Source organism: Marinilabilia salmonicolor JCM 21150 (genome assembly GCF_000259075.1).
Classification (GTDB): domain Bacteria; phylum Bacteroidota; class Bacteroidia; order Bacteroidales; family Marinilabiliaceae; genus Marinilabilia; species Marinilabilia salmonicolor.
The window spans coordinates 57672-152520 of record NZ_AJKI01000030.1 but is presented as its reverse complement, the minus strand read 5'-3'; the positions used below and the strand labels follow the sequence as shown (position 1 = coordinate 152520).

Sequence of the window (94849 nt, the reverse complement as noted above, 5' to 3'; positions counted from 1 at the left end):
GCCGGTACCCCCGGGCTGGGAAAATTTCTTACTTTTACATTACGTGGGAGGCCGAGGGCTTACGGATATTTCCCTGACAATTCTGAAACTGAAGAATCGTTGGAATGTGCTGAAAATGCAATGAATTATGTAGCAGGACTATTAAAGCAAAAGAAAAATAAGTATCCAGAAGTTTATAAATATTTGAATAAGTAATGATTATAATGGCCGATGATGTATGGTAAAAAATGGTGGCAACAGAGGTTTAAGGAGCATCTTTGTGTTTAATCAATCCCTTGCTAAATTTTATGAGTAAGTATTTCAAAACCCTTGCCTTTCTTCCACATGCTTACCGTATAGTCGCTCTAATAAGGAACTTTACATTACAAAATACTGATTGAATATGAAAAATGAATTACCAAAATTTCATGAAACATTTAATCCGATACTTGACATTTTGAGTAACGGTGAAATAATTCATCATCGAGAATTGTTAAACAAAGTAGTCGAAAAATATTATAGCGACTTGCCAAAGGATTTACTAGATCAAAAAACCAAAAGTGGCGATGTTCTGATAATGAATAGAATTGCTTGGGGAAAGTCATACCTTAAAAAAGGAGGTTACATTTTCTATCCTAAAAGAGGGATGGTACAGATAACCGATAAAGGAAAGAAATCTTTAGATGACAAACTTCATTTAAAAGACATTGAGAACGCTAATGGATTTTTGAATTTCTATGATGATGAGAAAAAGAAAGGAATTACTGATGATACAGAGATAAAAAATTCGACTCCCCAGGATTTGATCGATAAAGGGTTTAATGAGATTGAGACTCAAGTCAAATCAGATTTATTAGACAAGTTAAGGCAAATTGATCCTTATTATTTTGAAAAGGTTATTCTGATTCTTCTCAAACGGATGGGATATGGGGATTTTGTTGAAACATCAAAATCAAATGATGGCGGAATTGATGGGATAATAAACGAGGATAAATTAGGATTGGATAAAATTTATATCCAGGCAAAAAGATATGGAGAAAATAAAGTTCGAGAAAAAGATATTCGAAACTTTATCGGAGCAATGAGCGGAGACACTACTAAAGGTGTTTTTGTAACGACCTCTGATTTTGATAAAGGAGCAATTCAGAAAGCACATGATGCACATCACGTAATAATCCTCATAAATGGCATTAAGCTGGTTGATCTAATGCATCAGTATAATATTGGAATACAGATAAAAGAGACATACGAAATAAAAGAAATTGATGGAGACTTCTTTGATGGAGAATAATAACTACTGCACATCAAAGATTATACGCCAGCAATGGTACTCACAGATATTAAACATTTTTCTTCACATGCTTTTCAAGCTGATATAGATGTTTCGCCAAAGCAAAAATATCCTGCACCTTGTATAGGCCATCGAAGATTATCTTACTGCATTATCAAAAATACTTGAAAAATGAAAATAATACCAACAATTGAAAAATACTTAATCGGAATATTGACAGACGAGTTTCACAGATTTACATCATGGGATAATTGTCATCTAGCGTTTTCCGCGTCTCAGCAATCCGAAATTCATTCATTAGAATTGGCTTTTTATTTAGCAAGTTGGGGAATGTATAGGGGCTCGAGTGGCTTATTACAGAAAAATCATTTAATCCATAGAGGTGCGGTTGATATTTTGTTTTCACATGAAAGCCAGAAATTAAAGTGCAACTCAAAAAATGATGTTGTTAGAGGCAATGTCCCTGATATACTGAATTTAAAAATAAAATTGGCTGACCATTACAGAAATATATATTTCACAAAAGGAGAAGAGAATCCAAAATCAATTTCACCGACAGATACATTGTTGAGTAAGATACTGCTAGGGACTTTAGGTTGCATTCCGGCTTTCGACAGGTATTTTATTGATGGCCTAAAAGAAATAAAGATACAAAACAAAGTGTTTGATGACGCTTCATTGAATGAGTTGTTTGATTTTGTTGAGGAAAATAAAACTGAAATAAAGGACGCTCAAAAACTGATACTTACAAAAACAAATCAGTACTATCCAATAATGAAAATCCTGGATATGTATTTTTGGCAAATAGGGTATGACAAAGAATTGATGTTAAAACAAGAAGTGAGAAAGGCATGAACTACAATTTAAGAAATTTCATCTCCACATCGTTTCTTCATAGGGAATAAAATTCTCATCTATTTTTTGCATTCGGAAGCCTTCACTTCTGCCACTTTTTAAAATTCTCAGCCTGCTCGAAAATCTCTTTATACACCTCGTCCCGGTCAACCGGAGGGTAATCATTTTCGGCCAGGAGCATGATTAAATCGGCTTTTAGCTCGGCTTTTATGTCGTCTCTTTTGCTCCAATCGGTATATTTGGCTTTGTCGTCAACCACTTCCTTTACCTCGGCAGCTAAAAGAATTAGTTTTTCCTCCGGATAGGCAAAATCGTATTTGACAGTCAGGGCTTTTAGGATGTCGTAAAAAGCTTTTTCTTCGAAGTCAATTCCCAGGTCACCAAAGGATTCTTTTTCCTTCTTGAGTGCATGATATAGGTCGATTATTTCATCGGTGAAATCCTCCAGAACTTCACCCCTTAACGTGTCGGCTTCCCGTCTCTCATTGTAACGCTCAATAAGAGTTTGCATCTTTTTTGAAAAGTCGATTCCCTTAATTTTATTGATTTTCTTGTACTCATCGATGGCTTTGGCCAACAATTTTTGGAGAAGCTTTATTTTAGTATGCGGGAGCTTTATTTTGTCTATTTTGTTCAGGTAATCTTCATCAAAAATATCTACTTCCTTTTCATGATCATCGCCCAGTTTAAATATCTCTTCCACACCCTGGCTTTCGATGGCATCCTGAATCATTTGACGGACTTTGGCATTCATTTGTGATATATCCGGAGCTTCGCCTTTGGTTAATTTGAAAACAACCGAACGCACGGCGAGGTAAAAGTGTATTTTATCCCTTTCCGGCTGAAAAAATGCTTCACTTCCGGAACAAATATCATAAGCTGCTTTCAGGCGTTTTACGAGATACATAAAACGCTTTTCCAGTTCCTGGGTCATTTGAACAAATTCAGCAGCCATGTTAAGCGTATTGAGTTGTTCCAAAGGAGTACCGCCGAAATATTTTGAAGCATCGAACTTATGGAATATCTTATCCAGTAAATCCAGGTGGTCTCTGGCGACAGTAACCGATTGCTGAATATCTTCAAAGTTCTGACTGTCTTTTTTATTGTAGTGTGCAAGTGCCAGGTTCATTTGGCGTTTTATACCAATGTAATCTACTACCAGTCCTTTTTCTTTTCCTTCGTATTTCCGGTTAACGCGTGAAATGGTCTGAATAAGATTATGCCGCTGAATGGGCTTGTCAATGTACATAGTGTCCAGAAACGGAACATCAAATCCGGTGAGCCACATATCCACAACAATGGCGATCTTAAAATTGGACTTGGGGTTTTTAAACTGACGGTCGAGCTCTTTCCTATGTTCTTTTGTTCCTAGCATCTCGTATAGTTCGGCCGGATCGTCTTTACCCCGGGTCATGATCATTTTAACGCGGGGCATGGACATGATTTCTTTTTGTTCCTGCTCACTAAGATCACTTCCCTCTTCACATGCCTTCACTTCACTCCATTCCGGCCTGAGATCAATGATATTCTGATACAGTTTCCAGGCAATTGGGCGACTGCTGCAAACAAACATGGCCTTCCCTTTCACCGTAGCACCTTCTTCAACTCTCTTTTCATAGTGAGTCACAAAATCCTCAGCTACTGCTTTCAGTCGATCCGGATCACCCAGAATAGCATTCATATTGGTGGTAGCCTTTTTACTCTCCTCAATTTGATGTTCATTGGCACCTTCCTCAGCACAACGGGAATAATAATTCTCAATTTCCTGCAGTTTCCGGTTGTCGAGTATCACTTTAGCAGCCCGGCCTTCGTACACAATGCGAACAGTAATTTCATCATTTACCGATTCGGTCATGGTATAGGCATCCACCACTTCTCCGAAAACATCAAGTGTGGCATCCACCGGAGTTCCGGTAAAGCCGACATAGGTAGCATTGGGGAGGGAGTCGTGCAGATATTTGGCGAAACCATATCTCTTGCTTACACCGTTTTCTGTAATACGTACCTTCTGATCCAGATTGGTCTGACTGCGATGCGCTTCATCGGAAATACAGATTACGTTATTCCGGTCGGTTAAAAGCTCTGTATCTTCGGTAAACTTGTGGATAGTAGTAAGGAACACACCTCCGCTATTTCGCCCTTGCAGTTTTTGTCTCAGATCCGCGCGGCTCTCAACACTTTCCACCACATTGTCACCTATAAAGGCTTTTGCATTGGTAAATTGTCCGCTTAGCTGATCATCCAAATCAGTACGATCAGTTATTAAAACAATGGTGGGAGAGGTAAAGAATTTGCTTTTCATCAGCAGACGGGTAAGGAAAAGCATGGTATAACTTTTTCCACACCCCGTTGCTCCGAAATAGGTTCCTCCTTTTCCGTCACCATCCGGGCGCTGGTGCTGTTTGATATTGGAAAACAGTTTTAAAGCTCCGTAATATTGCGGATACCGGCACAATATTTTTTCTTCCTTTTTAGAAACATCCGGGACATAAATAAAATGGCGAATGATGTTACGCAAATCATTCTTATTCAGCATTCCGCTGATGAGCGATTTCATGCCGTCAAAGCCATCTTTGTTGAGCATTTGCCTGTCGGGAGCCGACCGCCAGGCATAAAAATAGTCGTAAGGAGCAAAGAAGGATCCCGCTTTGGTGTTTACACCGTCACTGATAATGCAAAAAGCATTGTATTTGAATAACTCCGGAATATCTCTTTTGTACCTGGTGGTTAGTTGAATATAAGCATCATGAATATTGGTGTTTTCCCTGATGGCGCTTTTCAGTTCAAATACCACAAAAGGCAAACCGTTAATAAAAAGAATCCCATCCGGAATTCTCTTTTCATAACCTTGTATTTCAAATTGATTGACGAATTTGTAGATATTCTGATCGGCATGAATCTGGTATTTCTCTTTTCCATCGGCAGCTACTGATAACTCTGAAGTCTGGCTGACAGCATCTTCTTTTGTTAACCCTTCAAAGTCAATAAGGCGAATGTAAAGATCTTTCAGTTTGTGATCTTCCCGTTTTAGGAGGAACCCGTCAGACACTTTCCGCATAACCGTTTTATTGGTTTCATAAAGATCTGAAGCCGGCAGTTTTTCCAGTTCACGAATGATGCCATCAATTTCTGAATCAGTAATGCCATCTTTTGAGTACTGTTTTTTAAGAAAGGCGCGAATATCCTCTTTGATAAGAACATCTTCTTCAGAACGATCGATTTGATCTCCTGAAATATATTGAAAACCTTCTTCCTGAAGTAGATCTATAAAGACTTGTTCCAATTTGGCTTCGGTAAACTTCATGATAACTTTTTCAGTATGGTTTTAAATGAATCGTACACCTCTTGCTCTTCCGGGATGGCTCTAAATGCTAATTTGCCTAACTCTGAATTATACTGTTGCTTAACTTGCTTCCATACGCCATCAAAATCACTCATTAATATTGAATCCGTTAATGCTTTTTCTTTCCATCCGGTAGGATCATCAAATTGTAGTTTGTCATGCTCCAACAGCTTGTTAAATTCATCTTGAAAAGCTTCAGACATTATGAATCCGTTACATTCTTCATCCTGTAAAAGATGATGGAGATCGTAAAAGTGCCTGATTTTTGATCTAATGCCATCTATGGGGATGTCACTAAACGAAAAACGGATAAGCGATACCAGTTTTTCAATGACGGTTTGTTTTTTATCTAAAACATTTACTTCAAAGGAGTCCATTCCGTACTCCCCGATAAATCGTTCATTTCCGGATTCTCTGAAATAATCAGCAATAAATGCATGAATGGCATGCTGGGCATAAGGGAAAGGATTTGCGAATGAATTTATTTCAATTATTACCCGGTTTGAAGTATTCCCTTTCAGGTTTGTGTTGTATTTAAAAAGAGACTTTCTAAAACGGGAACCTTTACTTGTTTGGCCATCTATGTATTGTTCTTTGAGACCTTGAGTTAACTCTTTTTCAACCGTCCTGATTAATGTTTTGATTTTGTTGGCAGATTGGCCGTCCTCACTAATAACCGCTAAATCTACATCTTCAGAAAAACGACTAATTAAATGATGGCCCTTTGACAAAGAGGTTCCGCCTTTAAAAACCACCTGGTGAGCATACTTGCTTTCGGATAAGCGTTTCAATAATAAGGTTATCCAATAGTCTTTTTCAATAAAGACAGGATTGATATTTAACTTTTCTGAAGCTAAACGAATGACCTGGTCAAAAGCTTTGGGATCGTTGTGTAAGGTCATAAAATATTCCAGTTTTTAAGGGTTGATAAGGTCTTGGGCGAAATATTTAACTTATACTTTGTAATTGGGTTTAATGAATTCTTCAGGGTTTTTAATTCAATTTTGCTATTTATCTCTTCCAATATGGCACCTAATAAAGCCCTGGTGGATGGTGGATATAGTAAGGCCAAACGAATTAAATTTTGTTGCTTATCGAAAGGGAGCTTCTTAAAGTGCCCTTTTAATATAATGCAGGAATTGTCAATAGTGGTGTCCGGAATGGTTTTAATAAATCTAATAGCATCCAAAAGCTGTAACTGGGGGATATTTTCTTTGGTAATGGTATTCTTTTGTTTGATAAAGCTGATTTTATACATGCCTCTTGAAAAAGCAGGGCGTGTTTCGTTTCTTCCAATCTGAATAACATTGCTTATCTGCGTCGTCAGCCCCAGTTGGTTATAGATGCTATATCCCGTTAGATAACCTGTTATTTTTCCGTTTTTCTCCAACAGATCTTTTACTATCTGGAATTGATCCGGAGGTAATGTGCCAAAGGCTGATTCCTCGGGCTTGTAATACTTGCCTTTAGAAAGTTTTTTTAGCTTTCCTGTCTGCACCATACGGTTAAGCGCTTTTATAACCGCTTCCTTCTTACTCACCTCCGGGGTAAAATCAGCATAGGTGAACACATAACCCCTGGGGAGTCTTTTTATTGTAGATGATATGTTTTCAGTAACTTTCATGAGTTTACAGCTACACAAATATATAAAAAATGTCCAGTTTTTTAATTAATAAACTGGACATTTTGATGTGGGGGGAGTAATTTAAATGTAAAATATCAATAACTGGCCTTTCTATCCGGTTGGGTTCAGTCATAAAGATAGAGTACATTTTCAACTGCCTGTCTTTTGCATTTCTAAATCATCGATCTCTTGATCAATTTGCTCAATTTGAGTGTTTAAATCCGCAATATCTTTTTTTAACTTTCCATAAATTAAAGGGTTGAAATCTGCTTTTTTAAATTTTCGGTTTAAAATAATCTTATTTAAATCTTTAAAGTAGTTGACTGGATCCAAAGTTTTTCCCAAAAGAAATATTGTAAAATAATTAGCAACAAGAAACACAATACTAATTAATCCCCAGTATTTTTGAAAAAAAGCATAGGTGTTGATCAAGTATATAAGAAAACAGATATATATCAGTAATCCGGCTATAAAGCAACTTTGAATTATTTTAGAAAGTGAACTGGCTTTTTCAGAAAGTTTAAACTTTCTGATATATTCTGTTTGTTTTAATGCTTCTTTTCTCGAAGTCTTAATAGTTTCTCATTTTTTATTTGAGTAAAACTTTCAAGTTTATTATTTATTGCTTCCCTAGTTGCTTTATTTTCAACTTCTAACTCAATTTCTGATATTTTTCTTTTATAGTCAGTCTCTAATTGTTTATTAACCTCTTTCTGTCTTTTTAAATGAAGATCAATCTCCTTTTCAGCAAATGCCTCAACCTCTTCAATTTGTTTTTCATCCGGTAATCCATTTAATATTTTATCAAATTTTTGCTCGAATATACTTTCAGCAATAATTGATTGAGCCTCAAAGTCTTCTGTGACGTTGGATATTCCAGTCAAAATTTGGTCTAAATGCTCAAGTCCCTTATTATCATTAACTATCTTTAAATTAAGAAAGCTTGTAAACGCTTTATAATCACTGTCAGTTCTCGAAACATATCTTAATAATAAAGACATCCAATGAGAGGGTAGTAATACAATAGGCTGATTATCGCTTTTTGAATAATCCCAGCTTCTTAATTTTTGATCAGTGGAGATAAAATAGTATTTCGTTTCAGATAGAGAATAATCTACTCCAGCTCGTAATGAAGAAATGAAGAATACGTTTTTTGCATCTATTTCATGGGATTCAAATTGACCATTTTGTTTAAAGGTTTCAATATCGGAAATCATTTCGGTAATCGAGGAATTATAATCTTCAGTATTTATTCCATGGATATTCTCGGATTGAATAGTAATATTGAATTGCTTTCTAAATTTTTTCAATAAGCCATCAACGTGCATTTTGAAATAATCAGGGCCTCCATACTTCTTCCAGCTTTCCATGTATAAAAGGATTTAGCAATAGAGCTGTTCAAATTAAAATATTCAAATATTTCAGGATTTATTTTGGCATATGGCAGCTCGTTAATGCGCTTGAGGTGATAGTTTATTGTATCATTGAATTCGGTTAATGTGTATTTCGAAATAGCAAATTCTTGACCATTATCCCTACATTTCTCCAAAAAAGAAATTATTCTTTTTTCGCGGGTTTCGCCATTTATTCCTAAGGCCCGAAAAAGAATATTCGTATCTAAGAAAAAAACCTTATCCTTTATTGATTCTGCAAAGCTCTCACTATCTGCATTATTAACAATTAAACAATATTCAATGCTATATGAAATCAACATGTAAAGTGATTTATCCTTAGCCTTATTATCCCAATTAATGAATTGATTTATCAGGTCGCTTTCGCTTGATTTGAATTTTGCTTCTATTAGACTAATTTCACCATCAATCTTTTTACCTGAGATGATTTTTGATAAGGTTCTGTGATTAGTATTTATTAGGTAATAAATATACCTATAGACTACGTCTCTTATATCTCCCTTTTCAATGCTTCCCTCATAAATATCTTGACCAAATAGCTCAATAATATCATCGAATGATAATTCCTCAACCTTCTTTTGTAACTTTTTAAATCTATCACTGGTTAATTGGACAATTGATTTTGAGTGCTCGGTACTTGGTATAATGTCAAAAAATCCTTCTGAAGATTCATTTATAATCCCAACAATTTCCTCTTCAGTAAACGCCAAATCCAACATCGATTTGAGAAAATCTACAATCTCAAAAATTTTCAGTTTTCTATTATCAAGCTCCAAAAAGATTCCCTCAATCATTTTTCGCTTAATGATAACTGGATTAATGTTTTCAGAGTCTTCTGCAAATAAGATAGCTGAGGTTCTAAGTATTGTGCTGTTATTCATTCGATTAAGGGAGAGTTTATATTTATTCGATTATTTGCGTGTGAAAGTAATTGCTTCTTCAGCTGCCATGTTCAGATTCGCTTCTGTCCTCAAAATATAATGTGCTTCAGGAATACGGATTTCACCGGATATTAACTTTGGTAAGAGGGTATCCCTTAAATTAGTTATAGTATTTATTTCCTCTTTATTTTGAGTGATTGTTTTAAAGTTAGATGAAATCAGTCGATCGAAATTATTTAAAAGGACATCATCTGGAGTTGCTAAATAGTAGCTTGAAAAACAGGCATTCTGAACTCTCTGTCTTCCTGAGGAACCAACCATGCTTTGAGTTGCATGTTTCCGAAATTTAGAATCTCTTATCAGGCAAGCAATAAAGGGAGTTTTTACTGCTTCTTTCCCTCTCAATATAATAAATTCTGTTGAACCAAATCCAACCTCTCCCTCGTTTAGAAAGTCAACAACACCAGCCTTCCCATTTTCTAGACATGGTGTAATTCTCGCTAACAATACATCATCCTTTTCAAATTTAGCACCTCCTTTATATTCCTTTGATATCACATTAGAAACAGAATAACCTGATGTGGGAAGTGCCTTCATATCAACAAAGGGTGCAATAGTTTCTTTTCTTAGAGTTACTCTAGGGTTAATTTGAATCATTTTGTCAACAGGCTTAACTTCCCACCCCTTCGGCACCCACTTATCCAGCTCCTCACTAAACTCAAACGCATCCGGAAAAAGCTTTTGAATATCTTCGGGCAGCGGTTTGCGCTTATCCCCAAGTGCTTTCCGTTTTTCTGCGCGGTTTTGCAATGGCTCCGGGATGGAGTTGCCTGCAGCAAGGGCTTTGTCTATGACCGGGTCGAAATCTACAAACCAGCTTTTGAACATAGCCTGCGCCATCTGCTCAAGTGTTGCATTCATGCGCCGGTTGAGCTCTATCTTTTCGTCGAGAGTTCCAAGGATGTGGGCGATGACTTTTTGCTCTGGGAGTGGAGGGAGTTTAAATATTGACCTCTTCAAAACATCAAGTTGTACTCGCTGTCTCCCGGAACTGCCAGTCATAGAGTGAATTGCTATATTTCGAAACAATCTATAAGTAGACAAATAAAAAATAAAATCTTTGTTCGAAACACCTTCCTTTGCTCTCAGGACAATAAATTCAGTTGATCCAAATCCAGTTTCATCCTTTTCGAAAATATTAACTAAAGCGGTTTTCCCATTTTCCAAACTTGGAGTAATTCTGGCCATAATGACATCACCATTTCTAAACTTCGCCCCGCCATAATATCTTTCATTAGAATATGAAGGTATTTTCTTATTAAATGGGATTAATGCATCCATCGACACTTTCTTCTTAAGCATTCCTTTAGGTATCGATTCTTTTGGATTGAAATTAATAAAAGTCTGTAAGGATATCTCTTTCCATTCACTCCCCATAACCCAGCACCTCCATGTTTTTACGAATTTCAGCATCCAGGTTGGCCGACTCCTTCATTTGTTGATAAAGGGTGGTAGTCAATTCTGCCATCTTTTCTTCAAAGAGAATACCATCGTCTTCCACTTCAGCGGCTCCCACGTAACGGCCGGGAGTGAGCACAAAGTCATTTTTGGCAATCTCTTCAAGGGAAGCCGATTTACAAAAGCCGGGTTGGTCTTCATATTCCAATGGTTTGCCATCCAGGGCATCTTTCCCTTCGCGCCACGCATGGAATGTGCGGGTTATGGTGGCAATATCTTCAGAGGTTAATTCTTTGTGAACCCGGTCAATCATAGTACCCATGTTGCGGGCATCGATAAAAAGCGTCTTTCCCTGACGGTCGTTATATCCGTTGCTCTTTTTGTGCTTTGTTAGAAACCAAAGGCAAACAGGAATTTGTGTGGTGTAGAACAGCTGTCCGGGGAGTGCGATCATGCATTCCACCAAATCGTTTTCTACCAGCTTACGGCGTATTTCACCTTCACCGCTTGTGTTGGAACTCATGGAACCGTTGGCCAGCACAAAACCGGCGGTTCCGGTATCCGATAGCTTGGAAAGCATGTGCAAAATCCAGCCATAGTTGGCGTTTCCGGTGGGTGGCACATTGTAGCCGGCCCAGCGGGGATCATCGGTCAACTCATCAGAACCTCGCCACTCCTTTTGGTTAAATGGGGGATTAGCCAGGATGAAATCAGCTTTCAAATCGGGGTGCTGATCTTTAAAAAAGGTATCTGCAGGCACTTCTCCAAGATTGGCCGATATACCACGTATGGCCAGGTTCATCTTGGCCAGTTTGTAAGTGGTTCCGGTGTACTCCTGTCCGTATATGGAAATGTCTTTTTGACTGCCGTGGTGGCTTTGCACAAACTTAATGGATTGAACGAACATACCACCTGAGCCACAGCAGGGGTCATAGATTTTGCCTTTGTAGGGTTCCAGCATCTCTGCCAACAAGTTTACAATGCACTTCGGTGTGTAAAACTCGCCACCGCCTTTGCCTTCTGCAGCTGCAAACTTTCCGAGGAAATATTCATAAACACGCCCCACAACATCGTTTTCTTTGTCGGCAACGGTATCTATATTGTTGATGGTATCAAGCAATGACGAAAGCTTACTGCCATCTAATCCGAGACGCGAAAAGTAATTATCGGGAAGGGCTCCTTTAAGTGATGGATTGGTCTTTTCAATGGTGCTAAGAGCAGTGTCAATTTTAAGGGCAATGTCTTCCTGTTTGGAGTGATCCATAATAAAGCTCCAACGCGATGTTTCCGGCAAGAAAAAGATGTTCTTCATGTTGTAGAACTCTTTCATCTCAAGATACTTCTCCTTGCCTTCATCAAGGAGTTGCTGTCGCCGCTCCTGAAATTTGTCACTTACAAATTTCAGGAAAATCAAGCTTAGCACCACATGTTTGTACTCGCTTGACTCTACGGTTCCTCTTAATCGGTTGGCCGAATCCCATAATGTCTCTTCAAATCCTTTCTGGTTGCTATTCGCTTTCTTTTTCGCCATTATATTTGGTTACAATTGCATTAAAATAAACCATATAAGTCCTCTAAAACTTTTGACAAAAGCTTTAGAGGCTTCAAAAATCTTTTAAAATTAACAATTCCGATAAAGTAAAAGAAAGAAAAGGAAGGAAACATTTTCAGATAATCGTTTTTTGAGAACAAAAAAGTTACTTTTAGGGGAACAAAAGAATTAAAACAAATCGCCGAATATTTAACACGTTTTACTAACTCTTAAACTCCTTATTATGGCTGAATCACACAACTTTTTCAAAAAATCTTTCCATGAATTTTTCCTGGAGAACCATCCCAACTTTGTGTGTAGCTTCCTTACCCGCGAAGAATACTATGATTGGCTTGAAAGCTATTCCGGTCAAGCGATGCATTATTGGCAATCATTAATTGATTCTGAAATAGCAGATGGTTATGCAGAAATGATGACTAAAGAAGAGTTTTTAAAACAATACAAATTTTCTCCTTACCACCATTTTTTCTCAATTTTTGAAGAGAACTTTCCTGATATTTACGAATATTATCAGGACACTTCAATGAAAACCTTTTTGTTTTTGTCTTTTTTCTTTTTGTGCGAAGATGTGTTTAAAAAATATCCTTCCGGTGAGGAATTTGCCTATTCTGATGATATGGACGATGAAATAATTGAGATCCTGACTGCGAGATTTCAAGAGCTGAAGCTTTTGCAAAAGGAATATTAAACCTGCAGATGGTTTAAAAGGAATAATGCATTGATCCCACTTGGTTACTGGTGGTATCAATGCTATTCTGATTGTTTGGACTCTGTTAGTTCAATTTCAAAGGAATGGTTCGGGTCATTAAAAAGTGAGTTAAACAATTTCGGGAGTTCAGTCAATAGAGCCAATACAATTTCTTCTTTAAGAGGGATGCAAAAATAGACATCATCTTTTGGGTTAATTGGTTCTTTTTCCAGATCCGGGTATCGGAAGAAGTTGTCAAATTGCTCAAAAGGTCGAAAGATCCTTAAAAAATCTCTGTCAATTTGGGTTTCAGGTAACAGGGACAAATAATTACTGATATTTGCTCTTACAGCATCAAAAAACTCAGAAAAGATTAAAGAGTATTCTTCCTTTTTATCATAGACAAAGGTTAGCTCCAGATGATTGGATGTGAGATTAAAAGATGTTGTAATATTTGTGTAGTAGTTGAAACAGTAAAGAACAAAACGGACACAATTAATTGATTCGGCAAGATCGGTTGAATGTAGCAACAGCATCTTTCGAATCTCTTCTGCATTTACCATTTCGAAAAAGAATTCATAGAAATTTGATTGGGAGAATTCCGGTGAAAAAAGAAATGTGTTTTTATCGGAGATAGGTTTTTCAGATAAATATTGTAAGAAGGAAATGGGGGAAAAAGATAAAAGAAACAATTTTTGAGCTGTGTATGAACTTGGATACCAACAGCCACCCCCGGTGTTTGAAAAGCGGGCATAAGAGCCACTTATAGAAAAATCACATACTTGAAAAGAATTGCTAAGCGAGCCTCCGGGAGCATCTAATACAAATGAAAGTGAATTGCGATTGTTAATGAAAACAGGGATATCGAAGCCGGTAAGTTTTTCAGCTTTTCTAGTGATATCTAAAATATGCTGGTTTTCTTTGGACAGGTTTTTAATATTTTGTTCCGAAGCGCTGTTTAATCCTAATGAAAGGAGAAAAATTTCATTCTGTGATTTAACTTCGGTAATCGAAGTCAGTTCCTTAAGGGCTGGGATTTTTTTTAGTCCGTTATTCTTTAAGTATTTGTCAATTAAAAGGGTGTCTGACAGGAGATAAAAAACCTGCCATGGTGCATATTCTTTTCGTGTTGGGATGTGCATACATTTCAATGGCCCTGATGTTTTATCTATATAAAGGGAAAAGAATTGTTTTTTGTGAGAAAACAGGATAAAAGCATTTGTTTCGGAATGTATTGCAGGGTTGAATAATGCAAGGATTTGATTGAAGTTAATAGCAAAGGGTTTCATTTTTCCTGACGTGTTTTGGGTAAATAAAGGTTTAATAAAATGATTAGCCGGAATGCCAAATTGGTTGTTTAATTGCAATTTGGTTTAAACTATTTGTAAATGTACCGAAAAATGCTTTATGATGAAACGAGCATGGCAACGATTGCCACAAGGGAATATGTATAAATTCCTGCATGCTAGTTCCATTAGACCTTAATAATTAAATTTTTTACTAATGAATGGAAATAAATATTAATGACTTGCTTTTTTTGATTACAATGTGGCCGTTTTAAGGGAGGGGGAGATTCATAATTCAGGCATAAGGTTTTCAGCTTTTCTAAAGGAACAGCAAAAAAACTACTGATAAAGAAAAATCAATGTAAATCATTAAGTTGCAAGAAGTCAGTGGTTTGTAAAATGCCTGTAAACCACTGTAAACTAATTGTAAACCTTTAATGATTTGAAAAATAGTTATAAAGAATGTTGGTTTACAGGTTTACAGTAAGAAGTAGAGCCTTATTAATGTAAAGTAGTTAAAAAAAAGGTCAGTTAGGTATTGTAATTATGGTATGTATGGCACTTATGGTTTTTATGGCCGTTATGGTATATATGGCAATTATGGCAGATATGGTACTTATGGGAAGTATGGTATTTGAAATAAAAAGAGGATTAACTTTTTCCAGATTCTTTTCGGAAACTTTTTTCTGCTTTTTCCGGGTCAGGATAGTTTTTAATGTAGAGAGATAAAGCTTCATTAATTACCTGACCAATAGGCTTTCGGTCATGCCAGGCAATCGCTTTTATGGTATTCAGGTTCTTTGAGTTTAAATAATAAGTCGCTTTTTGGGCACCGGGTTCCTCTGTTTTTTCTTTATCAGTAACCTTTGGGTTTTCAATGTTTTCTTTTGTGTTCTGAATTAAGAAATCCAGTCCTTGTTTGAAGTCTTTTTTTGCCATCATAATGGTATTTAAAGATTAATGATTTCCTTGGTCAAACTGAGGTAGTCTTCAGCACCATTACTCTTTGGTGCGTACTGAAAAATGTCTATTCCGGAACTGGGAGCTTCCGCCAGGGAGATGTTTTCCCGAATAACCGTTTTAAAGAGCTTTTGTCCAAAGTGTTCTTGCACTACCTGTGCAATGTCCCGGTGAAGTACTTTGCGGTTATTGTACTGGGTTAAAACAATTCCGCCCATTTTTAGGCCTGGGTTAAGTCTCTTTTTTACTTTATCAGTTATTTCTAATAGTTTGGTTAATCCCTGAATACTTAGGTGGTGGGGAAGTAGCGGAATGATGTAGAGGTCTGCTGCCGTTAGAGCATTAATCGACACAAGTCCCAGGTTAGGGGAACAATCCAGCAGGATGTAGTCATATTGATCCAAAACGGGTTCAAGCAATTCCTTTAGCAGATATTCTTTCCCCGGCTCTGCAGACATTTCCAGTTCGAAAGCGCTCAAGTCAACCGATGAAGGGAGAATGGCAAGATGTTCATCTATTTTTGTAGGTTCCAGACCTAATTCACCCTTTAGTGTATTGTAGGTATTTGCCCTGAAATCAGTAACGCCAAATGAAGTTGTTAAATTACATTGAGCATCCAGGTCTATGGCCAATGTTCTCAACCCTAAATGGGCCATTCCTGCAACGACAGATGCAGTGGTGGTGGTTTTTCCAACACCACCTTTCTGATTAATGAAAGCTATTATTTTTCCCATAAGTTTAGATTTAGATTGATTTTGTGTGGAGAAGTAATACTTCTCTCCTGTTGATAATAACTTTTAAAAGCTTCATCGAAATACACTCAATAAAATAGTATTTTTTAAATTAGAATCCTTTCCTTCATTTTCAAATGTAACTTTTGTGACATTCTTTATTTTGTGTTGATTTACAGTGGTTAAGGTGGTTTTTGTTGCGTTACAAAAAGTCACAAAAGTTACATTCCATTCCAATTTTCTTTACTAAGGCTTCTTTTCTTTTTCAATCCCTTTTTGTGCATTGTAACTATATGTAACCACTTATAACCTAAAAGTAACCTGATAATATTCCTTTTTTAATTGAATATCTATAACTTATAATTAGAGTTACAATAGTTACTTTTCTTTTATATGTTTAGAGGAAGAACTTTTAAGTCAAAAGAGATCACTCGATAAGTTTTGCCGTTAATTTTTTTTGCAGCCCCATCTTCAATAAAATATGGATGCCGCATTAGCAGTTTCTTCATAGCTTGTTTATCGATAGCAAGCCCGCCGGTTTTTTGCATGTGTTCAGCATAAACCATATAAGCTGTAGCGAAATGTAGATGCAAGCAAGCAGGATCAAGCAAATGTTTAGAATGCAATTCTCCGGTGTGAAGGTTGGTTTCTATGGCTTCAAAAAACTGTTCTGTCTCCCCTGTTTGGGTAAGAATCGATTGCTGAACCTTAGCAGTTTTCATTAATATTTGTTTTGTTTTTTCATATTCCATGTTCAGTTTCAAAGGATTTTTTAAGAGTTTTAAGCTTGATAACAAAACACAATAGTTTACCAAAATTCTATTGTCAAATTGAACTTCAGCATATTCCTTCTTCACATCATTAACTACTTTGTAATAGACCTGCCGGAATTGTGCATCCATAATTTTTCTAAATTTTAATATCTCTGTTAACAGACCGCTAAAGGTTTCAGCGATAAGGATATCTTCTAGTCTTTTATAGGCTTTTTCCTGCTCTTCAGAATAAGACTTGTCCATAAAGTCAAGCTGAATTAATCTGGAGTATGTTCTAGGATGTTTAACTGGTAAAAAATTTCCGTCAATAATGACTCCAGAGCATATTTTTCTTTGGGTTGTTCTGTTGTCATCTGAAAACATTGCGGTTTCATAACTAACCCTATCATAAATATTAACAATCAGGTCATCATTCTTTCCTGCATTATCAGATTTGTATTCATTTAGAAAAATTAATGCATTACTATATTGGCTTAGTTTTCTTAATACAGCCTTTTCAGTTGAAGGTCCAGAAAGTGATAATGGAGTTTGTGGCTTGCCGAAAAGCCCTAATAAAAAATTCGTAAACGAGCTTTTTCCACTTCCGGATGTCCCGTATAAAAATAGTATAGGAAAAAAACCAATATCACGAAAAATAATATCACTAAAAACAGTAGATAGAAGAAACAAGAAGCCGATGATGCCTTTTTCTTGAAAAGCCGTTTCAATAAGTGTTTCGAACATATCTAAATCAATACTTGTTTCCTTGTATATGAAATCTCTTTGAGCTTCATAAGCGTCCTTTTCTTTATAGATTTCACTCCATGCCGGCAAAAAGAGTTTTTCTTGTTTTAGTGTTACAATTCCAAATTGATCGATGATATGGATTTTATCTTCCGCCACCACTGCGTTTGAGAAAATATAAATTCCATATTTTTGGGACCATCCGAGAGTTTCAATCCTGATAGCTTTTAGAGTCTTTTTTCCAAGCCCTTTTTTTATGATCTCAAAGTCTCTCGAAGTTCCAAAAAATTGAAGTTCTGAAATCGAAAAAATCGCAGTTTTGAATTTTTGTATTGAGGTAAGTGTTTCTGCATCAAGAAGCGTGAAATTGGTTTCTAACTGACCGGATTCATTTGACTGAAACTTTACGTAGCGCAGAGAGTTTTTTGAGCCATCGGGGAAATGATAAATTATGTCCATTAAGAAATTGGATAATTCTCTTTTATTCCCTTTCCTGTCTCGGCCATAGTATTTTCCACATTTTTTATAATATCCTTCAGTATTCCACATTTCTTCAATATCTTCTGAAGTTTCTTTAATGTGGTTCAGGATCCTGTTACTGTATAAAAGCTGATAGCTAGAATTCTGTTTTAGCCAATGTTCCAACTTGCCTTCAATCAATAGATCGTTTATGTCTTTTCGCTTTTCATTGCTCTCTGGTAGAATCAATTTTCGTATTTCCAGAGAAATATTAGCGTTCTTAATCAGATCTGAGTAATGTCTAAAGGCTTTCTCACCTGCGTCATCATCATCAAATGCAAGGACTACGTTCTTGTTCTGAACAAAAGGTGTCAGCAGATTTAATTCAATCTTATTTCCCGAATCAAAAATGCTGATAGAAGAATAAGGAAATAACGACAACGCATTTATTACACCTTCTGTAATGAAAACGGTTTTTTCGTTTTTATTGAAGCACGCGGAATACAGGCAATCTTTCTTACGAACCAGCGGTCCATTAGTCAGGTTTATGGCTTTACTTTTTCCTCTTTCAGGATTAAGGAACCGGAGATTCAAAAGCTGTTCATTATGACTGGGAAAGACAATCGCTTTCCGAATGGAATCATAATAGAAACATCCCTTAGGGAGTATGTTGGCATTAATGCTCCTTTCATGCTCCAAATAGCTAACAGCTTCAGTTTTGCTGTTATTCTTAATTGCATACAACCGTTTTTCCCATTCAGAATAATGAATCTCAGATGCTTTTTTAAGCCCGTCGCCATATTTATTTAATAAATATTTGATCGCAGCACCATCAGATACTTGGCGTTGTCCTGCAATGAAATTAACTACATCCCCTGCCTGATCACATGCAAAACATTTGTACATCCGATCGTTCTTGATGCTAAAAGCAGAACTTTTATTAGGCCCGTTGCCGGAACCACAAAAGGGGCAGGATGATAAAATTACTGTTGCTCCGTTTTTTCTTATTTTCAAACCAGTTTCCTCAGAAATAACTTTCGATATCGATAAGTTTTCCTTAAGATTTATCCAATTAGTCATGATTACAGGAATTTAGCCGTTGAGTGGAATGATGAATTAATTAAATGCATATTTGTCAATTCGATCTCAATCCTATACCCTGGCAAATCTTTTACTTGGGTAAATGAAGTTTGATTTACCTTGACATTGAGCAAGAATTGCTTTTTTCCGGTCGTAGTATGAGGAAAAAAATGCTTGTTAACCCGCAGCTGATAATCCTGATTCTGATTGATGAGATTTATTCCATCAACAGGTGGATAGTCAATGAAAAATGACTTATCTTTGTCTTTCATAAAGATTAATAATTAAGTTTTTACTTAATAAAGAGGGTGGAGTGGAGTCCACCCTTTTTTATTACATACCGATTCCGGGATTCTTTCCCTTCCGTTTTTTCTTTTTCTTCTTTCTTGGTAGTTCTTCATCCTCATCCTTCAGGGAATTAGACGATAAAAAAGGATTAAAAAGATTCCTATCCCCGAGACCAATCCGATTGCCAGGGCCAATGCCATTACCCTGATATTCAGTAGGAATCTCATTTTTCTCAAATCCGATGTTTTCCTGTCCAGGAAAGTTTTTTGCTGTTCCATCATTTGAATACCGGTGGTAACTTTTATCTGTTGTTCCTGAAGGTTCATTGACTCCTGCCTCAGGGCCATAATTAGTTTTTGAAAGTTTGCCGCTATTGGTCTCAAGGCCTCTTTCAATTCCTGAATATTGGCGACGTTGGTTTTCTGAAGGTTTTCTACTTGTTCGGTCAAGATTCGCCGTCTCTCCTCTATGGATTTCCTGGCTGCTTCCTCTATTTCTTTCATGATTAAGGTGGATTTGGTTATTGATATTCGTCCATGAATAGCCTTTTCCGAGAGCTGATCCTTTGAATGCCTGACCATTTAACTCAAAGCTGACCCCAAAGACTTTTCCCTGGTTGTTCTTGTGGTGCTTTACCAAAACCCCATATTCTGCAAGGTTCTTTTCAAACTCAGCTACAGATATTGCCTTGGTTAATGACTTTCTTAGAACGATCTGTATTTGTTTTTTGGCCGGAATTGTTCCGGTTCGTCTATATAGTTCTATTTGGCCCTTCGAAAGACTGGACTCTTTGCTGAATTTAGATTCCAGAACAGGGGATAGGCTATACTTCTTTTCCAGCTCACGAATAGTTTCTTCGCTTCGTCGGTAATCTCTTCCATCACTTACGACTTTCCCATCCATGTCAATGCGATTAGCAATTAAATGAATATGAGGATGGTCACGGTCAAAATGCCTGTACATTACATATTGAGAATTATCGAATCCCATTTCTTTTAAATAATCCTGACCTAATTTCTTGAATTGCTCGTCAGTGAGTTTTTCGTCTTTGCCAATTGCCAGGGAGCAATGATAGACGGCCTTTTTTATATTTGGCTTCAAGCTTCTGATAATTCCGAATTCATTTGCTAGATTCCGGGCATTATCATTCATCATATTAGAATCGATGAATTTGCCAACCCCGTCATTTACTTTTGCCTCCATATAGTTTAGCACTCCACGAAAGGACGCTCCTTTAATTTGTTTTCCTATCATCGGTTAGAAGTCTAGCGATTTGACGAAGAAGAACGTTGGCTTCTGTTATACCGGAAAATATCTTTGTATATTTTCCCTGATTGAGGTTTTTCGCTATTTGGTTGATATTCGTAGAAATTCCAACCAATTGCTTATAGTAAGCTCGATGCATTGGAGTAACTTTAGATAGAACCAACGGTCTTTTTGAAAACGCAGCTCGACGCAACCATTTAGCGACAGTTAGTCCTGAAAGCTCAGCTTGTTTTTCTGCATATTCTCTTTCAATATCGGTCAGGCGAATATTTACCTGATGGATTCTTAATTCCTCAATTTCTTTTTTTGGTCGAGCCATACCGAGACACTTTTTTCAATCGAAGTGTAGAAAAATGCAAGCGTTGAGATACGGGTTTTCCGTAGCTACAACATGGCTTGCTCCTTACGTGTCGCTACCTTTTTCTGCGATTCCTATTAACGTGAGAATAAACTTCCTCTTCCAGTTCCGAAATGGTTTTTACTGCTCCATTTTTCATAAAGGCGTCAAGCTTCTCCCGTTCGAAGTAGATCTTTTTACCGGTTGGCTTGGAGTGGGCAATCGCGTTTGTGTGGGTCAACTTATACAGGTACGATAATGACAGCCCGGTGTACTCTGAGGCTTCCTTAAGGGTCAGGATACTTTTCTTGAAAAGAAATGCTGTCCGTAGTTCGTCGATTTTTCTTTCGAGCCTTTCAATTGCTTCCATAGTATTGTTGTTTTTTTTAATTGTTTTGATGCAACAAATCAAAGCAAAAGAAAGGATTAAAAAACTAGTGGGTCGGAATTACCCTACTTTTCAAATCGTAGATGTTCGCAGGTAACTCTTTAGTGTGGAGTGTATTATGCGCGTCAGCTTCTTGTGAAAGATTGCACCATCTTCCCCTCTCGATAAAGAGGCTTTTTTGCTATTAATAATATTGGATAATTCTCCTTTAATGTTTTGCCCCTCTAAGGTGAAATATTCACGAATAAACGCTTCGAAATTTTTTGTATGAAAAATGGTGGTTTCTTTTTCAATAATAGCCATGAATTGGATTAATTTAGTTGGACTATTAAGCCAGTTGATTTTGCCTTTTTTTTGTTGAAACACTGCCATAAATTCTTTATATGAAATATCAATACAGTTATCCTTTTTTAATAATTCATGGATAGGTTTAAAGCATTTGTAACTAGTAACAAAATCGAAATTAATTTCACCTACATCTGAAAGTTTCTCTTTCAATATTTCAATTTCAATTTCTAATATTATTCTGTATTGAGGTGCCTGAATGAAGAGTTTTTCAGAGCCTTTTCTTGTTTCGTATTTATCCAGGCGACTTAACTCTTCTTGCCAAATCTTAAGTCTTTTGTTTAATGACGGAATTTTGCTTACGTTAAGACGATACTGTTTTATTCTTTCGATAAAGAGCCTGTCAAATTTTGTTTGATGGTCAAAATGAAATCCTGCATTGTAATAACTGCTATCCAGATGTTGCTGAATTAATCTGGAATTAAAATCATTATGGTAGATTTTATTTATCAACCTATCCTGAGTTAGTGAAAATAGGGAGTCTTCACATGATGAAATTATTAATGCAGTATGTAAGAGCACACTGTTTCTGAGCTTTTTAATGTATTCAGCTAAGGATCTGGGATGATTGCCTGTTTTTAATTCCTCCTGAATTGTAAGGGGAGTTAGTTTCTTTTGCAATTGACTGGCAATGAGATGATGCTGCATTAAGAATTCGTCTATATTGTTTGGCCGTCGCTTTAGGAATGGAAAGAGCTCTTTTAGGTTTGTATTTATTGATAATTCTTTAGTTAAAGAATTATCAATCGTCAAATGAATATTTCTAAAGAAATTAGAATTATCCTCAGCATAATATACACTCTCACGAAAGTTTAGAGCTGTGATTCTTTTGTTGGTTGCTTGGATGTTACTTGATCCTTTTGTTTCATCAGAGGATATCGTCTGTTTTGTCGAGTAGTTCGTTTGAGAATTTTTCGAGGTAGGCTTTAGTTGTAGAAAGTTCGCTATGGCCAAGGGATTCACTGATAATTTCAGTACTGATGCCATTTCTTTTAAGTGTTGTTGCAAAGGTGTGACGGGCGACATAAGAAGTAAGGTTTATGTTTATTTGTAATATTTTGGCAATCTCTTTTAAATCAGAATTGTATTTTTTTAGAATCTTTTTAATTCTATGTGTTTTCTGAGTTTCTGTCCGATGAAATTCATTAAGTATAGGGAAAATATAATCTCCGGGTGTGTCATTAAAATGTTTAAGAATTCTTTGAATGTTTTCGGTTTCCTTGATGTTTAAGCGTTTGTTAGTTTTCGATCGGTTGTAAATTAAGCGGTTATCATAAATGTCATTTTTCTTTAATTGGGCTATGTCAACAAAATTCATCCCTCTGGCATAGTAACTGAAAAGAAAATAATAATATGCTTTAGACAGATGAGGGTATTTTTCCACATCAAAGGATTTGAATTTTTGAAGGTCATTTTCAGATAAAGCTCTTGGGGTTGCCTTTGACTTTAGATGCGATAGCGAGTATCCATCTTTATTGAACTGTGTTGAGAAGGGATATGCACTTAGGCTCACATGTTTCCTTCGAATTGCTTCATTGAATATATACCGTAGATCTCTCATGTGATGATGAACCCCGCCACCTGTGTTTCCATTTTTGAACAGAAAAGCTTCAAATTGTTTAAGGAATTCATAATTGATTTCGTAAAAAGAAACATCTCTGTTTTTGCAAAACTTTTTTATGGCGCTGTATGAAGCTTGGTAAATATTTTTAGTGCTTTCTTTTTGGAGTGCTTCTAGTTCATCAATTATTATATCATAAAACTCAAAGAGTGATATTGCTTTTTCTTTATCCCAAAGTCTTGTCAGAAATAGTTCAAATGAAAAGAGTTTATTTTCTTTTTTAAGGGTATTAAGTATTTGTTCACTCCTGGTTTCAATATTGTCGATAAGCTGGTTTTTTGTTTTAAAATCCCTGACCTTGGAGGTGAATCTTGATAAATCTTCATTCCATTCTTCGGGCTTAGCTTTTAACCCGAGGGTAGCTATTTTTTGTTTTTGTTGATGAAGAATTCTTAAAACAATTGGATGTTTACCATCTTTGTATTTCTTCCCTTTTTTTAAAATAATTTTGATGCTTGCCATAATTTCGGTGCCATTATAGTGCCATGTTTTATGCAAATATAGGAAAAATAAAGAAATAAAAAATAAATTTTTTATTTGTAAAGGGCTGATAAACAATTAAAAAGAAAATATAGGAAAACAAGGGAAAATATAGTAATTGCGTCTGGGGGGCGAGGGGTCGGAAGTTCGAATCTTCTCATCCCGACTGTAGAAAATGAAAAGGCTGTCCAAAAGGGACAGCCTTTTTTGTTCTATATAAGGCTACAAAAGTTTCCAAAGGGCCACGGACCAAATCAAGGACCACATGCAAAACCTGGGTCTATGCATAAATTTCACACAATCTGTAAAGGATGAATTTCGCATCAACCACCCCTCTGAACTGTCTTCTGAAGTCTTTTATTTTCGCATTAATAGGTAGTGACCGTTGGGATGTCGCCCCGTATTTGGTTTGCAGTATCTTGTATTGCCTGTGTATTGGATCCAATACCGCTAATATCCTGATCGCCACTGTTTGTGCCTGAAAGATTACTTAAATTAATAATGTCGGAAGCGGTGAAATTAGCTGCTTCGCTACCAGAATATTCAGGATCGGTTTCAGAAACTATTTTGAAGGTTTTTGCATGCAAAGCATAAGGCACACTTAACAATTGGCTTGCTGCTGTAAGTGTATAATTTGAACCACCATTCAAGTCAGTTTCTGTTTTTACAAAATATGGGCCACTTTTTCAGTCAATTATTCTGGGTTTCGCAGGAAACAAAAACCCTTAAACTCCGCTAAAGTTTTAGAGATACGTTTATTGAACCAATCATTGTCATACTCGTTTTGTTCTGCAAACAATTTCTCAAGTATAGATGTTACATTCTAAATTTGCAAAATTGAACAAGTGAGAGAGCAATTAGAAATAAGAAATATTCGGTTTATCCTGTCCGTATTGGGGCTGGTAATATTGCTTTTACTCTCACCTTGCAAGGTTCGAAATTCTATAGAGGCTGAATTAGGGGTTCCTCAAACCAACGTCTTAAACAAGAGTCAGGCAGCCATTTCTCAGTCCATTTGTAAGACGGTTGAGATTTCTGAGACCATTCAAGCCATCTCTGAACCCACTGTCAGGCATCCTTTCTTTCCTATATTGAGAACGGATAGGGGTGAGTTTACTGTTTATTTTCTTAAAGATACTACTACACAGAAACCATCAGGAACCCGACAACCGGTTTCTGAAATTCCTTTATACATTCTACATCAGAATCTTCAGGTTTATTTCTAATTGATTTCTGCCCAGAAGATGGTCAGCCCGTTTTGTGGGTGTGTGTTCAATTACAGATAATTCCAGCCTTTTTTAAGGAATTACCTTGAGATAGTCTGCCGGTTTGTGGTTGGACTTCAAATTCTGTTCTGCAGTTTTTTGCAGCAGGTAAGAACTATTTTTTTTTAACGAGATTAACTATGGCAAATATTAACATAAAAAATGATGCCGGGCTGATGTCCCTGGCAGTAAGATTGGTAATTGGTTGGACCTATTTTTCAGCCTTTTGGAGAAGAACCATTTTGGTCGATAAACTGGATCCTGAAACTGCAGGTTATATAGGCGAAAAATTCAACCATTTTTTACCCAATGCGCTGGGAATAAAACCCATTATTCAATTCTTAGTGGAAAACCCTGATATACTCTGGATCAATATGGTGCTGTTTACCATTATCGAAGGTATTGTAGGATTGTTTATCATATTTGGTTTGTTTACCCGGATTATGAGTGTCGGAGTATTTAGTTTAGCAATGGGCATTTTGCTGGGTTCCGGATGGATAGGAACAACCTGTTTGGATGAATGGCAAATCGGCGTTCTCGGGATAGCGACAGGTTTTGTTTTGTTTCTGACAGGAAGTGGAAGCTACTCTTTGGATAATTACATGATGAAAAACAATTTTGCATTTACTGCAAAAAAGTGGTTTGCCTGGGTTGGATCAGGTACTTTGCCCATAAAAGAAAGCATTTTCCCAAAATTTGTTCTGGGTGGTTCCATATTTATCCTTGGGATGACTTTGATGACCAATCAGGTATTTCATGGTGGTTTATGGGGCCCTCTTCACAATAAGTCGGTAAAGCCTGAGCTTGATATTACTGAGGGAAGGATTGACAATTCAACCCTTTCTTTTGATGTTTTCAGAACAGAGGGTGTCGATGTTTATGGCTCCTGGGTAATAAATATTGAGTTGCTCGATGATCAGGGTGATGCGGTTGTGCAGTATGATCAGGATGATTTGGCTTCGTTGCCTGAGGAGAGTATTTCCAATTATTATGTTTCCGAAATAAAATCCGGTAAACATAGTTTAATTGTTCCTTTGGGGGCCATAGCAACACTGAATTTGTACGATGATGCTCTGACCGGTTTATCCATAGGTACATATATGCTAAAAATTACTGATATTAGTGGTGCATTCTGGGAACATGAAATCGAAATAAAATAGTGTTTGTCTATAAAGTCCAACTTCTGCGTTGTTGCTCAAAATCTAAATCCTCAAATACATTAGTATTCTGCGGTTTAGATTTTTCACATGCCTTGAATTTGAACTTTCTATTTCAAACACCCGAAAAACGCTTAGTTTATGAACAGCCACTAAATAAAAGCACACAATATAAAGACAATAGCGGTTTGGGTATGGCCCAGACTGCTGTTGTTTTAATTGCTCTGGTATATCTGCCTGAAAATCAAAATTCATGTGCTTCAGAACCAAAAACAGCAAGACTTTCAATCAACTCGAAGATCGCTTTAAAGCCAGATTTCTGACTCCTGAATGGTACACGCCTGATGTTTTCAATTCGTTTACATTTCCGGTTACTCCGGTTATAACCAATGACCGGAATGATGTTATTCAGGGTTTTTCATGGGGCCTCATTCCCTACTGGGCCAAAGATGCCAATATCCGCAAAAGCACGCTTAACGCAAGACTGGAGACGCTTGATCGAAAACCATCATTCAAACCTTCACTGTTGAAGCAGTGTCTGGTCCTGGCCGATGGTTTCTATGAATGGAAATGGCTAAATCAAAGCAAAAATACCTGCTTACCCTTCCGGAAGAAGAATCTTTTGCCTTTGCGGGACTTTGGAACAGCTGGACAGATACTATTTAACATCAATAATTTCGAACATATAATTTCTGAAGTTGCCTGACATCATACCGTACAGTATTGAATGATTGTGAAGTTCTACCTTTGTCCCAGGCATCATTAGAGGAGTTTTAGAGGATTCAGGACTTTTATATATTTCCGATGTTTTTCCGCTACCATCAATCTTTGTGATATAGGTCTCGCCTAATTCGGCATTCTTAAACAACCCATCTTTCTTTTCTATGGTATTGTAAATAAAATACAAGCTCCCATTTTTCTCAAAATCAATAAAGGAATTGTATTTGGAAGTCCTTAAAGAGTATTGGTTTTTGCTTATCTTTTCAATACCTTTTATTGAATTATCTGCATTTAAAAGTATAATGAACACGTTGTTGTGGTGATAGATAGGAGTATAAGTTATCTGATTGCCACTTTGTTCTTTTTTTGTGCCGGTGATAAATTGTTCGGCTGTATAATATTTAGTTCGGTCATCCAGCGTTTTAATTTCGCTTACGTGATAATCAAACGGGTCGTATTCCGATTTATCTTTTAAACTGCGTCTAAAGCGGTTTAACTGTTTTTCAGAAAACCCTTCTTCTATCAGGTCAACTGAGAAATTTTCAAAGGTCATTTCAGTTTTTTCTCCGCTTTCAACATCCAGCGTAAAGGCAAAAGCACCTCTTGCACTTATGGTTTCAGGGTCAGAAAAGACTCCGTTAACCTGCGTTCTCCCATTTATTACGTTGAAATTCATACTTCTTACAAATTTCGAATTGAGATGAATGTCCGAAGAGGTTTCGTTAGTTCCACCATCCGAGAATTTATATAACTGATATGTGAAGTTTGGAACATCGGTAAAATAGGTATCCTTCGAAAAGAAATTATAAGCATTAAACTTACCCGAATCAAAGTAGTTTTTCTTATCTGCATAATGGGCTCCCAATAAATACACATCGCTATTGTTGTCAACCCGGAATTGCTTATAGCTAAATACACCTTCTTTAAAATTTGGAACCACACTGTTCTGCCATAATGAATTAAGGTTGTGGTCATAAACATAAACAGCAAAACGCAGGGGCTCATTTTTTCTGTTTAGAACGGTATAAAAAAACATTATTTTACTCTCATCTTCTGAGATCTCATATTGAACCGAAGTTCTTTTGTATTTACTGATTCCTGAATAGTCCAGCTCCCCAATCATTTTTGCATCATCATTCAGCTCAAGTGTTTCAGGGTTAACTGAGCGGGAAAACAGGTAGTGACTTTTACTTTTTTCATTTTGAAAGGAAAAGAAAGCGAGAATTTTATTGTTGATGATTTGAGCACCCTCAAAATCAACCTTCTTACCATCCGGTCCAAGATCCAGTTTTGTTTTTTTAACCAGATTAACATTTTTATCAAACATTCCTATGTAATGGCCCGAATTTCCACCTCCTATGGTGGGTCCGTTGTGGATAGCAATAAAGGGTTGAAACAGAATGTAGGCACGATCATTGATGGATCCAATCGCCTTCAGCCCTGTGTTACCCCTCGGTAATTTATTCCATTCCACTTTGGTAGATTTTACGGTGTAATTAATTTCTTCTGCCGATAAGCAAAATGTTGCAGATATTATAAGTGAAAATATCAGTATTGTCTTCATAATCTTAGCTTTTTTGAGAATTAAAATGCGTATCCAAGCTTTATTGCTGCCGGAAAATAGAAGTGTGAATCCCCTTCTTCGATAGTGATAACAGATGTAACCTCTTCTTTGTATTTGTATGTTCTAACGCCCATACCTAGATTAATATCAAGCGTTAAATTTTTTTGAAGAGGAAGTTGATATCCACCGTTAAAAAAGACAATGTCGGTCATTAGCTTACCCCCCATAATATTTAATTTGGGCTGAACCCCGATGTACCATTGTTCGTAATATTCCCTTAAATATAGACGGATGTTGGCAGCGAAGAAGATTCCGGTACCCGATTGAGGGAGATCATAACGAGGGTCGTAATTGTGCAGGTTACTTTGGCGACTAATAGAAATCAATCCCATAGATGCTTCAACGGACAAATTTCTAATTATCTCCTTTTCATACAATACAGAATATTCTCCATTAAAAAGATCAATTCCAATTTTTACTAATTTGCTGTATTCGGATATGCCGTCGTCATCAAAATACTGTGATATATCTTCCTGGGCACGACAGTTGACAATAAAAATACTAAGTACGGTAAAGACAAGTAATGTTTTTTTCATTTCAAGGTTTTGTTTTGAATTCGGCCAAAGCAAATCGAAGCAATGGTCATGATTATTGAATTTTTTTTATGCTCGTTTTGACACCAATAAGAAGTCTGATGGGTGTATCATTGATTATTAAACATCACCTGAAAATCACCTGTAAACGAACCCGAAAAAATCACACCATCAACCATTACCAGGTTCATTTCAACGGTATAATTGTTGTCTCCATTATGATTGATGGTAACTTCTCCGGCTTCAAGGTTCGACGATTCCATTGTTGAGCCATCAAAAACGGAATAGTTTGTCAACCAATCGTCAAGTAGTTTTTTGCCTTCAGCTTCCGGATAAGCATAAGCTCCTTCAATCGTTTCACGAGTAAATGATTCCACGTCGATGGTTATTGAATTGGCTTGCGTCTCACTTGCGCTGATAAGTGCTATTCCCGTATGTCCGCTATCGCCAATAGACACACCCATCATTGTGGCGGAAGATATGGTAAAATCATTTCCATTCATTTGGATGGTATTGTCTTGCTTTGGAGAGGTTTCATCCTTCTCGCACTGTACAAACATAAGGACTGTCAATACGGCAATCAGGCCCTTTAAAACTTTAGTTGAATAAGTCATTTTTATTTTTTTAGATTGTTATATAATACTGCCATTCTCTCAGGAGGTGGCATTTAAGATTATCATTTTAGAGCAGGTGGCGGTAGATTCTTTGCCAATGCCGGGGTGTGTCAGAGTGCTTACCATTGCACGGCAGGTAGGTAATTCTTCGCACAAAAGGCTTTTTAAATCTACCTTTGACCAGTTTGTTGTATTCAGTAAAATTCCGGGATTTTGGGCCGGGGAAGAAAGTGAGAAAATAAATAATGAAAGGAGTAAAATATTCTTCATAGGTTGATGTTAAAGTTTGGTTATGACAAACATTCTTTCCTGGTAAATCAAACCTCAACGATCAACAACACGGGGTACTCCAAAACGGAGTAAAACCATCAAGAGAACATTCGGGTAAAAAATTCTTTTCTTCAAGACGAGTAAAATTTATTATGGTTGGAAAAGTTTTAAAAAAATGCCTGTCAGCTCTGCTTTATCAACAGGCGAATTTTGATTGGCAGGGGCTTATGCAACGGATTATTTATGAATACAAAATATTGTTGCTTAATTTTGGGATTGAATTATGCATCCTTTTTCTATATTTAGATACAATAATTTCTATAAATTAAGTTCTAATCTTCTTTTAACTAATCATTAAACATTATTTATGAAACGGATTGTTTTTTCTATTACTTTTACATTGATTATGTTTATTTCTGCATCTGCTCAGGAAGGAACTATGTGGCTTGGAGGTACAATTAATATTTCCAGCAACACATCCAATGATTTAACGACATCAAGAACAACCTTGATGCCTGAATTTGGCTATAATCTTAACAGTAGTTGGGCTATAGGTGGAAGGCTTGGATTTTCCACGCTTAAAGATGAGGATCCTGCAGGCACACAAAAAAACACAACAACATCAATTATTCCATTTGCAAGATACTCCTTTGCCAATTTAGGGAATTTTAAAATTTTCGGACAAGGGGAATTGCCTCTGAATTTTTATGGGGGGGAATTTGCCGATGGAACTTCAATGGATAGTTCTAATTCAATAGGACTGAGAGTGCGTCCGGGTATAACTTACGCATTCAATGAAAATTGGGGGTTTAATATGCTTATGCCTTCTGTTTTTGCCTTCACTAGCAGCAGTAATGATACCTCTTCGTTTAAATTTGGAATAAATGATGGTTATTCAGTACAGGAGTATCTGCTAAATACAGCCATTGGTTTTATTTATAAATTCTAACATCTGATTTATAAGCAAAACAACTTAATTGTAAACCGTTTTAAGGGCTGAGAAAAATAGCCTGGGGCCAACGCTTCAGGCTATTTTAATATAGGTTCTCTCCTGGCTGTACCTTTGATACCACTATAAAACTCCTCCATTTCCTGCTTTACTACCTATATGTAGTAATTCAGCTTATATTCAACCAACGGTTTAAGAATGTTGAACCTTTTCCGGTTTTTTTTAGCTGATTAAATGAAGTTAACAACAACAAAAGTTGACAAGCAGTTAAACATCAAATTTCGCATATTTTTTAGATAAAATCATCTTCAATTCGTTACTTTTGTACGATTGTTAATGGAAACCTGTAGTAGGGCATAATAGCTATCCGAAATTTTAAAGTTTATCACAATTGGGCCGGGGGAAAAAGCAGCATATTGATACATTGGCACATAGAGAGTTGTCTGAAAATCAACTTCTCATGGGGATTGCTGCCGGTGATGAATCAGCATTCCGCCATCTTTTTGATGCTTACTACCAGTTGTTGGTTACTTTTGCCTTTCGGTTTCTAAACGATCTCGACTCCTCAAGAAATGTGGTGCAGGATGTTTTTGTAAGTCTTTACGACAAACGGGAAAGCATCAGTATTCATACTTCACTAAAGGCACATCTCTATCAATCAGTTCGTAACAGGGCATTAAACGTGTTAAAGCGGGATAAAATGCAACGTGAGCATCATCACAGGATTTTTGAGGAACAATCTGAAGGGGATGCGTATGAAGAGATCTCAGGTGTGGATGAAATGCAAAACCGAATTGCAAAGGTCGTGGATGCCTTACCACCTCAGTGTCAGAAAATATTTATCATGAGCCGGCGTGATGGTGTCGCCAATGGTGAAATTGCTGACCAACTGTCCATATCAAAAAGAACTGTTGAAACTCAAATCAGTAAGGCACTTAAGAAAATACGTAAAGACCTGTTGATCCACGGGTTCTTGTCGTTAGTCGGGAGTGTGATTGCGCTGGATGCTTTAATTAGAATCATTTTAAAGTAAAAACCGGATACGTGTGAAAGGTTTCCGGATTGTCTTAATAGATGAATGGGGAAGCTTGGCTTTTTTTAATTAGTTACTTAAAAAAGAGGAATTATGGAATTCTTATTACAGCTATTTGCCGATATTATCGGCACACCGGCCGATGAAGAGTTGGCAAAGCAAGCTAATGAAGTAATGGAAAATAAAAAGATTGAGGCTGTTTCCCCGTCGGAAGAGATAAAAGAAGAGGACCCGGTATTATTCGGACTTATGCAATTTCATTAATAGGTTCATGAGTTCGGAAGCATTGAGTAGATCTTTATTATTTGTAAAGACATTGATGTGCCGAAAAATTTTTTTATGGAAACATTAAGACCCATAAATGCTGACTTACTTGTCAGATATTTCTCCGGAGATTGCACATCTGCTGAGATTCGTCAAATTGAAGATTGGCGGTCAGAGTCAGCAGAAAACAAGCAGTATTTGGAAGATTTCAAACAAGTTTGGGATGCAGATTATCAGAGCATGTTGTCAGGAGACCTGTTATCCAGGGACTGGAATGCTATTCGTGAGCGGATTAACTTCCCCGGAAAGAAACGGGAAATAGGAATTTTCACTGCGTTTTCACGTATTGCTGCAGCTGTTATTGTGATGCTTGCAGTGAGCAGTGCAGTGTATGTTTACTGGAATGTACCCGGATTTGGACGCTGGAGTGCTTTTCAGACAGGAGAACAGATTGATTCCTTAAGGTTGCCGGATAACAGTATCGTTTATCTGAACAACTATTCATCGCTAAAATATCTGAAGAACTTTGAAGATGGAAAACGGACTGTTTCGCTCGACGGAGAAGGTTTTTTTGAGGTTACTCATGATACCGGAAACCCGTTTTTGGTGAAATCACCCGAAGGCGTGGATGTTGAGGTACTTGGAACTGCTTTTCATTTGCAGACAGGTGAGGGGCTGGATAAAATGGAACTGAATGTTACCGAAGGTTCCGTGGCCATTCAATATCGCAGACACACTAAAAAAGTACTTGCAGGGAATTCCGCAGTGGTTCAGAATCGTGAATTGATGGTTGCTCCCATAAAGGATGATAACTTCCTTGCCTGGAAAACCGGAGAATTAAAGTTTTCACAGTGTCCCCTGGATAAAATTGCCAAAATTCTCAAAAATCATTACAAGGAAATTAATGATGTAAAAATCAATACGCAAAGCGATGTGTTGGTTACAACATCCTTTCGGAATCAGAATATTAAAGAGGTTTTAGACGAACTTGCAATTCATTTTGATAAAAAATTTATCTTAAATGGAGGAGTTTTGATAATCTCTGAGTAATTTCGGGAGTTTATTCAACGACTGAATACACTCTTGAGATTGATGCCTGGAATCAAAAATATAATTAAATATGTGATGGTCGTTGTCCTGTGGGCAATGACCATTGTTTTGTGCGTCGCTCAGACTGCTGAATCAGAGGTGTTTGTGGTGGATAAAACCAGAGGTTCCTCCGTTGAATTGATTGAACATCTTCAGGAGAAGAGTGGAACTATAATCAGTTACAGTTCCAGGCTTTGCTTAAAGGAGAATGTTTTTCTTTCTTCGTCCCGAAACACACTGGTTGGTTTTCTTCATGATATTTTTCGTGATTGTCCCTTTGACTTTGTTGAACGGAGGAATAAATTAATTGTGCGCCCACTAAAACTTTCGGAACAATCGTTTACCATACTGGGATATGTGAGTGATGCCCGATCGGGAGAGCGTTTGATTGGGGCTAATGTCTTTAGTGAGAACCGATATGAGGGAACTGCCACCAATTATTATGGTTTTTTCAGTCTGACTCTTCAGGGAGGGCCGGTAGATTTGTATTCTTCTTATGTGGGCTATAATGCTGAAAAAAAGCATTTTGAGCTCACTTCCGATACCGTGATTTATTTTTTATTGAAACCTAATATAGAATTGCCGGAGGTTTCTATACTAGGCTCGCGAATGCCGAATATGTTGAGAGGAGGGAGCTTCGGTGCAGCCCGGGTATCCATGGATCGGATTGTCGATGCACCGGCTCTGTTCGGAGAGTCTGATCTGATGCGTGGAATTCAGATGCTTCCGGGAATTCAAAGTGGCTCTGAAGGTTTTACCGGACTGTTTGTCAGGGGTGGGGGACCTGACCAAAACATGGTCCTGCTGGATGATGTGCCGGTTTATAATGTGGGTCATTTGTTGGGGTTCTTTTCCATTTTTAATACGGATGCCGTAAATCAGGTTTCGGTTACCAAAGACGGATTCCCTGCCCGATATGGAGGGCGTCTTTCATCGGTTGTTGATGTGCGTATGAAAGAGGGAAGGAAAGAAAAGGTTGGTGGAAGTGTTTCTTTAGGGTTACTTTCTTCAGGTGTCTCGCTTGATGGACCTGTTTTTAATGATAAAACAACTTTTGCACTTTCATTCCGCAGGACTTATGTAGACGCTTTAGCTGCTCTATATCAATTAGGTGCTGATGATAAAACAAATTATTACTTTTTTGATTTGAACGGGAAAATTAGTCATGAAGTTTCAGAACGGAGTAAAATATTCCTTAGCTCCTATTGGGGGCGGGATAAACTCTATACACTTTACAATTACAGGGATTTTGATGTCAGGGTTGGTGATAATCAGCTAACAGACAATATTACCATTAATGATGAGAGTAATGCCGGGTGGGGTAACTTTACCGGTGCTTTGCGTTGGAATTACGTAGTGACACCCAAATTGTTTTCAAATGTTACGGCTACTTATTCCAATTACCGTTTTTTCATAGGGCTCAAACAAAGTGATGAGGCGCAGGAAGTGCTGAATACATATGAGCAAAGATACCTTAGTGGAATACAGGATTTCACCCTTAAGGCTGATTTTGAAAACTTTTACCGTTCTAATTATATCCTGAGATTTGGTGCCAGCGGGGTTGTTCATCGTTTTAATCCGGGTGTTGATTTGGTTAAGGAATCCGGTGCTTCAGGGACAACAGAAGAGAAGTCCGTAAGTGATGTCCTTGTTTCAGGTCAGGAGTACCGGGGGTATCTGGAAAATGAATTTTCGCTAGACAACCGGTTTTTTGTCAATGCGGGTATTCATTCAGCTCTTTTTCTTGGTGAGGGAGAACCCTACTGGTCCGTGGAACCCAGATTGTCTTTGCGGTATGTGCTTACCAATTCCGCAGATATTAAAGGTACTGTCTCCCGAATGTCACAATTTGTGCATATGGTTGGTACTGCCGGTTATTCTTTGCCTACTGATTTGTGGTTGCCGGTAAGTGATCGGATTAAGCCTATGCATTCTGATCAGGCAACTTTGGGTGTAGATTTCCATCTTGGTCAAAAGAGGCGTTTTATTCTCTCACTGGAAGCTTACGCCAAGACGTACAAGAATATCCTTGCCTATAAAGAGAGTACCGGGTTTTTCGATTACAGTACCACCTGGGAAGATAAACTTACGACCGGAAGCGGTGAATCATATGGAGGTGAATTGCTGTTGCAAAAAAATAAAGGAGATCTTACCGGATGGCTTGGATATACCTATGCTCGTACAATGGTTCATTTTCCTGAGCTGAATAGCGGCAAGTCATTTCCTGCAAGATTTGACAGAAGACATGATGCCAGTTTGTTTATGAATTATCGTTTCAACAATCGTGTTACCGGTAGTTTGACCTGGATGTTTGGTTCCGGAAATCCTGTTACTTTGCCTGAAGAAAAATATTATGCTCCTGCTTTAAACTGGACGAAACCTTCTGAATTTGGTTATTCTGAGAGTGTTGGATCATTGAATAATTATCGTATGCCCTCTTTCCACAGGTTAGATCTGGGTGTTAATTTTACTAAAAAGAAAAAAAGAGGTGAACGGACCTGGAGTTTTGGTGTTATTAATGCATATGGGCGTCAAAATCCATTTTTGTTATATTTTAGCGAAAGTGAAAACAATCCGGAGGGAAGTGCAATGCGACAACTAAAACAGTTGAGCCTTTTCCCGTTCCCTATTCCATATGTAAGGTATTCATTTAAGTTTTGATAATTGTGTTTAAGAATTGGCTTATACTGTTATTGATGGCATTGCTCTCTTTTTCGTGTGAAAAGGAGATTGAACTAGAGATGGAAGAACGGGGAGGTCGCCTGGTTTTATACTCTTTTATCGCGCCCGATTCTGTTATGCAGGTGCATTTGAGTAAAAGTGTGAGCCATCTTTCTGTGGACGATTTTGAAAGGGTTTACAACGGAAGTGTGACCATTTATCAGAATAATAGGATTGTAGATGATTTTATTTTTCCTTTCGATAGGGCTTGGGCTAACAGACCGGAAGTGAATTTTGAACCCGGAGATTCTATTATGATTGAGGCTGCTGATGGAAGCGGAGAGAGAGTTTCAGGAAAAACGGTTATTCCGGATGCTGTTCCATTTTTGTTGTCTGATACAAGTACTGTGTTGAGAAATGATAGTAAGAATGGTGAGAAGTGGGTGCTTAATTGTACGCTTTCTATTTCAGATCCGCCTGCAGAAAAGAATTATTATCAGTTGATTGTTTTTGAGCAAACATGCAGGATAGAAGAAGGTGGCATGGACTGTGAACAGGAAAAGATTAATTATGACAAAAATGATCCTGTCTTTTTTGTGCAGGGGAAAGAAGGAAGTCTTATTGGTGAAATTGATTTTGATGGTTGTTTTTCCGATACCTTATTTAATGGTGAGCATTATAATCTTAAAATAGATCTTCCGGTGGAATATGCTTCAGAGCCTGAACAGAACGGGGCTTCCAGAAAAATATTCTTTTTGTTGTTGTCGCATACCCGGGGTTTCTACGATTATTACCGGAGCAGGGTAGTCGCCGAATATGGCTATGATTTGCCTATTATCGATCCTATCAGGATATATAATAATGTAAGCGGAGGTCTTGGTTTGGTGACAGGATATAATGTTTCACCCGATTCATTGGTTTTTGATAATGGGGGATGACACTTCGGTCTGCACAATTGTCACTCCGGTTTGACTTCTTGTCAGAATTTGTTGGTTTTCTTGACAAACTTCCGGAAATCGGTTTTTGGTATTCTTTTTGAAATATGTAGAAATATAGATGCGTTAGTGGAATTTTATAAATAAACATTCAATAATTATGGCATTATTTGGAAAAATGGACAACCTGGATGCCGACTCTTCAGAGGGGCAAAGTCAGGATAAAGAGATAACTGATGTGGAAAAAACAAGAGTCCTGATTATAGGATCAGGACCTGCAGGCTATACGGCTGCCATTTATGCAGCAAGGGCCAACTTAAAACCGATGATGTATGAAGGCCTTCAGCCCGGAGGACAGCTTACCACAACCACTGAGGTTGAAAATTTCCCCGGATACCCACAGGGAATTACCGGCCCGGAAATGATGGAAGATTTGAAAAATCAAGCTGAACGGTTTGGTACGGATATTCGTTTCGGAATGGCAACAAAGGCTGATCTTTCTGAGCGTCCCTTCAAGGTTACCATCGATGATAAAAAGATTATCGAAACTGATTCCCTGATTATTGCTACCGGTGCTACTGCCAAATATCTCGGTATTGAGGATGAAGAGAAATATTCAGGTTCAGGTGTTTCTGCTTGTGCCACCTGTGATGGGTTTTTCTATCGTGGAAAAGATGTTGCTGTTGTTGGAGGTGGCGATACTGCTGCAGAGGAGGCCATTTATCTGGCCGGGCTTGCCAGTAAAGTATATCTGATTGTTCGTCGGGATGAACTTCGTGCTTCTAAAGTGATGCAGAAGAGAGTTTTTGATACGCCAAATATCGAAATTCTTTGGGAACATCAGACTAAAGGACTCTTTGGTGATGGTGTCGTTGAGGGGGCTGTTTTGGTGAAGAAAAAAGGTAGCCCGGAGGAGGAGGAAGTTCTGATTAAGATTGACGGGTTCTTCCTTGCTATTGGCCATAAGCCCAATTCAGATATTTTCAGGGATTATCTGGAAACCGATCAGGTGGGGTATATCCAGACTGTACCGGGTACTACAAAAACCAATGTGCCTGGAGTATTTGCCTGTGGAGATGTGCAGGATACTGTTTACCGACAGGCGGTTACAGCAGCAGGAACAGGTTGCATGGCAGCAATGGATACTGAACGCTGGCTGGCTGAGAATCAGTAATACAGGTTTTGTGATATATAATACTGAAAGCCGCATTGATTGTCGATGCGGCTTTTTTGTGTGTTGACTGTTGATGTTATTGTTTAGGAAGGAAAATGGTTACTTTTGGTAAAGTTTATTTTTGTTTATGTAGTCATAGACATCGTGAGTCACCAGGTAAGGTAGTTTTTTATTTTCAAAGAAAGCTTTTCGTATCAGTGTTGATGAGATGTCCAGAAGAGGGGCATCTACCAGTGTTACTTTATTGAGAATGTCTTTTTCTGCATCTTCCGCGGGGAATCCAGGTCTTGGATAAACAAGAATATGGAATTCTTCTAATATTTTGTTTGCTTCATGCCAGCGTGGAAAAACCAAAAGATTATCGCTTCCGATAATCAGGGTGAATTGCTGGTCGGGGTTTGCCTTCTTCAGAAGTTCCAGGGTTTTTGATGTGTAGGATGGAAGAGGCATGTCAAACTCAATATCTGATGCAGTAAATCTTTTTTCCCGGGAAATAGCCATTCTTACCATTTGCAGCCGGTGTTGTCCATCCGCCAGATCCGATTGTTCCTTGAAGGGATTCTGTGGACTGACAATGAACTGAATCTCATCGAGCGACGTATATTCGAGCAGGTAATTGGCCAACGCCAGGTGACCGATATGTATTGGGTTAAACGAACCAAATAGTAACCCTGTTTCCTGCATAATGGAGTAATTTATTGAGTGATGAATTGCCTTACTATTTGCAGTGCTTCCTTCAGAGCAATGTCAAGGTTGTCGTTAATAATGATTTTATCGAAAAACCTTGCATATCCTAACTCTTTTTCTGCTTTATCCAGACGTTTGTTGATGGTCTCTTCAGAATCGGTATTTCTGTTTCGAAGTCGTTCTTCCAGGGCTTCCAGAGTTGGAGCCTTTATAAAGATGGCCATGGCTCCATCACCAAATTGTTTTTTGATGTTGGTTGCCCCAACCACATCCACATCAAATACTGCAACTTTTCCTTCGGAAGAAATCCGCTGTACCTCACTCTTTAGCGTTCCGTAGTAAGTTCCTTCGTAAACTTCTTCCCATTCCAGAAATTCACCTCTGTTGATTTTTCTTCTAAAGGTCTCACAGTTCAGAAAATAATAATCAACACCGTCCTTTTCTTTGCCGCGGGGCTGCCGGCTGGTAGCAGAAATAGAAAAAGCCAGTTCCGGAATTTGTTGCATCAGACTCCTGACAATGGTTGTTTTTCCAGAGCCTGAAGGAGCTGAAAATATGATGAGTCTATTATTGGTCATAACTAAAGGATGTTGAGAATTTGCTCTTTAATTTTTTCCAAATCATCTTTCATTTTCACAACGATATGCTGAATGTCTGAGTCGTTTGCTTTGGATCCCAGCGTGTTTATTTCACGTCCCATTTCCTGGGTGATAAAGCCCAGTTTTTTCCCTACCGGACCATTCTCTTCCATGGTTTCATTAAAGTAATTGATGTGGTTTTTTAGTCTGACTTTCTCTTCTGAGATGTCAAGTTTTTCCAGATAATAAATTAATTCTTGTTCAAAACGATTTTCATCAGTGCCGTTACTGGAAAAATCTGACAGATTTTCTTTGATTCTGTTTTTGATTTTTTCGGTCCTTTGTGTCTCAAAGGGCGCAACCTGTTCCAGTAAAGCGGCAATGTTGGTGCAGCGTTCGCGTACATCCATTTGCATGGAATCACCCTCCTGCGTGCGGAAATTATCCAATTGTTCAATGGCCTCAACCAATGCAGACGAGACTGCTTTCCACTCTTCTTCATCCAGTTCTGCAGGCATGGTTTTCATGGTATCGGGCAGTGGCATTATGATGCGCAGGTAGTCGGTAGAATCTCCAATATTTAATTTTTCTGCGACTCCTTTTAACTGGCTGTGGTATGCACTGATTACTTCTTCATTTACCTGAGGTATTTTGTCAGGAACCATTGATTCTACGTAAAAAGTGACATCCACCTTTCCTCGCTGCAAAGTTTGGCTGATGATGTTGCGCATTATCAGTTCCTTTTCCCTGTAGAGATTTGGAATCCGGGTGTTGATGTCCAGTTGTTTGCTGTTTAGGGATTTTATTTCAATGGTTATTCGTTTGGCTGGAAGTTCACATACTGACTTCCCGAAACCTGTCATCGATTTTATCATGGAATTTTGTCTTTTAATCAGCTTCAAAGTTAGATAATATTCCCGAAGCATTCTAATATAAGGTGTTCATAAATTATCACTGGAGTCCTGAGAACCTGTTTTTTTGAAATGGGATTGTCTCTCTTTGTTCGCAATGAATTTTAAAGCTCCATCATTGTGGGTGACTGCTCCAAAGAAAAGTTGAGGAATAATGCATTTATGACATGTTGAGAAGGTCAATACTTAGAATCCCTCAGGAAAGGTTCGTTTTGGATAGCTGTGGAGGGTTCTTTTAATGAACAGCGGCATAGCAAAAGCTGATCTGCCATTTTTGTCTCTAACGGCGGATCGGCGCTCAGCTACGCTGCTTTGCCTGTCAATTAATCTGCCGTATCTAATCTGTCATTGGTAGCAAGGCAGAGTAATATCTTATCAAAAGAACGTATTCTAAACTACAACCAAACCATACTATAGATGACATTGGAAAGTTGTCTCTCTCCAGAAATTTATTTCACTACAATATTGAGAAAATTCAAAATTATTTTCAATTCATAAAGAGCATAAAAACAGTTGGTTAGTAAGAGGTGGGAGTGAAAAACAACAAAATGTTTAAGAAACAACAAAAAACAATGAACAAAAAATAATCTTCTCCGTTTAACTACCAGATTAACTATTTTAAATAAATCTAAATTAAAATCAAAGGTCATGAAAAAGTTAAGTTTTAAAATGATGGCAATTTTGCTGCTGGGTGTTTTTGTATTTGCTTCATGCAGCGAGGATGATGACGAAAATGAAATGATTGTGGAACCTGTGGAAAGTAACACAATTGTTGATGTAGCTTCGGGCAATGATGATTTTTCGATTCTTGTGGATGCATTGGTTAAAACAGGGTTGGATGATGCATTGGCCGCTGAAGATGCTTCTTTTACTGTATTTGCTCCTACCAATGATGCCTTTGTTGCGTTGTTGAATGAGTTGGGTGTTTCCGGGTTGGACGATATTCCAAATGAAACCCTTTCTTCTGTATTGCTTTATCACGTTTTAAACGGTGAAGCTCCGGCTTCAGCTGTTACAACCGGCTATTACAGCACTTTGTCTGCTGGTCCTGCCGAAGGGTATAACTTGTCGCTTTACGTGAATAAAGAAGGCTTGATGCTCAATGGTCGCGCAGAGATTGTGCAGACAGATGTGATGGCTGACAATGGTGTTATTCATGTGATAGACAAGGTGGTTTTACCTCTTTCGATAACAGGGCACGCTGTTGCAAATGCTGATTTTGCCTCCCTGGCTGCCGCTGTAACCAAAGCTGGTTTGGCGGACGCTTTGGCGGACGAAAGCGCTCTCTACACAGTATTTGCGCCGGTTAATTCAGCTTTCGATCAGTTGCTCTCCGATCTTGGAGTTACCCTCGATGATCTGACTGCTGATGATCTGTCTCCAATACTGCTTTACCATGTGGTGGATGCTTTTGTACCTGCTGCGGATGTGGCATCAGGTTATGTACCAACACTGAGTCCTGCTCAGGATAGAAATGTAAGTTTGCAGATAGGTGTGGGTGAGGGTGTAACGCTTAACGGTTCGAGTAATGTTGTGGCTACTGATGTAGTGGCTACCAATGGAATTATTCATGCCATTGATGAAGTGGTTCTTCCGCCTACTGTGGTAGATGTGGTTCTCGATAATCCTGATTTTTCCATTCTGGTAGAGGCTGTTGTCAAAGCTGAATTGGTTGAAACGTTGAATGGGGCAGGTCCTTTTACCGTATTTGCTCCGGTGAATGCTGCTTTTGAAGATTTGTTTACTGCCCTGGGTGTTTCAGGCATTGAAGATATAGATGTAGCGACGCTTACAGATGTATTACTTGCTCATGTTGTTAGTGGAAATGTAGCTTCCACTGATTTGTCTAATGGTTCTGTGGCAACCCTCAACGATGCCAAAAATCTTGAGATTAATATAGACAACGGCGTGGTAATAGATGGTGATATTAACGTTGTGCTGGCAGATGTGCAGTCCACCAACGGTATTGTCCATGTAATTGACAAGGTAATTGTACCATAATATGAACAATTGGAGCTAAGCTTCCCTTTGACGGCGGGGCCTTTGGTGGACCTTTGATTTTCCACCTTAGGTCCCGTTTTTTATTTTTGAGTTTTGTTCTTTATTTTTGCTGTTCAAATGAACAAATGTCTTTTTTCAGTCGTTACACCTACAAAATTGTCGGTTATCAGTGCTGTGGCCTTATATGGCATGATATTGCACTTTTGTTTAAGAACGAAAGAGCAATCCGGTGGTAGAGCGACTGATGATAATGCGGGTCCTGTTTAAATTAGTTTATACCAATCCATTATGGCTGTTTATTCCATAAAAGATCTGGAGAAAATCTCCGGAATTAAAGCGCATACCATTCGTATTTGGGAGCGAAGATACGGCCTTGTTGAGCCTAAGAGGACAGCAACCAATATTCGTTACTATTCAGATGCGGATTTAAAAAAACTTCTGAATATCTCCATTCTGAATCAAAATGGGTTTAAAATTTCCAAAATTGCGGAGCTGGATGATTATCAACTCAGGGATCGGGTTCTGGATTTATGTGTGGATGCCCGGAATAGTGGGGTCCAGATTGAAAGCCTAATGGTTTCCATGCTTGAACTGGATGAGCGGAAATTTCTCAATGTCCTTTCCGGAACCATCATAAAATATGGATTTGAAGATACCCTGGAAAAGGTTCTGTTTCCTTTCCTGGACAGGATTGGTGTCCTTTGGCAGGCAGGTACCATTAATCCCTCTCAGGAACATTTTATTTCAAATCTGATACGTCAGAAACTCATTGTAGCTATTGATAATGAGATGCAGAATATTTCTGTGAATGGTCCGAGAATAACTTTCTTTCTGCCCGAGGGAGAACTCCATGAAATTGGTCTTCTTTTTTACAATCTGATGGCTCGCAAAGAGGGACTGGACGTGGTATATCTTGGTCAGTCAGTGCCCCTGGGAGATCTGAAAGTTGTTAACCAGGCCCGTCCTGCAGATGCCTTCTTTGTATCTTTTGTCTCTGCCCGTGAAAAGGAGGAAATGGAGAAGATGTTTCAAAACCTGAGAGATGTTTTTCCTGATATTCCGTTTATGGTAAATGGGTTGCAGATTAGAGAATTACAGCCAAAACTCCCCTCAGATTTCACAGTTGTTTCCTCCATCCGTACATTTAAAGAAAGCATCAGATTACTTAAATATTCAGAATGATTTTTTCTTTGTAACTCCCTTGTTTTTCCATTTTCCTGAAAGATACCAGAAGAATGTTCCCGCCAGACCAATCATCCATCCGAATGGAATAGCCCACCATATTCCTGATGGGCCAAATTTATCCGACAAAACTGCTGCCAGAGGTATTCGTACTATCCAGAGAGATATTAAGGTAATAAACATTGGTATTAGCGTATCACCTGCTCCTCTCAGCGTTCCATGCATAGTGAACATGGTGGAGAATACAGGGTAAAAGGAGCTGATGATGATCAAATAGTTGTGTCCGTGTTTAATGACCTCTGGATTGTTTGAAAATAAGGACATCAAGGCCTCTCCCTGAAATATAACCACTGCCATAACAAAAAAACTAATTGCCCAGGTCATAAACAGGGTTGCACGCAAACCTTTTTTTATTCGGTCGATGCGGCCTGCACCTAGGTTTTGACCCACAAATGCTGCCAGGGCAGAGGCCAGATTCATGGCAGGCATGGCTGCCAGCGCATCAATACGGCTGGCAGCAGTGTATGCTGCAAGAACAGGGGTGTCAAAATTGTTAATAATCCGGATCAGGGCCATCATGCCCAGTGCTACAAAGGCTTGTTGAAATCCTGTAGGGAGCCCGATGCGTGCACTCTGCCTGAATATGAACCTGTCAAATACCAGTGTTTTCCAACCGAAATGAATCAGGTGATCCCGGTTATTTAATACCAGAATGGCGGTGATAAACGCACCACCTTGTGCTACTACGGTTGCAATGGCGGCCCCTTCGATACCCCATTTGAAAACCAGAATAAACAACAAATCCAATCCGATGTTGGCCAATGTGGAAATAGAGAAAAAAAGCAGGGGCGTTTTGCTGTCTCCTAATCCTCTGAGGATGGAAGCCGTGCTGTTGAATCCGAAAAATACAACCAGACCTGAGATGTATATGGTGAAGTAACTGATGGCTTCCGGCATCACATCTTCTCCTACTTTCAGGAGAGTGAATATTTCTTTACTGTACAGAATGCCAAAGGTACTGAGTAAAAGGGATGCGATAAAAATAAAGATGTATATCGTCCCTATTGCCTTCCGGACTTCTTCAAACTTTTTTGCCCCAAAGTATTGACTGATTACCACGGTGGCTCCGCTGCCTATACCAATTACAAATGCTATAAGGGTGTAGAAAATTGGGAAAGATGCTCCAACAGCTGCCAGGGCTTGCTCTCCAAGCACTTTCCCTACGATGATGGAATCTATCACATTGTAGAGTTGCTGGAAGATATTGCCAATCACCATGGGGATAGCAAACCGCAATATGACACGCCCTTCAGGACCGTTGGTCAAGTCTTTCATTTAATTTAGAGTTATGCTCTTTGCAAAGCTACAATAGTTCTTAATTCTGGAAAATAAATATTCAGATAGCTTCGTTTTATTAGCAATAACATCTCCTGGCCCGCTTTATGCATAATGTTATTCATGGATGTCTAATCTTTATGTTCCGTTAAAAACCATTATTTTTACAGCCAGAATTTTGAACAATATGTTAGAACGGGTCTTTTTTCTTCTTTTTCTTTTTATCGGTTTTGCTTCCGATAGTTTCAGTCAGGTTCTTTCCGTGGATTCGGTGAAGGTGGACCTGGTAATTCCGGATCATCAGAAATCGCGGATAATGATTACTCCTGATTCTTTAGAGGATCAGGACAATACTGCAGTTTTACAACGCCTGATGAAATTGGACTCCTTGTATGCAGAAAAAAGATGGTTTTCGATAGGGAGAATTAAAATCAAAAGCCAAAATTATTTGAACCAGTTTATCCGAAATCAGGTGTTGCGCCAATGGGATCGCAATAGATTATTTTCTAGAGTCCTTTTTAGAGGGTTTCATAATCCATGGAGTTTATCTCCCCATTGGCAGAAATCTTCCGTGTACAATCCCTATGCAATGAGTTTAAAGTATAAGGGGAGAGAGGATAGACCATTTGAGTACGATACTTCGGTTCATTTAAAACTCTCTGTTTCTGAATATCAAAATTTTCTCAGGCATCCTGCCAGGGCCGATACTCTGAAAGATTCTTTTGATTGGTCACCTGCGGATGCACTGATGACGAGGGCGTTGTATGAAAAGCCTGAATATGCGGATGAATTATGGAGTGAGATACCCGATCCACCAAGGTTTTATTATGGAGAAGGATATATCAGTCACCGGTCTGCCAATGAGAGTATAAGCAGTTTGTTGCAATGGGAATCACCGGAAACCAATAAGAAATTAGAAAAGAAAAAGGCAATCCAACGTACATGGGTGTATGGCGGAACAGAAAATATTCAGGTTTCGCAGGCATTTCAGGAAAATTGGGTGAAAGGTGGTGAGAATTCAATTGCTTTATTGAGTGACCTCCGGTTACAGGCCAGATACAAGAAAAACAATGTGGAGTGGGAAAGTTACATCATTCACAAGTTGGGAATATTGAATACAGAGGATAAAAAATCACGGTTTAATGACGATTTGATAGAACTGAACTCTAAGTATGGTTTGAGTGCCGGTAAAAAATGGTTTTACAGTGGTCTTTTAAACTTTAAGACGCAGTTTTTTAATGGTTATGAGAGTAGTGATACGGAAAAGGAGAATCCTGTGTCTGGTTTTATGGCCCCCGGTTATCTAACAATGGCACTTGGTATGGATTACAAGGAGAAGAATTTTACCCTCATGATTCTGCCTTTTACTTCCAAAATGACCATTGTAACAGATACAGTAAAGTTTGATCAGACCAGATATAAAATTCCTGAGGATAAGAAAGTTGATAATATGGGAGGAGCTTCCATTGTTAATAGTTTCAGTCGGACCATTGCGAAAGATTTTAACCTTCGGTCCAAGATGGATTTTTTCTACGAATATATGAGAGATGACAACCAGATTCAGGCAGAATGGGAGCTTATCCTTGATATGCAGATCAATGTCTTTTTGAGTACCCGTATTGCTACATATCTCAGATATTACAGCAACGAATCGGATTATGTCCAGTTCAGGGAAAATCTCAGTATATCATTTAATTATAAGTTTTGATTTTGTGTCTCAGATCTCTTTAACTAAGTTTAACTTAGCAGGTTTGCCTGTGAATCTATTTTCAACTTATATTTGCAACCTGAAAAACAAAGGGGTTTTTCATAGGTTTAGGTAAGGTTAGGTTAATTAGGTTAAGTGAAAAAGAGCAGGAAATTTTTTCCTGCTCTTTTAATCTTTTTTCCTGTTTGTTTGTTTACTTATTATAGGAAAACAAATAAGCAAGGTTTTGTATTTAACATCTTTTCTATTGACATAGAAACGAGCTTTGTTTATATTTAATTAAGTTTTCTCATAGTTTAGGGTTAGGTTTGGTTAATTGAGGGGCGTTCACATAGCATTTGTGGACGCCCCTCTTTTTTTTGAAAAAAAAACCGTGATATCATAAAATACCACGGTTTTGTAAATGTTTGTTTTCTTGTTCCTAACGGAATGTCTGGACGGAAAGATTATTTCCTTTGTAACGAGCTTTCCGGAAAGCTTTGATTAATTCTTTCTCGTAATTACCGTCTGCTTCAAATACAGTGTGTTTGTTTTGAATATCAATTTTTCCAATGCGGATTTTGTACTCCGGGGTATGTCTGTTGATAATGTTGATCAGTAAATCGGGACGAAGGTTATTTTTTTCTCCCAGGTTGATGGAAAATCGGGAAAGGCGGTTGCTTTTTCGTCCTGCTCCTGCTTTTTTGGGACCGCGTCCTTTTCTTTGGGCCGAATTACCGGTTGAATTCAGGTCTGTTGAATTTTTGTATTCCTGATAAATCCGGCCAAATTCTTTCGACATAAATTTATTCAGTAATTCTTCCTTGCTCAGATGTCCCAGTTTTTCATTGATTACATCTTCAAATTCAGCCACCGGGAATTGCTGTTCATCAAACTCTGCCACATTGTCCAGATATGTGGATAAACGGCGCTTGAAAACTTCTTTCCCCTGCGGAATCATTTCCTTGGTGAAGGATGTTTTTACTTGTTTTTCCAGCATCTTAATTTTTCTTTGCTCTCCCGGTGTGATGATGGCCATTGAAATACCGGATTTGCCTGCCCGGCCGGTTCTTCCGCTTCGGTGTACGTAGTTTTCCGGGTCATCGGGAAGATGATAGTGAATTACGTGGGTCAACTCAGTTACATCAAGTCCTCTGGCAGCAACGTCTGTTGCGACCAGAATCTGAAGATGCTTTTTGCGAAAACGTCCCATTACAAGGTCTCTTTGGCCCTGAGAAAGGTCTCCATGCAGTGAGTCGGCATTGTATCCGTCTGCAATAAGTTTGTCTGCAATATCCTTTGTTTCCTGTCGTGTGCGACAAAATACAATGCTGTAGATGTCGGTATGCATATCTGCAAATCGTCGCAATGCCGGATAAAGGGTCGGAGGTGAGGTGACCATATATTTATGGTCGATATTTTCTGCTGTTTTATTTTGACTGGTAACACTAATTCTGTGCGGGGTGTTCATATATCTTCCGGTCAATGAGGCAATATCCGGAGGCATGGTTGCTGAGAATAACAGTGTTTGCTTCATGGCGGGTGTCTGAGCCAGTATGGCATCCATCTCATCCTTGAATCCCATCTTCAACATCTCATCCGCCTCGTCCAGGATCAGAAAACGAACAGAGGACAGATCCAGTTTTTCCCGGTTGATGAGGTCATTTACACGTCCGGGGGTACCTACGACCATGTGGCAGCCTTTTTTGAGCGCACCCAGCTGGCGATAGATAGGTTCTCCACCGTAAACAGGAACAACCGTAATAGGAGAATTGCTGCTGAATTTGTGGAGATCGCTGGTTATCTGGAGACACAATTCTCTGGTTGGACAAAGAACAATGCTTTGAATATCCTTTTTATCGGTCTCTATTTTATTAAGAACCGGCAGTCCAAAAGCAGCTGTTTTACCTGTGCCTGTTTGGGCCAGGGCTACCAGGTCATTGGTGGATTCCAGAATGTAAGGTATGGTCTCTGCCTGAATGGGGGTTGGTGTTTCAAATCCCATTTCGTCCAGAGATTTTAAAATTTCGGGTTTCAACCCGGTTTCTTTAAATGTAATCATAAATGATAAATTAGAAATCACCTTTTGGGTGATATGCATTTTGTAAGATGGACCCAATTTCTTGTCTTGCTGGAAAATGACATTATAAAACTCCAGGATGACTGAACGTTTACCGATCAGACATATCTTGGTATGTCAGTAAAATCCTGACGTTACCTTTAAAATCCCAAAATGTTTCTTTGATAGAATTTGCGGAATGCTTACAACCAAAAAAGAAACGTGTTCCCAGTAATGAGTTTCACGCTTTCACAACCGCCCATCTTTTTTGGTTGAATTAACGTGAAGTAAAAAGCCGGACGATTGGATCTTCTATCGTTTTGTCCGGTCAGGTTTGGCAACTGTATGATCAATATCTGATTTGCAGATTTTAGTTTGACTGACAATTGCAGCGACCTGTTTCAAAAGTTTCTGTTTTTAAACAAATTTCTTCCAAAACCGGTGCAAATGTAGTCTCTTTATTTGTTTTATTGGCCCGGGAGGGGGTTTATTAATGATATTTAACCAAACCTGTTCAAAATAAACATTCTTAACCTGCTTTAATTATTGAGCAGAGATGGGGGAGGCAACTAAAAACCTCCGGTTGTTGCTCTCTTGTTTTAGTCGGTTTACACCTTAATTTTTTATTTGTAAGGCAGGATAGAGAATAAAATTGATTGTTGAAAAAAAAAATGCGAATTAATTATTTTTAAACCAATGTTTTAGCGTTTGATGTTTGGGTGAGTGGAATTTTTTTATTGAACATTTTATGGTCGTAATTATAAATAAACTATATTTGCACTGTCCACATACCAGAACAGAATGGCTGAAAATAACAAAAAATACGAGTTTAAGTTCCTGATTGACAGTACTTCGGATGTTCCAAAGTTTCGTCAGTTGGTAGAGTCTGTAAACAATGCAATTTCAGAAAAAAAGCTTAGCATAGGTGACCATTTGCCATCCGTAAATCAGGTTTGCAAAGAATATTCCCTTTCAAGAGATACTGTTTTTAAAGCATACTCTTTGTTGAAAGAGCAGGGTGTGATTGAAAGTGTGCCGAATAAAGGGTATTTTATTGCCAAAGAAATTAGAAGAGTATTTTTGTTTCTTGATACCTTTAAGGCTTACAAAGAGGTGCTGTACGATTCTTTCTTTAAGAATTTGCCGAAAAATGTCATCGCAGATGTTCATTTTCACCACTATAAACCTGATGTATTTAAAAAACAGATAGAGGAAAGCATTGGAAAATATGCTAAATATGTGGTAATGCCGTTTGATGATCCTTCTATGCAGGACATTTTGGGCGTTATTCCCCAGGATAAGCTTTTGCTCATTGACTGGAATCTGTACTCAACACCTGAAAGTAATATTCTTTATCAGGACTTTGGTCGGCCACTGTTTGATGAATTGGAAAAGGCACTGCATCTGATTAAAAAATATAATCATTTTGAGTTTATTTATCCCGAATACACCAATCACCCATATGAATCGGCTAATTATTTTATTAAGTTTTGCAAGAAACATCATGTCAAATATGATGTCTTAAAAAACAGTGATTTATTTGATATTAAGAAAGGGGTTGCTTATATTAGTGTAAGTGACCGGATTCTTGGTCGGTTTCTTGAACAAACACGGGAGAAAAATCTGGAGCCCGGACAGGATGTTGGGTTTATTTCTTACAATGAAACACCAATGAAGAAGTTTATTTACAAAGGAATCACTGTCCTGTCAACTGATTTTGCAGAAATGGGCAGGAAAGCAGCTGAGTTTGTGGCCAATGATGAGCCCATGCGACTCTGTATTCCAACTACTTTACGAATCAGAGAATCCTTATAATAAAATAAAATTAATAACGGACTAATACAAAGAATTTTAAATATCTAACCAGAACAGAACAGAGTAAGATGAAGTACACACTTGGTTTTGACATAGGAAGCTCATCAGTAAAGGTAAGTCTTCTGGATATAGAGAAAGGTACCAGCGCCGCCTCGGCATTTTATCCAAAAACAGAGATGGCCATTTCGGTTCCAAAGGCTGAATGGGCTGAACAGGCACCTGAAGATTGGTGGGAAAATATTAAAAATGCACTTAAGGAAGTTTTGGATACTGCGAAGATTGATGTATCTGAAATTAAAGCCATTGGTATTACCTATCAGATGCATGGACTCGTGGCTCTTGATAAAGACGGAAATGTGGTTCGGCCATCTATAATCTGGTGTGATAGCCGGGCTGTTGATTATGGGCGTGAGGCATTTAAAACTCTTGGTGAGGAATGGTCATTGAATCATTTGCTCAATTCTCCCGGTAATTTTACTGCTGCGAAATTGAAGTGGGTTAAGGAAAATGAACCTGAAGTTTATAAACGCATTGATAAAATTATGCTTCCCGGTGATTATATTGCCTACCGGCTTACAGGGAAGAAAACGACCACATTGTCGGGGTTGTCTGAAGGAATCTTTGTGGATTTTCAATCAGACGCCGTTTCAAAAGAATTGCTTGAATATTTTGGATTCGCAGAGGATCTTTTACCTGAACAGGTTGGAACTTTTGCTCCTCAGGGAGAGTTGACTTCCAGGGTAGCTTCCGAACTGGGATTGCCTGTAGGTATTCCTGTAGCTTATAGAGCTGGTGATCAGCCTAACAATGCATTCTCATTGAATGTACTGGAACCAGGGGAGGTAGCTGCAACCGCAGGAACTTCCGGAGTGGTTTACGGAGTTAGCGACAGATTGGCTCCCGATCCGAAATCAAGAGTGAATACATTCGCTCATGTGAACCATACTGCCGATCAGCGTCGCCTGGGAATCCTACTCTGCATCAACGGAACCGGTATTCTTAATGCCTGGTTGCGTCAGAATACTGCTAAAGAACTGGATTATCCCGAAATTAATGAGGTGGCAATGCAAGCTCCTGTGGGGGCTGAAGGACTGCGGTTTTTCCCATTCGGAAATGGGGCTGAACGGGTTTTGGAAGATGTTAATCCCGGTGCTGTGCTTAAAGGATTGAACTTTAATATTCATAAACAAGCACACCTGCTGAGAGCAGGTCAGGAAGGTATTGCCTTTTCCTTTAGGTATGGGATGGATATTATGGCTGATATGGGAGTAAATACCAAAGTGATTCGTGCCGGAAAAGCCAATATGTTCCTGAGTCCGCTATTCCGCCAAACACTTGCCAACCTGGCCGATGCAACTATTGAACTGTATGATACCGATGGATCTCTGGGGGCTGCCCGTGGGGCGGCGGTAGGTGCCGGTATCTGGAATAGTCCGAAGGAAGCTTTCGATAATCTCACCCGGCTCGAGGTTATTAAGCCTGATGCTGATAAGGACAAAGTGAATGAACATTACGAAGACTGGAAGCAACAATTAAATAAACTTTTAAAATAAAGAACAATGGATGTATTAATTGGAAAACAAGAGTACTTTCCCGGGATAGGGAAAATTAAATTTGAGGGTAAAGATTCAAAGAATCCTTTGGCTTTCAAATGGTATAACGAAGATGAGGTTGTTGCCGGAAAAACCATGAAGGAGCATTTTCGCTTTGCGCTTTCATACTGGCATGCAATGACCGGTGATGGTGGCGATCCGTTTGGTGGTGGTACAACCAAATTTCCATGGGATGCTTCGTCTGATGTAGAGGAGCGTAACAAAAACCGTATGGATGCTGCTTTTGAGTTTATGACCAAGCTGGGTATGCCTTTCTGGTGCTTTCACGACATTGATGTTGTAGAAGATGGTGCTGTCGGAGATATTGAGAAGCGCCTTCAAACCATGATTGATTATGCTAAGGAAAAGCAAAAAGCTACTGGTATCAAGTTGCTTTGGGGTACTGCCAATGTGTTCAGCAACCCCCGTTATATGAACGGTGCCGGTACCAACCCCGATTTTAATGTGCTTGCCCACGCCGGAACTCAGATTAAAAATGCCATTGATGCTACTGTTGCTCTTGGTGGTGAAAATTATGTTTTCTGGGGAGGACGTGAAGGTTATATGTCTTTACTGAATACCGATACCAAGCGTGAAAAAGAACATTTGGCTCAGTTGCTCACTATGGCGCGTGATTATGGTCGTAAAAATGGGTTTAACGGGACTTTCCTGATTGAGCCTAAGCCAATGGAGCCCACTAAGCACCAGTACGATTTTGACTCTGAAACTGTAATTGGTTTCCTGCGTCAGTATGGTTTGGACAAGGACTTTAAACTCAATATCGAAGTTAACCATGCTACCTTGGCTCAGCATACCTTCCAGCATGAATTGCAGATGGCTGCTAATGCAGGATTACTTGGAAGTATCGATGCCAACCGTGGTGACTATCAGAACGGATGGGATACAGATCAGTTTCCCATCAATATCTACGAGACCATTGAAGCTATGCTTGTAATTCTTGAGACTGGTGGTTTCACCACCGGTGGTGTGAATTTCGATGCAAAATTGCGTCGTAACTCTACCGATCGTGATGACCTATTTATTGCTCATATTGCTGCAATGGACGTTTTTGCCCGTGCTCTGAAGTCAGCTGACAAAATCCTGACTGACTCTGATTACAAAAACATGCGTTCAGCTCGTTACTCTTCATTTGACAATGGTAAAGGAGCAGAATTTGAGAATGGTAAATTGACCCTTGGGGATCTGCGTAAGATTGCTCTTGAAACAGGTGAGCCTGCAATGACCAGTGGTAAGCAGGAACTCTATGAACAATTGATTAACCTGTATATCTAAACTATGCCGTAGGTTTTTCTAAATATGGAAGCGACGCTGTAACTCTCAGTTGTCGCTTCTTTTTTACCGGGAGATTAATTGTTAATATTGTTTAGTTAATTTAAATTATTGTAGTTTCGTAGTGTATTTTGTAAACTAAGTATAAAAGATATTTTCATGAAAGAACAAAATAAGTTTTATGTTATTGCTATTACTCTTGTAGCCACCCTGGGTGGACTTCTTTTTGGCTATGACACGGCTGTTATTTCAGGGGCAGAGAAGTCTGTGCAGGCATTTCTGATTGACAGTCAGGGCTTGAGTACGTTAGTGCATGGAATTACTACTTCCAGCGCTTTAATAGGTTGTATTATTGGTGGGTTGATTTCTGGTATTCTTGCTTCCAAATTCGGGCGGAAACGCTCGCTTCAGTTTGCTGCCATATTGTTCTTCATCTCTGCGTTGGGTTCTGCTTATCCCGAATTTTTGTTTTTTCAGGATGGAGAACCCAGTATTGGGTTATTGGTAATGTTTAATTTCTACCGGGTAATCGGGGGAATCGGAGTGGGACTTGCTTCTGCTGTGAGCCCGATGTACATTGGGGAAGTTGCCCCTGCCAAAATTCGCGGTACACTGGTGTCTCTAAATCAGTTTGCCATCATATTCGGAATGCTGGTGGTTTATTTTGTGAACTGGGGTATTGCACATGGTCAGACATTGGAGTGGATCAATGAGGTAGGATGGAGAAGAATGTTCTTATCAGAAACGGTTCCTGCCGGTTTGTTTGGTTTGTTACTTTTTCTGGTTCCTGAAACGCCCCGTTACCTCGCGTTGAATCATCAGGATGAAAAAGCCATTAGTATTCTGAACCGAATCAACGGTAAGGAAATGGCACGTTCCATTATGAAGGATATTAAAAACAGTGTGGAACATCATTCCGGTAAATTATTCTCCTTTGGGAAGACCGTTATTGTTGTTGGTATTTTACTCTCAATTTTCCAGCAGTTCGTGGGTATCAATGTTGCTTTGTATTATGCCCCCCGTATTTTTGAGAGCATGGGTGCTGCTAAAGATGCTTCTATGATGCAAACAGTAATCATGGGGCTTGTGAATGTGGTCTTTACGGTTGTGGCTATATTTACTGTTGACAAATGGGGTAGGAAACCTTTGTTGATTGTTGGGTCTTCGGGTATGGCCATTGGTATGTTTGCCATTGCCGGCCTAGCCTATTTCGATGTTATTGGCATCAGTACCCTTGTGTTTATGATTGTTTATACTGCTTCATTTATGATGTCGTGGGGCCCCATTACCTGGGTGCTGATATCTGAGATATTCCCGAATAGGATACGGGGTAAAGCTGTAGCTATTGCTGTTGCCGCTCAGTGGTCTGCAAATTACCTGATTTCATCTACCTACCCTGCTATGATGGAGTTCAGTGGAGCAATGACTTACAGTGTTTATGGCATCATGAGTGTTCTGTCATTGATATTTGTATGGAAATTTGTTCCTGAAACCAAAGGCCGGACATTAGAGGATATGGAAGAAATTTGGGAAAAAGAAAAATGACTCTTAAAAGTATAAAATAAAAAAAACCGGCTTTTTTATGGCCGGTTTTTTTTATTCTGGTTGATGAATGTTTTTCATCTTATCTGAATGACAATGAGGACAATTCTTCACCGGATCCGGTGCGGTTGTCAGTTTTGAGCATTTACTGCAACGAACCCAATAGTTTTCAGAAATGTAAGTTCCGCCTTCTATTAATAATGCCTTGCCTTCCACCAGTGCTTTGGCAACTGTTTGCCGGGCTTTTTTGTAAATGCGGGTAAATGTTGGCCTTGAAACATCCATTCTTGCGGCAGCTTCTTCCTGGTTCAGGTCTTCATGATCTATCAGCCGAATGGCTTCGTATTCTTCGAAAAGTAAAATGACTTTTTCCATGTTTTTCATCCGCACTCCATAAGGCTTAAAGCCATCCATGGGGGGAGGAGATTGAATCTTTCTTTGGCGTCGTTGATTTGGCATCTACTGAAAATTTTATTTTGCAAATATAGGTAATTTCATTGAATCCTATTGTTGCAGTAGTGAACGATTGTTCGGCAACTCAACTTTTATTTCTATTTTTGCAGGCAAAATTAAGCGTTATGTCACATCAGGAATTTTTTAGGGATGCAGAAACCCGACAGTGTAAAATGGTGTTTCCCGGTACGTTAAATGCCAATGAAACTCTTTTTGGCGGAGAATTGATGAAGTGGATGGATGAGGTGGCTTTTATTTGTGCAACTCGCGCCACCCGTCAAAAAATGTTCACTGCTAAAGTTGAGAATGTGGAGTTTATTTGTCCGGTTCAGGAAAATTCAATAGCCGAGGTTGTCGCAAATGTAAAAAATGCAGGAGGGGTTAAGCTTGAAGTGGAGGTTGAGATTTTTAGTGAACCTCTCTATTCCAATGAAAAAGCTCTTTCTGCAAGAGCATTATTTGTTATGACCGCCCTGAATGAAAAGAACAAAGTTACCCGCCTGACTATTCCCGAGTTGTTGCATTCAATAAAATAAAAGTTCAAAAAAATTTGCTTTTTAAATGAACATTTGTTCACTTTGTGGTTTAGGATTTTTTACTTAAAATAGGTTTATATGCCACGAGGAGACAAAACCGGACCAATGGGACAAGGTGCCCGTACCGGAAGAGGCAAAGGCCTCTGCAGCGGAAATGACAATGCTGGATATACCAATGATGAGGACAGACGCGGTGCAGGCCGCCGTATCGGCCAGGGGAATAGTGGTCGTGGGCGTGGCAGAGGGATGAAGGGCCGCGGTAACTTCTAAATGATTTCTTCAGTGCTTGCTTTATGATTGATATCAACCGGCCGGGTTTATGATTGTTTTATAGCGTTTTGTTTAATCCGGCCGGTTGTTTTTGTTAATTTTTTAAATGTAAAATATGGAGCAGAGAATTGCAGTTCCCGTTGTTAACGGAGTTTTGAGTGCTCATTTTGGGCATTGTGAGTTTTTTTTTATTGCTGATGTTGTTGATGGAGAGGTTAAACAAACCAAAGAGGTTGTTCCTCCTCCTCATGAACCAGGCATTATTCCGCGCTGGTTGAGCGACGAAGGAGTAAATGTGGTTCTTGTTGGAGGAATTGGACAAAAGGCTGTTGATTTGTTTAAGCAATTTGGTGTACAACCGGTTATCGGTGTTCCTGCGAAAAAACCTTTGGAACTGGTTGATGATTTTCTGGCAGATAAGTTGATTGCAGGTGTCAACCAATGTAGTCATTAAAATTTATTTATGATTGATGTGAATTGTGTGCCTTGCCTGCGTAAACAAGCTACCCGGTTATTTAACAAATATGAAATTTCTGAGGAAAGGCAGATTGTTTTAAAAGGTGTTTTTGAGGATTTTTTGCAAAACAATGGAGTGAATCAACCTTCCCCCCTTAGTGCACAGTTTCTAAACAGACTTGTTAGGGAGGAGACGGGGATAACAGATCTTTATTTTGAAGAAAAAAAATTTTATAATAATATTCTTCTGGGGCGATATGGACAGTTGAAAAAGGAAGTTTTGGGCAGCGATGATCCTCTTAAGACAGCCTTGAGGTATGCACTTGCCGGTAATATTATAGATTTTGGTCCACCACATGAGTTCGATCTGGACGCCACATTTTCTGAAGCATTGGATAAAAAAATGGGGATAGATCATTCCGATGAATTATTTCGGGATATTGAACAAGCCCGGATGGTACTTTATCTTGGCGATAATGCCGGAGAAATTGTTACCGACAAACTTTTTATTGAAACGCTTAATCATCCCAATCTTTTTTTTGCTGTAAGGGGAAAACCAGTTCTTAATGATGTGACAATCATCGAGGCAGAAGAAGTGAGAATGCATGAAGTTGCACAAGTAGTGGATAATGGTTTCGATGCCCCATCCACTTTGACAGAATATTGCTCAGATGAGTTTATGGAGATTTTCAATAATGCTGATGTGATCATATCCAAAGGGCAGGGGAATTTTGAAGGGCTCTACGGACAAGTGAACCATAAACGATTGTATTTTTTGTTTATGGTGAAATGTGATGAGATAGCAAAGGCAACCGGACGCTCGAAGAACGAAGCGGTTGTGTTAAAAAACGAATAGTATTTTGTTTGTTGACAATTGGTTGGAACGGGATTCTTCTTCTGGAGAATCCCGTTTTTCGTTTTTGCTGTTAATCGGAACAAAACCATTAAATTTGCAGACCAAAACAAAGATGAATGACAAATCAAAAGAAGCGTGTTGTTGTTGGCCTTTCGGGAGGTGTTGATTCCAGTGTGGCAGCCCGGGTTCTGCAGGAACAGGGGTATGAGGTAATTGGTCTTTTTATGAAAAACTGGCACGATACCACCGGAGTACTGGAATCCGATTGTCCCTGGCTTGATGATAAATTTGATGCCGAGGCAGTTGCCCGTAAATTAAATATTCCTTTTCATTTTGTGGATTTGAGTACTGAGTATCGCGCCAGAGTGGTGGATTATATGTTCTCGGAATATGAAAAAGGGCGCACTCCCAACCCGGATGTGTTGTGCAACAGAGAAATAAAGTTTGATGTTTTCATGGACAAGGCTTTTGAACTTGGAGCTGATTATGTGGCTACCGGGCATTATTGCCGAAAAGAAACCATCAAAACAGAGAGTGGAGAGGTACATCGCTTACTGGCTGGTTCCGATGGTAATAAAGATCAGAGCTATTTCCTTTGTCAGTTGAGCCAGAAACAATTATCTAAAGCTCTTTTTCCCATTGGAGAGATGGTGAAGCCAGAAGTTCGAAAAGTTGCGGGAGAGTTGAAGTTGGTGACGGCCCATAAAAAAGACTCGCAAGGGATTTGTTTTGTCGGAAAAGTGGATTTGCCTGTTTTTCTGCAACAAAAGCTGGAGGCAAAGAAAGGCCGGGTCTTCCTAATCCCTCCGGAGAGTGATTTGTTTCAAAGGGATTGGAGTAATGCCGGACCTGATGCTAACAGTGATTTGCTGGAAGAATTGTCGGCATCTTTTCCTTTTCATCCCAAACATGGAAAAAGGATTGGCGAACACAACGGGGCTCATTTTTATACCATTGGTCAGCGTAAAGGACTGGATATTGGTGGTTTCGCTGAACCATTGTTTGTCATCGGTATCGACGTTGAATTCAATCAGGTGTTTGTGGGAATGGGAAAAGAGCATCCCGGTCTTTACCGGAATGTTTTGAAGATAAATACTGAGGAAGTCCACTGGATTCGTCCTGATCTGGCATTGAAAGACGGTGAATCGCGGCGTCTGAAAGTGCGTATTCGCTATCGTCAGCCATTGCAGGAAGGTGTGTTGATAAAACGGGAGAATGGAATGTTTATCGTTTTTGATGAACCGCAGCGTGGAATTACAGCGGGTCAGTTTGCTGCATGGTACGAAAACGATGAATTGACAGGATCGGGGGTGATTTCATGAAAAATTACGATCCACAAATGCATACTGCCGAACACATTCTGAATAAGACAATGGTGAATTTATTTGGAATAGAAAGGGCGTTCAGCAGTCATCTGGAGAGAAAAAAATCAAAGTGTGATTATAAATTTGACCGCTCACTGACTTTGGATGAAGAAAAAATGGTAGAAAATCATGTAAATGAGCAGTTGAAACGACACTTGCCGGTAGAAGAACATTGGCTTTCAAAATCGGATGCAGGGAAAAAATTTAACATCAGGAGGTTGCCTGAAGATGCTGAGGAGGAAATACGCATCGTCACCATCGGAGAATTTGATGCTTGTCCGTGTATCGGCGCTCATGTTAAGAATACCTCCGAAGTGGGGCAGTTTATTTTTGGGTCGAGTTCTTTTGATAACAACGGGGTCTTGAGAATCCGGTTTAAATTAAAGCGGCCTGAGGATGATAACTAATCGTTACGATTCATAAGAGGGTAGGGGGGCCGGTATTCGCTGTGATCATAAATCTTTGCGTTAATGCCTCTCTGTGTTTAAGATTTTTTCAACTGACTATTGTATTTTTTGCTAATAAAAAATAGGCACACGGTAAATACAACTTACCGTGTGCTTGTTTTTTTATACAACTTCAACTTTAACCGGAGTGGTGTTGGCCAGATTGTCGTTTACCGGACAACGGGATTCTACTTCATCAATCCATTTTTTTAATTGTTCCGGAGTTGCCGAAGAGTCAGGTTTTACCCGAAGACGAATTTCCTGATATCCTGCTCTTGCATCCGTTGGTTTTCCAAATAGTTTGTCCGGATCCAGGTCGCCTTCAAGGCTGATTTCCATCCCATTTAGTTCAATGCCTTGTTCCTTGGCGATGATGTGGCCCATTACATTGATACATCCGGCATAACCGGCAAGAATATATTCAACTGGATTTGGACCGGCATTGGTTCCTCCGAGGTTTTCAGGTTCATCAATTACAATTTCAAAATTACGGGCTTTTGCGACGAATTTTGTGGGATTATCATTTTTTCCAGTGATAGAGAATTTTGCTTTTGCCATAATAAACTTTTTTGTTTGTTATTTATTTTCTAAAAACTTAATTTTTTAAATTCGGTAATGAGTTACCTGAAATCAAATTAAAGAATTTTTTCTTAATTTGCATAACGTATGGCTAAAAAAACTTCTGAAGTGATAAAAATAGGTTTAATATCAGATACACACGGATACCTCGATCCCCGTTTTTTTGAATTGTTTAGTGAAGTCGATGAGATATGGCATGCGGGAGATATTGGTGATGAAAATGTACTTACCGATCTGGAGACTTTTAAGACTTGCAGGGCGGTTTTTGGTAACATTGATGATTGGAACATTAGAAGCCGTATTACCGAACATCAGCGTTTTGAATGCGAAGGACTTAAGGTTTGGATGACTCATATTGGCGGATATCCCGGTAAATATTCGCCATCGGTTAAGGCAGAGATATTTAAAAATCCTCCCAATTTGTTTATCTCAGGGCATAGTCATATTCTGAAGGTCATGTTTGATAAGAACCTTAACTGCTTACATATTAATCCCGGAGCTGCCGGGAAATCCGGGTTTCATCAGATCCGGACTGCCATTCGGTTTGCCATAGATAAGGGAGAAATAAAAGACCTGGAGGTAATCGAATTGGGGAAGAGGTAAAGAAATTTTAAATATTCCATATATACGCTGAATGCCAAAAAGGAAATTAGCCCCTTTATCGTTCATAAATCCTTTTGGGGACCGGGAATGGAGCGGCAATCCTATTGGGAAATAGGATTCTTCAGCGGATGGTTGTTTGTTTAATTGAATTTTCACAATTTGTTGGTCAATTTTACGATTATTAAGTTATAATTTTTATCAATGAAGTATTGACAATAAAAAAGGTAAAAAGGTACTGAAATAGTTTGAGATAAAGTTCTCTTTTGTAATTTTGCTGATACAAACGATTCAGATTTACAATTAGAAACTTATAAAAACTTAAACTATGTCTGTATTAGTAGGAAAAAAAGCACCTGAATTCACAGCTCCGGCTGTAGTCAATGGTGGAGAGATTGTAGAAAACTTTTCTTTAAAGCAATACGAAGGGAAAAAATATGTTGTATTTTTCTTCTATCCGGCTGATTTTACTTTTGTATGTCCCACCGAGATTGTGGCCATGCAGGAGAAACTTGCAGAGTTTGAACAACGAAATGTAGCCGTTGTTGGCGCCTCTACCGATCAGCAGTTTAGCCACTGGAAATGGTTGCAAACTGAGAAAAATGATGGTGGAATTAAGGGGGTTAAATTCCCATTGGTTGCTGACAGTTCAATGACTATTTCGGAAAACTATGATGTTTTGGCCGGTGAGTGGGATTATGATGAGACAGGTAAAGCTGTTTTTAACGGAAATCCACAGGCATATCGTGGACTTTTCCTGATTGACAAAGAAGGGGTTGTTCGTCACCAGGTGGTGAATGACATGCCGCTTGGACGCAGTGTTGACGAGGTGTTGAGAATGGTTGATGCCCTTCAGTTTTTTGAAGAAAACGGTGAGGTATGTCCGGCAAACTGGCATAAGGGTGATGAAGCTCTTCAGGCTACCCAGGAAGGTATTGCCAGTTATTTGGGTAAAAACTAATTGCCATTTTATTTTTCGGATACCATAGCTTTTTGGGAGGCCGCCCGTTTGGGTGGTCTCTTTTTTTGTCTTTTGGAATAGAGAATTTTAGGGTTAAATTTGCAGTCATGCGCAAATGGATTTCCTTTTTTCCCGGAGAGTATTCCCGGAGATTTGAACAGCGACTCTACCGGATGGTTAATGAATACAAACATGCTGCTGTGTTGACGGATAAATATCCGTATTACAACGGGCAGGCACACCAATACCATGAGTTTGAATTTCTTGCAGGCTTTGATGCCTTAACCGTTTTTGATGAGGATTTGATCAATTTGTCCGGGGCTGCAGCTTCATTAAATGACTGGTTACTTGGTTATTTTTCTTATGATCTGAAAAATGAACTGGAGCCTGAACTCTCGTCTGTAAACATTGATCCCATAGGCTTTAGGCATTTTAGCTTCTTTCAACCCCGCTTTTTAGTCAGAAAAAGTAATGAAAATTGGCAATTGGGTTTTCAAACTGATCGGGATGACCTGCAAGCTGCTGAACGATTTCTCAATCTTTTGCGTCAGGTTGAAATTTCTGAGGCTGAACTTCCCGAAATCCACTTTCAATCAAATGTTTCCAAAGAGGAATATTTGCAGATTGTGGGGAAACTGAAGCAACACATTCATAAAGGAGATATCTATGAAATCAATTACTGTATAGATTTTTTTGCTGAAAAGAAAGGACTTGACCCGGGAATGGTTTTTTCTCAACTGATTCAGATTGCACCTATGCCTTTTGCTGTTTTAATGCGAAATGACAACTCTTTTCTGATGGGAGCCTCGCCAGAGCGATACCTCAGGAAAAGGGGAGCCCGGCTAATTTCGCAACCAATGAAGGGAACTGCCCGGAAAAGTTCGGAAAATCAGGATGATTACCGAGTGATGAAAAACCTGGCTGATTCGGATAAAGAAAGGGCGGAAAATATTATGATTGCAGATCTGGTCCGAAATGATCTTTCCAGGGTTGCTGCGCGTGGGACTGTTAAGGTTGAAGAACTATGTTCTGTGCTGCCTTTTCCCGGTGTGTATCAGATGATTTCCACCATTTCTGCTCAGATGCACGCGGATGTCAACTGGCTGGATCCCGTCAGATGTAGCTTTCCCATGGGATCGATGACAGGAGCACCCAAAATTAGTGCAATGCAGCTTATTGACAGATATGAAAAGACCAGCAGAAGCCTTTATTCGGGTGCTGTTGGTTATGTGACCCCCGAACTGGATTATGATTTTAATGTTGTTATTCGCAGTTTGTTGTATAATTGCAATTCTGGACATCTTTCTTATACGGTTGGAAGTGCCATAACGGGAATGTGTGATGCCCGGGAGGAATATGATGAATGTCTGCTCAAAGCGGAGAGACTGAGAGCTCTTTTTAATAAAAATAAAGTATATGATTCCTGCAGGGGTTAAGAGAATACTGGATAAACATCAGGTAACGCCTGATCAGCGTATTTTGGTGGCTCTTAGTGGTGGAGCCGACTCCATGGCTTTGCTCAATGCGTTTTTAACTTTGGGGTACACCTGTGAGGCTGCCCATTGTAATTTTCATCTCAGGGGAGACGAATCGGACGAAGATGAGCGGTTTGTGACTGAGTATTGCCGTGAAAAGCAGGTTCCGTTGTACATAAAGCATTTTGATACGCAGGAGGAAGCCCGGCAAAAAGGAATCTCCATCGAAATGGCCGCACGTGATCTTAGGTATCAATGGTTTTGGGAACTGGTAGAGGAGAATGGTTTTTCACAACTTGCCACCGGTCATCATGGTGATGATATGATAGAAACTTTCTTTTTGAACCTTGCCAGAGGAACTGGTGTTCGTGGTTTGAGAGGGATGCGTGAATATCGTGGCGTATTGCTGAGACCGTTGCTCGCTTTTCGCCGCGAAGAAATTGAAGTCTGGTGTTGTCGGAATGAGATACCTTTCAGAACAGACTCTTCTAACCTGGACACTGCCTATCAGAGAAACTATATCCGACATAATATTCTGCCGGAAATGGAGCAGTTGAATCCCTCTTTCTTTTCTACGATGCAGAGGAATTTTAAGAACATTGATGATGTCTGGCAGGTTTTCATGGATCGTGTGGAAGAGTTGAAACAACAGATTTTGGCGCATGAAGGGGAACATATGCTGATTCCTATCCGGTTGATCAGTGAGCATCCACAAAGGGAGGTTGTATTGTTTGAGATCCTCCGGCCTTATGGCTTTAAGGGGGCAACCATTTCTGAAATTATTGAAAGCTTCGACGGAATTCCTGGTAAACAATTCTTCTCACAAAATTACCGTCTGGTAAGGGATCGCTACAACTTAATCTTATTGCCTCGCGAAACAGGGGAAGAGGAGATGTTTTACATTGAAAATGGTCTGACTGAGGTAGCCGGTCCTCTGAAGATGAGCATTAAGCAATATGAAGCAAATAAAGATTTCAAATTCTCCCGCGACCCTCGGTGCATCCATCTTGATGCTGACTGTATTGATTTCCCGCTGAAAGTGCGGCACTGGCAACAAGGTGACCTCTTTCGGCCTTTGGGTATGGAAAAATTTAAAAAACTGAGTGATTTTTTTGTGGATGAAAAGCTCTCCAGGGTAGAGAAAGATAAGGTTTGGTTGTTGCTTTCGGGTGATGATATTGTTTGGGTGGCTGGGCATAGAATAGATGACCGCTTTAAGGTGACAAATACAACAAAGAATATTTTGGAAATCAGGGTTTGACCAATCCGCCTCCGATAACTGTGTCTTTCTGGTAAAAAACAATGCTTTGTCCGGGGGTTATACCCCATGCTTCTTCTTCAAAATCTACTTTTAGTTTATTTGAATGTAAGGTGATGAAACCCGGGAGCGAAGGGACTTTATCGATTCCCCGAATGCGGATGTTCACCTGGTATTTCTTGTTTTCCTGGAGATCGGGGGTGAGGTTAAACTCCTGGAGAGATAGTGTTGCAGTTGAGAGGGAGGCAGTCTTGGAAACAATTATCCTGTTGGTATCAGGTTCCATTTCTTTTACAAAGAATTTTTTGTCCGGTAATGCCAGCCCCTTTTTTTGACCGATGGTGAAAAATGCCAAACCCCGATGTGTCCCCAGTTTATTGCCCTCTTCATCGACAATTTCTCCGGGGTGAATGGTTAATTCATTGTTTTCTTGTTTTTGTGCAAGAAATTCCCGGTAATTGGTCCCACCTAAAAAGCAGACTCCCATACTTTCCTGTTTTCGTGCTGTTTCTTTCAATCCATGATCCAAAGCCATTTGACGTACTTCTTTCTTGGTCAGATTCCCCAGCGGGAAAAGTGCTTTTTCGAGGATTTTCTGGCTCAGATTCCACAGAAAATAGGATTGGTCCTTGGAAGGGTCAGCTCCTTTTTTTACATACCATCTTCCGTTTTCCTTTACTTTTTGAACATAGTGCCCGGTGGCTACATGGCTGCAGTTTAACTCTTCTGCTTTTTGTATCAGCCAGGGCCATTTGATGATCGGATTGCAACGATTACAAGGATTGGGGGTGCGTCCAATTTGGTATTCATTGCAAAAATAATCTACCACTTCTTCCCGAAAAGAGCGGCTAATGTCCAAAATACTATGCTCAATGTTTAGCTTTTGGGCCAGAGAAGAGGCCTTTTGAAGCTCTTCTTCGTATTTTTCGGGATGCAGGTGCCAGGTTTTTAAGGTAAGTCCAATGACCTGATACCCCTGCTTTTTAAGTAAAAGGGCCGACATGGTACTGTCGAGCCCTCCACTCATGCCTAATAATATCCGGTTATTGCCCTGCATTCAATTTTATTCTTCGATGTTGTGGCGTACTTTTTTCAAAAAGCCCTGTAACCCCTCTGTATCTTTATTTTCAATCAAAGCCAGAAGTCCTTTCAGTTCCTGTCTGATTTTTTCTACCTGACCGGTGGTGAAGGGGTTCATCAGTATTTCTGTCAAAAGATAATCATCCTCTGAGAGCAGGCCCTTGGCAATGTCATGATGCTTTCGAAAGGTGGTACCCGGAGCATCTTGTTTTTTCATGCATGCCGCAAAAACCAGTGTGGAAGCAAAGGGAACCGATAAAGAATATGCAATGGTCTGGTCATGTTCTTCGAAGCTGTATTCATGGATATTTAGCCCCAGCGAACCAAAGAAATCCTTGAAAAAAGTTTTTCCCATGTGGTCTGATTCGCTGATGATGATGGCATGATGTTGCCGTAATTCTTTCAGGTTGCCGAAGGTGGGACCAAACATTGGGTGGGTGGAAACAAACCGTCTGCCGGTTTTTTTGTAAAAATCTTCCAAACCGGTTTTTACCGATGCAATATCTGACAGAATGCAACTTGCCGGTATAAAATCCATCACCGACTCAAAAGCCGGGATGGTATATTTCAGGTTGGCTGCATTAATCAGCAGTTCGGGAGCAAATTCAGCGATTTCTTCCGGTTTGGTAAGTCGCTGCGTGTTGAAAACAAAGCGCAGGCGTTCCATATCGGGATCGTAAATAGCTACTTCGTGCTGAAGGCACAAAGCATCGGTAAGCCAGGTTCCCATCTTTCCTGCGCCCAGAATACATATCTTCATTCCAAAAAGGTTTTCTTTATTTCTTAGTATTGGCCTTATTCATGATTTCATTCTGACGGTGAATCGATTCTTCATGAATGGATTCAAAAATACGTGTAATAAACTCCTCGTCCAAACCTCGTTGTGTGCCCCGGTCTCTACGGTTGTTCATTATTTCGTCGTATCTGCGGGTCTGAAGAATGGTAATGTTGTTTTCGTATTTGTATTTTCCGATGGCTTCAGAAATCCCCATTCTTTCTTTCATCAGATCCAGTAACTGGTCATCCAGCAGATCTATTTTTTTACGCAACTCATCCAGTGTTACACGTGGAGTATCCCCAATTTTGGGGCGTCGGAGGACCAGATGGTCTATGATTTCTTTAAGACGTACCGGTGTGATTTGCTGTTTGGCATCGCTCCATGCTTTATCCGGGCAGGTATGTGACTCGATAATTAACCCGTCAAAGTTTAGGTCCATGGCTTCCTGGGATATCTCTTCGAGCAGCTCACGGTTTCCTGCAATGTGACTGGGATCGGTGATGATTGGCAGTTCGGGAATTCTGCGTCGCAGTTCGATTGGAATTTGCCACTGCGGGTGGTTGCGGAATTCTGACTGATCGTAGGAGCTGAAACCTCTGTGGATTGCCGCTATTTGGGTGATTCCCGCCCTGTTGATGCGCTCAATGGCACCAATCCATAATTCCAGGTCGGGATTAACCGGGTTTTTTATCAGTACCGGGATATCCATTCCCTTAATGGCATCTGCAACTTCCTGAACAGCGAATGGGTTGGCAGAAGTGCGGGCGCCAATCCATACCAGGTCAATGCCGAATTTTACAGCCTCATATACGTGGTGGGCGGTGGCTACTTCTACGCCGACAAACATTCCGGTCTCCTCTTTCACCCGTTTGAGCCATGGAAGGCCTACTGTTCCCACGCCCTCGAAAGCACCTGGGCGTGTTCGGGGTTTCCAGATGCCGGCACGGAATATTTTAACTCCCTGTGCTGCCAGTTCTTTAGCTGTTGCCAATACTTGCTCCTCTGTCTCTGCACTACAGGGGCCGGAAATAATGATTGGCCGTTTCAGTTCTAACCCCGGAAGGGTAATTGGTTGAATGTTCAAATTATGCATGGTTAATTGGTTATTATGTTTTCAATTCTGTTTATTGATTCTTGTAGTTTTTCTTCTGAAGTACAAAGGGAGATTCGGATGTATTGTTTTCCGTTATCCCCGAATATAAATCCCGGTGTAATGAATACGTTGGCTTCATAAAGAATTTTGTCCGATAACTCTTCGCTGGAGGAATATTTTTCCGGAATTTTGGCCCAGATAAACATTCCCACCTGATCATCCTGCCAGCTACACCCCAAAAGCGACATGATTTTCAGGACCAGTTCTTTTCTTTTTTTATATACTGAGTTAACCTCATTATACCATTTTTCTTCAAGCATAAGTGCTTTTGCTGCAGCTTCCTGCATGGGACGGAACATTCCTGAATCCATATTGCTTTTGATGCGCAGGATGTATTTTATGAAATCAGGATTCGAGGCAGCCATTCCAACACGCCATCCGGCCATGTTGTGCGATTTGCTCAGGGAGTTTAACTCAATGGCCACTTCTTTTGCGCCGGGAACGGATAGCAGGCTCTGAGGCTCTTTATTCAATATGAAGCTGTAGGGATTGTCGTTGCATATTAAAATGTCATTACGTTTGGCAAACGCTATCAGTTTCTCGAAGAATTTTTTGCTTGCCTTTGCACCTGTGGGCATATTTGGGTAATTGACCCACATAATTTTTACAGCTGATAAATCTTCTTGTTCCAGGTTCTCCAAATCGGGTTGCCAGTTGTTCTCTTCCAGCAAGTCGTATGAACGCTCTTTGGCTCCTGCAATTCTGGTAACAGCTGAGTATGTCGGGTATCCCGGATTGGGCACTAATACTTCGTCTCCCGGATTTAGGAAGGCCATGGAGATATGCATGATTCCTTCTTTGGACCCCATCAGCGGCAATACTTCAGAGTCGGGATTCAGCATAACCCCGTAAAACTTTTTATACCACTCCGAAAAAGCTTCCCTGAGTTCAGGTATTCCAATGTAACCCTGGTATCCGTGGGTGTCGGGGCGCAAGGCCGATTGGTTAAGTGTCTCTAATACTTCCGGAGCCGGTGGCTGATCCGGATTACCGATGCCCAGATTGATGACCGGTTTGCCATCTTTAATCATCCTGGCAATTTCTTTTAATTTCAGGGAGAAGTAATACTCTTTAACTTCACTGATTCTTTGGGCTGGTGTTATCATAGTATCTTTATTTAGTGCCCGTCTATAAAGTCGGGAAAGTTTTTAAAAAGTCATGTGTCTGGTCAGAAAGTGCCAGTTGTAAGGCTTGCGAAACCGCCAAAAACGGAGTTTACCTGGGTAAATGAGTATTTTGGCGGCAAGCGTAACGCAGCAAGTGGTACTTTATGGACAGACACTATTTAGATCGATAATAATGCTTGTTGAACTTTTTCTTTCTTCACGGTTTCTCCATTGGTGGAATGTGTCGTTTGACAGGCTTCGTATTCACCCAGAATTCTCAGTTTTTTACACAAAGGGCGAATGGCGTCCAGCGATTGTAAATATCGGTCGTAGTCGTTGTAATTCACATCAATGTAAAAAAGATATTCCCACTCTACTCCAACCACAGGTAGTGATTGAATTTTGGTCAGATTAATGTTATAAAATGCCAGTATGGTAAGAACTTTTGAAAGACTTCCTTCTTCGTGTGGGAGGGAGAATACCAGAGAGGATTTATTAATTCTTTTTTGTTTAATCAGTTCGCTTTTTTCAATACGATCCTCCTGACCAATAATCAGAAACCGGGTGAAATTGTGTTTGTTGGTTTCAATTCCGCTTTTGATGATGTTGAGATGGTATAGTTCGGCCGCCAATGATGATGCAATGGCACCTATCCCTTCCAGTTGCCCGTCCTCAATGACTTTTGCACTGTAGGCGGTGTCTTCACTTTCGATGAGCTTTATGTGGGGGTAGTCCTTAAAAAATGCCTCACATTGAGCCAGAGCCATTGGATGCGAGTGAACTTCCCTGAGGTCATCGATGGTTTGTCCGGGCAATGCCATCAGATGATGTTTGATCCTGAGTTTGTGTTCCCCATGAATAAAATAACCCGACTCCCGGAGCATGGTGTAATTTGGAAGAAGACTTCCAACCAGTGTGTTCTCGATGGCCATTATTCCAAATGTTTCAGGGTCCTTGTGCATGGCATCAAAGACTTCCTGGAATGTATGGCAGGCAACCGGTTCCACCTCTTTGTCGGTAAACCAGGCCCGGGCGGCGATTTCGTGGTTGGCTCCCGGAATTCCCTGTATGGCTACTTTAATGTTTTCTTTTGTACTCATAGTTTAGATAAAAAAAAATCCCGCCTTGTGGGGCGGGACGTATATTTTGAAAAATCCTTTTCTTTATTGTTTATACACGAGCCTGCCCCTTCTGGTTGAATAACCAAAAAAATAAAAGAAGAAAAAAAAGAAAGAGTAGGCATGTTTTAACATGATAAATCGTCTTTGTTTTGTTTACGATGCAAAAATAATTATTAATTCAGTCTAAAACAATAAAATTGATAAAAAATAACGGGTTTTACTTATAAAATTAAAGTAAGAGTGCTGATATCTGTCAGTAAAAGGCTGTTAAAAACGCTGAAACCAGGAATTAAGAAACTGTTTAAATTTTGTTTTTGATAGGTGTTTTTGAAGGATTGAGCTCTTAGGCAAGTCAAAATTGACGAGAATAGCAGCGCTATTTAAGGAAATTTTGACGAAGTATAAGAGTTTAAGACTCGAAAACATCTCAAAGGATAAAACTTAAACAGTTTCTAATAGTACTCTTCTTCTTCCGTTTCACTCAAAGCCTTGAATGAGGTGGTGGCATTGAGCAGCTGATGAGACATTCCCTGAAGCTTGTCTGAGGTAATGTTAATTTCATCTGCACTGGAGGCGTTTCTCTGAGTAATTTGATTTAGTTCCTGCAATGCCAGGTTTATTTGTTGTACTCCACTTACCTGTTCCACTGAGGCAGCCGAAATTTCACTTACCAGTTCAGCGGTTTTCTCAATTTTCGGGGTTAGTTCATCAAGCATTTCCGTGGAAAGCCTCGATGCTTCAATAGTTACCGAAGAAACTTTACTAATTTCCTGGGCTGCTGCCTGGCTACGTTCAGCCAGTTTGCGAACTTCAGCGGCCACCACAGAAAAACCTCTTCCTTCCTGTCCTGCGCGTGCAGCTTCAACAGCTGCATTAAGGGCAAGTATGTTGGTCTGAAAAGCAATATCCTTGATGACCATGATTTTGTTGGTAATTTCCTCCAGTTGCAAGGCAGCTTCTTTGCTTCGCTTGTTGCTTTCGCGCATTTGCGCGGCAGCTTTAGCCGATATGTTTTCTGTTTCTTTCGAATTCTGTGTGTTTTGTTCTATTACACTGTGCATTTCTTCCATGGACGAAGAAACTTCTTCTGCTGAAGATGCCTGCTGGTTTGCACCTTCTGCAAGATCAAGGGCTTTTTCATTCAGTTGTTCGCTGTAGTCGGCAACAGTTCGTGAAGTGTTTATAATGTCTGATATTAGTTTGTTAAGATTTACCGTCATATTGTTCAGGGCACTTCCCAATCGACCAATTTCATCTTTTCTGTTTTCCTTCATTTTAACGGTCAGATCCCCCCTGGCCACTCTTTCAGCCAGTTCGATGCCTCTGATGATTGGACGCCCAATGGAGTTTGAAAGTAAGAAAATAAGGGATACTCCAAGAACAATGGAGAGGATTAGGGTGATTACCTGAATGGTTCTTTGCTTGTTGGTAATATCATTGCTGGTATTTCCCACTACCTGAATCTGATCTAATCCGATATCCGATGAGGCCCTTACTTCCCACATCACGTTTTTCGATGCTTCATAATTTTTTAGTTCAGCGATACGCATCTGTTTGTAGAGTGCAAGCAGGTTTTCTGCGGTACTGAAAACTTCAGTAGTCAAATCTCTTATTGCTGTTCTTGCGGGAATGGAAGAAACTTCCGTCCTTAAAAGAGGTAATGCTTTGGTCAACTCAATTAATTCAACACCGTCTCTGTTTAATAAGTGATCATTGATTTTGACACCCAACTGGTTGGCTTTCGCCAGAATTTGAGCCTCAGTAAAAGATCTGATGTTGACAGTGTTATTCAGATCGTCCAGGTATTGCTTAAAACTGTTGCGTTGATTTTCAAATCTTGATGATAAGTCGAGGTAAAGTTCTCGTGACTCTTTGTATTGGGTCAGGTATTGTTTTAATAAATCCAGAAAAACCCCTTTCTTTTTTAACTCTTCTTTCCGGTCGGTTGTAAGTTCATTCAAATTCCGGAAAGCTGAAACCGTACGATCAAAGGTAATATCAGCCTGTTCGTTGAAGTATGGATTTTTGGAAAAATCGAATGCTTTGGCATTTTCGCTTGATTCCTGCCAGTAACGCATCAGATAGTTTACTTCATAAACTGTGGGGATATGTGTGTCTGAAAGATTTTTTGTTTGACTGGATATTTTATTCAGGTTGCTTAATAATACCAGACCTGTAATTACCGAAATTGCAATAATAACTGTAAATCCCAGTCCAATCTTATGGCGGATGCTGATGTCCTGCCAGCTCCAATTGATTTTCTCCATCATAAAAATTATTTTTGGTCAGGGTAAAAATATGTATATTTTACCGAAATTTAGTATTTGTTTATATTTTTTTTGATATTTGTAGGCAGTTGAAAAAATCCTGGATGTACTATGAGAACCTTAAAGATTATAGCTATTGTTTTTTTTCTTTCTTTATTGATGGCTTGTTCCGGTGAGTCGGAATATACTGTCGGATACCTGAATCCCGCCCAAAACAGGGAGCGATTCGTGAAAGAGGGAAATTTTATGGCAGAAAAGTTGAAAGAGTACGGCATTGCAACTCTTATTAAACATGCTGAAGATAATGATATCACTCAGTTGGAACAGGGGTATGAGTTGATTGCTGAAGGGATTGATTTATTGGTGATAGCGGCTGTGAACGGAAATACCATTGCTCCGCTTGTTCGTGATGCCAGAGAACAGGGGGTTAAAGTTATTGCCTACAATCGTCTGATCAATAATTCGGATTATGATATGTTTGTAACAGGCGATAATGAAGAAATAGCGCGTATTTTTTGCGAAGGGGCCCTTGAGGCAGTCCCTTCAGGAAATTATGTGGTCTTTGCGGGTGATCGTTTTGATAAAAACGGGTTCGAAGTGAAAGAACATATAGACATCATGCTAAAACCTCATGTGGAAGCCGGTGAGATAAATATCCTTTATGAAACCTATATTGAAGGATGGAACAGGGAGCGGGCAGCCTTTGAGTTCCAGAAAGTGTTGGACTCCTACGGAATGGAAGTCGATGCGGTAATTAGTTGCAATGATCCGATGGGACTTGGAACCGTGGATGTCTTGAACCGATATGGAATAGCTGGTGATGTTTTTGTTACGGGGCAGGATGCTATTCTAGAGGCCGTGCAGAGTATCGAGAACGGAGAGATGAATCTCACTGTTTATCATCCACACAGGGAATTAGGCTACAAAACAGGCGATTTGATTGCTAAAATTCTAAGAGAGAATGAGGATCCGAAGGATTTGGCAAATGCAGGGACCTTTAATGGTACAGAAACGATTCCTACGTTTCGGGTAAAGTCTATGGGCATTGACCGGGAAAATCTGGGGACTTTAGTTGATTTGGATGAATATTCATGGGAAGAGATAAGGAATTAACCTTCTTTTTCACTTAATTCAAGCCATCGCATTTCACAGGTATCCAGCTCTTCCATGAGTTGGCCGAGGTCTGCTGATGTTTGAAGTAATTCATCTCCTGTAAGCTTGCCTGAGTTGAGTTGCGTCTCTTTTTCATTCTTCTGGTTTTCCAACTCTTCAATTTGTTGTTCCAGACTTTCCAACTCTTTCTTTTCTTTAAAGGTGAGTTTGTTTTTATCCTGTTGTCTGGCTGGTTTTTTCTTCTTGGGTTCTTTAACGGAGGTCGAAATGCTTTTTTGATCCTTTGCTTCCTGTCTTTTTTGTGCGTGATAATCTGTATAGTTACCCGGGAAGTCTTTTATACGGCCATTCCCCTCCAGGACAAATAAGTGGTCGGTTACCTTGTCAAGGAAATAGCGGTCGTGTGAAACAACCATCACGCAGCCATCGAATTGCTGTAAATAATCCTCAAGGATGTTTAGAGTCAGGATGTCCAGATCATTGGTCGGCTCATCAAGAATCAGGAAGTTGGGGTTTTTCATCAAAACAGTCATGAGGTAGAGCCTTTTTTTCTCACCTCCACTGAGTTTTTCCACCAAGACGTTGTGCATCTCATTGGGGAATAAGAAATATCTTAAAAACTGGGAGGCCGACATCGACTGGTCTTTTCCCAGCTGAATATGATCTGCAATATCGGTAATTACATCCAGAACCCTTTTGCTGTTGTCAAGGTTTAATCCTTCTTGTTTGTAGTAGCCAAATGCCAGTGTCTCGCCGGGCTCTACTTCTCCGCTGTCGGGTTCAAGTTTTCCTGTCAGGATATTCAGAAAGGTGGATTTTCCGCTTCCGTTTTTCCCAATGATTCCAACTTTTTCACCCCGTGCAAACTTGTATGAAAAATCTTTAATCAGGGTGAGGTCTCCGAATCTTTTGCTAATGTGGTGCAGATTAATGACTTTCTTCCCCAGTCGCGCAGATTTGATGTTGATTTCCAGATTTTGTTCCTCGGTGTTCTGTTCGGCAGTTTTCTTGAGGTCGTAAAAAGCATCAATCCTATATTTTGCTTTGGTTCCGCGTGCCTGTGGCTGTCGGTTCATCCAATCCTGCTCTTTTCTCAGAAGATTTCTGGCCCGTTCCACTTCCTGATTTTTCTGACTGATGCGTTCCGCACGTTTTTCAAGATAGTAAGTGTAGTTTCCTTTATATTGAAATAGAGATTCGTCGTGAAGTTCATAAATTGTGTTGCAAACGCTGTCCAGGAAATACCTGTCGTGTGTGACCATCAGCAGGGTCATGCGGCTTCTTTTCAGGTAGTCCTCAAGCCATTCGATCATATCCAGATCCAGATGGTTTGTTGGCTCATCCAGTATAAGAAAATCCGGATTGGTAATTAGAACTCTTGCGAGTGCAACACGCTTAATCTGACCTCCTGACAATTGGCCCATTGGTTGATTGAACATATCAATCTTCAGTTGGGAAAGGATTTGTTTGGCTCTTTCCTCATAATCCCAGGCGTTTAATTGCTCCATTTTAGGCAGCAACTCCTGAATGGCCGTGTCGTCATTTTCAGCCACTGCTTTTTCGTAGCTGCGAACCACTACCGCTGTTTCATTTTCGGAATGAAAAAGGGACTCCAGCACTGTTTGTTCCGGTTCAAATTCCGGATTTTGAGCCAGATAACCTGTTATTATGTCTTTTCGCCAGGTAACGATACCCGAATCTGCAGAAAACTTACCACCCAGAATATTTAAAAGAGTGGTTTTACCTGTCCCGTTCCGGGCAATCAAAGCTGCTTTGTCGCCCTCTTCCAGTCCGAATGTAAGATTGTTGAATAAGCGTATGTCGCCCCAGTTGTGGGTTAGATTTTCTACTGATAGTATGTTGGCCATATATTATTTAATTCTTGTGGGAGCAAAGATAATAAGATTGGTGGTAATGCAGGAGGTAAAAGAGCAGGAGACTAATACAATCTTCCCGGCGGGGAATAGAATCTTTAAAAATTCAGGTAAAGCAGGAAGGAAATTAAGCTGAGGAATAACTGCTTGTTCAACCTCAGCTTGTTTTAACTATTTTAAAATGTTTTCAATTTTACTCAATTCGTCAGTGGAAAAATCTGTATTGTTAAGGGCATCCAGGTTGTTGCTGAGTTGCTCTACGCTGCTTGCACCTATCAGAACAGAAGTGACTCTTGTGTCTTTGAGTAACCATGCAATGGACATTTGTGCCAGTGATTGGCCTCTGGCTTCTGCGAGGTTGTTTAATTTATTTAGTTTGGACTGAACCTCCGGAGTAAGTGCATCCTTTTGCAGAAATCCGTGAGGATTGGCCATTCGAGAGTTGGATGGTATATCCCGGAGGTATTTATTGGTCAGCAACCCTTGTGCCAACGGAGAGAAAGCAATTGATCCGACTCCGCGCTTTCCGAGTACGTCAAGAAGACCATCATCTTCTACCCAACGATCGAGCATATTGTAGCGGGGTTGATGAATGAGTAACGGTACCCCCATATCACGAAGAATGGTTTCCGCTTTCTGTGTCATATCTGCGGGGTAATTGGAAATGCCTGCATAAAGTGCTTTCCCCTGCTTTACTGCATGCGCTAAAGCTCCCATAGTCTCTTCAAGCGGAGTGTCCGGATCGGGACGATGAGAGTAAAAAATATCCACATATTCTAAACCCATACGTTTCAGACTTTGATCCAGACTGGCCAGTAGATACTTTCTGGATCCCCATTCACCATATGGACCGGGCCACATCAGATATCCTGCTTTTGTGGAGATAATCATTTCATCTCGATACGGCTTGAAATCAGTGGCCAGAATACGTCCAAAGGTTTCTTCCGCACTTCCCGGAACAGGGCCGTAGTTGTTGGCCAGATCGAAATGGGTGATTCCATTGTCGAATGCATGGTGAAGAATACTACGGCCATTTTCAAATACATCTACTGATCCGAAATTATGCCACAAACCAAGGGAAAGTGCCGGTAGTTGAATTCCACTTTCGCCACAGCGGCGGTAAGTCATCTTTTCGTAGCGTTTGTCGTTTGCTAAGTAATTCATAAGTTGGTTTTATTATTGAGTGTTTTATTTTGAATAAAAGTTGACAACTTTTTCGATGGATAGTTTACAGACTTCACAAAAACCATCTGCTTCATTTGCTTTCATCCGGCAGTTTAAAGCGGGCCTGTAAATGCCCTTTGCTGAATAACCTGCACCTTCGAATAGGCCGGTAACATTTTTGTATTTATTTTTTTCAGGGGTGGGAACCGGAACAGATTCATCAATCAGGTCTTTCCATTTTCTTTCAAAATCAACCAATGTTGTAATATTGGGATGCCAGGGTTCTGTATTTAAATCAAAAAAACCTGAGTAGGTTACTTCAGAGGAGTAATATTCGTCTCCCAATCCGGCTAGACCATGGCCCATCTCGTGGATGAGGACTCTGGCTGATTGTGGATGTCCGGCTGAGGTAATGGAAAAATGGTTGTAAACGCCACCGCCGCCATATTTCTTAGTATTAACCAATACAACTATGTGATCGCGGGGGTGTGCTGCTGCATAGTCGTATATTTTCCAGGTGCTGAGGCTTTCCAGATAGCGGTCTGTCCCAAAGGTGTTGAAGGTGCTTCCCATGGCTGTGTTTTTCCACTCGTCTTTGCGCGGGTTGTTTGTTCCTGATTCTATAGATGTTACAGCCATAGCTCGTATGGTGATTTTATTCCTTAGTTTGTTGTATGGAGGGGTTTTGAAAAGTTCTGAAACCATCTTTTCAGCATCTTCAAAAAAGTTTTCTGTTTCAGTACTGGTGTATCCTTCAGCTAAAATCAGAAGATCCAGTTTCTTGGATGGAACATTGCTCCCATGAATAATCTTTGTTGGGAAATTGGCCGGGTTAATTTTCGTAATGAGCGTTGAAGGGGAAAACTTTTCAGTCATTATGGTTGTGAAGTCTCCGGTTTTCTCTCTGAATTCCAGACTTACCATCACTTCTTGTAAAGGGAAAGGTGTTTCGATTGTTTGTTTAAAGGCTCTTTTCTTATGTTTAGCTTCAGCGGTGGCGCGCCATTCCTCGAACAGGGTGCAAAAACCTTTTGTAAAAAGCGTGTCCTGTTTGTCAGGGGTTGTCAGTAAAATGCGGTAGGAACCATAGTCGAAATCAGGATGGGTTTGGTCGGGACTTCCATAGTAATTAGGTGAAGTCAGGTAGTTCGCAATGGTTGCGGTTTGTTCCTGTGTGTCACCAGAAAGTATAAAGTCTATTCGGAGTGCCTTTTCGAAATCAAAATTGCCCTGACTGTAAACCCATACCGGAATAAAAAAGATCGAGAAGGCTATTGCTTTAAATATATTTTTTGTCTTCATGGCTTCATCAAAATAGGTTACATCCGGTGGTTTCGTTATTTTTGTGCGGAACATCGGATTTTGAAGTGGTATTTATGATTTATTGATTCGTTGCTGGGTCATAAATGAGATTCAGGATTTTCGGTTTGAAATTCGGTGAAGTTAAAGTTGCGGTACAAACAAAAATATACAAAATCATTGTAATAACTAAAACATGGAGACGATAAATTCTAATGTTACCTGGTTGACAGAGTGGCTTCATTCGCGTTTGCAATTGCTTAATCTATCTGAGTTCTGGACTGAGGTATTGTTGTTTGGAGTTTCTGCAGTAATAATGCTGTTAGCTTCGTGGCTGGCTTTTATGATAGTGCGTCGTGTTCTTGTTTTTACAATTGTCAAGATGGTACGAAAAACGCGGTCGAAAATTGATGATTTTCTGGTGCATCGGAAAGTTTTTCACAGGCTGGCCCATCTGGCTCCGGTGGTTGTTATATATTTTCTTTCCGACCTTTTTTGGGGAGCTCAGACCACTCGTCTGGCTGTTTTCCACGATATTGTATCCCTTTATCTGCTTGTAGTTATTATAATGGTGTTTCAGGCTTTTCTCAAAGCATTTGAAGATATTTACAACACTTTTCCGTTTGCTTATGACCGTCCAATAAAGGGATATCTGCAGGTAATCCAGTTGTTGGCAATCATTATAGGTTTGTTGATTGCTGTTTCAATTATTTTTGATGTTAAGGTGACAGCAATTATTGCCGGTATGGGTGCTTTGGCAGCTGTGTTGATGTTGGTTTTCAGAGACTCAATATTGGGGCTTGTCGCCGGTGTGCAATTGTCAGCCAACCGTATGGTCAGGGTAGGAGACTGGATCTCCATGCCGGGACACAATGCAGATGGAACAGTACTGGAAATAACTTTGAATACCGTGAAAGTAAGAAACTGGGATAAGACCATCTCCACGATTCCTACTTATGCCATGGTTTCTAACTCTTTCATTAACTGGCGGGGAATGGAAGAGTCCGGCGGTCGCCGGATTGCCCGCTCTGTATTTATAGATACTCATAGTGTGAAATTCTGTACTGCCGAAATGCTGGAAAAATTTAAAAAGATTCATCATTTGAAAGCATATATCGAAGAACGTCAAAAGGAAATAGAGGAGTACAATAAACAACATGAGATTGATGAATCTTTACCTGTTAATGGCAGAAGGATGACAAATCTGGGGGTTTTCCGAAAATACCTGGAGAATTATCTAATTAATCATCCGAAGATTAATGATAAAATGACGCTGATTGTGCGTCATCTGGATCCAACAGAGAAAGGAATTCCTATGCAGATATATGCTTTTTCAAGGGAGCAGGAATGGGCTAAATATGAGGCCGTTCAAGCCGATATATTTGACCATGTGCTGGCGATAATTCCTTTGTTTGAACTTCAAATATTTCAGAATCCCAGTGGCGACGATTTGAAAATGCTAGGCAGTTTGGTTAAAAATTGAAAGTGAAATCGAAAGGAAGAAAATTATTAGTGCTATTTTTGCTCCATATTTATTGGATTATTGGGGGAAATCCCGTAAATTCGAAAAGAATCATTAAAAAAAGAGCAGAAATTCTTTTAATTTCTAACATTTGTCATTTTTAGTATGGAGAGCAATTTACAGATTGATAGTCTTGACAAAAAGATTTTGTCAATGATTACACATAATGCCCGTATTCCGTTTCTTGAAGTTGCCAGGGAATGTAAGGTGTCCGGAGCCGCTATTCATCAGCGTATTCAGCGTTTGATGAATATGGGAGTTATTAAGGGATCTGAGTTTATTATTAATCCCAGTAAAATTGGTTATCACACCTGTGCTTTTATGGGGATTTTCCTCAAAAAAGCCAGCCTTTTTGATAAGGTGGTAAAGATGCTGGAAGAGATTCCGGAAGTGGTGGAATGTCACTATACTACAGGTGAGTACGCCATGTTTATCAAGATTTTTGCAAAGAGTAATGAGCATTTAAAGCGTATCCTTCACGATCGCTTACAAAACATTCCGGGTATCTCCTCAACAGAGACCATCATCTCACTGGATGAGTCATTTAAGAGACAATTACCGATTGAGTAATTAGTTTCTGTCCATAAAGTACCACTTGCGTTGTTACGCTTGCCGCCAAAATACTCATTTACGATTAGTAAACTCCGTTTTTGGCGGCTTCGCAAGCCTAGCAATTGGCACTTTCTGACCAGAAACATGACTAAAAACAAATTTTGCTTAGTTTATAGACGGACACTAATTAAATTATAGATTAAAAAAACGCGCAAAAAGCTCATTGCTGAGGTTTTGCGCGTTTTTTTGTGAGATGAATCAAGCTGATTTTTTTATGTACTTAATTATTGTACACCTTTGTTGCCAATAATACAAGAGTGCAAGCCTCCTCCGTCGCTATTCCTCTCTGCTCCAATTGTCGTGCAAATTCTGAATTTTCTGTGCCGGGATTAAAAATTACCCTTCTGGGATTCAGGGATTTTATGTAATCGTAATATCCTTTCTGATTTTTGGCAGATACGTACATTGTAACAGTGTCAACATCAGGATACACTATTTGTTCTTTTGTTATTTCATTGTTAAACAGGACGCCGGGTCGGTTACCAATCATATAAATGTCAATTCCGTTTGCCAGCAATTGTTTTGCTGCTTTATATGAATAGCGTTCGGGTTTTAAACTGGCGCCAATTATCAAGGTCTTTTCCTTCATTGTAATTAAAATCTTAAAGTTTTGTTGATTTTGTTTTATGCAGTTCTCAATTTAAACAGCTATTTCCTCCAACTGTTTAATAATCTTTTCCGCTGCCGTTACAACTATGTTTCCGGCTGGGAAGAATGATTGATAGGGTTGTGATGAATAACTTAGATCCAGTAAATCGTATGCTGTAGCTTCTTTTTGAATGGCAAAGGAAATAAGGTCTATGAGGCCTGTTACCGGTTCGCCGCTAAATACTTGCCCTCCGATTATTTTGGTAGTCTTTTTATCCACAACAAGCTTTAAGCGTATATCTTTTTTGCCCGGCATAATCGGGAATCGGGTCGTCAGTTGGCTATACGCTTTTAAAATTTCAAAACCTTCTTTTTCAGCTGCTTGTGCTGTAAGGCCTGTTCCTCCCACATAATTGTCATATACTTTTGTTGCTGCACCGTTTACAAAGCCTTTATATGCTGCTTTTTTACCCATTAAATTTTCTGCAAGGATTCGTGCCATCGGGACAGCATTCGTTGCCAGTTTGCCGCCTAATGTATTGCCTGTGATATAACTTTTGTACTGAGCACAATCACCTACTGCATAAACATCAGGAATACTTGTTTCCATTCGTTCATTAACAATGATCCCCTGTCTGCCAATGGATAATGTATTTTCCGGAATGAAATTTAAGTCGGGGACAACTCCGGTTGCAAAAACAACAAGCCCTTTTATAGTTGTATTATCATTATCCGTACAAGGAGTATATTCATCGAGGTATAGTATTTCACCACTATCGAGATGTACTTCTTTAACATAGTCTTTTCCTACTAACCTTTCTACTCTCGAGTTTAGGATAAGGTGTATGTCATTTTTGATCAGTTCCTCAGAGGCTTTTTGAGCAAATTCTGTTCCAACCAAATTTGGGAGGACTTGTGGCGCTAAATCAACTAAAGAAACATCGATTCCTTTGTGTTTTAAGGCCTGTGCCAGTTCAATTCCTATAGCGCCGGCACCGATAACCACGGCTTTTTTTAGCCCGTTTTCTACAAAAGCACTGATTTTTTCAAGATCTTTTTGAGTTTTAAAACCCATTACACCTTCCAGATCCACGCCATCTATAGGGGGGATAAAAGGAGTTGCGCCTGAGGCAATAATAATTTTCTTAAACGATAATTCTCTATCATTTTTTAAAAACAAATTTTTATTATCAAAATCAATCGACACAACTTCATCTCGAATCAGCTCTGCTCCGGTGTCGGTCACCAATTCATCATTTTTTAAACATTTTTTCTTTTCAATCAGGTTCTCAACAACATATGGCATGGCACAATAAATCATACTGTAATCCTCAGGCCTGATAATGGCCATCTTATATTTTTTACCCAATCTTTTTGCAAGTGTAATGCCTGCAGGACCTCCGCCAACAACGATTAAATCGTAACTTTTTTCCATGTTTTATTTTTTTAAAATATTTGTCAGTAATTATTTGTCTAAGATATTGATGTGATGGAACTTGTCCCGAACAATCTGAGCTCGTTCTCTTCACATAAAATTGACTTACTATGTTCGGATGGAACTCAGAATCTTTTTTTTAATATATTTTTTGGATATCCTTGGGCAGGTCGTGTCAGGTTTGAAGAATTAAAGTTCCACGCTTGTTTCATAAATAAGTGCGCAAAGGTATTTTAAGTGAAGAGGTTTTTAAAGGAAAACCAACCTGGCAATAACTGTTGTTCCTTTGAGATTTGATAACTTTTTTATTATCACATTTCAATTTCATAATATCGAATCTTCCCAAAGAAGGATGCGCAATGAAATCGTATACCCTGAATAATTCATGTATGTTCGTCATGAGATGCTCAAGCACAAGTTGACTCAAGAACCAGAAAGATTTTCTCAATACTAAACGAGTCTTTGCGAAATGTTGTTTTGTAAGGGAATTTCTGTTAATTAGAGTCTGTCTACAAACTAAGCAAAATTTGTTTTTAGTCATGTTTCTGGTAAGAAAGTGCCAGTTGCTAGGCATGCGAAGCCGCCAAAAACGGAGTTTACTAATCGTAAATGAGTATTTTGGCGGCAAGTGTAACGACGCAAGTGGTACTTTATGGACAGAAACTAATTAAATTTGGTGTTCAATATTTTACTAAAAGAAGCTATAATCCCAGCTATGGAGGATTAAGTGTTGCATTGTGATGGGGTTTATGTTTTTTTGCCGGATGGGCATCATGGATTAAAAATGGTTCCGGAAAGGGTTTACGGATTATCGATTTCTTCAATTTAGCAGAAGCAGTAATTATGGATTTCAACAATTTGAATAGGGTAAGTTGCAAAGAGTGCAAGAAAGGGTCGAAATGTTTTCAATATTTGTATCCTGATGAGATTGATTTTATAAATCAAAAAAAGACTCAGGTTTACTATAAACAGGGTGAAACTATTTTTAAACAGGGAGCATTTGCACCTTATGTCTTGTATCTGGTAGAAGGGCTTGCTAAAATATTTATACAAACCGCTAACAAACAGATAAACCTGAGTATCGTAAAGTCAGGTGAGTTTATGGGTTTCTCCTCGATTTTTGGAGGTACCGTTTTCAAATATTCTATCTCGGCCCTTAGCGATTCTTTTATTTGTATGATTGATAAAGAGGCTATGCAAGATTTGTTACGGAAAAATGCGGATTTTTCCATGCGCATTACTTCCCGAAACTGTCAAAGCGAAAATCATTATCTCGACGTTATTCAAAATGTTTCTTTCAAACAAATGCGTGGAAAACTGGCCTCAGCACTTTTATATCTTTCTCAGGATGATTTTCTGAAAGAAGATGTTTTTTCTTATTTAAACCGTCAGGATATTGCTGATTTTGCTTCTATATCGCTCGAAAGTGCAGTCAAATTTATTAAAGAATTTGAAGCCGATGGTTTTTTAGCGATAAAGGGCAAAAAGATTGTTGTTAAAAACAGGGAAAAACTGAAAGAAATTAGTGTGAAAGGGTGATGTATCCAATAGCTACCATCATGATAAACACAAACCCGGATATCATAATGGATTTTAAAAATATTTTATAGATCTCTTCCATTTACTTTTTGCGCTTTTATTACAACAAAACTGCCATCCCCAAATCCATGGTTAACAGGTTGGATTTCTGTTATATTATTAACCTTCCCAAAAATTGTTTGACAAGTTTCTGTAACCTCAAATCCTGTTTGAAATAATATATCGTAGAGTTCTTTGGTACTAAAAAAGCTTGCTTCCTGATAAAACATACTTTCGTTTTTATGCTTTAAATAATCTTTGCCAACTGGGCTGTCTTTATCCACATACCCTAAAATTAAAAATCCGTCCTTTTTTAGAATTCGATGAGCCTCTCTGAACGATTGATAAATATCATCAACAAAACAGATGGAAGTAATCATAACAGCTCCGTTGACGGATGCATTGGCATAAGGTAATTTCTCCGCTGCGGCATCCAATGCTTTTAGTCCCTTTTGCTCTGCTTTTTTGCGCATAGCATCCGAAGGATCAATTCCTTCGATAATTCCCAGTGGTTTTGCAAAGATGCCACTTCCGATACCAATTTCAATAACCCCGTCAACCCGGGAAAGTAACTTCTTAATTGCCTTTAATTCCGATAGAAAAGCCCATTTGTTTTTAACAAACCAGTTTTCGTATTCATCGGTATATTTCTGGAAAGCTTCAATTTTTGGCATTGTGGCTATTTAGTCTCTGTCCATAAACTAAGCGTTTTTCCCGTGTTTGAACTAGAAAGTTCAAATTCAAGGCGTGTGAAAAATCTAAACCGCAGAATACTAGTGTATTTGAGGATTTAGATTTTGAGCAACAACGCAGAAGTTGGACTTTATAGACAAACACTATTTAGTCTTTTTCAAAAAATTATCAATGATTTGATCTAACTTTTCTTCATTCACTATTTCATACTTTATTGAACTCCTATCGACATCTTTTTTCATGTATTTTCCAATGGCAGCAACCAATAAAATGTCAACATCGTTTAGTATTTCAATTATTTGATGGTGAGAATGTTCTATTTCTTCATCGTGTTCATCCTGAGTGTTTTCTCTGTATTCAGAGTTGACGATCTTGTTGTCAATTACTTCATAGACCATGAAGCCTTTGCTTTGTCCGGTTCTTTTGGTGATTGTTGATTGGTTGTCAGATGGGATTGCTACTTTCATATTTGGATATTATAGATTAAAAAAAATAGAGTGGTTTTTAGTCTCCGGGATTCATAAATATTCGTAATGGATTAATTTGAAAAAATGCAGTTTCGAGACGATTTGTTTTCATTTTTGCGTCAACTCATAAAAAACGCCTCTGTCAAGATTTTGAGTTGTGATTTTACCTTCGGCTTCCATTGTGCCAAGATATTTATTGATTTCGTTTACATGAATACCTAAAAGGTGATGCAAATCATCGAGGGTGCAAGGGCGACGCGCTATGGTTTCTAAAATGGTTGCTTCAATGTCGCCACTGTAGGATTCAATGATTGTGCGATTTTGTGCGGACGCAATAATTTCAACATTTGGAAGGTTCCAGTAATTAATTACTTCCTGTAACTCATTTCTTGATAACGGAACGAGTCCTGCTTCTGTTCCCGGTCGGTCCAACGTGTTTAACTGAATAATATCGGGATTAATTTTCAGAACTGCATTTTTAAGTAAATCCAATTCTTCTTTTGAATCGTTATAGTTCTTCAATATGAATACTTCTAACCAGATTCGTCCTTTGTATTCTTTCCTCAAATCAATCAATCCCTGAATATAAGACTCAACTTTCAAAGAGGGTTCCGGTCGGTTAATTTTTTCAAAAGCTGACTGACTTGCAGCATCTAAAGATGGTAGGATCACATTGGCCTGAAACAGTTCCTTTCTTACGTGTTGATCAAAAAACAAAGTTCCGTTTGTTAAAACGGCTGTTTTTATGAGCGGATAGTTTTTCTTAATATATTTCAGGACCTCTCCGATGCGGCTATTGAGTGTTGGTTCCCCGGATCCTGAAAAAGTGATATAGTCGATTTTAGGATCATTGCTCATAAACTGCTTCAATTCTGCAATTACCTTATCGTATTTTATATACTCCATCCGATCGACAGTCAGTTTAGTGGTTTTGCCTACCTCGCAATACACACAGTTTAAAGAACAGACTTTCTTGGGAATCAAATCAATTCCGAGCGACATTCCTAACCTTCGCGAAGGTACCGGGCCAAAGAGATATTTATACATTTTAAGTGAAGTTTTAGTTGTATGCTAATCTTGTTACTTCGTCAGATAAGGTGGGGGCAATCCATTCCTTCCACTCATCAGATTTCCACGTGCCCAGTCTTTGATGGTTGAGCAGATACTTTTGGGGAATGGGGTGGGTTCCGACAACAACCGGTATTTTAAATCTTTCTTCGATGTATTTCTTGAAATAGGCAATGTGAGGGCATGGGGGATAGCCCACCACCAACCCGGTGGCCAGGTGTATCACATCAACACCGTTTTTAAGCATTTCCTCCGGTGCATGCTCTATATTTCCTCCCGGGCAACCTCCACAAGTCGTGTATCCCACAATTTCTAAATTTGTGTGTTTATCATAGATGCTAAAAGCTCCCTCCCGGGCTTTCTTTGACCGAAAACATTTTCCTCCGGCACAGTCTCTGTATCGGTTGCAAATGATAATTCCTATTTTTTTTGAGTCTTTCAATTTGCATATATTTAAAGGGTGGAACTATATTTTCTTTATTGCGGGAAGAACTCTTCCCCTGCTGTGTTTGGAAATTTCTTTGAAGTGGTTCAATGTATCTGCTGAGACAGGAATCTGAATTTCTTTGTGATCAAATTGTCCGGATTTTAATCGTTCGATTTTCATATATAACTGGAAAGGGTCTTTCTCGCTGCGTGAAACGATTAAGTTGTCAGCCATTTCTTCCAATTGTGCAATTTCTTCTTTTTTTGCTGAATTGCTAACAGAAATGATGTAGGTTAAGTGTGTATTTGATCTTATCGTTTCTTTAATTCTACTGAAAATGGCTTCACCATAGCTCGGTGAAAAAAGTAAAATATTTAGAGCTGATGCAAATACTAAAATACCCGGCCCTTTTATAGGTAACTGCTTTGTAGCAAGATTAATAGCTTGATTCCAAACTTCCGGTTTTACCAGGTTGGCATTGATAAGCTGTTTGTCTGTCTGCTCAAGATTCTGTATTTCTGTGTTAAGTTGAAGAAAAACTACATTTTCAGCATAATCATTGAAGTTAACCCCGGTAATGTTTTTTACACTCGTGGTTACAAATTCCGGTGATGGGTATTGCAAGGACATTACCACAACGCTGCCTCCGTTTTTTAACCAAGATGCCAGAAAATATTCACCAATAAGCGGTTTGCCTGACCCTCCGGGGCCGGTAATAATGGTTGTTGATTTTATGGGCAAACCGTCGGGGAGAATTTTATCAAACCAGTCAATGTTTGGTTTTATCGTTTCCATTTTTTATTAATTAAGGTCTGCTGTATTTGCTCTACTGATGTATTGTAAAATTTTTTGTTTCATGAGGTCTGTTTCAGGAATGCATCTTATTTTTTTTACCATCCGTAAAATGGGTTCATAACGGTTATGTCTAAGTTCCTGTTGGAGCTTGTGAGCCGAGATGTTTTCTTCTGTTGTACTTAAATAGGCAATTGCTGACAGCCAATACTGTAGTGGTAAATTGCTGTTTTCCATTATTGTGCCTTTCTTTAACGATGTTCTGTAATTACATTCTTTACACTCAAACTTTTTTTTGTCGTTCTTCCAGTAATGGGTTTTGCTTTCACATTTTTTGCAAATCACTCCCTGTTGTTGCCTGATTTCCTTTAAAATCCGGATACAAAACTCCTCTTCACAAAAGAATCTATAATAATCTCTGAATTTCTTCATATAACAAAGATACAAACTTAGGTCTAATAGCGGATAATCTTTTGAGGCTTTTTTGAAGTAAATGTTCTAAATGAAATGAGCATGGCAAGAGATGGCACAAGAGAAAATGTATAAAACCTTCACATGCGAGTTCTCCCGAAGTTTCGGGAACCAATACCCTAGATAGAGCCTGTCCATAAACTAAGTAAAATTTGTTTTTAGTCATGTGTCTGGTCAGAAAGTGCCAGTTGCAAGGCTTGCGACCGCGTGCCGCCTAAAGCTTTAGCGCCGTGCCGTCGGCAAGCCTTTGGCGACCGATGGGTGGCGCAAGCCGCCAAAAGCGGAGTTTACTTGGGTAAATGAGTATTTCGGCGGCAAGCATAACAAAGCAAATGGTACTTTATGGACAGACTCTAGATAAAACTCTATGCTGATTAAACAAACAAATATATCTACTTGGTTCGTCTCACTTTAAGGGGAGATTTTCATGTAATTATTACAGCTATAAATATTTGGCTTATTTTGTGGGCATGCTTTTATATCCAAGGGAATCAGAGCTTGAAAAGCTTTTAAGTTTATAGTATTTGAAAAAAATAAAATATCGAAGCTGAAGGAGTTTTATGCTTTGGTCATTTTACAAATCTCAAATATTCCCGAGGTACGTCTAAAAATTCCTGGTAGCACCAACTATTCGGACAGTCTTCGTTTAAATCTGAATGTTCAGCTATTCTAATGGTTATTGTCTTGCCTCCATCGTCTGTAGCTTTATAGACTTCACCAATTTCAAAAGTTCGTTCAATTATTCCGATGATACCACCAACTGTAACTGTAGCCGAATATTCAGCGATGAATTCAACCTCCCCATGGATAATTTCATCGTCAGTGTTACATGATGCAAAACATATTATTAAGAGGGCAAATCCAGTAAGTTTCAGATTTTTCATAGTTTAAGCTTTACACGCATTTCTATTAAGATTATAATCTGAAAATTTGGTTGCGTCAAATTCTGAATATTTTAAATTCTTTGAGGAAGATTATTGTAAATCCCTCATCATACAGCCTTTCGACTCTGCCTTTCGACTCTGCGTTTAGGCTTTATTTTAGCGGACTATTACGAATGATATAGTGCAAAAGGCAATATCCTAACATTATCTTACAATATGTTGCGTGGCTAGGAATGTCGACTTCCCTTTGTTCAGTGTGATGTCCAATTGTCCTAAAATTACACCACCCCAGCCAACCTGATTGATGATGACGTTTTTTCCGGCTTTGTTTTTTATTAGTTCCGGTTCATCCATAAAAGTGTGAGTATGCCCCCCAATAATGACATCAATGGACGAAGATTCTGCTGCTGTTTTTCTATCCGAGTCAGGTCTCTCTTCAGAGCTGTTGATTCCCAGGTGTGAAAGAGCAACAATCAGGTTGCAGTTTTTCTCGTTTCTAAGATATGTCGCGGTTTCTTCCGCAGTTTTTATGGGATCAAGCCAGTCCATCCCCTTATAGTTGGCCGGAGATACCAGCCCTGCAGGGTTGATGCCAAGTCCGATAATGCCAATCCGGAAGGGGCCCTTTTCAATGACTTTCCAGGATTGTGTTTTCCCTTTCAGAATTGTGTTGTCAAAGTTATAGTTGCTACAGATGAAAGGAAAGTCTGCATATTTCAACTGGTCGGACAGATGTTGCATTCCATTGTCGAATTCATGATTTCCAATGGTTGCTGCATCGTACCCCATTTTTGACATTAATTCCAATTCCGGCTTGCCGCCAAAGAAATTAAAGTAAGGAGTTCCCTGAAAAATATCTCCTGCATCGACCAATAAAACGTGCTTTTTTTGTTGTCTGATTTTGCTGATGAGACTTGCTCTTCGCGCAAAGCCTCCCATGTTGGGGAATCTGGGGTGATTGGCTTCAAAAGGATCCAGGTGACTATGGACATCGTTGGTATGCAGGATGGTTAGTGTATTATGGCTCCCGGATTCTCCTTTTACTGCGAATGGGAGTGTGGCTGCCAGACTTCCGGCAGCCAGTGTTTTTATGAATTGTCTTCTGTTTGTTTTCATCCCTGTAAAATTTGTTTATTAAGGTTGGTTGGAGCTCTCATGCAGGAACTTATACATGATCTTCTGGGGCAAATATTGCCATGCTCGTTTCATAGCCTCAGTTTTGAATATGGCAGGTTGATTAGCTATTGCATTTTGATTCTTTGATTCGATGGGGTTTGTATTTGTTTGCCCTGTGCATTCAATTCCCGTATGTGTTGAATAATCAAATCTCTGATTTTATTTGAAGATTCATGTTTTTCAACTGCGTTGGCAAAAATGTTATAATGGTCCCCGCCTGTTGCCAGATAATCAGAGGTTACAACGTAATAGAATGCATCCTCTTTTAAAGGCTTGTTGTTAATTTCAGGGTTCTTAACCGATTGGTTGTTGAATGTAAAGGATCCGCCGCTGAGTCCGTCCCCGCCTGATTCTCCCATATGCTGGTATAAACTTTTAATATCCTTACCTGACATTTTCAGGATAATCATCTGATTCTCGAAGGGCATTAGCGCATAAATATCTTTCACTTTAATAACTCCTTTGGGCAGTGGGGCTCTCAACCCGCGAATATTAATTACCGTTATAACCGGAAGGGCTTCCTTTCCTGATTCATTTAACTCTTCAACTGCAGTTTCTTTCAGAAGGTCTGCAACAAAACTGGATAGTGGTGATTCCGGTTTTTCGGAGAAGATCTCTTTTGGTGACGAACCGATTACTTCATTCATAATGGCTTCCACTGAATCGCGAAGAGGGGCGATGGTTGCCGAAATTGAGGAATCGGACGCAACGGTACTGTCGATGGGTATTTGACGGGCAAAGGAAAGTGTTGGTTTCCCGGGTGACTGACAGCTGATTACTGCAAATGCCAGGAGAAGTAAAATAAAATGATGGTGTCGCATTTTTTTGTTTTCAAAGCTAACAAATCAGAAGGAATTAGGGTTTATGGTTTATAAAAAAAAGTGTACCTGTCGGGTCCTTGTAGAAGGTTTTGATTGGAATCATTATATTTGAAATTCGAAAATCCACGTATCACTTTAATGAATCCTGATGATTTTACCCAAAGAAACAGATGCATCCTGGAAGTCCTTTTTGGATAGTGAAATCCGGAATATTATTCAGGAAGTTTCTGAAAAGATTGAGAATGCTGATGCTGAAGTAACTCCCGATAAAGATAAAATTCTTCGGTTTCTTACACTTGATTTAACCAGGGTAAAAGTTGTCATTATTGGGCAGGATCCTTATCCTCAAAAGGGAGTGGCCACAGGCCGGGCTTTTGAGGTTGGTCCATTGAAGAGCTGGACAGAGCCTTTTCGGAATACCAGTCTGCGCAATATTGTCAGAGCGCTTTATGCTGCTGATAAAAAGGAGTTCAGGACATTTAATGTCATCAAAGAAGAGATAGCAGGTGGAAATTTCTCCCTGCTTCCGCCCAATGAGCTTTTCAAATATTGGGAGCAACAGGGTGTTTTGTTGCTGAATACCTCTTTTTCCTGTAAAATTGGTAAGCCTGGCAGTCATTCAGGATATTGGAAACCATTTACTGACCGGTTGCTTGGTTATATTAATAAAAACTGTCCGGATGCTTTTTGGTTTTTATGGGGAAACCATGCCAGGAAGGCGGTAGAACATCTTGAATTAAACCACAGCATTTCTACCACGCATCCGATGATATGTCATCAGAGGGCCAATGATTTTTTATTCGGAGAAAAAAATGTATTTGAAGAAACCAGTCATCTGATTGATTGGACCGGAGGAATCAAAAAAGCCTCTTCGGTGCAAAAACAGAAGAGGCTTTGGTAATAATTCCTTTTATTTAATGCGTTCCAGAAACTTTTTCCTCACTTCACGCAAATAACCCAGGCTCATTTCCGGGTAATAGATTCGAATCATATCCTGAAGCCCGAATTTTACATGGAAGTGACCAATGGCCGCATCGAAAAACGGTTTTTCCCAATTGAATTTAACTCTCCGGGTAATGTCTTCGAAGTGTTTCCAGGTTAGTTGTGAGGGGATCAGGAAATAGCCGTGATCTTTTTCTATGGTGTCGAAAAACAATCCCTGCTCAGGTTCATCAAGAATAAAAAACTTTTTGATGCGGATAACCGCCGGACCTTCCACCTTTCTGTTGGGTTTGCTTTTGAACTCGATACCCTGATCCATGTAGCTTGCCTGCAGGTCGGTAATCTGAGAAAAGTTGTCCAGGTGGCGCACCCTGATTACATCAAATTGTTTGTTGTAAATGTTTACAACGCCCGGGGTAGCGTTGAAATCGGTATCAAAATACTTCTGGATATTCTGAGTTGCCCTGGTAATCTCTTCCAATGTGTATAATCTTTTTAATACCAGGTAGATGTAAAGGGGCTTGCTGTCCACCGGGTGGTCGGAATAGTAATTAAAAAACCCGGGAAATGGTTCCGGAGCTTCCAGAACAAAGGTGTTTGGCCATATTTTGTCTTCCAGTGTTCTCAGGTTTTCCTGCTTCAGAAGATTTCCATAACGTTCAATATGTTGTGTTTCACTCATAATAACTTAGTTTTTGTATGTACAAAAGTTAAGAAAAAATCATGGGTTTGTCACGAAATTGTGCGTTAAAAGTGGTTTGTGTTTTATGTTTTTCTGTTCTTACTAAACGGGCAATAGTCCGTTAAATTTTTCCAAAGCTCTGGAAATTAAATCTTTAGGTTTAAACGATTGTTTCTTATAAAGTGCAGAATGTCAATGTTTTACGATTCGCCCAACCTCTGGCTTCTAAAATCTAACGATCTATTGAACGGGAATAATGAAGTTATTAGTGTCTGGTAAAAACCATTTGGTTCGCTTTCGAGAGGTCGTTGTTGTAATGGTAACCATCCTCATTAAAAGCTTTCAGGTCTTCCGGTTCAGTAAGTTTGTTTTGAACGATAAACCGAACCATCATGCCGCGTGCTTTCTTTGCATAGATACTAATGACTTTATAGGTCCCGTTTTTGTTTTCCTTAAAAACGGGAGTAATTATCGGTTCTTCAATTTTATTTTCATCAATGGCTTTGAAATATTCCTGGCTGGCAAGATTGACGAGTGCTTTGTGCTTGCCTTCTTTCAGGTCTTTGTTTATTTGCTGTGTCAGCTTTTCTCCCCAGAACTGGTAGAGATCTTTTCCTTTTTCGTTGGAGAGTTTTGTGCCCATTTCAAGTCTGTAAGGCAGAATATTGTCTAAGGGTCTGAGTACTCCGTACAAGCCTGACAGAATACGCAACTGCTTTTGAGCGGTATCAATCTCTTTCGAATTGAGCGACCAGGCATCAAGACCGTTATAGGCCTCGCCATTAAATGCATAAATAGCCTGCCGGGCTTCTTTTGCGTTGAAAGGCCAGCTCCACTGTATAAAGCGTTCTGCATTGAGTTCTCCCAATTGACGGCTTATTTTCATGAGTTTCATGAGCTCATCAGGAGAGAGCTTTTTCAAATCATCAGCCAATGTAGAAGCTTCATCAGAAAAGAGTATTTCGGTATTTTTCTGAGTTGGAACTTTCTTTTCAAAGTCCAGTTTTTTTGCCGGTGATAATATTGCAATCATATTTTTTTACAGAAAAACGCAACACAGTATTAAAAAGTTCAGCCGATAGTTATTTCCTTTCCAGCAAGGCCACATTTTCCACATGGTGAGTGTGGGGAAACATGTCAACGGGCTGGATGGCAGTTACGCGGTATCTGGCATCCAGAATATTGATGTCTCTGGCCTGAGTGGCGGAGTTGCAACTGACATATACAATTTTTTCGGGAGCTGCATTGAGAATGGTTCGTACCACATCTTCGTGCATCCCGGCCCGCGGAGGGTCGGTAATAATTACATCCGGGAACCCTTCTTTTTCAAACAGGTCATGATTGAGAAGGTCCTTCATATCACCCGCAAAGAAACGGGTGTTTTGGATGTTGTTAATTTCTGAGTTGATGTGGGCGTCTTCAATAGCTTCCGGCACATACTCTATCCCCACCACTTTTTTAGCATTTCCGGCCACGAAGTTGGCAATGGTTCCGGTACCTGTGTAGAGGTCATAAACGGTTTCTTCCCCGGTGAGTCCGGCAAAATCTCGGGCAACTTTATAGAGATTGTAAGCCTGTTCTGAATTCGTTTGGTAAAAAGATTTTGGTCCGATTTTGAACTTCAACCCCTCCATTTCTTCAAAAATGTGGTCGCGGCCATCTTGAAGCACCACTTCCTGATCGGTGATGGTGTCGTTCTTTTTTTCGTTGATCACATACATCCATGAGGTTACTTCCGGAAAGTGTTCTTTGAGGTATTCAAACAGACTGTTTCGTTTCTCTTCATCTTCGTGAAAGAATACCACAATAACCATGGTTTCACCGGTCGAGGTTGTGCGGATGATTAATGTACGGAGAAAACCTTCCTGTGCTCTGAGATCAAAAAATGTCCAGTTGTTTTGAAGGGCATAATTTCGGATGGCCATCCGGATGTCGTTGGATGGTTGTCGTTGCAGGTGGCACTCCTTAATATCAATAACTTTGTCGAACATTCCCGGAATATGAAATCCAAGTCCGTTTTTGTTGTCAATGACCTCTTCAGACTCCATCTCCTCCAATGAAAGCCATCTTTTGTTGGAAAAGGTAAACTCCAGTTTGTTTCGGTAGAAACGTTCCTGTGGGGAAGCCAAAATGGGACTAATTTCTGGCAACTCAACTTTCCCAATGCGCTGCAGGTTGTTCAGGACTTCCCGTTGCTTGAATTTTACCTGTTCGGAATAGGGGAGATGCTGCCATTTGCAGCCGCCACAAACACCAAAATGTTCGCAAAAAGGTTCGGCACGCATTTCCGAAAGATGATGAAACTTCACCGGGCGTCCTTCAAAATACTTCTTTCTTTTCTTTGTTACCTGAACATCCACTACATCGCCTGGTGCTGCCAGAGGCACAAATACCACTGTGTCATTGACTCTGCCAAGGGCTTTTCCTTCTGCTGCTACATCGCTGATGACCAATCGTTCGAGCAATGGTTTATTTCTTCTTGATCGTCCCACTTGTTTTACTTTTCTGGTTTTGCGCGCAAAGATATGTGAATCCGTTAAGATTCACTAATCTTTTTGTTTCTCTTAAATTGTTAACTTTGCAACGATTTTATCATCTTATTGTGCTTTGCCATTGTGTTGACGGGTGTTGATAAAGAAACCGGATCATGGAAAGTCGTTTTTTTACTTCAGATATAAATTTTTTAGTTCATCAAACAGAATATTATCATGGCAGATAAAGTTTTAACCTACAAAGACATCGATAAAAGCATGTTGAAATCGTTGCCTAATCCAACCAGTCAGGCTTACGAAATAAAGGTGAAAATCCCTGAGTTTACTTTTCTCGGAGTAAAGGATCAACCCGATTTTGCTGATGTTTACATTACTTTTTACCCAACCGATCGTATCATTGAACTAAAATCGTTGAAAATGTATGTGCAGGCACTTCGGAATATCACCGTATCCTATGAACGATTGATTAATGTTTTTTACGATCATTTGATGGAGGTTTACAAGCCGGACAGAGTACGAATTGTAATGGTTTGTAATCCCCGTGGAGGTATCAGTTCCCGTTTGACCATTGACAGCGACTGGAAAGTGCGTGGTGGTCAGGAGAATTATAGCGACTGGAAAAATCATATGGACGACACCTGGAGTGTGACTTTGTAAGGTTTGAGGGGTGAGCATTGAGGAATGAGGACCGAGTGATCGTGCGTCTTTACAGCAACGATGAGGAAGATAATGGTGTTTTGAGTGTGATCTTTCCGAATTCGTTATTTCAGTCAAAAGTTACCCGGCCTTCAGTTTTAAAAAACTATGATGGTGAATAATAATGATTCTGAACATTTGAATTTTGAAAATAGTAATGAACCGGGCACCTCAGTGCTTGCTCCGGAGTTTTTTCTGAAAGAGGCTGAAAAGTATCCTGTTATTGATGTTCGCACGCCCGCCGAGTTTGCCCAGGGGCATATTCCGGGAGCCATTAATATGCCCATTTTTTCGAATGAGGAAAGGGCTGTTGTGGGAACTTTATATAAAAAAGAAGGACGTGACACAGCGGTTTTAAAGGGACTGGAGTATGTGGGACCTAAAATGGTGGAGTTTGCCCGTTCGGCACAACGTATTGCTTTGGATAACAGCGTGTTGGTGCATTGCTGGCGGGGTGGGATGCGCAGTGGAAGCATGGCATGGCTTTTCGGAACTGTTGGTCTGAAT

General features: G+C 39.4%; 90 protein-coding genes (1 of these 90 running past the window's edge). 39 read left to right on the top strand and 51 right to left on the bottom strand.

Annotation, left to right across the window (positions count from 1 at the left end):
* The 3 genes from W7W_RS23910 to W7W_RS0114395 all read left to right on the top strand — a co-directional run.
* A partial coding sequence (locus W7W_RS23910; RefSeq protein WP_010664418.1) for a hypothetical protein occupies positions 1 to 195 on the top strand: 195 nt, incomplete at its 5' end.
* A 187-nt stretch (positions 196 to 382) separates the two neighbouring features.
* On the top strand, positions 383 to 1270 hold the full coding sequence (locus tag W7W_RS0114400) for a restriction endonuclease (protein WP_010664417.1): 888 nt from the start codon (positions 383 to 385) through the stop codon (positions 1268 to 1270).
* 171 nt (positions 1271 to 1441) lie between these two features.
* Complete coding sequence (locus W7W_RS0114395) at positions 1442 to 2125, top strand: hypothetical protein (RefSeq protein ID WP_010664416.1); 684 nt, start codon at positions 1442 to 1444, stop codon at positions 2123 to 2125.
* Positions 2126 to 2207: 82 nt separating this feature from the next.
* Here the strand turns inward: W7W_RS0114395 and W7W_RS0114390 are convergent, their stop codons facing one another.
* The 8 genes from W7W_RS0114390 to W7W_RS0114350 form a co-directional block, all read right to left on the bottom strand.
* On the bottom strand, positions 2208 to 5429 hold the full coding sequence (locus W7W_RS0114390) for a type I restriction endonuclease subunit R (protein WP_010664415.1): 3222 nt from the start codon (positions 5427 to 5429) through the stop codon (positions 2208 to 2210).
* Complete coding sequence (locus W7W_RS0114385; RefSeq protein WP_010664414.1) at positions 5426 to 6370, bottom strand: nucleotidyl transferase AbiEii/AbiGii toxin family protein; 945 nt, start codon at positions 6368 to 6370, stop codon at positions 5426 to 5428. Before W7W_RS0114385 ends, W7W_RS0114390 begins: the two co-directional genes overlap by 4 nt.
* Entirely contained in the window at positions 6367 to 7092 is a 726-nt protein-coding gene (locus W7W_RS0114380) for a DUF6088 family protein (RefSeq protein WP_010664413.1), read from the bottom strand. Before W7W_RS0114380 ends, W7W_RS0114385 begins: the two co-directional genes overlap by 4 nt.
* Positions 7093 to 7242: 150 nt before the next feature.
* Positions 7243 to 7437, bottom strand: a complete 195-nt coding sequence (locus W7W_RS0114370; protein WP_157202493.1) for a hypothetical protein — start codon at positions 7435 to 7437, stop codon at positions 7243 to 7245.
* Positions 7438 to 7640: 203 nt separating this feature from the next.
* The gene (locus tag W7W_RS0114365) at positions 7641 to 8462 is read right to left on the bottom strand and encodes a hypothetical protein (RefSeq protein ID WP_148660960.1); all 822 of its coding nucleotides are present in this window, start codon (positions 8460 to 8462) and stop codon (positions 7641 to 7643) included.
* On the bottom strand, positions 8399 to 9385 hold the full coding sequence (locus W7W_RS0114360; RefSeq protein WP_010664410.1) for a hypothetical protein: 987 nt from the start codon (positions 9383 to 9385) through the stop codon (positions 8399 to 8401). The genes W7W_RS0114365 and W7W_RS0114360 overlap by 64 nt, the downstream gene beginning before the upstream one ends.
* 30 nt (positions 9386 to 9415) lie before the next feature.
* Complete coding sequence (locus W7W_RS22295) at positions 9416 to 10858, bottom strand: restriction endonuclease subunit S (RefSeq protein WP_202947202.1); 1443 nt, start codon at positions 10856 to 10858, stop codon at positions 9416 to 9418.
* Positions 10812 to 12374, bottom strand: a complete 1563-nt coding sequence (locus W7W_RS0114350; protein WP_010664408.1) for a class I SAM-dependent DNA methyltransferase — start codon at positions 12372 to 12374, stop codon at positions 10812 to 10814. Before W7W_RS0114350 ends, W7W_RS22295 begins: the two co-directional genes overlap by 47 nt.
* Positions 12375 to 12618: 244 nt before the next feature.
* Between W7W_RS0114350 and W7W_RS0114345 the strand changes: the two genes are divergently transcribed.
* Positions 12619 to 13083, top strand: a complete 465-nt coding sequence (locus W7W_RS0114345; RefSeq protein ID WP_010664407.1) for a DUF1896 family protein — start codon at positions 12619 to 12621, stop codon at positions 13081 to 13083.
* A gap of 62 nt (positions 13084 to 13145) precedes the next feature.
* Here W7W_RS0114345 and W7W_RS0114340 read toward each other — a convergent pair whose 3' ends face one another.
* From W7W_RS0114340 to W7W_RS0114285, 11 genes are all read right to left on the bottom strand, one after another.
* A complete protein-coding gene (locus W7W_RS0114340) occupies positions 13146 to 14372 on the bottom strand; it encodes a hypothetical protein (protein ID WP_010664406.1) in 1227 nt (408 codons plus the stop codon).
* Positions 14373 to 15020: 648 nt separating this feature from the next.
* Positions 15021 to 15311: a hypothetical protein gene (locus W7W_RS0114335; protein WP_010664405.1), complete on the bottom strand. Its 291-nt coding sequence runs from the start codon at positions 15309 to 15311 to the stop codon at positions 15021 to 15023.
* Between the two features lie 8 nt (positions 15312 to 15319).
* The gene (locus W7W_RS0114330; protein ID WP_010664404.1) at positions 15320 to 16063 is read right to left on the bottom strand and encodes a ParA family protein; all 744 of its coding nucleotides are present in this window, start codon (positions 16061 to 16063) and stop codon (positions 15320 to 15322) included.
* A 386-nt stretch (positions 16064 to 16449) separates the two neighbouring features.
* A complete protein-coding gene (locus tag W7W_RS0114325) occupies positions 16450 to 19095 on the bottom strand; it encodes a CHC2 zinc finger domain-containing protein (RefSeq protein WP_010664403.1) in 2646 nt (881 codons plus the stop codon).
* 2 nt (positions 19096 to 19097) lie between these two features.
* A complete protein-coding gene (locus W7W_RS0114315) occupies positions 19098 to 19367 on the bottom strand; it encodes a hypothetical protein (RefSeq protein ID WP_010664402.1) in 270 nt (89 codons plus the stop codon).
* Between the two features lie 61 nt (positions 19368 to 19428).
* Positions 19429 to 20637: a relaxase/mobilization nuclease domain-containing protein gene (locus W7W_RS22950; RefSeq protein WP_010664401.1), complete on the bottom strand. Its 1209-nt coding sequence runs from the start codon at positions 20635 to 20637 to the stop codon at positions 19429 to 19431.
* On the bottom strand, positions 20618 to 20968 hold the full coding sequence (locus W7W_RS0114305) for a plasmid mobilization protein (protein WP_010664400.1): 351 nt from the start codon (positions 20966 to 20968) through the stop codon (positions 20618 to 20620). Before W7W_RS0114305 ends, W7W_RS22950 begins: the two co-directional genes overlap by 20 nt.
* 94 nt (positions 20969 to 21062) lie before the next feature.
* Positions 21063 to 21356, bottom strand: a complete 294-nt coding sequence (locus tag W7W_RS0114300) for a helix-turn-helix domain-containing protein (protein WP_010664399.1) — start codon at positions 21354 to 21356, stop codon at positions 21063 to 21065.
* 90 nt (positions 21357 to 21446) lie between these two features.
* Positions 21447 to 22706: a hypothetical protein gene (locus W7W_RS0114295; protein ID WP_157202491.1), complete on the bottom strand. Its 1260-nt coding sequence runs from the start codon at positions 22704 to 22706 to the stop codon at positions 21447 to 21449.
* A complete protein-coding gene (locus tag W7W_RS0114290; RefSeq protein ID WP_010664397.1) occupies positions 22588 to 23802 on the bottom strand; it encodes a site-specific integrase in 1215 nt (404 codons plus the stop codon). The genes W7W_RS0114295 and W7W_RS0114290 overlap by 119 nt, the downstream gene beginning before the upstream one ends.
* A 386-nt stretch (positions 23803 to 24188) precedes the next feature.
* Complete coding sequence (locus W7W_RS0114285; protein WP_010664396.1) at positions 24189 to 24470, bottom strand: hypothetical protein; 282 nt, start codon at positions 24468 to 24470, stop codon at positions 24189 to 24191.
* 195 nt (positions 24471 to 24665) lie between these two features.
* Between W7W_RS0114285 and W7W_RS0114280 the strand changes: the two genes are divergently transcribed.
* The 3 genes from W7W_RS0114280 to W7W_RS22285 all read left to right on the top strand — a co-directional run bounded on the left by W7W_RS0114280 (position 24666) and on the right by W7W_RS22285 (position 26948).
* A complete protein-coding gene (locus W7W_RS0114280; RefSeq protein ID WP_010664395.1) occupies positions 24666 to 25046 on the top strand; it encodes a hypothetical protein in 381 nt (126 codons plus the stop codon).
* Between the two features lie 179 nt (positions 25047 to 25225).
* The gene (locus W7W_RS0114275; RefSeq protein ID WP_010664394.1) at positions 25226 to 26245 is read left to right on the top strand and encodes a TQO small subunit DoxD; all 1020 of its coding nucleotides are present in this window, start codon (positions 25226 to 25228) and stop codon (positions 26243 to 26245) included.
* Between the two features lie 250 nt (positions 26246 to 26495).
* Positions 26496 to 26948: an SOS response-associated peptidase family protein gene (locus W7W_RS22285; RefSeq protein WP_010664393.1), complete on the top strand. Its 453-nt coding sequence runs from the start codon at positions 26496 to 26498 to the stop codon at positions 26946 to 26948.
* On the opposite strand, the gene W7W_RS0114265 is transcribed toward W7W_RS22285, so the two are convergent.
* From W7W_RS0114265 to W7W_RS0114255, 3 genes are all read right to left on the bottom strand, one after another.
* Entirely contained in the window at positions 26901 to 28526 is a 1626-nt protein-coding gene (locus W7W_RS0114265) for a hypothetical protein (protein ID WP_010664392.1), read from the bottom strand. The genes W7W_RS22285 and W7W_RS0114265 overlap by 48 nt on opposite strands.
* 20 nt (positions 28527 to 28546) lie before the next feature.
* Positions 28547 to 29122, bottom strand: a complete 576-nt coding sequence (locus W7W_RS0114260; protein ID WP_010664391.1) for a DUF3575 domain-containing protein — start codon at positions 29120 to 29122, stop codon at positions 28547 to 28549.
* A 107-nt stretch (positions 29123 to 29229) separates the two neighbouring features.
* Positions 29230 to 29733, bottom strand: a complete 504-nt coding sequence (locus tag W7W_RS0114255) for a hypothetical protein (protein ID WP_010664390.1) — start codon at positions 29731 to 29733, stop codon at positions 29230 to 29232.
* Between the two features lie 46 nt (positions 29734 to 29779).
* Here W7W_RS0114255 and W7W_RS0114250 point away from each other — a divergent pair, with 46 nt between their 5' ends.
* The 8 genes from W7W_RS0114250 to trxB all read left to right on the top strand — a co-directional run bounded on the left by W7W_RS0114250 (position 29780) and on the right by trxB (position 38108).
* Positions 29780 to 30010, top strand: a complete 231-nt coding sequence (locus W7W_RS0114250; RefSeq protein WP_010664389.1) for a hypothetical protein — start codon at positions 29780 to 29782, stop codon at positions 30008 to 30010.
* Between the two features lie 360 nt (positions 30011 to 30370).
* On the top strand, positions 30371 to 30952 hold the full coding sequence (locus tag W7W_RS0114240; protein ID WP_010664388.1) for an outer membrane beta-barrel protein: 582 nt from the start codon (positions 30371 to 30373) through the stop codon (positions 30950 to 30952).
* 460 nt (positions 30953 to 31412) lie between these two features.
* Positions 31413 to 31985 carry an RNA polymerase sigma-70 factor gene (locus W7W_RS0114235; protein WP_010664387.1) on the top strand — a complete coding sequence of 191 codons (573 nt, stop codon included), beginning with the start codon at positions 31413 to 31415 and terminating at the stop codon, positions 31983 to 31985.
* A gap of 93 nt (positions 31986 to 32078) precedes the next feature.
* On the top strand, positions 32079 to 32249 hold the full coding sequence (locus W7W_RS23705) for a hypothetical protein (RefSeq protein WP_169315025.1): 171 nt from the start codon (positions 32079 to 32081) through the stop codon (positions 32247 to 32249).
* 75 nt (positions 32250 to 32324) lie between these two features.
* Positions 32325 to 33299 (top strand): FecR family protein, encoded by a 975-nt coding sequence (locus tag W7W_RS0114225; protein ID WP_010664386.1) that lies wholly within the window; start codon positions 32325 to 32327, stop codon positions 33297 to 33299.
* A 42-nt stretch (positions 33300 to 33341) separates the two neighbouring features.
* On the top strand, positions 33342 to 35999 hold the full coding sequence (locus tag W7W_RS0114220; protein ID WP_010664385.1) for a TonB-dependent receptor: 2658 nt from the start codon (positions 33342 to 33344) through the stop codon (positions 35997 to 35999).
* 35 nt (positions 36000 to 36034) lie between these two features.
* A complete protein-coding gene (locus W7W_RS0114215) occupies positions 36035 to 36937 on the top strand; it encodes a DUF4249 domain-containing protein (RefSeq protein ID WP_010664384.1) in 903 nt (300 codons plus the stop codon).
* Between the two features lie 157 nt (positions 36938 to 37094).
* Positions 37095 to 38108 (top strand): thioredoxin-disulfide reductase, encoded by a 1014-nt coding sequence (gene trxB / locus W7W_RS0114210; protein ID WP_010664383.1) that lies wholly within the window; start codon positions 37095 to 37097, stop codon positions 38106 to 38108.
* A 99-nt stretch (positions 38109 to 38207) separates the two neighbouring features.
* Here the strand turns inward: trxB and nadD are convergent, their stop codons facing one another.
* The 3 genes from nadD to W7W_RS0114195 are packed head-to-tail and all read right to left on the bottom strand — an operon-like array spanning position 38208 to position 40248.
* Entirely contained in the window at positions 38208 to 38792 is a 585-nt protein-coding gene (nadD, locus tag W7W_RS0114205) for a nicotinate (nicotinamide) nucleotide adenylyltransferase (RefSeq protein WP_010664382.1), read from the bottom strand.
* An 11-nt stretch (positions 38793 to 38803) separates the two neighbouring features.
* Positions 38804 to 39373 carry a guanylate kinase gene (gmk, locus tag W7W_RS0114200; RefSeq protein WP_010664381.1) on the bottom strand — a complete coding sequence of 190 codons (570 nt, stop codon included), beginning with the start codon at positions 39371 to 39373 and terminating at the stop codon, positions 38804 to 38806.
* 2 nt (positions 39374 to 39375) lie between these two features.
* The gene (locus W7W_RS0114195; protein WP_025007072.1) at positions 39376 to 40248 is read right to left on the bottom strand and encodes a YicC/YloC family endoribonuclease; all 873 of its coding nucleotides are present in this window, start codon (positions 40246 to 40248) and stop codon (positions 39376 to 39378) included.
* 684 nt (positions 40249 to 40932) lie between these two features.
* On the opposite strand from W7W_RS0114195, the gene W7W_RS24010 reads away from it, so the two are divergent.
* Positions 40933 to 42285 (top strand): fasciclin domain-containing protein, encoded by a 1353-nt coding sequence (locus W7W_RS24010; protein WP_010664378.1) that lies wholly within the window; start codon positions 40933 to 40935, stop codon positions 42283 to 42285.
* Positions 42286 to 42573: 288 nt separating this feature from the next.
* Positions 42574 to 43467: a MerR family transcriptional regulator gene (locus tag W7W_RS0114180; protein ID WP_010664377.1), complete on the top strand. Its 894-nt coding sequence runs from the start codon at positions 42574 to 42576 to the stop codon at positions 43465 to 43467.
* On the opposite strand, the gene W7W_RS0114175 is transcribed toward W7W_RS0114180, so the two are convergent.
* Positions 43459 to 44802 (bottom strand): MATE family efflux transporter, encoded by a 1344-nt coding sequence (locus W7W_RS0114175; RefSeq protein ID WP_010664376.1) that lies wholly within the window; start codon positions 44800 to 44802, stop codon positions 43459 to 43461. The two genes, W7W_RS0114180 and W7W_RS0114175, sit on opposite strands and share 9 nt — an antisense overlap.
* A gap of 127 nt (positions 44803 to 44929) precedes the next feature.
* Here W7W_RS0114175 and W7W_RS0114170 point away from each other — a divergent pair, with 127 nt between their 5' ends.
* On the top strand, positions 44930 to 46510 hold the full coding sequence (locus W7W_RS0114170) for a DUF3078 domain-containing protein (RefSeq protein ID WP_010664375.1): 1581 nt from the start codon (positions 44930 to 44932) through the stop codon (positions 46508 to 46510).
* A gap of 421 nt (positions 46511 to 46931) precedes the next feature.
* On the opposite strand, the gene W7W_RS0114165 is transcribed toward W7W_RS0114170, so the two are convergent.
* A complete protein-coding gene (locus W7W_RS0114165) occupies positions 46932 to 48551 on the bottom strand; it encodes a DEAD/DEAH box helicase (protein ID WP_029510623.1) in 1620 nt (539 codons plus the stop codon).
* Between the two features lie 798 nt (positions 48552 to 49349).
* On the opposite strand from W7W_RS0114165, the gene W7W_RS0114160 reads away from it, so the two are divergent.
* The 4 genes from W7W_RS0114160 (at position 49350) to xylE (ending at position 54790) form a co-directional block, all read left to right on the top strand.
* Positions 49350 to 50363: a GntR family transcriptional regulator gene (locus W7W_RS0114160; protein WP_010664373.1), complete on the top strand. Its 1014-nt coding sequence runs from the start codon at positions 49350 to 49352 to the stop codon at positions 50361 to 50363.
* A 68-nt stretch (positions 50364 to 50431) separates the two neighbouring features.
* Positions 50432 to 51916 carry a xylulokinase gene (locus W7W_RS0114155; protein WP_010664372.1) on the top strand — a complete coding sequence of 495 codons (1485 nt, stop codon included), beginning with the start codon at positions 50432 to 50434 and terminating at the stop codon, positions 51914 to 51916.
* Positions 51917 to 51922: 6 nt separating this feature from the next.
* Entirely contained in the window at positions 51923 to 53248 is a 1326-nt protein-coding gene (xylA, locus tag W7W_RS0114150; protein WP_010664371.1) for a xylose isomerase, read from the top strand.
* Between the two features lie 156 nt (positions 53249 to 53404).
* On the top strand, positions 53405 to 54790 hold the full coding sequence (gene xylE / locus W7W_RS0114145) for a D-xylose transporter XylE (protein WP_010664370.1): 1386 nt from the start codon (positions 53405 to 53407) through the stop codon (positions 54788 to 54790).
* A 51-nt stretch (positions 54791 to 54841) separates the two neighbouring features.
* Here xylE and W7W_RS0114140 read toward each other — a convergent pair whose 3' ends face one another.
* Positions 54842 to 55246, bottom strand: a complete 405-nt coding sequence (locus tag W7W_RS0114140) for a DUF134 domain-containing protein (RefSeq protein WP_029510622.1) — start codon at positions 55244 to 55246, stop codon at positions 54842 to 54844.
* Positions 55247 to 55365: 119 nt separating this feature from the next.
* Between W7W_RS0114140 and W7W_RS0114135 the strand changes: the two genes are divergently transcribed.
* From W7W_RS0114135 to W7W_RS0114105, 6 genes are all read left to right on the top strand, one after another.
* Positions 55366 to 55776 (top strand): acyl-CoA thioesterase, encoded by a 411-nt coding sequence (locus W7W_RS0114135; RefSeq protein WP_010664368.1) that lies wholly within the window; start codon positions 55366 to 55368, stop codon positions 55774 to 55776.
* A gap of 78 nt (positions 55777 to 55854) precedes the next feature.
* Positions 55855 to 56046: a DUF5320 domain-containing protein gene (locus W7W_RS0114130; protein WP_010664367.1), complete on the top strand. Its 192-nt coding sequence runs from the start codon at positions 55855 to 55857 to the stop codon at positions 56044 to 56046.
* A 115-nt stretch (positions 56047 to 56161) separates the two neighbouring features.
* Positions 56162 to 56500 carry a NifB/NifX family molybdenum-iron cluster-binding protein gene (locus W7W_RS0114125; protein WP_010664366.1) on the top strand — a complete coding sequence of 113 codons (339 nt, stop codon included), beginning with the start codon at positions 56162 to 56164 and terminating at the stop codon, positions 56498 to 56500.
* A 9-nt stretch (positions 56501 to 56509) separates the two neighbouring features.
* A complete protein-coding gene (locus W7W_RS0114120) occupies positions 56510 to 57358 on the top strand; it encodes a damage-control phosphatase ARMT1 family protein (RefSeq protein ID WP_010664365.1) in 849 nt (282 codons plus the stop codon).
* 116 nt (positions 57359 to 57474) lie between these two features.
* Complete coding sequence (gene mnmA / locus W7W_RS0114110; RefSeq protein WP_010664364.1) at positions 57475 to 58680, top strand: tRNA 2-thiouridine(34) synthase MnmA; 1206 nt, start codon at positions 57475 to 57477, stop codon at positions 58678 to 58680.
* A gap of 17 nt (positions 58681 to 58697) precedes the next feature.
* The gene (locus tag W7W_RS0114105; protein ID WP_010664363.1) at positions 58698 to 59129 is read left to right on the top strand and encodes an alanyl-tRNA editing protein; all 432 of its coding nucleotides are present in this window, start codon (positions 58698 to 58700) and stop codon (positions 59127 to 59129) included.
* A gap of 162 nt (positions 59130 to 59291) precedes the next feature.
* Here W7W_RS0114105 and W7W_RS0114100 read toward each other — a convergent pair whose 3' ends face one another.
* Complete coding sequence (locus tag W7W_RS0114100) at positions 59292 to 59726, bottom strand: OsmC family protein (RefSeq protein ID WP_010664362.1); 435 nt, start codon at positions 59724 to 59726, stop codon at positions 59292 to 59294.
* Positions 59727 to 59834: 108 nt separating this feature from the next.
* Here W7W_RS0114100 and W7W_RS0114095 point away from each other — a divergent pair, with 108 nt between their 5' ends.
* The 4 genes from W7W_RS0114095 (at position 59835) to tilS (ending at position 64044) form a co-directional block, all read left to right on the top strand.
* Positions 59835 to 60350, top strand: a complete 516-nt coding sequence (locus tag W7W_RS0114095; RefSeq protein ID WP_010664361.1) for a metallophosphoesterase family protein — start codon at positions 59835 to 59837, stop codon at positions 60348 to 60350.
* Between the two features lie 325 nt (positions 60351 to 60675).
* Positions 60676 to 61308, top strand: a complete 633-nt coding sequence (locus tag W7W_RS0114090) for a peroxiredoxin (RefSeq protein ID WP_010664360.1) — start codon at positions 60676 to 60678, stop codon at positions 61306 to 61308.
* Positions 61309 to 61415: 107 nt separating this feature from the next.
* A complete protein-coding gene (locus W7W_RS0114085; RefSeq protein ID WP_010664359.1) occupies positions 61416 to 62744 on the top strand; it encodes a chorismate-binding protein in 1329 nt (442 codons plus the stop codon).
* On the top strand, positions 62725 to 64044 hold the full coding sequence (gene tilS, locus W7W_RS0114080) for a tRNA lysidine(34) synthetase TilS (RefSeq protein ID WP_010664358.1): 1320 nt from the start codon (positions 62725 to 62727) through the stop codon (positions 64042 to 64044). The genes W7W_RS0114085 and tilS overlap by 20 nt, the downstream gene beginning before the upstream one ends.
* Here tilS and mnmA (W7W_RS0114075) read toward each other — a convergent pair.
* From mnmA (W7W_RS0114075) to W7W_RS22280, 6 genes are all read right to left on the bottom strand, one after another.
* Positions 64034 to 65098 (bottom strand): tRNA 2-thiouridine(34) synthase MnmA, encoded by a 1065-nt coding sequence (gene mnmA, locus W7W_RS0114075; RefSeq protein ID WP_010664357.1) that lies wholly within the window; start codon positions 65096 to 65098, stop codon positions 64034 to 64036. The two genes, tilS and mnmA (W7W_RS0114075), sit on opposite strands and share 11 nt — an antisense overlap.
* A gap of 6 nt (positions 65099 to 65104) precedes the next feature.
* Positions 65105 to 65881 (bottom strand): prephenate dehydrogenase/arogenate dehydrogenase family protein, encoded by a 777-nt coding sequence (locus W7W_RS0114070; protein WP_010664356.1) that lies wholly within the window; start codon positions 65879 to 65881, stop codon positions 65105 to 65107.
* Positions 65882 to 65897: 16 nt separating this feature from the next.
* A complete protein-coding gene (locus W7W_RS0114065; protein WP_010664355.1) occupies positions 65898 to 66992 on the bottom strand; it encodes a bifunctional 3-deoxy-7-phosphoheptulonate synthase/chorismate mutase type II in 1095 nt (364 codons plus the stop codon).
* Between the two features lie 2 nt (positions 66993 to 66994).
* Positions 66995 to 68158, bottom strand: coding sequence for a pyridoxal phosphate-dependent aminotransferase (locus tag W7W_RS0114060; RefSeq protein ID WP_010664354.1), 1164 nt, complete (start codon positions 68156 to 68158; stop codon positions 66995 to 66997).
* Positions 68159 to 68337: 179 nt separating this feature from the next.
* Positions 68338 to 69258, bottom strand: a complete 921-nt coding sequence (locus W7W_RS0114055) for a prephenate dehydratase (protein WP_010664353.1) — start codon at positions 69256 to 69258, stop codon at positions 68338 to 68340.
* 473 nt (positions 69259 to 69731) lie between these two features.
* Complete coding sequence (locus tag W7W_RS22280; RefSeq protein ID WP_052312573.1) at positions 69732 to 71549, bottom strand: methyl-accepting chemotaxis protein; 1818 nt, start codon at positions 71547 to 71549, stop codon at positions 69732 to 69734.
* 108 nt (positions 71550 to 71657) lie between these two features.
* Between W7W_RS22280 and W7W_RS0114040 the strand changes: the two genes are divergently transcribed.
* Complete coding sequence (locus W7W_RS0114040; protein ID WP_010664351.1) at positions 71658 to 72659, top strand: sugar ABC transporter substrate-binding protein; 1002 nt, start codon at positions 71658 to 71660, stop codon at positions 72657 to 72659.
* Here the strand turns inward: W7W_RS0114040 and W7W_RS0114035 are convergent.
* The 3 genes from W7W_RS0114035 to W7W_RS0114025 all read right to left on the bottom strand — a co-directional run bounded on the left by W7W_RS0114035 (position 72656) and on the right by W7W_RS0114025 (position 77053).
* Positions 72656 to 74527: an ABC-F family ATP-binding cassette domain-containing protein gene (locus W7W_RS0114035; RefSeq protein ID WP_010664350.1), complete on the bottom strand. Its 1872-nt coding sequence runs from the start codon at positions 74525 to 74527 to the stop codon at positions 72656 to 72658. The two genes, W7W_RS0114040 and W7W_RS0114035, sit on opposite strands and share 4 nt — an antisense overlap.
* A 177-nt stretch (positions 74528 to 74704) precedes the next feature.
* A complete protein-coding gene (gene mgrA / locus W7W_RS0114030; RefSeq protein WP_010664349.1) occupies positions 74705 to 75697 on the bottom strand; it encodes an L-glyceraldehyde 3-phosphate reductase in 993 nt (330 codons plus the stop codon).
* A gap of 24 nt (positions 75698 to 75721) precedes the next feature.
* Complete coding sequence (locus tag W7W_RS0114025) at positions 75722 to 77053, bottom strand: M64 family metallopeptidase (protein WP_010664348.1); 1332 nt, start codon at positions 77051 to 77053, stop codon at positions 75722 to 75724.
* A gap of 139 nt (positions 77054 to 77192) precedes the next feature.
* Here W7W_RS0114025 and W7W_RS0114020 point away from each other — a divergent pair, with 139 nt between their 5' ends.
* Positions 77193 to 78479 (top strand): mechanosensitive ion channel family protein, encoded by a 1287-nt coding sequence (locus W7W_RS0114020; RefSeq protein WP_010664347.1) that lies wholly within the window; start codon positions 77193 to 77195, stop codon positions 78477 to 78479.
* Between the two features lie 144 nt (positions 78480 to 78623).
* Positions 78624 to 79088, top strand: a complete 465-nt coding sequence (locus W7W_RS0114015; protein WP_081485187.1) for an Lrp/AsnC ligand binding domain-containing protein — start codon at positions 78624 to 78626, stop codon at positions 79086 to 79088.
* A 262-nt stretch (positions 79089 to 79350) separates the two neighbouring features.
* On the opposite strand, the gene W7W_RS0114010 is transcribed toward W7W_RS0114015, so the two are convergent.
* Positions 79351 to 79719 carry a CoA-binding protein gene (locus W7W_RS0114010; protein WP_010664345.1) on the bottom strand — a complete coding sequence of 123 codons (369 nt, stop codon included), beginning with the start codon at positions 79717 to 79719 and terminating at the stop codon, positions 79351 to 79353.
* A gap of 51 nt (positions 79720 to 79770) precedes the next feature.
* Positions 79771 to 81153 carry an FAD-dependent oxidoreductase gene (locus W7W_RS0114005; protein WP_010664344.1) on the bottom strand — a complete coding sequence of 461 codons (1383 nt, stop codon included), beginning with the start codon at positions 81151 to 81153 and terminating at the stop codon, positions 79771 to 79773.
* A gap of 843 nt (positions 81154 to 81996) precedes the next feature.
* Here W7W_RS0114005 and W7W_RS0113995 point away from each other — a divergent pair.
* Entirely contained in the window at positions 81997 to 82692 is a 696-nt protein-coding gene (locus W7W_RS0113995; protein ID WP_010664343.1) for a Crp/Fnr family transcriptional regulator, read from the top strand.
* A 65-nt stretch (positions 82693 to 82757) separates the two neighbouring features.
* On the opposite strand, the gene W7W_RS0113985 is transcribed toward W7W_RS0113995, so the two are convergent.
* The 8 genes from W7W_RS0113985 to W7W_RS0113945 all read right to left on the bottom strand — a co-directional run bounded on the left by W7W_RS0113985 (position 82758) and on the right by W7W_RS0113945 (position 89530).
* Positions 82758 to 83405 (bottom strand): class I SAM-dependent methyltransferase, encoded by a 648-nt coding sequence (locus W7W_RS0113985; protein ID WP_010664342.1) that lies wholly within the window; start codon positions 83403 to 83405, stop codon positions 82758 to 82760.
* Between the two features lie 162 nt (positions 83406 to 83567).
* Positions 83568 to 83891 (bottom strand): NifB/NifX family molybdenum-iron cluster-binding protein, encoded by a 324-nt coding sequence (locus tag W7W_RS0113980; protein WP_010664341.1) that lies wholly within the window; start codon positions 83889 to 83891, stop codon positions 83568 to 83570.
* A gap of 108 nt (positions 83892 to 83999) precedes the next feature.
* Entirely contained in the window at positions 84000 to 84938 is a 939-nt protein-coding gene (locus tag W7W_RS0113975) for a radical SAM protein (protein ID WP_010664340.1), read from the bottom strand.
* 13 nt (positions 84939 to 84951) lie between these two features.
* A complete protein-coding gene (locus W7W_RS0113970; protein ID WP_010664339.1) occupies positions 84952 to 85401 on the bottom strand; it encodes a CGGC domain-containing protein in 450 nt (149 codons plus the stop codon).
* A 24-nt stretch (positions 85402 to 85425) separates the two neighbouring features.
* Complete coding sequence (locus W7W_RS0113965; RefSeq protein WP_010664338.1) at positions 85426 to 86181, bottom strand: ATPase domain-containing protein; 756 nt, start codon at positions 86179 to 86181, stop codon at positions 85426 to 85428.
* 1037 nt (positions 86182 to 87218) lie between these two features.
* Positions 87219 to 87533, bottom strand: coding sequence for a hypothetical protein (locus W7W_RS0113955; RefSeq protein ID WP_010664336.1), 315 nt, complete (start codon positions 87531 to 87533; stop codon positions 87219 to 87221).
* A gap of 204 nt (positions 87534 to 87737) precedes the next feature.
* Positions 87738 to 88649, bottom strand: coding sequence for a metallophosphoesterase (locus W7W_RS0113950; RefSeq protein ID WP_010664335.1), 912 nt, complete (start codon positions 88647 to 88649; stop codon positions 87738 to 87740).
* A 125-nt stretch (positions 88650 to 88774) separates the two neighbouring features.
* Positions 88775 to 89530 (bottom strand): 5'-nucleotidase C-terminal domain-containing protein, encoded by a 756-nt coding sequence (locus W7W_RS0113945; protein ID WP_010664334.1) that lies wholly within the window; start codon positions 89528 to 89530, stop codon positions 88775 to 88777.
* A 148-nt stretch (positions 89531 to 89678) separates the two neighbouring features.
* On the opposite strand from W7W_RS0113945, the gene W7W_RS22270 reads away from it, so the two are divergent.
* Positions 89679 to 90431, top strand: a complete 753-nt coding sequence (locus W7W_RS22270) for a uracil-DNA glycosylase (protein WP_010664333.1) — start codon at positions 89679 to 89681, stop codon at positions 90429 to 90431.
* A gap of 9 nt (positions 90432 to 90440) precedes the next feature.
* On the opposite strand, the gene W7W_RS0113935 is transcribed toward W7W_RS22270, so the two are convergent.
* The 3 genes from W7W_RS0113935 to rlmD all read right to left on the bottom strand — a co-directional run bounded on the left by W7W_RS0113935 (position 90441) and on the right by rlmD (position 93646).
* On the bottom strand, positions 90441 to 91154 hold the full coding sequence (locus W7W_RS0113935; RefSeq protein ID WP_010664332.1) for a hypothetical protein: 714 nt from the start codon (positions 91152 to 91154) through the stop codon (positions 90441 to 90443).
* Positions 91155 to 91419: 265 nt separating this feature from the next.
* The gene (yaaA, locus tag W7W_RS0113930) at positions 91420 to 92187 is read right to left on the bottom strand and encodes a peroxide stress protein YaaA (protein WP_010664331.1); all 768 of its coding nucleotides are present in this window, start codon (positions 92185 to 92187) and stop codon (positions 91420 to 91422) included.
* 49 nt (positions 92188 to 92236) lie between these two features.
* Positions 92237 to 93646, bottom strand: a complete 1410-nt coding sequence (rlmD, locus tag W7W_RS0113925; protein WP_010664330.1) for a 23S rRNA (uracil(1939)-C(5))-methyltransferase RlmD — start codon at positions 93644 to 93646, stop codon at positions 92237 to 92239.
* A 216-nt stretch (positions 93647 to 93862) separates the two neighbouring features.
* Here rlmD and W7W_RS0113920 point away from each other — a divergent pair, with 216 nt between their 5' ends.
* Both W7W_RS0113920 and mnmH read left to right on the top strand, forming a co-directional pair.
* Positions 93863 to 94303, top strand: coding sequence for a preQ(1) synthase (locus tag W7W_RS0113920; protein ID WP_010664329.1), 441 nt, complete (start codon positions 93863 to 93865; stop codon positions 94301 to 94303).
* 147 nt (positions 94304 to 94450) lie between these two features.
* Positions 94451 to 94849 carry the 5' end (the start) of a tRNA 2-selenouridine(34) synthase MnmH gene (mnmH, locus tag W7W_RS0113915; RefSeq protein ID WP_010664328.1) on the top strand. Its footprint extends 696 nt past the window's final position, so 399 of the gene's 1095 nt are visible here — the first part of the coding sequence; it begins with the start codon at positions 94451 to 94453; the stop codon falls past the right edge of the window.

What these genes read in the sequence shown, in the direction of transcription:
- W7W_RS0114400 (WP_010664417.1), top strand. Translation starts at nt 383, where the DNA reads ATGAAAAATGAATTACCAAAATTTCATGAAACATTTAATCCGATACTT.
- W7W_RS0114395 (WP_010664416.1), top strand. Translation starts at nt 1,442, where the DNA reads ATGAAAATAATACCAACAATTGAAAAATACTTAATCGGAATATTGACA.
- W7W_RS0114390 (WP_010664415.1), bottom strand. Translation starts at nt 5,429, where the DNA reads ATGAAGTTTACCGAAGCCAAATTGGAACAAGTCTTTATAGATCTACTT.
- W7W_RS0114385 (WP_010664414.1), bottom strand. Translation starts at nt 6,370, where the DNA reads ATGACCTTACACAACGATCCCAAAGCTTTTGACCAGGTCATTCGTTTA.
- W7W_RS0114380 (WP_010664413.1), bottom strand. Translation starts at nt 7,092, where the DNA reads ATGAAAGTTACTGAAAACATATCATCTACAATAAAAAGACTCCCCAGG.
- W7W_RS0114365 (WP_148660960.1), bottom strand. Translation starts at nt 8,462, where the DNA reads ATGGAAAGCTGGAAGAAGTATGGAGGCCCTGATTATTTCAAAATGCAC.
- W7W_RS0114360 (WP_010664410.1), bottom strand. Translation starts at nt 9,385, where the DNA reads ATGAATAACAGCACAATACTTAGAACCTCAGCTATCTTATTTGCAGAA.
- W7W_RS22295 (WP_202947202.1), bottom strand. Translation starts at nt 10,858, where the DNA reads ATGCTGAAATTCGTAAAAACATGGAGGTGCTGGGTTATGGGGAGTGAA.
- W7W_RS0114350 (WP_010664408.1), bottom strand. Translation starts at nt 12,374, where the DNA reads ATGGCGAAAAAGAAAGCGAATAGCAACCAGAAAGGATTTGAAGAGACA.
- W7W_RS0114345 (WP_010664407.1), top strand. Translation starts at nt 12,619, where the DNA reads ATGGCTGAATCACACAACTTTTTCAAAAAATCTTTCCATGAATTTTTC.
- W7W_RS0114340 (WP_010664406.1), bottom strand. Translation starts at nt 14,372, where the DNA reads ATGAAACCCTTTGCTATTAACTTCAATCAAATCCTTGCATTATTCAAC.
- W7W_RS0114335 (WP_010664405.1), bottom strand. Translation starts at nt 15,311, where the DNA reads ATGATGGCAAAAAAAGACTTCAAACAAGGACTGGATTTCTTAATTCAG.
- W7W_RS0114330 (WP_010664404.1), bottom strand. Translation starts at nt 16,063, where the DNA reads ATGGGAAAAATAATAGCTTTCATTAATCAGAAAGGTGGTGTTGGAAAA.
- W7W_RS0114325 (WP_010664403.1), bottom strand. Translation starts at nt 19,095, where the DNA reads ATGACTAATTGGATAAATCTTAAGGAAAACTTATCGATATCGAAAGTT.
- W7W_RS0114315 (WP_010664402.1), bottom strand. Translation starts at nt 19,367, where the DNA reads ATGAAAGACAAAGATAAGTCATTTTTCATTGACTATCCACCTGTTGAT.
- W7W_RS22950 (WP_010664401.1), bottom strand. Translation starts at nt 20,637, where the DNA reads ATGATAGGAAAACAAATTAAAGGAGCGTCCTTTCGTGGAGTGCTAAAC.
- W7W_RS0114305 (WP_010664400.1), bottom strand. Translation starts at nt 20,968, where the DNA reads ATGGCTCGACCAAAAAAAGAAATTGAGGAATTAAGAATCCATCAGGTA.
- W7W_RS0114300 (WP_010664399.1), bottom strand. Translation starts at nt 21,356, where the DNA reads ATGGAAGCAATTGAAAGGCTCGAAAGAAAAATCGACGAACTACGGACA.
- W7W_RS0114295 (WP_157202491.1), bottom strand. Translation starts at nt 22,706, where the DNA reads ATGGCATCAGTACTGAAATTATCAGTGAATCCCTTGGCCATAGCGAAC.
- W7W_RS0114290 (WP_010664397.1), bottom strand. Translation starts at nt 23,802, where the DNA reads ATGGCAAGCATCAAAATTATTTTAAAAAAAGGGAAGAAATACAAAGAT.
- W7W_RS0114275 (WP_010664394.1), top strand. Translation starts at nt 25,226, where the DNA reads ATGGCAAATATTAACATAAAAAATGATGCCGGGCTGATGTCCCTGGCA.
- W7W_RS22285 (WP_010664393.1), top strand. Translation starts at nt 26,496, where the DNA reads ATGTGCTTCAGAACCAAAAACAGCAAGACTTTCAATCAACTCGAAGAT.
- W7W_RS0114265 (WP_010664392.1), bottom strand. Translation starts at nt 28,526, where the DNA reads ATGAAGACAATACTGATATTTTCACTTATAATATCTGCAACATTTTGC.
- W7W_RS0114260 (WP_010664391.1), bottom strand. Translation starts at nt 29,122, where the DNA reads ATGAAAAAAACATTACTTGTCTTTACCGTACTTAGTATTTTTATTGTC.
- W7W_RS0114255 (WP_010664390.1), bottom strand. Translation starts at nt 29,733, where the DNA reads ATGACTTATTCAACTAAAGTTTTAAAGGGCCTGATTGCCGTATTGACA.
- W7W_RS0114240 (WP_010664388.1), top strand. Translation starts at nt 30,371, where the DNA reads ATGAAACGGATTGTTTTTTCTATTACTTTTACATTGATTATGTTTATT.
- W7W_RS0114235 (WP_010664387.1), top strand. Translation starts at nt 31,413, where the DNA reads ATGGGGATTGCTGCCGGTGATGAATCAGCATTCCGCCATCTTTTTGAT.
- W7W_RS23705 (WP_169315025.1), top strand. Translation starts at nt 32,079, where the DNA reads ATGGAATTCTTATTACAGCTATTTGCCGATATTATCGGCACACCGGCC.
- W7W_RS0114225 (WP_010664386.1), top strand. Translation starts at nt 32,325, where the DNA reads ATGGAAACATTAAGACCCATAAATGCTGACTTACTTGTCAGATATTTC.
- W7W_RS0114220 (WP_010664385.1), top strand. Translation starts at nt 33,342, where the DNA reads ATGCCTGGAATCAAAAATATAATTAAATATGTGATGGTCGTTGTCCTG.
- W7W_RS0114215 (WP_010664384.1), top strand. Translation starts at nt 36,035, where the DNA reads ATGGCATTGCTCTCTTTTTCGTGTGAAAAGGAGATTGAACTAGAGATG.
- trxB (WP_010664383.1), top strand. Translation starts at nt 37,095, where the DNA reads ATGGCATTATTTGGAAAAATGGACAACCTGGATGCCGACTCTTCAGAG.
- nadD (WP_010664382.1), bottom strand. Translation starts at nt 38,792, where the DNA reads ATGCAGGAAACAGGGTTACTATTTGGTTCGTTTAACCCAATACATATC.
- gmk (WP_010664381.1), bottom strand. Translation starts at nt 39,373, where the DNA reads ATGACCAATAATAGACTCATCATATTTTCAGCTCCTTCAGGCTCTGGA.
- W7W_RS0114195 (WP_025007072.1), bottom strand. Translation starts at nt 40,248, where the DNA reads ATGATAAAATCGATGACAGGTTTCGGGAAGTCAGTATGTGAACTTCCA.
- W7W_RS24010 (WP_010664378.1), top strand. Translation starts at nt 40,933, where the DNA reads ATGAAAAAGTTAAGTTTTAAAATGATGGCAATTTTGCTGCTGGGTGTT.
- W7W_RS0114180 (WP_010664377.1), top strand. Translation starts at nt 42,574, where the DNA reads ATGGCTGTTTATTCCATAAAAGATCTGGAGAAAATCTCCGGAATTAAA.
- W7W_RS0114175 (WP_010664376.1), bottom strand. Translation starts at nt 44,802, where the DNA reads ATGAAAGACTTGACCAACGGTCCTGAAGGGCGTGTCATATTGCGGTTT.
- W7W_RS0114170 (WP_010664375.1), top strand. Translation starts at nt 44,930, where the DNA reads ATGTCTAATCTTTATGTTCCGTTAAAAACCATTATTTTTACAGCCAGA.
- W7W_RS0114165 (WP_029510623.1), bottom strand. Translation starts at nt 48,551, where the DNA reads ATGATTACATTTAAAGAAACCGGGTTGAAACCCGAAATTTTAAAATCT.
- W7W_RS0114160 (WP_010664373.1), top strand. Translation starts at nt 49,350, where the DNA reads ATGGCTGAAAATAACAAAAAATACGAGTTTAAGTTCCTGATTGACAGT.
- W7W_RS0114155 (WP_010664372.1), top strand. Translation starts at nt 50,432, where the DNA reads ATGAAGTACACACTTGGTTTTGACATAGGAAGCTCATCAGTAAAGGTA.
- xylA (WP_010664371.1), top strand. Translation starts at nt 51,923, where the DNA reads ATGGATGTATTAATTGGAAAACAAGAGTACTTTCCCGGGATAGGGAAA.
- xylE (WP_010664370.1), top strand. Translation starts at nt 53,405, where the DNA reads ATGAAAGAACAAAATAAGTTTTATGTTATTGCTATTACTCTTGTAGCC.
- W7W_RS0114140 (WP_029510622.1), bottom strand. Translation starts at nt 55,246, where the DNA reads ATGCCAAATCAACGACGCCAAAGAAAGATTCAATCTCCTCCCCCCATG.
- W7W_RS0114135 (WP_010664368.1), top strand. Translation starts at nt 55,366, where the DNA reads ATGTCACATCAGGAATTTTTTAGGGATGCAGAAACCCGACAGTGTAAA.
- W7W_RS0114130 (WP_010664367.1), top strand. Translation starts at nt 55,855, where the DNA reads ATGCCACGAGGAGACAAAACCGGACCAATGGGACAAGGTGCCCGTACC.
- W7W_RS0114125 (WP_010664366.1), top strand. Translation starts at nt 56,162, where the DNA reads ATGGAGCAGAGAATTGCAGTTCCCGTTGTTAACGGAGTTTTGAGTGCT.
- W7W_RS0114120 (WP_010664365.1), top strand. Translation starts at nt 56,510, where the DNA reads ATGATTGATGTGAATTGTGTGCCTTGCCTGCGTAAACAAGCTACCCGG.
- mnmA (WP_010664364.1), top strand. Translation starts at nt 57,475, where the DNA reads ATGACAAATCAAAAGAAGCGTGTTGTTGTTGGCCTTTCGGGAGGTGTT.
- W7W_RS0114105 (WP_010664363.1), top strand. Translation starts at nt 58,698, where the DNA reads ATGCATACTGCCGAACACATTCTGAATAAGACAATGGTGAATTTATTT.
- W7W_RS0114100 (WP_010664362.1), bottom strand. Translation starts at nt 59,726, where the DNA reads ATGGCAAAAGCAAAATTCTCTATCACTGGAAAAAATGATAATCCCACA.
- W7W_RS0114095 (WP_010664361.1), top strand. Translation starts at nt 59,835, where the DNA reads ATGGCTAAAAAAACTTCTGAAGTGATAAAAATAGGTTTAATATCAGAT.
- W7W_RS0114090 (WP_010664360.1), top strand. Translation starts at nt 60,676, where the DNA reads ATGTCTGTATTAGTAGGAAAAAAAGCACCTGAATTCACAGCTCCGGCT.
- W7W_RS0114085 (WP_010664359.1), top strand. Translation starts at nt 61,416, where the DNA reads ATGCGCAAATGGATTTCCTTTTTTCCCGGAGAGTATTCCCGGAGATTT.
- tilS (WP_010664358.1), top strand. Translation starts at nt 62,725, where the DNA reads ATGATTCCTGCAGGGGTTAAGAGAATACTGGATAAACATCAGGTAACG.
- mnmA (WP_010664357.1), bottom strand. Translation starts at nt 65,098, where the DNA reads ATGCAGGGCAATAACCGGATATTATTAGGCATGAGTGGAGGGCTCGAC.
- W7W_RS0114070 (WP_010664356.1), bottom strand. Translation starts at nt 65,881, where the DNA reads ATGAAGATATGTATTCTGGGCGCAGGAAAGATGGGAACCTGGCTTACC.
- W7W_RS0114065 (WP_010664355.1), bottom strand. Translation starts at nt 66,992, where the DNA reads ATGCATAATTTGAACATTCAACCAATTACCCTTCCGGGGTTAGAACTG.
- W7W_RS0114060 (WP_010664354.1), bottom strand. Translation starts at nt 68,158, where the DNA reads ATGATAACACCAGCCCAAAGAATCAGTGAAGTTAAAGAGTATTACTTC.
- W7W_RS0114055 (WP_010664353.1), bottom strand. Translation starts at nt 69,258, where the DNA reads ATGAGTACAAAAGAAAACATTAAAGTAGCCATACAGGGAATTCCGGGA.
- W7W_RS22280 (WP_052312573.1), bottom strand. Translation starts at nt 71,549, where the DNA reads ATGATGGAGAAAATCAATTGGAGCTGGCAGGACATCAGCATCCGCCAT.
- W7W_RS0114040 (WP_010664351.1), top strand. Translation starts at nt 71,658, where the DNA reads ATGAGAACCTTAAAGATTATAGCTATTGTTTTTTTTCTTTCTTTATTG.
- W7W_RS0114035 (WP_010664350.1), bottom strand. Translation starts at nt 74,527, where the DNA reads ATGGCCAACATACTATCAGTAGAAAATCTAACCCACAACTGGGGCGAC.
- mgrA (WP_010664349.1), bottom strand. Translation starts at nt 75,697, where the DNA reads ATGAATTACTTAGCAAACGACAAACGCTACGAAAAGATGACTTACCGC.
- W7W_RS0114025 (WP_010664348.1), bottom strand. Translation starts at nt 77,053, where the DNA reads ATGTTCCGCACAAAAATAACGAAACCACCGGATGTAACCTATTTTGAT.
- W7W_RS0114020 (WP_010664347.1), top strand. Translation starts at nt 77,193, where the DNA reads ATGGAGACGATAAATTCTAATGTTACCTGGTTGACAGAGTGGCTTCAT.
- W7W_RS0114015 (WP_081485187.1), top strand. Translation starts at nt 78,624, where the DNA reads ATGGAGAGCAATTTACAGATTGATAGTCTTGACAAAAAGATTTTGTCA.
- W7W_RS0114010 (WP_010664345.1), bottom strand. Translation starts at nt 79,719, where the DNA reads ATGAAGGAAAAGACCTTGATAATTGGCGCCAGTTTAAAACCCGAACGC.
- W7W_RS0114005 (WP_010664344.1), bottom strand. Translation starts at nt 81,153, where the DNA reads ATGGAAAAAAGTTACGATTTAATCGTTGTTGGCGGAGGTCCTGCAGGC.
- W7W_RS0113995 (WP_010664343.1), top strand. Translation starts at nt 81,997, where the DNA reads ATGGATTTCAACAATTTGAATAGGGTAAGTTGCAAAGAGTGCAAGAAA.
- W7W_RS0113985 (WP_010664342.1), bottom strand. Translation starts at nt 83,405, where the DNA reads ATGCCAAAAATTGAAGCTTTCCAGAAATATACCGATGAATACGAAAAC.
- W7W_RS0113980 (WP_010664341.1), bottom strand. Translation starts at nt 83,891, where the DNA reads ATGAAAGTAGCAATCCCATCTGACAACCAATCAACAATCACCAAAAGA.
- W7W_RS0113975 (WP_010664340.1), bottom strand. Translation starts at nt 84,938, where the DNA reads ATGTATAAATATCTCTTTGGCCCGGTACCTTCGCGAAGGTTAGGAATG.
- W7W_RS0113965 (WP_010664338.1), bottom strand. Translation starts at nt 86,181, where the DNA reads ATGGAAACGATAAAACCAAACATTGACTGGTTTGATAAAATTCTCCCC.
- W7W_RS0113955 (WP_010664336.1), bottom strand. Translation starts at nt 87,533, where the DNA reads ATGAAAAATCTGAAACTTACTGGATTTGCCCTCTTAATAATATGTTTT.
- W7W_RS0113950 (WP_010664335.1), bottom strand. Translation starts at nt 88,649, where the DNA reads ATGAAAACAAACAGAAGACAATTCATAAAAACACTGGCTGCCGGAAGT.
- W7W_RS0113945 (WP_010664334.1), bottom strand. Translation starts at nt 89,530, where the DNA reads ATGCGACACCATCATTTTATTTTACTTCTCCTGGCATTTGCAGTAATC.
- W7W_RS22270 (WP_010664333.1), top strand. Translation starts at nt 89,679, where the DNA reads ATGATTTTACCCAAAGAAACAGATGCATCCTGGAAGTCCTTTTTGGAT.
- W7W_RS0113935 (WP_010664332.1), bottom strand. Translation starts at nt 91,154, where the DNA reads ATGAGTGAAACACAACATATTGAACGTTATGGAAATCTTCTGAAGCAG.
- yaaA (WP_010664331.1), bottom strand. Translation starts at nt 92,187, where the DNA reads ATGATTGCAATATTATCACCGGCAAAAAAACTGGACTTTGAAAAGAAA.
- W7W_RS0113920 (WP_010664329.1), top strand. Translation starts at nt 93,863, where the DNA reads ATGGCAGATAAAGTTTTAACCTACAAAGACATCGATAAAAGCATGTTG.